Consider the following 111463-nt stretch of genomic DNA (forward strand, 5'->3'; position numbering starts at 1 on the left):
CGAAAGGCTCGCTATGAATTAGCCCCGACAATGTCCGGGGCTTTTTGCTATCTAGCCTAACTGACATTAGTTTTTTGACACCTGAGAACTGGGCATTATGCCCTTTTTTTGTTTCTGGAGGTTGAGTTGGCAACTTTGGTTGAACGACTGACAAATATGTTAGACCCAGCAGTAGCTGCAGCGGGCTTTGAACTTGTAGGCGTGGAATTTTTGCGTGCAAAACAATCAACGCTTCGTGTTTATATAGATCATGAAAACGGAATCACCGTTGATGATTGTGCCGACGTAAGCCATCAGGTGAGCGCGGTTTTGGATGTTGAAGATCCAATTAATACCGAATACTTTTTAGAGGTTTCCTCTCCTGGTATGGAGCGGCCATTATTTAAAGCTGCTCATTACGAAAGTTTTATCGGCGAAGAAGCATCGGTCCAATTGGCTGTTGCTCTAGAAAGTCGTCGGAAATTCACTGCTGTGATTTCAGCGGTGGATAATGAGGTGGTAACATTTACCATCGGTGGAGATTCATTCAAAGTACCAGTGAGCACAATTAAAAAAGCACACTTGGTACCAAAGTTTGATTAATTTAGCGGGTTGACGAGGCAAGAGCATGAATAAAGAAATTTTGCTGGTTGCAGAAGCTGTTTCGAATGAGAAAGCAGTTCCACGCGAAAAGATTTTTGAAGCGCTAGAGATCGCAATTGCTACGGCAACGCGGAAAAAATCTAGTGGCGATATCGATGTGCGTGTAGCCATAGATCGAAATACTGGTGGGTTTGAAACGTTTCGCCGGTGGCAAGTTGTTGCTGATCCAGATGGGGCACTTGAAAATCCTTACGCTGAGATTTCGCTATCAGCAGCACAAGTTGACGAACCGAATATTCAGATTGGTGAATACGTAGAAGACCAAATCGAATCAATTGAATTTGACCGCATCACAACGCAAACCGCCAAGCAAGTTATCGTACAAAAAGTACGTGAAGCTGAGCGCGCACAAGTTGTTGAGCAATATGAAGATCAAGTTGGAACGTTAATTAACGGTATTGTTAAAAAAGCAACACGCGATAACGTATTACTAGATTTGGGTAATAACGCAGAAGCGGTGATAGTGCGCGAAGATATGCTACCACGCGAAAGTGTGCGCCCAGGCGATCGTGTTCGTGGTTTGCTGTTTGCAGTTCGTCCAGAAGCACGCGGCGCGCAGCTTTTTGTTAGCCGTAGCCACCCAGATTTCTTAATTGAATTGTTCCGCATTGAAGTGCCAGAAATTGGCGAAGAAATGATTGAAGTAAAAGGTGCAGCTCGAGATCCAGGGTCACGCGCTAAAATTGCTGTGAAAAGTAATGATCGCCGAATCGATCCGGTAGGCGCCTGTGTTGGTATGCGTGGTGCACGTGTACAAGCAGTATCCAGTGAACTTGGTGGCGAGCGTGTTGATATCGTATTGTGGGATGATAATCCTGCGCAATTCGTAATCAATGCAATGGCACCTGCTGAAGTAGTGTCGATCGTTATGGATGAAGAAACGCACACTATGGAAGTAGCTGTTGAAGAAGGCAATTTAGCGCAAGCAATTGGGCGAAATGGTCAAAACGTTCGTTTAGCTAGCCAACTAACAGGCTGGGAATTGAATGTAATGACAGTAGCCGATTTCAACGCCCGTAATGAAGCTGAATCTGAGCGTTTAACATCGTTATTTGTTGAAGGTTTAGAAATCGACGAAGAATTCGCTGGGGTATTGATTGATGAAGGTTTCTCAACCCTAGAAGAAATCGCTTACGTTCCGGTTGCTGAGCTACTCTCGGTAGAAGGGATGGATGAAGACATCGTTGAAGAACTACGAAATCGAGCTCGTGATTTCTTAACCACGAAAGCTTTAAAAACGGAAGAATCGTTAGAAGGCGCTGAACCAGATTCAACATTGTTGGATTTGGAAGGTATGGATAGCCACTTAGCCTACGAACTTGCGGCGATGGGTGTAAAAACTCTAGAAGATTTAGCTGAACAGGGCATTGATGACCTTGAAGGCATTCAATCACTGACTCCAGAAATGGCCGGCGAACTTATTATGAAAGCTCGTAATATTTGCTGGTTCAGTGACGAAGTATAAACAGTTTAAGTGAGGTATGAATTAGATGGCAGAAGTCAAAATCGAAAAACTTGCCAGTGATATCGGAACCTCCGTTGATCGCTTGCTCAAACAGCTAAGCGAAGCTGGTATTGAAAAGAAAGATGCTAGCGAAACAGTTTCTGAAGATGAGAAAGCGCGTTTACTTGCTCATTTGAACAAGGCTCATGGTGGTGATGGAAACTCAGCACCAAGCCGAATGACACTGAAGCGGAAAACCCGTAGTACATTGAGTATTAACGCCGGACCTGGCAAAGCGAAAGCAGTGCAGGTTGAAGTGCGCAAGAAGCGCACCTACGTGAAGCGTTCTCCAGAAGAAGAGCAGCGTTTAGAAGATGAGCGTTTAGCGCAAGAAGCTGAACAAGCGCGTTTAGAATCTGAAGCAGCGGCTAAAGCTGAAGTAGAAGCGAAGGCAAAAGCTGATGCGGAAGCGAAAGCTCGTGCGCAAGCTAAAGCAGAAGCTGAAGCGAAAAAGAAAGAAGCAGATGAAAAACGCAAAGCAGATGTTGCTAAAACTAAAGCACAGCCCCAGGTAGCCAAATCACCTGAAGAAAAAGCTAAGGCTGAAGCTGCAAAAGTTGAAGCTGAACGTTTGCGTAAAGCGCAAGAGACCGAAACTGCGAAAAAAGTTGAAGAGGCAGCGAAACTGCAAGCCGAAGAAGCTCGCCGTTTGGCTGAAGAGAATCAATCGCGATGGGAAGAAGAAGAAGCCCGCCGCAAAAAAGCTGAAGCAGAGGATGTGCACTTCACAACATCTACTACAGCTAAATTTGCCGAAGAACAGCAGGATACGGAAGAAGAACGCCGTGGCCGCCGCACTGCGAAGAAAACTAAGCGTCGTGGTAAGGATGATGATAAAGATGAATCATCGCGCCGTGAACGCCGCCGTAAGGGCAGCAAGAAAGGCCCAGCAAGCATGCAGCATGGCTTTAACAAGCCTGCATCACCAGTTGAACGCATAGTGCGTATCCCTGAAACGATTACTGTTGCTGAATTATCTAGCCGTATGGCAGTAAAAGCCTCTGAAGTTATCAAAACCATGATGAAAATGGGTGAAATGGTAACGATTAACCAAGTGCTCGATCAGGAAACTGCATCGCTAGTGGTTGAAGAAATGGGCCATAAGTTCACCACGGTTTCAGATAACGAACTTGAGCAATCAGTGTTAGGCGATCGTAGCGATGATGGTGAATTACAGCCACGTGCGCCAGTAGTTACTGTTATGGGTCACGTTGACCATGGTAAAACATCGTTACTTGATTACATTCGTAAAGCGAAGGTAGCAGATGGCGAGGCTGGTGGTATTACTCAGCACATTGGTGCTTACCACGTAGATACTGGTCATGGCATGATTACCTTCCTAGATACGCCAGGTCACGCTGCGTTTACCTCTATGCGTGCTCGTGGTGCCAGTGCAACGGATGTTGTAATCCTTGTGGTTGCAGCCGACGATGGCGTAATGCCTCAAACCGTTGAAGCGGTTCAGCATGCGAAAGCAGCTAAAGTACCGTTGATTGTTGCGGTGAACAAAATTGATAAGCCAGAAGCCGATCCAGATCGGGTTAAATCTGAACTTTCTCAACATGATGTTCTTTCCGAAGAATGGGGTGGTGAAACTCAGTTTGTACATGTATCTGCGAAAAGCGGTGAGAACATTGATGCGCTATTAGAAGCCATTCTATTGCAATCAGAGCTTCTTGATTTAAAAGCTCATGTTGATGGTATGGCTGCCGGTATCGTAATTGAATCACGCCTTGATAAAGGCCGTGGCCCAGTTGCTACTATTTTAGTGCAAAGCGGTACATTGAACCGTGGCGATATCGTGTTGTGTGGTTTGGAATACGGACGTATTCGAGCTATGCGCAACGAGCTTGGCCAAGAAGTTGAGCAAGCAGGCCCTTCAATTCCAGTAGAAATCCTTGGTTTATCAGGGGTTCCACAGGCTGGTGATGAAGTTGCCGTAGTTAAAGATGAGCGTAAAGCCCGCGAAGTATCAAACTATCGCCAAGGTAAATACCGTGATGTGAAGCTTGCACGCCAGCAGAAAGCGAAGCTTGAAAACATGTTTAATAGCATGGAAGAAGGCGATGTTTCTGATATGAACTTGGTTATCAAAGCCGATGTTCAAGGTTCATTAGAAGCAATCAGCGAATCGTTGAACAAGCTTTCTACTGACGAAGTAAAAGTGAACATTATTGGTAGTGGCGTAGGTGGTATTACGGAAACGGATATCAGCTTGGCCGGCGCATCGAATGCAATCGTAATCGGCTTCAACGTTCGTGCAGATGCTACCGCACGTAGAATCTCGGAAAACGAAAACATTGAATTACGCTACTACAGCGTTATTTATGATGTAATTGATGAAGTGCGCCAAGCAATGACCGGTATGTTAGCTCCTGAATTCAAGCAGCAAATTATTGGTTTAGCCGAAGTTCGTGATGTATTTAAATCACCGAAAATTGGCGCTATTGCCGGTTGTATGGTTACTGAGGGTATTGTAAAACGTTCAGCGCCTATTCGTGTATTACGCGATAATGTTGTAATTTACGAAGGTGAGCTAGAATCGTTGCGTCGTTTTAAAGACGACGTACAAGAAGTTCGAAACGGTATGGAGTGTGGTATCGGTGTGAAAAACTACAACGATGTTCGCGCAGGTGACCAAATCGAAGTATTCGAAACGATTCAAGTTGAGCGTACTCTCTAAGCAAAGTATGAATCTCCCCAGCACAAGCTGGGGAGCTTTCAGGAGTTTCAATGAAGAAAGAATATAATCGTACAGATCGATTCTCGCAGCAAATGCAGCGTGAAATCGCAATGATTTTGCAACGAGAAATTAAAGATCCACGGGTGGTTATGCCAACCGTGAACGATGTTGAAGTTTCACGAGATCTCGCTTATGCGAAGGTTTTCGTTACCTTCCTGCAAGATGAAGAAGAGCAAATCAAAGTGGCTCTGCAAGTATTGAATGATGCTTCTGGCTACATCCGCTCATTATTGGGTAAGCGGATTAAATCGCGGATTACACCCAACCTACGCTTTGTTCATGATTTTAGCTTATCGGAAGGTATTCGCATGGCGAAACTAGTTCGTGAAGCACGTGAGCAAGATGAAAAGAAAAATAATCAAAACGATTAATCCATTTAGGTGATGACGTGGCGCGGAAAACACGCGGCAGAGCAATTGATGGTGTTATTCTCGTTGATAAACCTATTGGCGAATCATCAAACCGAATTCTGCAACAAGTAAAAAGAGCCTTTTATGCCCAAAAAGCGGGCCATACCGGCGCTCTAGATCCTCTCGCTACAGGCATGCTGCCAGTATGCTTAGGCGAATCAACCAAGTTTGCCCAATTTCTACTCGATGCTGATAAAGCCTATCGAGTCGTTGCTGAGCTTGGTATTCGTACTAACACTAGCGATGCGGATGGCGAAGTAGTTGAACGCAAAGATGTTCATGTTACTGCTGAACAGGTTCAACAAGCACTTCCTCAGTTTCGCGGTGATATCAAACAGGTTCCATCAATGTTTTCGGCTTTGAAGCATGAGGGTAAGCCGCTATACGATTATGCTCGACGTGGTATCACAATCGAGCGTGAAGCAAGGCCTATCACTATCTACAGCCTTGAAGTAGTGAGTATTGATTTACCTTTCGTTACTCTTGATGTGCGTTGTAGTAAAGGAACTTACATTCGTTCTTTAGTGGATGATTTAGGCCAAGCTCTGGGTTGTGGGGCGTATGTGAAGAGCTTGCATCGAACTGCGGTTGGCGATTATCCAAGTGCGGATATGGTGCCACTAGCCGATTTACAAGCCATGGTAGCCGAACGCGATGATCCTGCGGCGTTTGATTATGCAGCGCTTGATGCGCTGTTGCTGCCTATCGATGCGCCGGTTACACAACTGCCACAAATGTTAGTTACGCAAGAAGATGGCTATGCACTTTTACATGGACAACCGTTAAGTGAACCACCAGAGCCAATATATGAAAGTGGTGAACGAGCAGTTGCGGCGCCGTTAGTGCGAATACGCATACAAGCTACCGGGCAATTTTTGGGTGTGGCTGAACGCCGGCCTACCGGAGAATATTGGCCGAAACGAGTATTGGTATTACCAGGTTCTCAATAATAGAGGTTTTGCGGCTGCGGCCTCTTGTTTTTAGTTCTTTGGGTGCGTATAATTCGCGCTCTTCGCTTGGGCTGAATTAGTGATTGGCTCGGGCATCATTAAACTGGAGTAACATTATGTCACTAAATGCAGAAACTAAAGCTCAGATCGTAAAAGATTTCGCACGTGCAGAAGGCGATACAGGTTCACCTGAAGTTCAGGTAGCTCTGTTAACCGCGCAAATCAACCATTTGCAAGGTCACTTCAAAAAGCACATCCACGATCACCATTCGCGTCGTGGTTTGTTGCGTATGGTAAGCCAACGTCGTAAATTGTTGGATTACTTAAAGCGTAAAAACGAAGTTAGTTATTTAGACGTTATCAAACGTTTAGAATTACGTCGTTAATAACGCACACAAAGGGGCCTTCGGGCCCCTTTGTTGTTTTCGAGCACTAAGTTTCGATAAGATGTATGCAGATGCTTTGCCATTGTATTTCGTTGTTGGCCAAGTATCCGTTATAATGGTTACGAAAATTGAAAAGTAAGAAAGCACAGGGCCCAGAAAAGAAAGGGCAAATTTGAGAAAGTAAGTTAAAGGAAAAAGAAAACGTGAATCCGATTATTAAACAATTTCAGTATGGCCAACACACGGTAACCTTAGAAACGGGCGCTATTGCTCGTCAAGCAACAGGTGCTGTTATGGCAAGCATGGATGACACAACAGTATTAGTGACCGTAGTGGGCAAAAAAGAAGCCCGAGCCGATGTTGATTTCTTCCCATTGACCGTAAATTACCAAGAGCGTACTTACGCCGCGGGTAAAATTCCAGGTGGCTTCTTCAAGCGTGAAGGCCGCCCATCAGAAAATGAAACGTTAACCTGTCGATTAATCGATCGGCCAATTCGCCCTTTATTCCCAGATGGCTTTTATAACGAAGTTCAGGTTATCGCTACTGTAATATCTTTGAACCCAGAAGTAAGCCCAGATATCGTGGCTTTAATTGGTACTTCTGCAGCGTTAGCTATTTCCGGCATTCCGTTTAACGGACCGATAGGTGCTGCACGCGTAGGTGTGGTTAATAACGAATACGTGTTAAACCCAACGCCAACGGAATTAAGTACTTCTGAACTTGATTTGGTTGTAGCCGGTACTGAAGCAGCCGTGCTAATGGTTGAATCGGAAGCAAACTTATTAAGTGAAGACGTAATGCTTGGCGCGGTAATGTATGGCCATGAGCAAATGCAATCAGTAGTTTCTGCGATCAACGAGTTTGCTGCTGAAGTAAATACCCCGAAATGGGATTGGCAGGCACCAGCAAAAAATGAACCACTTATCGCTGCAATTAAAGAATTAGCCGAAGGTAAAATCGGGGAAGCATATCGCATCACTGATAAAGGTGAGCGTAAAGCTGCCCTTGGTGTTGCATTGAAAGAAGTAATTGTTGAGCTGAAAGCAAAAGGCGAAGAGATTAATGATAAAGAAGTTGGCGATATCTTCCACGCGTTAGAATCAAAAGTTGTGCGTACTCGCATTACAGCTGGCGAGCCGCGTATTGATGGGCGTGAACCGGATATGATTCGTGCGATTAACGTAGGCACTGGTGTACTTCCGCGCGTGCATGGTTCTTCAGTGTTTACCCGTGGTGAAACGCAAGCAATTGTGGCCGCTACTTTGGGTACAGAGCGTGATGCTCAGAATATTGATGAAATTATGGGCCCACGTACTGATCGTTTCATGCTGCATTACAATTTCCCTCCGTACTGTGTGGGTGAAACTGGTATGGTAGGCGTGCCTAAGCGTCGCGAGATTGGCCATGGCCGTTTAGCGAAGCGCGGTGTATTGGCAGTAATGCCAAGCGTTGATGAATTCCCATATACGGTGCGTGTTGTTTCTGAAATCACCGAATCAAACGGTTCAAGCTCAATGGCTTCTGTTTGTGGTACTTCGTTAGCATTAATGGATGCTGGTGTACCAATTAAAGCTTCTGTTGCGGGTATCGCAATGGGCTTGGTGAAAGAAGGTGATAAATTCGTAGTGCTTTCAGATATCCTTGGCGATGAAGATCACCTTGGCGATATGGATTTCAAAGTGGCCGGTAGCAGCACTGGTATTACCGCTTTGCAAATGGATATCAAAATTGAAGGGATTACCAAAGAAATAATGCAACAAGCCTTGGCACAGGCCAAAGCTGCTCGTTTGCACATTCTTTCAGTAATGGACCAAGCCATCAGCACAGCACGTGATGATGTATCTGATTTTGCTCCACGTTTCCACATCATGAAAATCAACCCAGAGAAGATTCGTGATGTAATTGGTAAAGGTGGCGCGGTGATTCGTGAACTTACAGAATCAACCGGTACAACTATCGAAATCGATGACGATGGTACGATTAAAATTGCAGCTACTGATGATGCTTCTGCACAAAATGCAGTTAAGCGTATTGAAGCATTAACTGCTGAAGTTGAAGTAGGGCGTATCTACGAAGGTAAAGTTGCACGTATCGTTGATTTCGGTGCGTTTGTAACCATTCTTCCAGGTAAAGATGGCTTAGTACATATTTCTCAAATCAGCGATAAGCGCGTTGAAGATGTAAATGAGTACTTAACGGTTGGCCAAACGGTTCCAGTAAAAGTATTGGAAATCGATCGCCAAGGCCGCGTGCGTTTGAGCATGAAAGAAGCTCAGGAAGCACCAGCTGGTGAAGCCGAAGCTGAGTAATTGCTGCAAAGCTAATTGGTAGTAATCGTAAAAGCCGCAGAAGTTAATTTCTGCGGCTTTTTTGTAATTGCTATCTGTGGTGTAATGATTTAATAGATTTTCTATTTGGAGTGCAGATTGTGAAGCGAGCGGTTTTTAGTAAACAAACAAGTTTAGTATTTGGCTTAGCAATGAGTGCATTACTAATTTCGGGTTGTGCGGTATCTCCAAGTGAACCAGCGGTTAACGGCAGTTCTGAGGAAAATATTGAGGTAGCAGGGCATCGAGACGCGCAGCTTTACTTAGTAGAGCCGCTGCCGGCCGACCAAAATATGGAAATCGAATTATTGCAACTCACAGAAATACTTTACAGCGCAGATCTTGATGATGAGCAACGCGCAAGTGTTCTGCACCGCCGTGCGGTTACCTTCGATTACTTGGGTTTAAAAACCTTGGCGCTAGTTGATATTAACCAAGCTATCGAACTTAAACCTGATATGGCTGATGCCTATCATTCATTGGGAATCTACTTTGCTGAACGCGGCGAATACAATGGTGCGTTTGAAGCTTTTGATAGTGTTATTGAGTTAAATCCTAATCATGATTATGTGTATTTGAACCGTGGTTTAGCGGCCTATTATAATGGCCAATTCAGTTTAGCCATGAGTGATTTTGCCGATCATTACTTTCAAAATATTGAAGATCCATTCCGAGTAATGTGGTACTACTTTGCCGCTAAAGAAATTGATTCGGGAAGAGCGGAAGAGCAAATCAGAGAGCAATGGCAACAAGCCAACGGCGATGCTTGGGGCCAGAAGATTTTGGCCTACCTTGTGAATGAAGTAAGTGAAGATGATTTAATTCGCGAGGCTTTTGCCGGTAGTGATGATCAAACCCAACTAAATTACCGGTTATGCGAAGCCTATTTTTATATGGGTAAAGTAGCCGCGGCACAAGGGCAAAACTACAACGCCTTAAATTATTTTAAGCTAGCGCTTTCTACTAACGTATACCCATATCTCGAGCATCGCTATGCCCGCTCTGAAATCGCGCGATTACGTGAGAGTATCCGCACCGAGCAGGATTAATAGATCTTGCGTGCAAAAGCACAACAAGCTTTGAGGGTACTTGGTATTGTTATCGCCCTAGTATTACTGGTGATATTACTGCTCAGGCTAATTGGCCCACCAGTATCGATTCAGTTAGAAGGGTTGGCTACCAATACGCTAAATGAATCGCAAGTTGAGCTTTCTCAGCCACGTGTTATTGCAGAGGCTGAACATTGCGATATAGCGCTGAACTTTCATGGTCAGGAAGATGATTTTCTACTGGCGCAATATTGGCATCAGCGATTAATTGAAACGTTACTACCTGCCACTGCATCTGAAAATAGCACTGATCGGCAGAGCGAAGTAGCGGCAAACGTATCATTTTGCGCGGTTCTGCGGCACGATCTTTATACATCCGATTGCCATGAGCAGTTAGGCAGAGCTTGGTGTACTCCTAAGATTTCATATGGTGAGAGCACTGAGAACATCATCAATAAAAACAATGCACCAAGCGATAGCTTTCTTTCGAAACCACAAATTCATATTGTATTAACTGATTCAGGTTTAGCGAATACTCGCAATGGCGTGGTTTTTATCAAACGAAATGCCAGTGTACAAGTTTTGCAACATGAACTTGGGCATGCGTTGGGGCTAGCCGATGAATATGCAATGCACCCAGATTTGGCGCGGCAATTTTGCAATGGCGAGTTTAATTTTACGGCGAGCAACTTAGTGATAACGCATAAACAATGGTTTACACCAGAGGAAATGCGTGAATTCTTACAAGCCTTGCCATGGGCAGATTTTATTGAGCAACCACTAGGAACAAAAGATGCACACGGAGTTTGGCGACTAGGTTCGAGTGATACTCAGAAAATAGGGCTATTCGCTGCGAAAACATGTGAAGGAACAGGCCGATATGCTTGGAAACCGGTAGCAGAAAAAACCTGGATGGAGCAACATGAAATAGGTGAGGTTCCAGCACTTTATTTACGCCTTATTCAGCAACACCTCGAGTAACAAAAAAGCGCCTCATAAGAGGCGCTTTGCGTATAACTTGGTTTGTTATTTATTCGGCGCTTTCAACATCAGCGTTTTTAACAAACTCATCTAACCATTCCACCGTTTCCCACAACATGTGCAACACGGATTCCCGTGCACGATAGCCATGCGATTCCAATGGCAACATTACTAAGCGCACAACACCACCATTACCTTTAACTGCTTGGTAGAGGCGTTCGCTTTGCATTGGGAAGGTACCTGAGTTGTTATCATCGGTACCATGAATCAGAAGTAATGGTGTTTTGATTTGATGAGCCGAAAAGAACGGTGACATGGTTTGGTATAACTCAGGGTCATCCCAAATTGTGCGTTCTTCACGTTGGAACCCAAATGGTGTTAGTGAGCGGTTGTAAGCTCCGCTACGCGCTATACCGGCTTTGAATAGATCAGAATGAGCCAATACGTTAGCTGTCATGAAAGCCCCGTAAGAATGGCCTCCAAGCGCAAAGCGATCCGGGTCACTCACACCTAAGGAGGTACCAAATTCAATCACGGCCTTTGAGTTCATAACCAACTGTTCAATAAATGTATCGTTTGGTAGTTGCTCACCTTCACCAACAATCGGCATAGTAGCACTATCAAATACTGCATAGCCTTGTGTAGCTAAGAACTGTGGATTCCAGTAGCTAATGCGATTGAAGCGATAAGGTGAACCACTTACCTGAGCAGCAGCTGCTGAGCTTCTGTATTCACGCGGGTATGCCCACACGATAGTAGGTAATGGGCCATCAGTTTCTTTATCGTAACCGGCAGGCAAGAACAAAGTTGCCGACATTGCCAAGCCATCTTCACGCTCATAGTTGACCAATTCACGCGATATTTCCAATGTTTGGGGCATTGGATGCGGGGTACTGGTTAATGCACTAAGGCTATCATTTTTGACATCGCGAATGTAGAAATCAGGTGGTGTATCGATACTTTCCCGCTGAGTAAGGAAGGTTAACTTTGAGGCATCAATTACACTGCGCGGACGCTCAAAATAAGGTGCTTCAGAACGCCATAAACGCTCGGTTTCACCAGTGCTTAAATTACGGCGATCAATGAATGGGCGATCACCCTCATCGGAAGCGCCAGTGCCGGTAAGCAAGATATGGTCGTTATCAAGAATTAGAACTCGGCGGCCGTTTGCGAGCTGCTTGGTAAAAGGCATGCCTGGATCGTTGTAACGATCTTCTGAAGAGCGATCCCAGATGAGTTCTGGTGCTGAATCACCCTCTGGGCTAACACGCCATAAACGCTCGTTTCGGTCGGCCCACCAGCGTTCCCAAACTAATGCAGTTTCACCATCGGCAGCTAATAAACGGCTGAAGCGAAAGCTTAAATCAGCAAGTTTTTTCGGCTCTCCGGTAAATGGAGCCGCAAGTTGAAATACTTGATCGCGCACTTCTACATCAGCACGCGGATCGCCACCATCTGCGGCGTGTGCCCAAACCAAAGTTGCATCGGCATCATTCCGCCAATTGATACTGCGGCGAGAAGGAACAACTGCATCGAAGCCAATAGGTAGGTTATCAGCAATAGCTTGTTCTACAACAGTGTAAACGTTTTCACCACGTGCGTTCCAAACCGCTGTAGTGCGGGCAAAACGGAATTGTGGAACAGCATACGAATAAGGCTTATCTAGGTTCGTAACTAATACAAACTGGCTGTTTGGCGATAGGCTAATGTTGTTTATTACCGCTGGCTGGCCGAGGTTGTGCACACGGCCACGTTCGTCTATGCGCGCTACTTGGCTGCTAAAATAGTAATCAAACAATGCCTCATCATGGCTATCGGCTAGTAAATCCTGGTAAGTTCGAGCAGGTGCTGAACGGCCACGCGATTCTGTGATTACTGGGCCTGCTGGAACACGGCTACGCTTTGGAGCTGAACCGCGCTTACTATCTACGGTGAGCGTATACACTGATTTACTATCACTGCTCCATTCAACTTGCGCACCCCAAACCGCATTTAGATCAGCTTTCGACCAACGCTCGGCACGCCCACGCTGAGTATCAATACGCCATAAATGGGTGGCATTTTGCTCCATTTGTACGAACGCGATGTAGCGGTTATTAGGTGACCAAGATGCGTTGATAGCACGTAAGTTGTTGGGCAAACCACGAATTGCAATAGGTTCACCTGAGGCAACATCGATTAAACGAAAGCCAGAAATGTAACGTGCTTGTGCGGTAGTTTGGTTGTCTGGATTGATACGCATACCCGCCAAGCGGTATTCCGATGCGGCAAGATCCTCGAGCACCGGCAGCGCTGGATAATCGAGCACTAGCATCAGTTTGCCATCAGAGCTTAGGCTTGCTCCTGGTGCTGGGGCAGCATCAACGATATCAATAATTTCTTGGGAAGGTTCAAGGTAGCCGGTTTTTACCGGGTTTGCCCAAGCGCTGCTGCTAATAAGCAAGCAAAGCGAGAGCAGTATTGTAAGGGAACGCATAGCTTTCTCCAGATTTATAATTAGATGCGATAACTTCCTATCACACCTTGTTTTAACTTATAAATCCAGAGAAATGCGATTAAGCGCGAACAATCAACGATTGTAGGCTTATTTTACTTCGATCCCAGCCGCTTGCAGATCGGCATGGTAAGAAGAACGTACCAAAGGCCCCGATGCGGCTTGAGTGAAGCCCATACGATCAGCTTCTCGTTTAAACATTGCAAACTCATCAGGTGTTACATACCGCGCTACTGGAATATGGTGGCGGCTTGGCTGCAAATATTGGCCAATGGTGAGCATATCTACGTTATGCCGACGAAGATCTTCCATAACTTCTAGAATTTCTTCGTTAGTTTCACCTAAACCAACCATCAATCCAGATTTAGTGCGAACATCAGGGCGGCGTTCTTTGTAAAGTTTCAGCAGATCAAGTGACCACTGATAGTTTGCCCCCGGCCGCGCTGCTTTATACATGCGCGGAACTGTTTCCAAGTTGTGATTAAACACATCAGGGGCTTCATCGCTGAGGATATCGAGTGCAATATTCATGCGGCCACGGAAATCAGGCACTAATACTTCTACTTTAATGCTCGGCGTATGGGCACGAATTTCACGAATACAATCGGCAAAATGTTGCGCACCACCATCACGTAAATCATCACGATCCACAGAGGTAACCACAACATATTTCACGCCCATATCATGAATGGTAAGGCCGAGTTTTTCTGCTTCTTTCGGATCTGGCGGTAATGGCCGACCATGGGCAACATCACAGAATGGGCAACGGCGTGTGCAAATATCGCCGAGGATCATAAAGGTTGCGGTACCGTGATTGAAGCACTCAGGTAGGTTAGGGCAAGAAGCTTCTTCGCATACTGAGTGCAAACCATGCTTGCGCATAGCTTGCTTAATTTTATCAATTTTATCAGTTGAGCGCGGAAGTTTAACCTTCAACCAATCTGGTTTACGCAGCATTTGCTCGCGCTCAGTGGGTAGCACTTGGATTGGAATCAGCGACATTTTATCTGCGTCGCGTAATTTTTCTCCGGCTTCAAGTTTAGCCGTTTTGATAGACGTTGCTTGTTTAGACATTACGTTCTGGCAGCCCCGTTTGTTCTTCAATCTGAATGTAACTAAGTTGTTCTGCAAAAAGCTGCACAACATGCTTAGCTGCTTGTTCAACACTATCAGGGCCACCGTGGGCCGAGGTTTGTGTCATTACCATACCGGCATAACCGCATGGGTTTATTCGTGAAAATGGTGATAAATCCATGTTTACATTGAGCGCTAGGCCATGAAATGAGCAACCTTTGCGAATTCGCAAACCTAAAGAGCATACTTTTTCTTCGCCAATATACACGCCGGGTGCATCAGGGCGAGGTGCAGCGCTAATACCATGCTTTGCAAGCGCCGCAACAACAGTATCTTCTATCGCCGTAACGAGTTGGCGAACACCCATTTTGCGCCGACGTATATCTAGCATAAAATAAACTACCAACTGACCGGGCCCGTGGTAAGTTACTTGGCCACCGCGATCTACCGGAACAACAGGAATATTTCCTGGGGCTAGCAAGTGCTCTTCTTTGCCCGCTTGCCCTTGGGTAAATACTGGCGGGTGCTCCACAATCCAAAGCTCATCATCGGTATCTTCATTACGAGAATCGGTAAAGTTTTGCATCGCTTTCCAAACCGGCTCGTAATCCGTGTTTTGGAGCTGGCGGACAATTAACTTGCTCATTGCGCTATTATACTCCGCTGTATCGGGAACTCCACCCGATAAAGGTTGTGGTTATTCATGATTATGCGTTAGAGGGTAAACGTTGCCGTGGCTTATTGCGATCAGCCTCTATGTCGTTAAGGTGTTACAAAACGTAGCGGACTTTTTCGATGTCAGATAAGCTTTTGTAAAGAGTTTCTACATGATGTTTACTTGTCACCACAACGCATACTGAAATCGACCAGTAATTCCCTTTACTCGAAGGTTTGATTTCCGGGCTGTAATCGCCAGGCGCATGTTTCTGAATTACAGATATAATTTCATCTGGAAGTGTTTCAGAAGCAACCCCCATTACGCGAAATGTAAAATCGCATGGGAAATCGAGTAGTTCATCAAATTTCGTGTTCATTGTACTGCTCCCCAAGCCCGCGATGGTTAATGTGGCTTGAATAAATCAATTACGCGTTAAATAAACAAAAATCTCCGTTGAAAGCGGAGATTTTGCCTAAGTGTTAAACCTTCTTGCCAACAATATGGTGCCGACAAACTCAGATTTAAACTATTCGTCGCTAAAATTTTGCTTAATGCTATCCATTATACGCTTAAAGAAGCCACCTTGCTCGATTGCTTGCAAGGTTACTAATGGGAAGCTGGCAATATCTTCACCATCAAGCGTTAGATTTACAGTGCCTACAACTTGGCCCTCGGCTAACGGTGCTTCTAACACATTATCAAGAACAAAATTTGCATTTAGGTTCTGGCGTTGTCCGCGTGGAAGGGTAATAACAACATCTTCCCCAGCACCTAATTTAATTTCATCAGCACTGCCACCCCAAATACGTTGCGTGGCCATTTCATCACCTGCGCTGTATGCAGTTACTGTTTCAAAATAACGGAAACCGTAGTTGAGTAACTTTTTCGATTCGGCTGCACGAGCTGCTTCGCTTGCGGTACCCATTACCACAGTTATTAAGCGTGTTTCACCATCAACGGCCGAAGTAACCAAGCTGTACCCGGATTCTGTAGTGAAGCCAGTTTTCATACCATCTACGTTTAGGCTACGATCCCAAAGCAAGGAATTACGGTTGTATTGGCGAATGCCATTAAAAGTGAATTCGCGCTCTTTATAGATCTCGTATTCTTCAGGAACATCTTGAATCATTGCACGCGCCAAAATTGCCATATCTCGAGCACTTGTCCGCTGGTCATCAGCAGGTAAACCATGAGAGTTGGCAAAGTTGGTATTAGTCATGCCAAGCTTCCCAGCGTATGCGTTCATTAAATCGGCAAATGCACTTTCGGTGCCGGCAATGTGTTCGGCCATAGCAACACAGGCATCATTACCAGAGGCGATAATAATTCCATAGTTCAAATCTTTTACTGAAACTTCTTTGCCAACTTCGATAAACATTAAAGAAGAGCCAGGAAAGTTACGTGCCCAAGCATTTCGGCTAATAGTTACCATATCCGTTTCGGATATATTACCACTTTGCAGTTCGCGGCCAATAATATAGCTGGTCATAATTTTGGTTAAACTGGCAGGGCCGTGTAACTCATCAGCATTTTCACTGGCAATAATTTGGCCCGTAGTATAGTCCATCATGACATAGGCACGTGCGTTCACGTTCGGTACTGGTGGCACAACAGATTGAGCACTGGCAACGCCTTGAAAAAGAACCAGAGCAATGCTCATCAGAACAAATAAAATTCGGTTGCTATTCATAATTACAAAGTTTCTCTTCAGTTAAACGGGCTTTAAGATCATTATGCTGAATGCCGCTGCTTTTATGGGAGGTAATATTCTTTCAGCTACTGCAATTGCCTAATTAGCAAGTGTGCAGAGTATACCAAAAATATGTATTTACCGATATGTGTTTACGGGCTTTGGCTAATTGGAACGCGGAATATTCCATCAAATCCATCAGCCTGTAAACGGTTAATCCACTGCATGGTTTGTTGCTCAGTAAACGGGCCTAATAATAAACGATTCAGACCATTTTGCAGCTGAGTAGTTGCATCTAACGCATAAACTTCTTGTAAACGTAGCTGTAAGTTCTCTAAGTTGGCAGCTTCTCTTGCTGCTGCAACCTGTATGAAGTGGGTATATTCATCACCGCTGCTCTCTGCAGCCAGAACATTACTTTCTCGGCTTGGAGTAATAGCCTCGATATGAACTCGGCCAGTGCCTGTTCTATCAATGCCAAGGGCATAGGCGGCTGCATAAGAAAGATCAATAACTCGATCTGGATGAAAAGGACCTCTATCGTTTACGCGGACCACAATTTCCTTGTTGTTATCAAGGTTGGTTACCCGCACCCAGCTGGGTAGAGGCAAGGTTTTATGTGCTGCGGTTAGGCCATACATATCAAAAAACTCACCCATTGAGGTGCGATGGCCGTGAAATTTCTGCCCGTACCACGAGGCTATTCCTACCTCGTTATAGCCCTCATTTGTATCGAGAACATAATATTGCACACCATTCACTTGATAGGGCAAGTTACCAACTCGGCTCACCGGTTCGTGCCGAGGTTCTACTTGGTAAAGTTCTGCTGCTGTTGGCACTCTTGCCGGAGCTTGATCTTGATTTAGGCGGTAACGTTGGTTGTTGGTGGAACTTGCACAACCAGAAACGAGGGCAGATAGTATGCATACCAAGATAATTTTATTGGCCGCTGTTTCGAGCATAATTCTCATACCTTTGTTTATCATTATTGTTTTTGCTGAGTGGTTTTATAGTACGGTTTTTCAGTATTGCTAATTAACTATCTATGTTCGCGCAACTGTTTCGATATCTGTAGCACAGCCATTGCATAGAGCGGGCTATGGTTGTAACGCGTGATGGCGTAAAAATTCGGTAAACCAACCCAATAGGAATAATTGCCCTCAGGTTCTTCAAAAGCGAATAAACGCGCAGGCGTGGCATCAGGAAGTGCGGTAATAAAGTGAATGTTGTGCTCACGCAGCTCACCTACAGTATGGGTAAGAACTTGGCCGCGGCCCGAGGTTAGCTCATCTATTGGCGTATTTTCGCTAACCCAAGCAGGAACTGCCGCTGGTTGATTTGCTTGCCAACGATGTTCTGCAAAGTAGTTAGCAACACTGCCAATGGCATCGTCTACGTTACCCATAAGGTCGCGTACACCATCACCATTAAAATCTACGGCATAATGGCGATAACTTGAAGAAATAAACTGACCAAACCCCATGGCACCGGCATAAGAGCCTAGGATTTCAGTAGCTGGTAGGTTTTCTTCTTCGCTTAATTGAATAAACTGGCGAAGTTCGCCGCGAAAAAATGTTTGCCGAGGTGGGTAATGAAACCCAAGGGTATACAATGCATCAAGCACCCTATGGCGGCCCATGATAGTGCCGTAGAATGTTTCTACGCCCATGATGGCAACAATAATTTCGGGTGCTACGCCGTATGTTTCGGCAGCGCGGTTTAGCGTTTCTTCATTCTCATTCCAGAATTCAATACCAGCATCTAAACGGCGTTGGGTTAAGAATATTTTATAATATTCGTGCCAAGGGCGTGCTTCCCATGGTCGCGTAATTGAATCGATAATATCTTGGCTTTTTATCGCTTCGCGCAGAAGGGCCTCAGTGCGCGTTCGAGGAATATTATATTCTTGCTCTAACTCTTGAATAAACGCGCGTTCGGCTTCGCTCCAATCATTTGCTAACGCACCTTGCCCAAAGAAGCAGCCCGCTATCATAACGGAAGCTAGTACTCGAGGGCGTAATAATGAGCTCAAAATACGTTGCATAAATTAATCCTTAAAAACTATGTTGATTGGCTAATTGCTAGCCGCCTATGAGTTGCAATACCCATAATAATGCCAAACCCAGCCATCATTGTAACCATTGAAGTACCACCGTAACTAATCAACGGAAGCGGTACTCCTACTACGGGTAAAACACCGGAAACCATACCTATGTTAACCAGTACGTAGATGAAAAATGTAAGAGTGATGCTGCCACCGAGAATACGTTGAAAATTACTTTGTGCTCGAATAGACAACAACATGCCACGAAAAATCACAAAGCTATACAAAATAAGTAAGCCAACAACCCCAATAAAGCCAAACTCTTCGCTAAATACAGAAAAAATAAAATCGGTATGGCGTTCGGGCAAAAACTCCAGTTGCGATTGGGTACCTTGCAGCCAACCTTTTCCTTCAACACCACCCGAACCAATGGCTATTTTCGATTGAATAATGTGGTAACCAGAACCGAGAGGATCGCTCTCTGGATTTAAAAAAGTAAGTACTCGCTGGCGTTGATATTCACGTAGTAGAAAAAACCAAAACACCGGTAATGAAGCACCGAGTGTAAGTGCGCCAGTAAACACCAATCGCCAACTCATGCCCGCAAGGAACAGCGCAAAAATACCTGAGCTTGCTACAAGTACCGATGTACCTAAATCCGGTTGCCGAGCTATAAGTAGGGTGGGCGCCAACACCAAAAGAAGGCCACCTAATACCTGTAAGAAGCGAATAGGCACGGGATTTCGCGCGCAATACCAAGCAAGCATTATAGGTACTGCCAATTTCATTATTTCTGAGGGCTGAATTCGAGTTACACCAATATCAAGCCAACGTTGTGCGCCTTTACCGGTAACGCCAAAAAACATCACCGCTACCAACATCAGTAGCCCAGCAATGTATACCGGTACTGCATAGTTACGAAAAGTATCAGGTGCAATTTGGGCAACGATGAACAGCACCCCGAATGAAATTCCCATACGAATTACTTGCCGTTGAACCAATCCCAAATCTTGCCCACCGGCACTATAGATAACGAATAAGCTCACACAGCAAAGGGCAATTAAGCCTAGGAATAAGGGGCCATCGATATGCAATTTAGCCAACCATGGGTTACGTTGCCGTTCTTCAGTTGTTTGCATCGGCTTCCTCGTCTTCTATGGCTTGCAGTATAGCCGCCTTTTCCTCGTCGTTGGCAAAGTAATAATCCATTAATGCTCGTGAAACAGGTGCCGCATTTCTGCCACCGCCGCCAACGTTTTCTAAGGCAATAGCCACTACAATCTCAGGGTATTCTGCGGGGGCATATCCTATATAGGTAGCATTATCACGAAAACGTTCCGCAACATCTTCAATATCCGGGCGCTCATCGGTTTCATCACTTAAGGCTACAACTTGAGCCGTTCCGGTTTTTCCTGCGGCGGTGTAGGGCGCATTTACAAATGCTAATCTAGCTGTTCCGCGCGCATCGGTAATAGTTGCCTGCATAGCCTTTTTTATTGTCTGCCAATGCGCAGGATCGCTTAAAACCAGCGGTGGATTTTCGATAATATCAGTCAGCTCAATAGCATTCTGTTCGCCAATACCTCGCAGTAAGCGTGGTTGTAGCCGCCGACCTTCAGTGGCGATTATACTAGTTGAAGTAGCTAGTTGCAGAGGTGTTACTGTCCAAAAACTTTGGCCGATACCAATGGAAAGTGTTTCACCGTGATACCAAGGTTCATTGTAGCGAGCGCGTTTCCAGCCTCTATCGGGCATTAAGGCCGTGCTTTCTTCGGATATATCAATACCGGTGCGTTTACCAAAGCCCATTTCGCCCATAAAGCTGGAAATGTTATCAATTCCTAGCTGAAAAGATAAATCGTAGTAGTAAGTATTGCAGGATTCAGCAATAGCTTTGGTGATATCCACCCAGCCATGGCCATGCTGCCGCCAATCTCGGAATCGCCGTTCAACGCCATCAAGCTTATACCAACCAGGGTCCCATATTCTTGATTCGGCAGTAATAACCCCAAGATGTAAGCCTAGAACGCCTAAATGAGGCTTAATAGTTGAAGCAGGGGCGTAGCGCCCTTGGGTTGCGCGGTTAATTAAAGGGTTGGAGGTGTTATTCAGTAATTCTCGATATTCTGCACTAGAAATCCCGCCTACGAATAAGTTTGGGTCGTAACCCGGGTTTGAATACAGTGCCAAAATACCACCGGTGTTGGCATCTAAAACAATAATAGCGCCACGCCGACCACGCAGCTGGGCTCGAGCCACTTGCTGATAGCCAAGATCGAGCTCTAAATGTATATCTCTGCCGGGTGTTGGTGGATTGAAATCGAGGGTACGGACAACGCGCCCACGGTTATTTACTTCAACCGTTTGGTAACCTACTTCGCCATGCAAAATATTTTCGTAATGCCGCTCAATACCGAGCTTGCCAATTGTTCGCGTAGCGGCGTATTGAGCATATAACTCCTGCTCTCGCAAACGAATTACATCTTGCTGATTGATACGGCCAACATACCCGAGTGCATGGGTAAGTAAATCTCTGTGGGGATAAAAGCGTTGTAGGCGGCCTTCGATATTAATACCGGGAAACTGATGCTGTACACTGGCAAAGCGCGCAACTTGGTATTCATTTAAGTTATCGAACAGAGTTATTTGCGGGAATCGGCGAGGTTGATTCAATCGCGAATAGAAATTTTCGGAAGTATCTGCCGGTAACGCTAAAAGTTCTACAAGTTGCTCAATAGCAATTCGCATTTCAGAAACTTCAGCCGGGGAAACCTCCAAGCTGTAAACAGGGGTATTGTCGGCTAGTAAAGTGCCATTGCGATCATAAATAAGCCCGCGATTCGGAGCTACCGGAAGAACAACGATACGGTTACTGTTGGATCGAGTTTGAAACTCTTGGAAGTTGGTAACTTGAATTTTATAGAGGTTAGCGAGTAAGCCGAGAAACACAATAACAACAATACTTAAACTAACAATAGCTCGGCGCCCGTATAAGGCTGATTCTGCTTGATGATTTCGAATCGGAACGCGTTTTTTCATGTTTTAATTATTCGCGATGATAAGGGTGATTACTCAATAAACTCCAAGCTCGAAATAGAGCTTCAGCAATAACAACACGAACCAGCGGATGAGGCAAGGTTAACGGCGATAAAGACCAACGTTCATCTGCTCTTGCTTGGCATTCTGATGATAGACCCTCAGGGCCGCCCACTAAAAAAGCAACATCGCGGCCATCAAGTTGCCATTGCTGCATTCGCTGTGCAAGTTTGTGGGTATCCCAAGGCTTACCATTTACTTCTAAGGTAACAACATGTGTAGGGCCTTTTAATGCCGCTAACATTTTCTCGCCTTCTTGCTGAGTAAGTTTCCCTACATCAGCTTTTTTGCCGCGCTTACCAGCTTGTATTTCAATTAAATCGAGGGGCAACTCAGGAGGCATCCGTTTAGCATATTCTTGATAGCCGGTGGAAATCCAACTTGGCATTTTGCTGCCCACTGCGATTAATTGTAAACGCATAGATCCGGCTTAACCCCAGAGCTTTTCAAGTTGGTAAAAATCACGAGTACTATCTTGCATTACATGAGCAACAACAGGGCCGAAATCTACTAAAACCCATTCGCCATCATCTTCACCTTCCATGCCTAAGGCTATTTCGCCCACATGTTTCGCTTCAAGAGCAACGTGCTTTGCAATACTGCGTACGTGCGTTTTCGAGTTTCCAGAGCAGATAACTAAAAAATCGGTAACATCAGTTTTATCACGGATATCAAGAACTTGGATATCGCGGCCTTTCAGGTCTTCAATTTTGCTGAGAATAAAATCTCGTAATTGTTCGGTTTGCAACGCTGGGTTACTCCTATAGAATTTGTCAACCGCAGAGTGTACCACGAGTGTAGGGCTTGATGCAGCTATCGCTAGCGGTAAAGATTATGTTCGCGAATATAATTCCAAACCGGCTCCGGTAATAATTCTGGGCGTTCTTGATGATTTCGTAATTGTTGGCGCAATTCGGTTGCCGAAATATCTAGCGGCTGGGTAGTAGCAATAAAAATCTTACCGTTGCCGCTTTGCATTTCTTCGCTTTTGCATTGCCGTTCTTGTAATAATGCTTTCACCTCATTACTAGCATTTTCCAGAGCATAACCAGGCCTTGGAATTACAATGAAATGCGCAAAATCAAATAGGCGTTGCCAATGTTGCCAATCAGGAAGGTTTAACAAACTGTCCATGCCAATAATAAAGTATAACGTGGCATCGGCTGAAACTGTGTGAAAATGCTTAAGGGTAGGTAATGTGCGGGAAGGTAAGCCTTGCCGTAGTTCCCAATCATTAACAACAAAGCGCTTATCTAATTGGCAAGCGGCATCCAGCATGCCAAGCCTGTGAGTGTTTAGAACTTCTGGCTGTTGGCGGTGTGGCGGAGCGCACGTAGGTAGTAAGTGAATGCATTCAAAATTAAAAGCTTTTGCAACCTCAAGAATTGGCTGTAAATGCCCCCAATGTACGGGGTCGAAGGTGCCACCCACAATTGCTATTTGCCGTTTTGTATTTGCCATAATCACCAACTCTCGATATCTGCTGAATGAGTGAATTCTGCGAGTGTATCAAGCTTACTCAATTGTGGCATGAAGAGTAACCCTATGTGCGTAGCAAGCACTTGCGCTGATTCGCCCGAATCGCGCTTTAAAGCATATTCGAGCCGCTCCAATAAATGAATTCTGGCTTGGTTACGATAAGGCGTATCTTTTCGTGAAAGCTGCAAATAGCTATCTTGCATCGCCGGCCAAACGTTCTCTGCCGACCAAATAGGCTGTAAGTTTTGTTTTTGCCGTTGTGCTTGGCGCAAGGCTATTAGAGTAAAATGTAAGCGCTGTAATACCCAGTGAACCAATACCGGCTCAGTGCCAGTTTCCAGCAAGCGTTGTAAACAATGTAAAAATGCTTTTGGCTTTTGTTGCAGTAGAGTATCGCGTAAAGAAAAAACATCATAGCGGCTGCTATCTTCATTGGCCGCCTCAACTGCTTCAAGGTTGATACGTTGTTCAGGGTAAAGTAATTTAAGTTTCTCAAGCGCTTGGCTAAGAGCAAGTAGATTACCTTCGTACCAATTACATAGTTGCTGAGTAGCCTCTGAATCTAATATAAGGCCCAATTTTTCTGCGCGTTGTTGCACGAAAGCTGGTAATTTATTGCGATCAGGAGTGTAAACTGGAATAAATACACCATTCTTTTGCAGCGCTTGGAACCACTTACTTTTTTGTTGATCTTTGCGTAAATGCGCACCGAAAAGAATAAGGATTTGGTCCGGTGCTTGTGAATTGGCGAAATCGGCTAACGCGCTGCTGCCATCGCGGCCGGGTTTGGCTTCTGGAAGCTCCAACTCAATAATTTGTTTGCTAGTGAACAATGAAAGGGTGTGGCTCGCATTAAATAGGCTATCCCAGGAAAACTCTTTATCTTGAGTAAAACGCTGGCGCTCATCGAAGCCTTGCTGGCGTGCCGCTTTGCGGATCAAATCACAGCATTCGCTTACTAGGTATGGCTCATCGCCAAATACCATGTACACGGGCGCTAATGCTTGTTTTAAATGGCCGGGTAGGCGATCCGCATAAAGTTGCAACTTACATCCTTTCTCTTATTCGATGGTTAATTGATTCAATAACAACAACAAACGATTAGCCGCTTCAGCACGCATTTCTCCAACGAGCATTTCTAACTCACGGGTTTTCGCTAAGGCGTAATTTGGGTCGTCTTGGTAATCACGCAGAATTTGAATGTTGTGTTGGGAAACCTGCCCACTTTGGGTAGTAATGGTTACTGGTAGCACATAAATTATTTCATATTCGGCAACTTGCCCAGATGGCAACATAGATAGAATACGCCGATCGAGCCTATCATCGTGCACCACTAAATGGGTGATACCTTCTTCTTGGTTAACCAGGCTGATATCACGTTGGGCGAAAATTTCTCGCACTTGTTTTCCTATCTCGCTGCGGGCGGGCGCTTCTAGCGAAATATTTTGTAATTGCGAGGTAACTTGATAATCACCTCGTAATTGAAAACTACAGGCACTCAGGAGCAACACCGCAGCTAATAAAAGCATACCGTGTTGCCACTTGCGGGCGTTCTGCTGCAGAATATTCGCCACCGAAGTATTAACTAACAACGATGTTAACCAATTTACCCGGAACATAAATCACCTTACGTATGGTGAAACCATCGGTATATTTCTGCACTTGCGGTTGTTCAAGCGCTAGCTTTTCCATACTTGCTTTATCAATATCAGCTGGTACCGTGAGTTTTGCGCGTACTTTACCGTTTACTTGCAGTACCACGAGTTTCTCATCTTCAACTAATGCACTCTCATCTACAGTTGGCCACTGATTAAAATTGATATCGTTGTTATGCCCCAGAGCCTGCCACATACGCTCGCAAATATGCGGTGTAATCGGCGAAAGCATTAGGGTAATAGCATCCAGCGCTTCTTGCATTAGCGCTTTATCATTATCACTGTTAACAGGCGCTTTTTGTAAATGATTACTTAGTTCCATAATAGCGGCAATGGCAGTGTTGAAGTTCTGCCGGCGGCCCATATCATCACTAACTTTGGCAATTGTTTTGTGCACTTCACGGCGCAGTGCTTTTTCTGAGGCGCTCAGGTTTGCCACATCAAGATTAGTGCTTCCCGCAAATTCTTGGAAATCATAAACTAATTTCCATACTCGTTTCAGGAACCGATGAGCACCCTCAACACCAGAATCCGACCATTCCAAAGTGAGTTCAGGTGGCGCGGCGAACATCATAAATAAACGCACAGTATCGGCGCCGTATTTATCCACCATAATCTGCGGATCGATACCATTGTTCTTCGATTTCGACATCTTGCTGATGCCAGCATGAATTACGGGTTTGCCATCTTTCGTATAGATTGCTTGGGTTACTTCGCCTTTATCGTTGCGGCTGATATCCACATCAACAGGAGAGAACCAAGATTTACCGCCGTTTTCATCTTCGCGGTAATAACTATCGGCCAGCACCATACCCTGGCAAAGTAAGCGTTTGAACGGCTCATCGGATTGCACTAAACCGGTATCGCGCATGAGTTTGTGGAAGAAACGGGCATACAGTAAATGCAAAATAGCGTGTTCAATGCCACCAATATATTGATCAACGGGTAACCAATAGTTCGCTTTCGCTGGATCAAGCATGCCGTCGCTATGCCGTGGTGAACAATAACGCGCGTAGTACCAGCTCGATTCCATGAAGGTATCAAAGGTATCGGTTTCGTGCTCGGCAGGCATACCTTGGTAGGTTGTTTTGCGCCATTCCGGGTTATCTTTAATTGGCGAAGTAACGCCGTCCATTACCACATCTTCCGGTAAACGAACGGGTAATTCATTTTCTGGAACGGCAACTGATTCACCATTCTCGAGATTCAACATCGGAATCGGTGTACCCCAGTAACGTTGGCGAGAAACGCCCCAATCACGCAACCTGAAGTTTACTTGGCGTTCACCAATGCCCATTTCTTGCAATTTATTGGCAATGGCTGCAAACCCTTCTGCTGAACTTAATCCGTTGTATTCACCGGAATTAATCAGCGTGCCTTTTTCAACTAACGCCGATTCGCTGTAATCATGTTCAGTACCACTATCAATTACCGGTTGAATGCCAAGCTTATAGGCACTGGCGAATTCGAAATCGCGTTGATCATGGGCGGGAACCGCCATCACTGCACCGGTGCCGTAATCCATAAGTACGAAGTTGGCCACCCAAACTGGAACCGATTCGCCGGTTAGCGGGTGCTTAGCGGTAAACCCGGTAGCAATACCGCGCTTTTCCATCGTGGCTAATTCAGCTTCGGCAACTTTTTGCTGCTTACAGCTCTCAACAAAATCGGCCACTTTGGGGTTTTGCTGTGCTGCTTTTTGAGCCAAAGGATGTTGTGCGGCTACCGCCATATAGGTAACGCCATAAAGCGTATCTGGGCGAGTGGTATAAACACTCAGCGCCATATCAAACTGTTCAACTTGGAAAGTGATTTGGGCACCTTCTGAACGGCCAATCCAATTGCGCTGCATAGCTTTTACTTGGTCAGGCCAATCGTCGAGTTGATCTAAATCGCTCAATAGTTCATCTGCGTATGCTGTAATTTTCACAAACCACTGAGGAATTTCTTTTTGCTCAACTAAAGCACCAGAGCGCCAACCACGGCCATCGATCACTTGCTCGTTAGCCAGTACAGTTTGATCAACTGGATCCCAATTAACGGTAGAGTTTTTCTTGTATACCAAGCCTTTTTCATAAAGCTTAGTAAAGAACCACTGTTCCCAACGGTAATATTCAGGGTGGCAGGTAGCCATTTCACGATCCCAATCGTAACCAAAGCCCAACGCTTTTAGCTGATTGCGCATATCGCCAATATTTTGGTAGGTCCATTTCGCGGGAGCTGATTTATTTTGTATAGCTGCGTTTTCAGCGGGTAATCCGAACGCGTCCCAACCAATAGGGTGGAGCACATTTTTGCCGAGTAAACGCTGATAGCGAGCAACAACATCACTGAGTGTGTAGTTACGCACATGGCCCATGTGCAACTTACCACTTGGATACGGGAACATAGATAAGCAATAGAATTTTTCTTTGCTTTCATCTTCAGTAACCGTAAATACTTGATCGTTTTCCCAACGTTGCTGAACTTCAGGCTCTAGCTGTGTTGGTTGATATTGTTCCTCAATTTTCCGCGTCATTAAACTACTACCTGTTACCTGAATTAAACTTAGGAATTAAAAATCATTGCTAGCCACATTACCAGTGCAATCACAATGCCGCTTACGCCAAAAAAGAATGCTTCGATTCGGCCGGTTGCTTTTGCTTGGTTATCAGTTCCTGCAGGAGCAGGTAAACAACCAACGATTAGGCTCGCCACACCAAGGCCGGCGGAGGCTACTAAAACAGTAAATAAAATGGCATCGATTAAATTGCCCATATTTTTTTCCTTTTGATGATAGACCAAAGGGCTACAGTAGCCCTTAAGTGTATAGTTTTTAGAATTGATTGACTATGTTCGCTTACGCATTTTCACCTTTGTTTTCCACCTTTGGTTCCACCTTAAACCTGGCATGGCGAACAATGCAGCTAGCAACCAAGCAATCGTGTCGCCAAAGCGAGCAAACAATGTAGTTCCCGATACTAAAACAACATGAGTACTCGCTACACCTGCGGTGAATTGGGGTAGCCGAACTAAAGTGTTGCCATGTTCATCGAAAGCACCAGTTATGCCGTTATTGGTGGCTCGCAGCAGTGGCCTTCCTAATTCCCTAGCGCGCATTCTAGCGATCTCTAAATGTTGGTGCGGGCCATGAGAATCACCAAACCATGAATCGTTGCTAATGGTTAGCAGGAGTTGTGTACCGGGTTGAAAATTAGCTCGAATTTGCCGGCTAAAGGCAACTTCGTAGCAAATATTGGCAGCAATATTTACGCCGTTGGCATCTAAATTGGGTTGCACTGAAGAACCGCGGCTAAAAGACGACATTGGTAAGTTAAATAATGGTGCCAGCGGCCGCAATATTGATTCAAACGGCACGAACTCCCCAATCGGTAAAAGATGATGCTTTTGATAGCGGTTATCATGGCCATAAAACCATGAACTACCTGATTGCTCACCCAAGACAATCATAGAGTTATAAAAGGCATCGGTGCGCCGATCTAGATCAATAATTCCGCTAATAAGGGTGCTTCCCTCGGCTACTAAACGCTGATCGAGTGCCGCAAGATGATGTTGTGCTAGGGGTTCTATGTAGGTAATCGCCGATTCCGGCCAGATTATTAAATCGTGATCGTAAAAGCCTTCAGTGAGTGCCAAATAGATTTGTAGGTTTGGCCATTGCTGGGCAGCATCCCACTTTAAATCTTGCTCCACATTTCCTTGAACGAGTGCTACCTGAATAGTTTCGCCAGTGGGCTCTAAGTTATTCCAGCGCGGAGAAAACCAAGCTAAAGCAAAAATTACAACGGGAACGAATAACCATTCAAAACGTTTACGCAAAATAAGCATAGTAACGCTGATGGCAATCATCAGCAGCACAACACTTATGCCGATTTCACCGATATAAGGCGCTAAATTTCCTAGTGTTAATGTAGTTTGTGAATACCCCAAACTTAACCATGGGAAGCCGGTAAGGAACCAACCGCGCAGAAATTCAGTGATTAACCAAATGAAAGGTAAGAGTAATAAGCTAAAGCCCGAGGTATATTTGCGCGAGCGAAACCACAACCAGCCAGCTAGAGCTGGGAATAGCGCTAAATAGAGGCATAACAGTAACATCAGAAATATCGAGAAAATCAATGGTAAACCACCGAATTGATCGATACTCACAAACACCCAACTTACGCCGGTAGCAAACCAACCAAAACCAAAAAAGAAACTAGTAATGGTTGCCTGTTTAGCAGTTTGGCTGCGAACTAAAGCGAGTAACCAAACGGTAAGTAGCAGTGGAACCAACCAGCCTTGCTGAAATGGAGCATAAGCGAATAACATTGCGGCACCAGCTAAAAACATCAGGCTGTTGCGCCAACGCGGTTGGGTTAAAAACGGCTTGGTTTGCATTACATGCGCAAACCGGGAATTCAAACCTTGAAACATGTTTGGGAAATCTCCATTGCCGCCGCTTATTAAGCTTCTGCCGGTAGCGATACCTGTAATTGCTGTATGCGGCGGCGATCAGCTGCCGTTACTTTGAAGGTAAGTTCACCAATTACTACTGATTCACCAATTTCAGGCAAGTGGCCAAAGTTATGCGCTACTAGGCCGCCAATAGTATCGTATTCATCATCAGCAAAATCGGTATGGAAGAAATCGTTAAAATCTTCGATAGTAGTAAGCGCTTTCACCGCAAAGCGAGAGTTATTAATGCGGCGAATATCGCTACTGGAATCTTCGTCATCAGTTTCATCTTCGATTTCACCAACAATTTCTTCAAGGATGTCTTCAATAGTTACTAAGCCTGAAACACCACCGTATTCATCAACAACAATTGCCATGTGGTAGCGCTTCGAGCGAAACTCTTTGAGCAGCGCATCTACCCTTTTACTTTCAGGAACTATTACGGCAGGGCGCATTACTTGCTTAAGAGAGAAAGGTTCATCGGCCATATTAAAGCCGTAACTGAGCAGATCTTTGGCGAGCAATACACCTTCAATATGGTCTTTATTTTCGCTCACAACAGGGTAGCGAGAATGCTGAGTTTGAATAACCGTAGGTAAAAACTCTTCAACGGTTTGATTCTTATCAATGGTTACCATTTGTGAGCGAGGAATCATGATATCGCGAACTTTAAGCTCAGCAACATCTAGTACACCTTCAATCATTTCTTTTGTATCTAAATCGATCAAGTCGCGATTCTCCGCGTCCTGAATCATATCAACCAGCTCTTCTCTGCTGGTAGGTTCACCGTTAAATGCCTGTAAAAGTTTTTGTGCCCAGGATTTACGTGGTGAACCGTTCCCAGGGTGGGGTTTATCATCGTTCATCGATGTTTACTCGCTCCTCGAGTGATTAGATAAAGCAGGCGTTTGCTGCTCATTAGCGTAAGGATTTGGAATATCAAAAGTGGCTAATATCTTAGCTTCGAGTGTTTCCATTTCTTCCGCTTCAGGTGTTTCTAAATGATCATAACCTAGCAGATGCAAGGTGCCATGAACAACAAGATGCGCAAAGTGATGCGCAAATGCAATATTTTGCTCAATTGCTTCAGCTTTTAATACGGGCTCACAAATTATAATATCGCCCAACAATGGTATATCAAGCACTACTTCATCAGGCAATTCATCACCGAATGGAAATGATAGAACATTAGTTGGTTTATCTTTACCACGATATTCGCGATTAAGCGCTTGTACTTCTTTAGCATTGGTAATGCGAATCGTCATCTCGGCTTCAGTTAAATCATGCTGAGAGAGAACAGCACTGGCCCAACTCACAATATCAGTATCGCTGGGGAGTTCTGGCGTTTCAACAGCTCGTTGAATATCTATATGAAAATTCATCAGCGTTACTCGCCTTTGCTCTGGTTGTTGTTCTGGTTTAGTTGTTGGCTCTCGCGCTTTTCAGCCGCGGCTTTTCGGTATTCTTCAGCTTTGCGCTCATCTTCTGCCTTGTTGGCATTTTCAAAATTTTCATACGCTACAACAACACGCTGCACCACTGGATGGCGAACAACATCTTTAGCATTGAAAAAGGTAAAGCTAATACCCTCGATTTCATTCAATACTTCAATGGCTTGCCGTAGCCCAGATTTTTGCCCTCGAGGTAAATCAATTTGGGTAATATCGCCGGTAATCACCGCACGTGAATTGAACCCTATTCGCGTAAGGAACATTTTCATTTGCTCAGGCGTGGTGTTTTGGCTCTCATCAAGAATGATGAAGGCATCATTAAGGGTTCGGCCGCGCATGTAGGCTAGTGGTGCGATTTCAATAATATTGCGTTCAAGTAACTTTTCTACTTTCTCAAAGCCAAGCATTTCGAACAGTGCATCGTAAAGAGGGCGCAGGTAAGGATCTACTTTTTGGGCCAAATCGCCGGGTAAAAATCCAAGTTTTTCACCTGCCTCTACTGCTGGGCGAGTTAGTAAAATACGACGTACTTCTTGGCGCTCGAGCGCATCTACCGCGGCAGCTACTGCAAGGTAGGTTTTACCCGTACCTGCGGGGCCAACGCCGAAGTTGATATCATTCGTTACTATTGCACGAACGTAACCTTGCTGATTTTTGTTGCGCGGTTTAACTAACCCGCGCTTGGTTTTAATCAGCGTCATTGGGTCGTATTCGGGGCCTTCATCTTGTTCAAGTGCATTACTTTCTTGAATTGCTAGGTGCACTTGATTTGGATCTACTGCTTTTTGCTGGCCGCGAACTGGGGCGGTTTCCACATAGAGATTCTTGAGAATTTCCTGTGTAGCACGCAACGCAACAGGCTCGCCGATTATGCGAAAGTGATTATTGTTTTGAATCACTTCTACACCCAAGCGGCGCTCGATATGCTGAATATTGTCATTGAATGGGCCGCACAAGCCAGCTAAGCGCTGGCTATCGGCTGGCTCTAAATATAGATCTACGCTTTCAACAGAATTACTCAACCAATCCTCTCAACTTATATTTACAAGTATCTAGTTTGTGGGTGCAGCCGGATTAAAGTGGGTTACCCCTAAATCATCAGGTGCTTCCGGGTTACGGGCAAGAATAGCTTGCGGAGCCGTATCAACACGTAAGCCCATTTCATGTTCTTCGCGAATTAAATCACCGCGCAACGAATTAGGCAGCGCTTCAGTAATCAATACATCAATGAACTTACCAATCATATCGGGGCGGCCTTCGAAGTTTACAACCCGATTGTTCTCAGTACGGCCACTGAGTTCCATTGGATTCTTCTTCGAAGGGCCAATTACTAAAATACGTTGCTCAGTGTTCAGCATTTGCCGTGCGTGCCGTTGCGCCTGTTGATTAATACGCTGCTGCAATAACTGCAAACGATCTTTTTTGGTTTGCTCTGTTACATCATCAGGTAAATCTGCTGCCGGTGTGCCGGGGCGTGCACTGTAGATAAAGCTAAAGCTTAGATCAAAATCGATCGCTTGAATTAAATCCATAGTGGCTTCGAAATCGGCATTGGTTTCACCAGGAAAGCCAATGATGAAATCAGAAGACATTGCCATATTTGGCCGTACCTTCTTTAATTTTCGGATTTGTGATTTGTATTCAATGGCAGTGTGGCCGCGCTTCATAAGCGCAAGAACACGATCAGAACCGCTCTGTACTGGTAAGTGTAGGTGGTTTACCAATTCAGGAATAGTGTCATAGGCGGCAATGATATCATCGGTAAATTCCACCGGGTGCGAAGTGGTATAACGAATTCTATCAATACCATCAATGGCCGCAATCAAGTGCAAGAGCTCAGCAAAGCTACAAATATCACCATCGTGATGTGGGCCACGAAATGCATTCACGTTCTGGCCAAGTAGGTTTACTTCACGGACACCTTGGTCGGCGAGTTGCGCGATTTCATATAGAACGTCGTCTACTGGGCGGCTTACTTCTTCGCCGCGAGTGTAAGGTACTACACAGAACGTACAGTATTTGCTGCAACCTTCCATAATGGATACGAAAGCGGTTGGGCCTTCGGCAATAGGATCAGGAAGGCGATCAAATTTTTCAATTTCTGGGAATGAAATATCAATTACTGAGCCACTGCCTTCGCTAAGTTCTTTTAGCATAGCGGGCAAGCGATGCAGTGTTTGCGGGCCGAAAACTAAATCAACAAAAGGTGCACGTGAACGAATAGCGGCGCCTTCTTGCGAAGCCACACAGCCACCCACGCCAATAATTAAATCGGGTTTATCTTGCTTGAGTAATTTCCAGCGGCCGAGTTGATGAAATACCTTTTCTTGCGCTTTTTCGCGAATCGAACAGGTATTTAAAAGAATTAAATCAGCATCTTCAGCTTCAGCTGTTGGTTCGTAACCAAGGTGCGCATGAAGTAGATCCGCCATTTTACCGGAATCATACTCATTCATTTGGCAACCCCAGGTTTTGATATATACCTTTTTACTCATAACCTTGTTTTCATTCCACCGCTTGTACAAAAGGGAGCGTATTCTACCTTGTTCGCAATTCGTACGCTACCTTGCTAGCTTTGCAGGCGTTGATTTTCAGCGATTTCTTTCCTAAATATGAATTACGATTGCTTATTCTTGGCATCATGACGAGCTGGGGCGCTTACTACAGGCTCAGAAGTTGGCATCGGAGCAGATGCAGCACTAGGCCCGCGGCTATGCCGAATTGCTGCATACCCAGCAGCGATAATGATTAGAGATCCTAAGAACATATTCCAAGTAAATGCCTCGCCCCAGATTAGGTAGCCAATTAAGCCCGCAAACAATACCGAGCTATAAGTAAATACGCCTACTTGTGATGGCGGCGCAATACTAAACGCACGAGTCATGGTGAGTTGGCCAAGCACTGCAAACAGGCCCATGGTGGCAACACCTAACCAAAGCTTTAGGCTCAAAGTTTGCCAATCGACAATAACCGGAATAGCAGTTACTACCGTGGCAAAAAAAGAAAAATAGAACACTATTTTACTTGGCGATTCGGTGCTTGCCATTTGCCGAATTATTGTTTTGGTAGAAGCGGCTAGTGCGGCCGCTAGCACCGCGAGTAGCATTACTGCGGGTAACGGGCCTGAAAATGGGTTGAGGAAGATGAGTACACCAAAAAATCCCAAGCTAATGGCAAACCACAAGCGAGCTGAAATTCGTTCTTTGAGCCAAAAATAGCTAATTACCGGGATTAGGAACGGAGCCATAAGCAACACCAGGGTGGCTTTTGCTAGTGAAACTTGCGATATCACCAAGAAGAATAGATACATAGCACCTACGCCAGCTATACCGCGAAAGATATGTAATCGCAGCTGAGTAGTACGAAATGCCGTATGGCGTTTACGAATAAGCCAAGGAATTAAAATTAAAAAAGCAAAAAGGTTTCGAAAAAACACAAGATGAAAAAAAGGCACTTCAGGTGTGAGGTGCTTTACCATGGCGCTGGTGCCTGCGAAACACAGTTCTGCAAACAGCAGCAATACGGAAGCAAGAATAACCGGATTCAGAAATACCACCCATGGAGTTAGGGTAAATGTTAGCTTGCTATTATAACATGAGAATCAAATATTCGGCTGGCAAATAGATTCAGATTTCCGCATCCTTTAGCTTTGCGGCATAATAGTTACTAGGGTTCAGTTGCTCGGGCTTAACTGCAGAAGTTTAGCTTGCCGTTTTTTCTGAGTTTATTGATTTAGGCGCAGATGAAAATCATTTGTTCGCTATGTATTGTAATAATCGCCGTGGAGAATTCAGTGATAAAGCATCTCACAAAAAATCAGCCAGACGAGCAATCGCAAAGCATTGAACAACTGAATGTACAGTTGCCGTGGGTTGTTGTTGGTGGCGGTATGGTAGGTGCAGCCATGGCGCTCGCATTAGCAGAAGCTGGCCGCAAAGTTGTAGTGCTTGAGCCCTACCCAGAAACTGAATTTGACCCTACTGGCGAATACGATTTGCGTATATCAGCCGTTACCGCAGATAACATAGCTTTGCTTGATGCCTTAGGTGTTTGGCCACAAGTGGCGGGCTCACGGGTACAAGAATTTGTGCAGTTGGCTGTTCGCGAAGAGGGCGGCGATTGGTTGCAGTTTGGCGCGGACACTGAGCTATCTGGCAAAAGCCTTCATCAGCCAGCTGGAAGCGCAGTACCATTGGGCTACATGGTGGAAAATAAAGCGCTGCAATGGGTGCTTACCGAGCGTTTAAAAGCGCATGATCGGGTGATTTATCGTACTGAGGGCTTTGCTAAAATAGCGCGAGCCAACGAAAGCGAAGATGCAGCTTGGAACGTGGTTACCGATACTGGCGAATATATCCCTTATCAGTTTTTAATCGGAGCCGATGGCATTAGCTCTCGAGTGCGCAATGCTGTAGGTATTGGTACTGCGGGTGCGAGCTACCAAGAGCGCTGTTTACTCGCAACGGTAAGTGTTGCCGAAGAAATTCCAGCTGCAACTTGGCAAACATTTTGTGGCCGTGAAGTGCATGCTTTGTTACCGCTAGCGAATCAGCAGGCTTGTTTAATCGTTTATGCAGATACGGCTGAAATCAAAGGTTGGCAGAAAAATAATGTGGAGGCCGAGCTTTTTCAACGTTTTGGTGGCGAAATAGGCGCTTTCACTCTGAAGAATTTTGGTAGTTTTCCACTGAAGCACCAACATGCATTGCGTTACTATGAACCATCGTTTAATGCATTAGTTATCGGTGATGCTGCACATGGTGTGCATCCACTGGCTGGGCAGGGCGTTAATTTGGGTTTACGTGATGTAGCAGCGGTGAGAAATCTAGTGCGGAAATTTACTGATGATAATGCTGAATTTGTAGTGAAGCTTCAGCAGGTGCTAAAACAGCGACAAATAGAAAATGCATTGATGGGGCAAGGGTTAGATTCCATAGCTCGTATATTCAGATCTGAGCACCCATTTTTGCAAGTTGCCCGCCGTTCGGCTTTTTCAGTTTTGGCGCGCACAAAGAAATTACGCAGCATGGTGGGCCGCTTTGCGGGTGCTTCGTTATCAAAGTGATTTTCGAACGAGAAGATAAAAGCTGAATACAAGTAAAACGAGTTATTCTGTAAGTGCTGAATTGGTGCGGAGAGAGGGACTCGAACCCTCACATCCTTTCGGACACTAGCACCTGAAGCTAGCGCGTCTACCAATTCCGCCACCACCGCAATTCAGTTCTTACAAGAAATTGGCTGGGGTACCAGGATTCGAACCTGGGAATGGCGGGATCAAAACCCGCTGCCTTACCACTTGGCTATACCCCACCAGGGATTATTCGTATGGTATTACGTGGAGAACTGCCGTAGGGAAGATGGCTGGGGTACCAGGATTCGAACCTGGGAATGGCGGGATCAAAACCCGCTGCCTTACCACTTGGCTATACCCCAACTGAATCTAAACAGCAAAAAACTGATTGGTGCGGAAGGAGAGACTCGAACTCTCACGCCTTGCGGCACTGGAACCTAAATCCAGCGTGTCTACCAATTCCACCACTCCCGCGGATCAGTTTTTGGTGGCTACGGCGGGATTCGAACCTGCGACCCCATCATTATGAGTGATGTGCTCTAACCAACTGAGCTACGTAGCCATATCTTTCTGATTTGCACTGTATGTGTCAGTGCGGCGCGTATTATGCGAATCCACCCGTGTTCAGTCAACACCTTTTCGGAAAAAAACTGATATTTCTGCACTGATTGCTCAAAAAAGCACTGAACTGGTGAAAAGTGCAGCAGAATATTAACTAAACCATTCACTACACTCGCCATACTATTTTGATAATTAATAATCGGCTGTAGAAATTTGCACCATTGTTTTCTCAAGTTGTAGGTATTTAAATTACCAAGGCAAAACTTCGCCGTTGCTATGCCAAAATGTACCGGTATTCTCGATGTTGAGTTCACTAATGCGTTGGCGCAAACGTTCAGCTGCTTCTGCGGCGGTGATATCGCCGGTATTGTTCACCATATCGGTTTGCACGTAGCCCGGATGTAGCAGGGCTACGGCAATGCCTTCAGGCTTTAAATCACAAGCAAGCGAGACACCCGCTGCGTTTAGTGCCGCTTTCGACATACGGTAGCCATAATAGCCACCACTACCGTTATCGCTCATGGAACCCATGCGGCTGGTAATCATGATTACTTTTGCGTTGCTGTTTAATTGTGAGCGTAGGCCCAAAGTTAGTTGCAAGGGAGCTAATGCGTTTACATTAAATTGCTGCTGAATATCGGCCGCCGGTGCACTTTCAATATCTTCCCGAGTAAGAATGCCAGCGTTATTAATTAAAATATCAATTTTGCTGCCGCCGAGCTCATTTTTTAGAGTTTGAGCTGCTTTACTATCGGTTACATCAATGCCAGAAATAACGGTAACCTTACTATCAATGAGTGCTTGGCTAGCTTTGCGGCACGCTGCAAAAACGTTTGCGCCCTGTTCCGCATATTGCTTTGCCAGTTGCAGGCCAATGCCACGGTTAGCGCCAGTAATTAAAATATTTAATTGTTTCATTTATGTAATCCACCTGTGGTTAATTCTAGGGGTGATAAAAGTGCTTTAAGTTCAGTTTCGGTTAAATCCGTCATCTCTGTGGCTACTTCTAAAACCGGGCGGTTTTGTTGATAAGCTGCTTTAGCAATTTGTGCTGCTTTGTTATAGCCAATAACTGGATTCAGCGCCGTAACTAGAATGGGGTTGCGATCGAGCGCTTCCTTTAATTTATCTTCATTAACTTGAAATTCAGCAATAGCTTGATTAGCCAATGCATTAGAGCTAGCCCACATCAGCTCAATGCTTTGCAACAAGTTATAAGCGATTAGCGGCAGCATTACATTCAGCTGAAAATTACCGCTTTGGCCGGCAATACTGATACTTGTTTGGTTCCCCATTACTTGTGCGGAGGCCATGGCAACCGCTTCAGGAATTACCGGGTTTACCTTGCCGGGCATAATGCTGGAGCCTGGTTGCAGAGCGGTAAGAGTAATTTCTCCAAGCCCAGCGAGCGGGCCACTATTCATCCAGCGCAGGTCATTGGCTATTTTCATCATAACGGTGGCTACCGAAACCATAATGCCAGAGGTTGCTACCGCGATATCTTGCCCAGCGATGCCTGCAAATTTATTGGCTGCCGGTGTAAAAGGCTGCTCAGTAAAATTACTCATGCTTTCACAAAATACTTGCGCGAAATCGGCGTGAGCGTTTATGCCCGTGCCGATTGCAGTGCCACCTTGTGGTAGCGCCCGCAATTGCGGCAATAGCGCTTCTAAACGCTGTTCGGCTTGCTCTAATTGCGCGGCCCAAGTGCGCAATTCTTGGCCCAGTGTCAGCGGCATGGCATCCATAAGGTGAGTACGGCCAGTTTTCACTACATGATCTAGGCTAATTGCTTTCTTATCGATAATTTTTCGCAGATTTTGCATCGCTGGAAGTAGTTTACGTTGAATACGCCGAGCCGCGCTTAATTGAATGGCGGTTGGAATAACATCGTTACTGCTTTGGCCGAGATTAACATCATCGTTTGGGTGAATATCTAGGCCACTTGCTCGCGAGGCCAAAGTAGCCAGCACTTCGTTAACGTTCATATTAGTGCTAGTGCCAGAACCGGTTTGGAATACATCTACGGGGAATTGATTTTGCCAACGGCCCTCAAACACTTCTAAGGCCGCCTGCATAATGGCATCGGCTTTGTTTTGCGCTAATAAATCAAGTTTAGCGTTGGCTTCTGCGGCACAGTATTTTATCAGCGCCACAGCGCGAATAAAGGCAAAGGGAAGGGTAAGGCCACTAATGTTAAAATTGTTCAATGCGCGCTGTGTTTGGGCACCATATAAAGCGTCATCAGGAACTTCGATATCACCCATACTATCACGCTCAGTTCGGAATTTTTGTGCCATGTCCATATTCTCCGTGATGTTTCAACTTATTGATTAATGCTAGCTTAACACATGAGATAGGTTCGCCGCATTGAGGGTTATTTTATACTTTGGTCTGCTTTTATTTAGGAAAATCGTTAAGATGTCGATAAAGGCGATAGAGAATTTGTATAGAATAGGCCAACAATTAGCGATATCGCATCAGTAACATTAGCATCTGATGTTTTTCCGTGTTAAATCTATTCTTGGCTGTAATTTTATTTTATATCTAATCAATATGTTGGTAATAAATGCTGATTTGAAGTTAGCTGTAACTAGTTAAAAGTGATTAGTTAGTGAACACAAGCTAACAAGAATGTTGCAAGAGATAACAGAAGAGCTTGGAGATACGAGTTGATACAACCTAAAGTAATGAAGCTATTTGGCCGAACACTTGCTTGTGCATGTGTAATGTTCTCTTTGAGTTTTGCAGCCTTGAATGTTTATGCGGCAAATGCACCGGAAAATACTTTGCTATTCGTGGATGCTGATGGCAACCCACTTGCAGGCGTTGTGTTGTTTCAAGTATCGAGCGCAGAACATAGCCCGGCGAACCCCAAAACGCACATTATGGATCAAGTGGGTAGGCAGTTTCTGCCGAATGTTTTAGTGGTAGCTGCCGGCGATTTAGTAAGTTTTCCCAATAGCGATTCTATTCGCCATCACGTGTACTCATTTTCCTCTGCACGCTCTTTCGATATCGAACTATATGGTAATTCAGAAACACCTACTCTAGATTTCCCGCGATCAGGCTTGGTTGTAGTGGGCTGTAATATTCATGATCAAATGATTGGCTATATTGTAGTAAGTGAGAATGGTGAATCGTTTCTAAGCGATAATTCGGGGCAGATTACAATAGCCGAAGAACTGAATAACGAGGAAGCATGGTTTGCATGGCATCCTTGGATGGCCGCAGCTGGTTTTGCTCCGGTGCCACTAACCGCGGTTAGCCGCAATGCACCTATGCAGTTTTCAATTAGAGCGCCAGAAGAGAAAACTGAATCAGATTTAGAATCGCGTTTTCGAAGAAGGTTAAACCGTGGGGATTAATTTTCGAACGCGTTTATTACTGATGGTTGGAGGCTGCATAAGTGCGGCCTTGTTGGTTGTGGTGGTTGCCATTATCATATCAACGCAACAAAGTGTGGATGTGCATACTGAACGCGAGCTTGAGGTGAGCCAACGAGTTGTAACCCAGCTCATTGATTATCGCGATAGCCAGTTACGCCAAGCCGCGCTTGTGCTTGCCGATGATTTTGGCTTTCGGCAAGCATTAGCAACCGCCGACGACGATACCATTATTTCCGCACTAACAAACCAAGCGCAGCGTATTGATTCTGATTTGGTAATGCTACTCGAACCGAGTACTGAAGTTATGGTAACAAGCCATGAAATTTCCGCTGTGGAAATGACAGCATTGCGAAGTTTTATGAATCTCGATGCGAATCAAGATAACAGTGCTGGAGCCGCTATGCTGGTTGCCGAGCAAGAACTTTTTCAGGTGGTTTTAGTGCCAATTCGAGCGCCACATCTGCTGGCTTGGCTCGTATTAGGCTTTGCTGTAGATCGAGATTTAGCCGAGCAGCTACAGCAGCTTACCAATTCTTCAGTACACTTCGTAACAGGCCGTTATACAGGTAACCCGAGCGTTATTTCATCGGCAGCTGAATCAGTACAAACTGAGCTTACCAACGCAGTTCGTTTAAACACAACTGATGTGTGGCTTCAGGAAGAAAATGAACAAGGCGTTTGGCTTTCTTTATCAACCCACTCGGAAACAAACGAGGAACCCGAGCGTGGCGGTGTCTATGTATTTTTAACCTCGAGCCGGAAAGCCGCAGAAGAACCCTTCGCACCGTTACAACAACAGTTAATTATTATTGTTGTACTCACCTTATTTATTACGGTGTTGGTTACCTTGTTTGCAAGCCGCAGATTCGTGGAACCGTTACGAAAACTTGCCCTAGCCGCTGGCGATATTGCTAAAGGCAACTACAAGCAAAAAATTGTAGTACGCGGTAAAGATGAAATAAGCACCCTTGCGAAGGCACTGGATAAAATGCAAAGCGCTATCGCGGATCGTGAATCTGAAATTTCTTATCAATCTAACCATGATTTATTAACTGGTTTGGCAAACCAGCGCGCATTTAACCGTGATGCGGAATTGAGGCTAGTAGATGAAGCCCCGTGGACACTCATTATTTTAAATTTTGATAACTTTCGAAGCCTAAATGAAATGTTCGGGCAAAGTGTTTGTGATGATCTCCTGAAACGCTTCTCAGAAAGGCTTTCTGCCCTTGCGGAACCGAAATTTAAAGTGGCGCGCCGGCATGGTGATGAATTCGTACTTACTTATAATGGCACCAGTGATTTTGCGGCTCTTGAATTGAAAACTATTCTTGTGAAAGCGGCGAAAGTTATTGAGATGGGGGGCGTTCGCTATACGCTTTCACTGAGTGCCGGGCTAGCGGAAGCACCACTGCATACCGATGATCGTGATGAGCTAGTGCGCCTCGCTCAATTTGCGCGTAATAAGGCTAAGCGGGAAAAACTCGAATACAGCATTTATCAAAAAGGCGAAGATGAACCATATCTGCGCACGCTACTAGTATCTGCTGCTATTCCAGATGCGATTAAGAATGAAGAGTTTACCCTTGTGTATCAGCCACAATTACGAAAAGGCGATCACACATTGTTGAGTACCGAAGCGCTGATTCGTTGGCAAGATCCTGAGCTTGGGTTTGTGAGCCCAGCAGAATTTATTCCGTTGGCTGAACAATCGGGGCATATTTTTGCTATTACGAAGTGGGTATTAAAACAAAGCTTACAGCAACTTGGGAAATGGCAAAAGAACCTTCCGGAACTTGGTATTTCCGTAAATCTTTCTGGTGCTGATTTGGCCGAGCCTAAGCTTTTGGATGTTATTTTTGGCGCGCTTGCAAATGCAGGTGTAGCGGCTTCCTCACTTACCGTGGAAGTAACCGAAAGTGCGGTGGTGAAAGATCCAGAGCAAGCAATTGAACAATTAACCAAATTACGTGCAGCGGGTATTCATGTTGCTATTGATGATTACGGAACGGGTTATTCATCATTGGCTCAATTGAGAGGCATGCCTGCCACAGAATTGAAAATTGATCGCAGTTTTATAATGGATCTGGCGCTTGAAGAAGCCGATAGAACCATAGTGCAGTCAACCATTGATATGGCGCATAAGCTAGGTTTGAAAGTGGTGGCTGAAGGTGTTGAAGATGAACAAACTGCAAATTTATTAGCAGATTATAATTGTGATGTTTTACAAGGTTATTGGTTCAGTAAACCACTTACTGCGGAAGATTTTGAGTTGTGGTTAGCCAAGAAGAATAATAATTAGGGGATTTATATGAAGAAATTAATTATTCATAGCGTAGCATTGGCTCTTCTTGCCACTTCAGGCGTAGCCGCAGCAGAAGGGCGTTTGCTGGCCACCGGTGGTGCTACAAACGTAGAAGGCGCGGCAGGCGGTGGCTTGGTGCCTTGGGCCGTTATAAGTGCTTACACCGAAGATGATGAAGTAGGTGGTACCGTTTCGATTAGCCGAGCGCAAGTTGATGATTATCGTTTGGATGTAACTGCAGCTAGCTTCTCTTACCGCAATCGTTTGGAGGTATCGGTAGCTTCGCAGATATTTAATCTTGAAAATTTAGGTACGGAATTGCGGCAACAAGTGTTTGGTCTGAAATATCGGGTTGCGGGCGATTTAATCTATGGCCAGTTACCGCAAATTAGTGCCGGAGTGCAATATAAACGCAATACCCGCTATGACTTGCCAGATGCTGTGGGTTCGCAACGCGATAGTGATTGGGATGCATATATAGCAGCAAGCCGCGTATGGCTTGCTGGGCCGTTTGATCGTACTTGGCTGGCGAACGTAACGTTGCGAGCAACACGAGCCAACCAGTTCGGTTTGTTGGGCTTTGGTGGTGATTTAAATGATAGCCGTAAACTACAAGTGGAAGCAGCTACAGGCATGTTTATTAACCGAGCGTTAGCAGTTGGCGTGGAATATCGGCAGAAACCGGATAACTTGGGGTTTGCTGAGGAAGAAGATGCAATGTCGGCTTTTGTAGCTTGGTTTCCATCCAAGAATGTAGCCTTGGTGGGAGCGTTTCTGGATTTAGGTAGTATTGCTGGCGCCCGCAATCAAACGGGTTATTATCTTAGCCTGCAAGCATCGTTTTAAGGGGTTGAAGCATGAATAGATTATTAATGAACAGTTTTTTATTAGCAGCTCTTTTGATGCTACCAGGGCAAGCAAATGCACGCTCTGATAGTTTGTATCAAGATTTGGGTGGTACCGCAGGCATTGAGCAGTTAGTGGAAGATCTGCTGTTTAATGTTGCAGATGATCGGCGTATTCGTCATCACTTTATGGATATTGATATTGGCCGTTTGCATGAAAAATTAAGCGAGCAAATATGTGAGCTAGCGGGTGGGCCGTGTGTTTATACGGGCGATGATATGGTGAAATCGCATACCGGAATGGGTGTTACTCGGGCTGATTTCAATGCGTTAGTGGAAGCATTGCAAGTGGCTATGGATGATAACGGTGTTTCGGTGTCAGCACAAAACCGTTTATTGGCGCTTCTTGCACCGATGCATCATGAGATTGTTGGCTTATAAAATACTTGTGTAAACAAAAACGCCACTTCATTGAAGTGGCGTTTTTATTGATAATCTACTTCTTCTGCAAACGGGGCTAAACGTTAAAGCGGAAGTGAATTACATCGCCATCTTTTACAATGTATTCCTTGCCTTCTAAGCGCCATTTACCAGCATCTTTCGCACCTTGCTCGCCGTTGTTATTGATAAAATCATCAAAGCCAACGATTTCTGCACGAATAAAACCTTTTTCAAAATCGGTGTGAATCCGGCCAGCTGCTTGTGGTGCGGTTGAGCGCTTTTTCACTGTCCAAGCGCGAACTTCTTTTACACCAGCAGTGAAATAGGTATGTAGATTTAGTAACTCATAGCCTGCGCGAATTACCCGGTTTAAGCCAGGCTCCTCTAGCCCCATTGAATCCAGAAACTCAGCTTTTTCATCGTCTTCTAGCTCCGCAATTTCTGATTCAATTGCTGCACATACTGGCACTACAATAGCGTTTTCGTTTTCTGCGAGTTTGCGTACAGTTTCTAAATGAGGGTTATTTTCAAAGCCATCTTCTGCCACGTTACAAATATACATCGTAGGCTTTAGGGTAAGTAGGTTGAACGAACGAATTACTTTTTTATCGTCGTCACTTAGCTCAACTGAGCGTGCCATATGGCCTTCAGCAAGCGCTGGAAGCAGCTTTTCAAGCACGGCTACTTCATCTTTAGCCTGCTTATCACCACCTTTGGCTTTTTTACTTAATCGATAAACTGCTTTCTCAACTGAATCTAAATCAGCAAGTGCAAGTTCGGTATTAATGGTATCAATATCTTCTAGCGGATCTACTTTGCCGGCAACATGCACAATGTTTTCATCTTCAAAACAACGCACAACATGGCCGATAGCATCGGTTTCACGAATGTTAGCGAGAAATTGATTACCTAAACCTTCACCTTTCGAGGCACCTTTCACCAAACCTGCGATATCAACAAATTCCATGGTGGTTGGAATAACACGTTGTGGTTTTACGATGTCAGAAAGCTGAGTTAACCGAGTATCGGGTACTGAAACCACACCAGTGTTCGGCTCTATGGTGCAGAACGGAAAGTTAGCTGCATCGATGCCTGCTTTGGTTAACGCATTAAAGAGTGTTGATTTTCCAACGTTGGGTAAGCCAACGATTCCGCATTTAAAGCCCATGAGTGATATCCGCGTTTATTCAGGTTTAATCGAATGTAAGTATTGTTTTGCCGCAGCCCAGCTATCATTCATAGCTATCTCTACCGCACGTAATGATGCAGTTATAGCATCATCCATTAAATTTTGTTCATTGCTTGGCGCTTTTCCTAGAACATAGCCGGTTACTTTTGAGCTATGGCCTGGGTGGCCGATACCTATTCGCAAGCGATGAAAATTAGTTTGATTCGCAAGTGCACGGGTAATATCTTTCAAACCATTATGACCACCGTGGCCACCACCCTGTTTAAATTTTGCAATACCAGGCGGCAAATCAAGCTCATCATGCACTACCAATATTTCTTCTGGTAGGATTTTGAAAAATGTTGCCATCGCCCCCACTGCCTGTCCACTTCGATTCATAAAGGTAGACGGATTGAGTAGGCGGGTATCACTATAGGGAGGCCCAAGCCGAGCTGTGTGCCCAAAGAACTTGGATTCAGGTGTGAGGTTTACATTGAATTGCCGTGCAAGGGCTTCAACAAACCAGAACCCGGCATTATGCCGGGTTGCTGTATATTCGGGGCCAGGATTCCCTAGGCCCACGATTAGTTTAATGTCTGCTGACATCATTGCGTATCCGCAAAATTAATCTTTGTTGCCTTCGCCATCTTCTTCAGCTTCAGCTGGAGCTTCTGGAGCTTCATCAGATACTGTTTCAGTTTTTGGCTTGCTCACTGTAACAAGTACTGGGTCGTGGTCTTCGCCACGAGTTAGCTCAATGAAAGTAACGCCTTTAGGTGCAGTGATTTGGGTTAAGTGAATGTTGTCACCAATTTCCAAACCTTCAACGTTTACTTCGATGTACTCAGGCAGATCTTTTGGTAAGCAGCTGATTTCGATTTCGTTCATTTGGTGAACAACAACACCACCAGCTTTCTTCACAGCTTCTTCGCCGATGAAGTGAATTGGTAAGTTAGTGTGAAGTTCTTCTTTCGCGCTTACACGTTGAAAATCTAAGTGAGTGATCTTAGGCTTGAACGGGTGGCGTTGAACGTCTTTCAAAATTGCTTGATGCTTTTTGCCATCAATATGCAATGTTAAAATGTGGCTGTAAAAACCTTCATGGTCAGCAGCGTTGATGATTTTGTCGTGGTCTAATGTTAACGATACGGCATCAGCGTTTCCGCCATAAAGAATAGCTGGAACATTTCCTTCAAGACGAAGGCGGCGGCTCGCACCTTTACCTTTGTCCGTACGGATTTCAGCTTTGAATTCGTAGTTTGCTTTACTCATTTCGTATATCTCCGAAAATAAATGAGCTGTTTCCCGCGACCTGAAAACAGCGAAAACCCTGATTTCAGGGGCCGCGCATTCTAACATCGAATACTGTGCTGTTGCAACGGCAGAAATTATTGGCCAATGGGCTAACACGGGGGCCGATAATTGGTTTGCTCACACGTTAGTGGGCTAGATTAACTCGGCCAGCATATCGTTATTGTATTCCACCAACGGCGTATTTTCGCGCACGCGCTGAATAAAATCTGGGTTGGCAATAAATGGCCGGCCAATCGCTGCTAAATCAAACTCGTTATTGGCAATACCTTGCGCGGCTGTTTCTGGAGTTAACCCACCTACGCTCATAAATGTGCCTTGATAGCGCTCACGAATATAGGTACTTGAACGGCCACCAAGATGCTCAAATGTCATGCTGTCGTCGAAAATACCTAAGTGCAAATAAGCAAGTTCCCGTTGATTCAATTGCTCAATAAAGTAATCAAACACTTCTCTATCACGGGCATCGGGCGCAATATGAGCGTAAGCCCCAGGGGTTATACGCAGCGCGGTGCGCTCGGCACCTACCGCTGCAGAAACGGCATCAACCACTTGCAATGCAAAGCGGCTCATATTCTCCGGTGTTTCGCCATATTCATCGGTACGTTTATTGGTATCGAAATGCAAAAATTGATCAATTAAGTAGCCATTAGCGCCGTGAATCTCTACGCCATCGAACCCAGCTGCCATTGCATTTTGCGCCGCTGTTACGTAATCGGTAACTAATTGCTGAATATCTTCGTGTGTGAGGGCTTTTGGCATTTCGTAGCTTAGATCACGCATGCGCGGCAGTGTACCTTCGTGTTTTACAGCGCTCGGTGCTACCGGCTGTAGGCCCGAGAAATGAGAATGGGCTACGCGGCCCACATGCCAAAGTTGCATAAAAATTTTACCGCCATTAGCGTGTACTTTCTGCGTTATTTTTTTCCAGCCTGCAATTTGTTCATCATTAAATATACCGGGTGTATCGGGATACCCTTGGGCATCGGCCCGGATAATAGTGGCCTCACTAATAATTAAACCGGCATCAGCACGGCGGCCATAATATTCAGCCATAATATCGGTTGGCACTAAACCGGGGCCCGCCATACAACGGGTAAGTGGGGCCATGACAAAACGGTTTGCTAAACTAATAGTTGAATTAAGAGGAAAAGATTCGAATAACGCTGACGACATGAATACTCCGTATGCCTAAACAAGTAAATGAAACTTGTATAGATATATGGAGGCTAATTACGAGTTTTCAAGGAGAATTTAAAGTTCAATGATAGCATTGGTTAGGCTTTGTAATACTGTACTCCAATCTCGATACGTTCTCGATCTTGAGAAAGGCGATGGCGATTTGTGTCGCGCAAGGAATATACGCATCCGCAATATTCTTGCTGGTAAAACTCCTCGCGTTTACTAATTTCAATCATACGTTGGCTACCACCTTGCTTGCGCCAATTGTAATCCCAATATTGTAAGCCGGGGTATGGTTTTACTGCGCGCTTACCGCAGCCGTTAATTTGCTTCATGTCTTTCCAACGGGAAATACCAAGGGAGCTGCTTATCATTGAATAGCCGTGTTCATGAGCATAGAGGGCTGTGCGCTCAAAACGCATATCAAAGCACATCGTACACCTAATACCACGTTCGGGTTCATTCTCCATTCCTCGAGCGCGTGCGAACCAGTTATCCTTGTCATAATCAGCATCAATAAACGGCACATTGTGCTTAATGGCAAATCGGATGTTTTCTTCTTTACGTATTTCATATTCCTTTAATGGATGAATATTAGGATTATAAAAAAATATAGCATAATCAATTCCACTGGCTTGAATTGCTTCCATCACCTCACCTGAACATGGAGCACAGCATGAATGTAAAAGCAGCCGATCTTGTTTCTTATCAAAATCTGCAGGCAAGGGTAATTGTAAGCGTTCGATGTCTAACATAAGTGAGCGTTCCAGTTTAGCTTTACTGAAAATATATAAGCGGGAGGCTGAGCTCCCGCTTATAAATACAGCATATTTAAATCAGTGCTGTATTAATATTCGAACATTGCCGAAATTGATTCTTCGTTGCTTACCCGGCGCAGTGCTTCCGAAAGCATGCCACTAAGGGTTAGTTGGGTAACTAAGCCTAGTGATTTCATTTCTTCAGATAAAGGAATGGAATCAGTAACAACTACTTCATCAATTGCTGAGTTTCGTAAGTTTTCATATGCATTACCCGAAAATACCGGGTGGGTAGCATAAGCGAAAACTCGTCTCGCACCATTTTTCTTGAGCGCCTCAGCGGCTTTGCACAAAGTACCACCGGTATCGATCATATCGTCTACCATAATACAATCACGGCCATTTACATCACCGATAATATGCATTACCTGTGATTCGTTGGCTTTTGGCCGGCGTTTATCGATAATCGCTAAATCTGCATCGTTCATCAGTTTAGCCATTGCGCGAGCACGAACAACACCACCAATATCAGGAGAAACCATTACCGGTGAATCCCACTTTTGTAGCTTCATATGCTCAAGTAACACAGGGCTACCAAACACGTTATCTACTGGAACATCAAAGAAGCCTTGAATTTGCTCGGCATGCAAATCAACCGTGAGAACACGATCTACACCTACACTAGAGAGAAAATCAGCCACTACTTTAGCGGTAATAGGAACCCGTGCAGAACGAACACGGCGATCTTGGCGCGCGTAACCAAAGTAAGGGATAACAGCAGTAATACGGCCAGCAGAGGCGCGGCGAAGCGCATCGACCATTACTACAAGTTCCATTAAGCTATCGTTGGTTGGAGCACAGGTTGATTGGATAATGAAAACATCAGAACCACGAACGTTTTCGTTGATGATGACACTGATTTCGCCGTCACTGAAGCGGCCGACATCGGCATCTCCCAGCTTGATGTATAGGCGATCAGCGATCTTGCGGGCTAGCTCGGGTGTTGCATTGCCAGCAAAGAGCTTCATGTCAGGCACAGTTAACCTCGACCAATTTTATGTATTGTGAGCGGAATTCGACAGGTATCTGGCATTCCAACTGTTACCTCAGGGGAGCTGCTTCAACGCCTGGTGCAATGGCGATTGATTAACTCCTTTTGCAACAAACCCCCGAAATTCTGTCGGAAGTACTTGCAAGGCTTGTTTTGCTTCAACTGCCGAAGAGAAGCAACCAAAAACACAAGCCCCGGTCCCCGTCATTCTGGACGGAGCGTATTTTAGCAACCACTGCAGTGCGCTGGCAACCTGCGGATAAAGTGAACAGACCAATTTTTCGCAATCATTGTGGCCTTTTTGCCAATCATTAAGAGCACTTTTTAATGCCGGCGTATTCCGCGGTAACGCAGGGTGGGTAAAGATTTCAGCGGTACTTACATGCACTCCCGGCTGCACAATTAAGTACCATTTTTCTGTTGGATTTGCGCTTGAAAATATTTCACCAACACCTCGAGCAAAGGTGGCTTTACCATGCACGAACACAGGAATATCGGCACCCAAGCCTAAACCAATCTTAGCGAGTTGTTCATTATTCAGTTTTAAACCCCATAAATAATTTAAGCCGAGTAGGGTGGTTGCGGCATCTGAAGAACCACCACCAAGGCCACCACCAGCGGGAAGTTGTTTATTGAGTGTTAAACGAACTCCTTGCTTTGAGTTCTTCCGATAAGGAGCTAGCAGTGTTGCTGCGCGGTAAATTAAATTTTCTTCCACGGGGAAATCAAGTGGGCCTTGGTTAAGTTTAATATCACCATTATCGGTTAACTCAAATTGAATGTAATCGCTGTAATCTAAAAACTGGAATAGGGTTTCTAATTCATGATAACCATTGGCTCTGCGGCCAGTTATGTGCAGATATAGATTTAGTTTTGCTGGCGCGGGTAGGCTAAAGCTCTGCCACGCTTCAGTTGCGGGGTGCATAGTTTTCGGGTGCTCAAGCATTAGGTTATTACTCTATAGCTATTCGAGAATTTGGTTTGGCAACGATTATTCATTAACTGTATTTGCTTCTGGGCGCCACCGGCTCACGCGTAAATGCACTCGAATATTATCTCGGCTTGCTTCAATACGGTGCGGTAGCAAAAGTGGCTGGTTGCCGTACGGAACATGGCGATAATCCCCAAACTCCAAAAGCCAACGCTGTTGCGCCCAAGCGCCGAGAGTAAATTCAGCTTCGTAAGTAGCTAAAGCGCCATTGGCATACCAACGAGTTTGCCTTAAGCGTGCATCGGGCTCTGCGCCAGTTATAGCCTGATTAAGCAACGAAAAGGGAATAACCATTCCAGTGTGTTGTAGTAATAATAAATTTAAATCACTACCTTCGTAGCGATTACCATCACGGTCAATAAGAACGCTTATACTCTTAGTTTGCTGCAAGCGAGCCAATGTACCGCCAAGCTGGTGATAAAGCCGAAAAGTAGTTTCATCTGGCGATTTATCCCAGTTAAAACGAGCGGCATCGCGAACATCCGCGGCATCATCAAAAAAAGCAACACTACCTTGCAAGCCGAATTCATTGAGTTGAGCTAGCGATAGTTGCTGGGTTTGCACTAAATCTGAATTTACTTGCCTTGCCGTATAGGTATCGCCGTCAATAGCCGGGCGTGTGGCACAAGCCGTTAAAATCAAACAAGCCATGGCTACAAAAAATAGCTGGAAAAATTTAACTCTGGCTTTTGCCGAGGTTTTTCCACATTCATGGTGAATTTTATCGATTGAAGCATTCTGAAAATAACCTACTTTAAACCGCGCACACTGTGAGTTTAAAGGTATGATAGGTGGCAACATGCTTATTCCTTACCTAGAAAATAACGAAAAACAATGAAAAGTAACGAAAAGTAGCAAAGCAAAAATAACGGCTCGCTTAAAATTGTAGCACTTCGGCTTAAACGAGTGCACCTTGCGAGTAGAATGTTGTTGTAATCGAAGCTCAGCGAACCGGCTCTGCTTTCAATAGAAGCGCTTCTCGAATACAATACCGGCCGGAAATTGCCGGTAATTTTTGGCATAAATTTACGTTCACAGGGCATTATTGCACAACACTACATGACAATATTGGCACTTGGTATCAATCATAAAACAGCTACCGTGGATATCCGCGAGCGCGTAGCGTTTCAACCTGAGCAAATTGAGCTGGCGTTACAATCGTTAGTTCAACAAGGCAAGGTGAGCGAAACGGTGATTGTATCTACCTGCAATCGCACAGAGCTATATTGTCATGCCGATGCCAGTGAGCAACAAGAAATTATTAATTGGTTGGCTACTTTTCACCAATTAACTCCCGAAGAGCTTTCCCAGTATATTTATCAGCACGAAGATTCTGCGGCGGTTTCGCATTTAATGTCGGTTGCTGCCGGCCTCGATTCCTTGGTGTTAGGCGAACCACAGATTTTAGGGCAGGTGAAACAAGCTTTTCAGCAAGCTCGTAATGCCGGAACTGTAGGTTCGGTGTTTGAGCGTTTGTTCCAATCTACCTTTGCTGCAGCAAAAGTAATTCGTACCGAAACGGAAGTTGGTCAAAATGCAGTATCAGTGGCCTTTGCAGCGGTTAACTTAGCACGCCATATTTTTGCAGATTTGAGAAACGCTAATGTATTGTTAGTGGGAGCAGGTGAAACCGCGGAATTAGTGGCTCGGCATTTACAAGAACAAGGTGTTCGAAACCTGCGGGTAGCCAACCGAACGGTAGCGCGCGCAGAAGAGCTAACTAGAGTAGTTGGTGGTGAAGCCTATGCGTTAAATGCACTAGAAGAATTGCTACCCATTTCTGATATTATTATTAGTTCAACCGCGAGCCCCGTGCCAGTTATTGGCAAAGGCTTAGTTGAAAGTGCACTGCGCAAGCGCAAGCATCGGCCTATGCTTTTCATTGATTTAGCAGTGCCGCGTGATATTGAAAAGCAAGTTAGCGAACTTGATGATGCGTTTTTGTACACGGTTGATGATTTGCAATCCATTGTAAACAAAAACCTGCAGCAACGGCACCAAGCTGCCGATGAAGCACGCGATATTATCCATCAATACGCGGAAGAATTTGCGGGTTGGATGGAAAGCTTGAATAGCGTTGATTTGCTGCGCCGTTATCGTAGCAGCGCAGAATCGATTTCCGAGCAACAAAAAGAACGGGCTCTTGCCGCTTTAGCCAGTGGTAAACCTGCAGAACAAGTTATTCAAGAATTAACTCAGCGCTTAACAAATACACTGGCGCATGCGCCAACGAAAGCGATACAAGAAGCAGGTAAGCGCAAAGATATTTCGGCGCTAGCGGCTTATCAGAAACTATTTAACGATACATCTCAGGATTAATAAATGCTCAAAGCCTCTTTGGTGAGCAAGCTAGAAAGCTTGCTCGAACGCCATGAAGAACTCGAAGTTTTGCTAGGTGATGCGGATATCATTACCAACCAAGACAAATTTCGTGCGCTCTCACGCGAATATTCACAGCTTGAAGATGCAGTGAAATGTTTCCGCCAGTATCAGCAATCACTTGAAGATTTAGCCACAGCGAAAGAAATGGTTTCCGAGTCGGATGCGGAAATGCGTGAAATGGCGTTTGAAGAAGTGCAAGCAGCCGAGAGTTCTTTAGTAGAACTCGCCAGCGAATTACAGGTGCTGTTATTGCCTAAAGATCCCAATGACGATCGCCCATGTTACCTAGAGATTCGTGCCGGAGCAGGTGGTGATGAGGCGGCTATTTTTGCAGGTGATTTATTCCGCATGTATAGCCGCTACGCCGAACGTAATTCATGGCGCATGAATATTATTAGTGCTAATGAAGGTGAACATGGTGGCTTTAAAGAAATAATCGTACACATGATGGGCGATGGTGCCTACGGCAAGATGAAGTTCGAATCTGGTGGGCACAGAGTGCAACGTGTGCCAGAAACCGAATCGCAAGGGCGTATTCATACCTCGGCTTGTACTGTTGCGGTGTTACCGGAAATTCCAGAAGCAGAAGCGATTGATATTAACCCAGCTGATCTTCGCATCGATACTTACCGCGCGTCAGGGGCTGGCGGGCAGCATGTTAACCGAACCGATTCAGCTGTGCGCTTAACCCATTTACCTACCGGTGTAGTGGTGGAGTGTCAGGAAGAGCGTTCGCAGCACAAAAACAAAGCGAAGGCGATGTCGGTATTGCAATCACGCTTACAAGCGGCTGAAGATGCTCGCCGTGAAGCTGCCGAGCAAAGTACCCGCCGTAGCTTGGTTGGTAGTGGTGATCGTTCAGAGCGCATTCGTACCTATAATTACCCACAAGGCCGGGTTACCGACCATCGGATTAATTTAACCCTGCATCGCTTGAACGAAGTACTCGAAGGCAGCCTAGATTTGTTGTTAGATGCCATTATCCAAGAACATAATGCCGATTTGCTTGCTTCATTATCTGAAACGGGCGAGTAGGCTTTAGTAATGCAGCAATTCGTAGTGTTTTTTCAATTAAATAAGGGTTTGCGCTGATGAGCGAATCTTTAAATATTGCAGACACATTGCGTTTGGCCGTTCAACGCTTACAAAAAAGTGGCAGCGAAACCCCTGATTTAGATGCGCAAGTATTACTAAAAGCGGTGTTGCACTGTGAACGTAGTTATTTTTACACTTGGCCAGAACGCATGTTGAGCGGCGATAATGCAAAAGCATTTGAAGCGCTATTGCAACAGCGCGAGCTAGGCGTTCCCATTGCGCATATTCTCGGCAACCGCGAATTTTGGTCGTTAGATTTAGAGGTAAATGCGGCCACTCTTATTCCTCGCCCCGATACTGAAATTCTTGTCGAAGCAGCGCTAGAGTTAGTCACTAAACCGAACGCAAAAGTTCTAGAACTCGGCACTGGCTCTGGGGCTATTGCGCTGGCGCTGGCGAGTGAAAAAGCAAACTGGCAGATTACTGCGGTTGATGTTGTTCCTGCGGCTGTTGAGCTTGCAAAAAAAAATGTTTTGCGTCATAAATTGACGCAAGTTAGAGTGGTGCTAAGTTCTTGGTTTAGTAATGTTTCTGCACAAGAGTTTGATCTAATTGTGAGTAACCCACCTTATATAGATGGGAGCGATGCGCATCTCCAACAAGGCGATGTTCGCTTTGAGCCGCAAAGCGCATTAGTAGCCGCAGAAAACGGTTTGGCAGATTTACGCCACATTATCACTGCAGCGGTAGGTTACCTAACGCCCGGTGGGTGGCTAGCATTAGAGCATGGCGCAGAGCAAGCGAATGCGGTGCAAAGTATATTTGCGGAACATCACTATAATGAAATACACACCCGCCAAGATTATGCTAACTTGGATAGGGTGACATGCGGGCGCCGAGGCTGAGCGGATCTTCAGTGAATTCGAGCGCTAGCTTTTTCAGGCCGAATTAAACTAGTTCAGGCCCAAAAAGAGATAGGACAAAGACGCATATGAGTGATCGCTATTTATTTGCTGACGAACCAGTGGCTACGCAAGAAGCGCTCAACGAACGCTGGAAAATTCTGATTGTTGATGATGAGCCCGAAGTTCATGCGGTTACTCGCTTAGCGTTGAGTGATTTTCAATTTTTAGGCCGAGGGCTAGAATTTTATAGCGCTGAATCGGGTGAAGCTGGCTGCGCGCTTATGCGCGAGCACCCTGATGCCGCCATTATTTTACTTGATGTGGTAATGGAAACGGATGATGCGGGTTTAAAAGTAGCGCGTTACATTCGCGAAGAGCTGGATAACCATTTTATTCGAATTATCCTGCGTACCGGCCAACCGGGCCAAGCGCCCGAAAGAACAGTTATCATCAATTACGATATCAATGATTACAAATCAAAAACTGAACTTACGGCGCAAAAACTATTTACAGCAGTGATGTCGAGCTTGCGATCCTATCGCGATATTATGTCGATAGAACATAGCCGCCGTGGCTTAGAAAAAATCTTACAATCGTCTACCGATTTATTCTCTGAACAATCGATCGATAACTTTGTTGATGGCTTAGTGCAACAGCTAAGTTGGCTGATTGGCGGCGCCCGCCAAGTGCTTTATGCAGAAGTAGATCCGGACCATAACCCCGGCCAATTCACTGTCCGTGCAGCATTTGGTGAAGAAGCAGATATTATGGTGGGGCGGCCAATAAAGGCAGGTTTGCCAATAGAGGCCTTACGCGAACTTGAGCAAGTTGTACGCACCCGTAAGCCGTTTTTCAGTGATGATATTGCAATTGTTTATTCACTTAGCGGTGCGAAACCGCTTGGAGGTTTGCTTTGTCTCACGGGCCTAGCGCGCAAGCTGAATACGGAAGAACGTGATTTATTAAAGCTATTCTCTGAGCAAATTCAGTTAGCGCTTAGTAATGTATTACGTGAGCTTGATTCAAATCATTTTTTAGCCCAGTTGAGCGATCGTTTGATGGTGTTAGAGCAAGATTCGTTACATCGAACAGCTATTGGTAAAGATAGTGTTCAGGCGAACAACCATAGTTTCGCGCAGCACCCGGCTTCTCAAGCTAGCGCAATTCTTACCGCAGCGCTTGGTTTGCCGAAAGAAGCACAGGAACACACCGCGCTTGCCAGCACATTGATGGCTATCATTTCTACTATCTGTGAAGTTACGTTAGAGCATGAAAAAATCGAAGTGCGCGTGTGTTATGAACGTATTCATCGTATTTCTAAAGGTTTGAAAAATCATCCGAATGAAGCGGTACAGTTGTTACTAAGGGCTATTGATGAGCGTTTTGAGCGGTATGATGGCAGTGGTTTTCCGGGGCTCGTGAGCGGTGATGAACTTCCATTGACAACACAGGTGTTAAGTTTATTTAGTGTAGTTTATGCCGAGTTGGTGATAGGCAACAATGCTGAGCAAACACTGAAAAAGCTTATTGCAGAACCGGAAGGTCGATTTTCTCCGAAATTAATCGATGCATTGCAGAATGATTTTGCGGTAATTGCCGCTTGTTTTAGTAAAAAGTAAAGAGAGTGAATGAATGTCTAAGCAGTTGAACGTGAGCTCAGTACAAGTTGCTGGAATCGAAGTAGGGAACCATCTTCCTTTCGTGCTTTTTGGCGGCATGAATGTACTAGAAAGCCGTGATTTAGCAATGCGTATTGCTGAACACTATGTGGAAATAACCACGCGCTTACAGATACCATATGTGTTTAAGGCTTCGTTCGATAAGGCTAACCGTTCTTCGATTCACTCGTTTCGTGGGCCGGGCTTGGAAAAAGGCTTAGAAATCCTTGCGGAAGTAAAAGCGCAGTTTAATGTGCCAATCATCACCGATATTCATGAACCACACCAAGCTGCTCCTGTTGCTGAGGTAGCGGATGTACTGCAACTACCGGCATTTTTAGCTCGGCAAACTGATTTAGTGGTGGCAATGGCTGCTACCGGCGCGGTGATAAATGTGAAAAAACCACAGTTTTTAGCACCGCCGGAAATGCGCCATATCATGACCAAGTTTTCCGAAGCTGGAAACGATAAAATCATGTTGTGTGAACGTGGTAGCTCGTTTGGCTATAACAACTTGGTAGTTGATATGCTTGGTATGGATGATATGAAACCAATGGCACCAGTTATTTTTGATGCTACTCACGCGCTACAGCGGCCGGGTGGCCGTGCAGATTCTGCAGATGGCCGCAGAGCACAAGCAGCACAATTAGCACGCTCAGGTATGGCGTTAGGCATTGCTGGCTTATTTATCGAAGCTCACCCAGATCCAAACAAAGCCTTATGCGATGGGCCATGTGCGTTACCACTCGCAAAATTAGAAGCATACTTAAAGCAAATGCGCGATGTTGATCAGTTAGTAAAATCATTTGCGCCACTCGATACCTCCGCAAACAACCTTTAAACCAACAAGCCTTTGCAGGGAATGAGTGCGAAGGCTTGCTGATAAGCCTCAGGTGCTGTAGATTTAAACTTAATTAAACGGCCGTTTTAAATAAGGGGCAGTTATGGCGAAAGCCCTACGCACCAAAGATAAGATTATTGTTGCCGCGGAAAAGCTCTTTTCCGAACATGGATTTGAGCAAACTTCATTGCGGCAAATAACCAGCGAAGCAGAAGTGAACTTGGCCTCAGTGAACTATCATTTTGGTTCCAAAAAGGCATTGATTCAGGCAGTGATGGCTCGCTATCAGAGCGTGTTCATGCCAGCACTTGCAGAGCAGCTTTATCAATTACAGAAAAATTCCGAACAAGTGGCTACGAAAGATGTTCTTGCGTGTGTGATGCAACCGCTGATTGCTTTACGCCAGGTTCGAATTGATGGCCCGGTGATTTATTTACGTTTATTGGGATATGCCTACAGCGAAATTCAGGGGCATTTACGTAAATATACCATGGCAAACTATGGCGAAATTGTTCATGAGTTCTTCCAATTGATACAACAAGCTAATCCGAATGTGTGCTCAAAAACACTATTCTGGCGCCTGCACTTTAGCCTCGGGGCCATGTTGTTCGCGCAAACATCAAGCCAAGCGCTGCGTGAAATTGCAGCGTCAGATTTTGGTGAAGAAACACAAGCAGAAGAAACCTTACTTAAGCTATTACCTTTTGTTGCAGCTGGTATTTCAGCGGCTGAACCTGATCCGAAAAGTTAGGCTATGGTTATAAGAGAAAGTATTCACGAACCGGGCTGTTAAGGAGCTGTCATGTCCATTATTTTAATTTTAGTGCTAATTATTGCGGTTATATTGGGTGTACCTGATATTCGCCGTAAGTTAATTTCGCGGCCCGCGTTTAAAATGTTTAAACGTGTTTTGCCACCAATGTCGAACACTGAACGTGAAGCTATGGAAGCGGGCGATGTTTGGTGGGATGGGGAATTATTTTCCGGGCAACCAGATTGGTTTTCACTGTTAAAAACCAAAGTGCCAACTTTTACTGCAGAAGAGCAGGCATTTATCGATGGGCCACTGGAAGAATTATTAGCTGCGCTAGATGATTTTGAAATCAATGTGCACGAACGCGATTTACCAGAAGCGGTGTGGGCGTTGATTAAGAAACACCGTTTTTTCGCTATGATCATTGGTAAAGAATACGGTGGCTTAGATTTTTCTGCCGCGGCAAATTCACACATTGTTTCGCGCATTGCAACTCGCTCGTTAACCGCTGCTGTTACTATTATGGTGCCTAATTCCTTAGGCCCAGGCGAACTTTTAACGCATTACGGCACCATGGAGCAAAAGCAATATTGGCTGCCTGGCCTAGCGAAAGGTACTGAAATACCTTGTTTCGCGCTTACAGGGCCGGAAGCTGGCTCTGATGCGGGTAGCATTCCGGATACGGGTGTTATTTGTAAAGGTGAATACAACGGCGAAGAAGTTGTTGGTATCCGCCTAAATTGGAGCAAGCGTTACATTACGTTAGCGCCGGTAGCTACCGTATTAGGTTTGGCATTTAAACTTTATGATCCTGAGCATTTGATTGGTGAAAAAGATGAATTGGGCATTACTTGTGCGTTAATTCCTACCAAGCACAAAGGCGTGGAAATTGGTGATCGTCACTATCCGCTTACCCAAGCCTTTATGAACGGCACTACCTACGGTAAAGATGTATTTATTCCTATTGATTGGATTATTGGTGGCAAAAAATATGCCGGTAAAGGTTGGCAGATGCTAATGGAATGTTTATCTGCAGGCCGTGGTATTTCGTTGCCAGCTCTCGCCACAGCAACAGGGCATAACGCCCAACGATTTACCGGAGCTTACGCTTTTGTGCGCCATCAATTTGGCTTGCCGATTGGTAAGTTCGAAGGTGTGCAAGAGGCCATGGGTAGAATTGGTGGTTTGAACTACAGCATAGAATCGATGCGACGCTTAACGGTAACTGCTTTGTGTGAAGGTTACAGCCCTTCGGTTATTACCGCCATGACAAAATACCACATGACAGAGATGGGCCGGCAGGTAATGAATGATGCGCTCGATGTCCACGCTGGTAAAGGTATTCAAATGGGCCCGCTGAACTACCTAGCCTCTACTTACATGGGCACACCAATTTCGATTACGGTAGAAGGCGCGAATATTCTTACCCGTAATTTGATGATTTTTGGGCAAGGCGCTACGCGTTGTCATCCATATGTGTTGGCTGAAATGGAAGCGGCTGCAAACGAAGATGAAGAAGCTGGGTTGCGAGCGTTTGATCATTTATTGATTAAACACATTGGTTTTGCTGCGGGCAATACCTGTAGCGCATTCTGGCATGGCTTAACGGGAGCACGTTTTGCGAATGCTCCGGTAAGCGGTGAAACAACTAAGTATTATCAGCAACTATCGCGCATGAGCCGAGGATTGGCGCTGTGTGCCGATGTATCCATGCTTACTATGGGTGGTGATTTGAAACGAAAAGAAATGATCTCAGCACGATTAGGAGATGTTTTAAGCCATTTATATATGGCTTCAGCAGTGCTTAAACGTTTTGAAGATGATGGCAGGCAAGTAGCCGATCTCCCGTTTGTGCATTATGCATTGGCAAATCACTTACATGCTATTGGTGTTGCTTTTGCTGGCTTCTTCCAAAACTTCCCAAATCGCGTAGTTGGCGGAGTATTGAAGTTTTTGGTGTTCCCCTTTGGCATTCGTTATCAAAAGCCAAATGATAGCTATGCGCAAGCTATATCTGAAGCAATGATGCAACCCGGGGTTGCCCGTGAACGCCATACTTTCTTGAGTTATTGGAAAGATGATGCTGAGGATGTAACCGGCCATATGGAGCTGGCATTTGTTCGTATGCATGAGTTGCAGGATGTGTATAAGCGCGTGCAAAAGGCGCAGAAGAAAGGCGAGCTCAATAGTAATCTATTAGGCAATGAACTTGCCGATGAAGCGTTGGCAAAAGAAGTGTTGAACGCTGAAGAAGCCGAGCAGTTCCGTGAATGTGAAGTCTTGCGTATGCGCGCCATTGCGGTAGATAGCTTCGCAAAAGCAGATGTTAAACAAGGTAAGTTTAGCGCCAAGCCTATCTGAATGGCGGCTAATAGGCACTAGAGGCAATATTTTTTTAGCTAGTATCTGTTACATAAAAAAACCGGCATTTATTTGCCGGTTTTTGTTTGAAGTGTTCCTAATTTAGTTTTCGTAAACCGCATATTGCTTCTCAGCTACGATTACTTTTAATCGTTAAAACTCTTGGCGCCACTTGCTTAATATCGGATCTTCGGTAAGCGGTGGGCGCTGTGCTTCAACGCTTTGTAACGCACCTGTGGCTGCGGCACTGCATTGACCGTTAGTTAGGTGATAGGTAGCTTCAGCGAGCAGTGGGTCGGCAGGGTCTCCCCAATCGCCTACGATAATATCGCTCGCGGCACAGGTTACCGGTAAGCCATCGAAATAATCACCGAAACCTTCGGCATTCACAGTTTGGAAAGTGATAGCAAAAACCACTTTATCGCAAATTTCACCAGGCTGTTGGCCTACCGGCTTGCCACAGGTAGGTTCACCAATGGTAACTACTTCAACGAAGGGGCTCAGTGAATTAATCACCAACTCCGACGATGAGCAGCTTGCTCCGGTTGTTAGTACGTAAACACGATTAAGATTAAGGCGCTCAATTCCTGGGCCCAAATCAAAGAAATAATCTTCATTATCGTAATTTTCGTTGTACTGGAAAGTGAGAAAAATTTCATTCTCAACACTATCCCAAGCGGCCTGCGATGAGAGCTGGTTTGCTACGCGAACCAGCCCACCGCTGTTATAGCGTAAATCGATAATCAGTTCATCAACGCCAAGAAGTTGGTCGTAAGCGCTGTTTAAATCATCTGCAGAGCGATTCACGAACGTATCAAATACGAAATAGCCAACATCTTTGTTGTTAATTTCAAGCCGCTCAGTAGCCATGATGGTGTTAGCTTCTACGGTTCCTTTACGCAAGGTTTCGGTGAATTCGCGGCCATCAGGTTTACGGAATGTAATATCACGCTCTACGCCTTCGCTATTACCGCCAAATATATCTGCATAGGTTGCCTGACCGCTTGAGATGCGGCTATACCAAGTTTCCATGGTAACCCCATCAACGGCGATAATTGCATCGCCTCGGTTCATTCCGGCTAAATCTGCGGCAGAATCATCGTAAACATAACGCAGCTCGATTAAGCCGAGGTCTACGCGATCGCGAATACCAAAACCAAAGCCAAAGAATTCGGCGTTAACAAAGCGATCTTGGTATTCTTGTTCGGTGATAATAAACGAGAAGCGATCTTGTGGTGCAATTATGGCATCGAGCATCGCATAGATAGAATCATAGTTAGCAGGATTAACGTTCGCGTTCATATCCTCTTTCCACAAGTAGCGATCGTTCATGAAATTAAGCAGTTGTTGATTCTGTCCGGTGGTGGAGCATTGCGCATTGGTTATAAGTGACGGTTCACCGGTGAAAACATCTTCGCTGCCACACCCGGCGAGAAACAATGGTAATGTTGCGGCCCATAATATATGTCGGCTAATGGGTGAGCGTTTGCGGTTTAATTTGCTGGCACACATAATATCTCTCTACTTCAAGTGGCTGCCGTTTTGCTGTAGAAGGCAAAATTCGCAGCCAAGCTATGTTGTGTAAACATTTGCGAATAAACAAAGGTTTACATCACTGGTTTGGCATCACATTCCTTATGTTTCTAGCATAGTTACATTTTTGTTAATTTGGAATGCTTTCGTTGAAAACATTCAACGAACTTTACTTTTCTATTGTTTTACATGCTATTTACTGCTTCGAGAAGCAGAAATTCAATATACAATACGGTATCGTATTGGTTGCTACTCAAAACTACTTGCAAAAGGAATAAGCGCTCTATGTCTGCATTAATTCTCGATGTCGCTGGCACTCATTTAACCGCAGAAGATCGTGAGTTGTTGGCTCATCCAGCGGTTGCTGGTGTCATTCTGTTTACTCGAAACTACGAGAACCCAGAGCAGCTGGCGGAGCTTACAGCTGATATAAAAGATACGGCGAAGCGCGATATTCTGATCACGGTTGACCATGAAGGTGGGCGTGTGCAGCGTTTCCGTAAGGGATTTTCAGCTATACCAGCGATGGGGCACATTCAGGAAGTAGCAAAAACCGAAGCACAGCAAGCCGCATTGGCACGAGAAATGGGTTGGCTAATGGCCAGCGAATTGCTTGCGTGTGGTGTGGATCACAGCTTTGCACCGGTGTTGGATATTCATGGGCCAAGCCAAGTTATAGGCGATCGCGCATTTGCTGATAACCCGAAAGATATTGTGTGGTTGGCGAACGCTTTTATTCGCGGCATGCACGAAGCGGGTATGCGGGCAACAGGTAAGCATTTTCCTGGGCACGGTACTGTAGTAGCCGATTCTCACATCGATATTCCGGTAGACGATCGTTCCCTTGCGGAAATTCTTGAAAATGATGGTTCCGTGTTTGCGCAATTGGCACAAAACATTCAGGCGGTAATGCCGGCTCACGTAATTTACCCAAAAGTAGCGCCTGAGCCAGCAGGTTTCTCAGAGTTTTGGTTGCAAAAAGTACTTCGTGAGCAGTTTCAATTCCAAGGTGTGATTATTAGCGATGATTTACTAATGGCTGGCGCTACCGTTGCTGGAACTGTGCAAGAGCGAGCCGAAAAGGCGTTAGCAGCAGGTTGTGATTTGTTGTTAGTTTGCAATGATCAAAGTGCCGCGCGGGCAGTGTTAGCCGATGTAACATTTCCTGAACCCAGCCGCGATGCAATCAAGGTTTTGCAGGGCAAAAGCCGCTTCACCACACTTGCTGATGTGAAGGGTAGCCAACGCTGGAAGAATGCTCAGAAATTGTTAGAAATGTTTACCGGCTAAGAATAAATGGGCCTACTGTTGTTAGGGCAATGTATCTTCGTAGGCTAATGGATCTGTTAACCCGTGGGCGGCAAAAGCGGCTAAACGCTCACGGCAAGCACTGCACTTACCACAAGCTCGCTCGCGGCCGTTATAGCATGTCCATGTTTCTGCGTAATCAAGGTTCATGCGAATACCATCAGCAAGAATATCGCCTTTACTGCTGTGTAAGTATGGCGAACGCACCGGAATAGCTTTGTAATTGGCAAGTTGGCTGACAGTATTCATCGCTTCCACAAATTCTGGGCGGCAATCTGGATAAATATCATGATCACCAGCATGAGCGCCGTAATAAACCTCATCAGCATCGATAGATACGGCATAGCCGATAGCCAAGGAAAGTAAAATCATGTTGCGGTTTGGCACCACGGTAGATTGCATATTTGCCTCTGCGTATTCCGCATCGGGCACTGATATATCAGAAGTAAGCGAAGAACCGGCTAACAGCGTGTTAATTGCGCGAATATCTACGATTTTGTGCGGAATACCTAGCTTTTTGCATACGTTCGCCGCGTAATCGAGCTCTTTGCTGTGGCGCTGGCCATAATTAAACGAAAGAGCATACACATTAAAACCATCAGCAATAGCACGGTTTAGCACGGTAAAAGAATCCATGCCGCCGGAATAAATCACCACGGCAATATTGCTCGTATTTGCTTGATCGTTTTCTGCTGTTGTTTGTTTCATGGTGCTTTAAAACTCCAATCACTATTTCGTTTATGGTTTTGCTATAATGTGCGTTGTTCAATGATCTTACCCTAATATCCGCTGATACAGAAGTAACACAGGAAGCCCAAGGCAATGCAATACCCGGTAAATGAGCTGTTTGAAACAATCCAAGGTGAAGGTTTATACACTGGTGTACCTGCGGTATTTTTACGCTTACAAGGCTGCCCGGTAGGTTGCCCATGGTGTGATACCCAGCATACGTGGGCTAAAACTACTGAAAACTCCGTTAACTTCGGTGAAATCATTGCTAAAACCGGGCCTGATGAGCGTTATGGTGAATTATCAGCGGCCGAAATCTTGGAACAAATAAGAAACCTCGGGTTCACTGCAAAGCATATCGTTATTACCGGCGGAGAGCCGTGTATGTATGATTTACGCCCGTTGGCGAAAGCTTTTGAACCTCTTGGTTATCAGCTACAAATCGAAACTAGCGGAACATTCGAGATACTAACCAGTGCATCAACTTGGGTAACGGTATCGCCGAAACTTGATATGCCTGGCGGTTATCCAGTTTTAGCGAGCGCAATGCAACGTGCTGATGAAGTGAAGTATCCAGTAGCCATGGAAAAGCATATCAAAGCATTCGATGCCTTACTGGCAGAAAAACCCGCAAAAGCGAATGCCGTTATTTGTTTGCAGCCTATCAGCCAACGCCCACGAGCCACAGAGCTGGCTATCAAAGTGTGCCGCGAGCGGAATTGGCGCTTATCGGTGCAATTACATAAATATTTGGCAATAGAGTAAAAATACCCCCGCTACTTTTCTAGTGCATTTCTTGCGGCTATGCTTTCGAAATCAAGGCAACCTTTGTTGCTATGAGTAAGGAAGCATAAGGCTCAGGGAGGGCACAATGTTCAAAGCAAACTTCGCTCCATTCTCTTTGGAGAAAAAATCTTCGAAGCAAACATGTCAGCGCTATCAAAAATTGCGAAAATACCAACAAGGCCAAGGCATGACAGAGTACATTGTTGTGCTCGCATTAGTTGTGGTTGCAGCTATCGGTGTTTATTCTTTTTTTGGTAAAACTGTTCGCAATCAAATGGCTGGCGTAGCGCAAGAAATATCCGGCCAATCAAGCACTTCTCAAGTTCGTGATGCAGCAGCTGCTGCAGATAGTGCCGCAGCGCGGGCGAATCAAGATTACAGCTTGAGTAATTACGATGAAGCTACAAACTCCGGCGGTTAATAAATCTCAGCAGGGCATCTATTTGTTGCTTGCTGCACTTCTTGTTGCGGGCTTGGCGTTTGCCTTACTGCGAATAGTTGGGTTGGCGCAGCAAGCGCAAAAACAAACGGAAATAGAGCAGGTTGCCCATTATGCAGCTGAGGCTTTGGGGGTGATTGCAGCGCGTGATTTAAATCTAAAAGCTATTAGTAATCGAGCCATGTTGGCTAACGAAATGGCGATTGGGCAAATTATTGGTTTGCACACTTGGTATGAGATGACTCGCGAGACTAGTACAAATATTGCGATGTTTTCGGCCTGGATCCCTTATGTTAATAACGTCACGTTGCACATAGCTCGAGTGCTAAACCAGCTCCGCCAACCAATGCGCGTGGGTGTTGAGAGTGCGATTGCATTGCAACAAACGGTGATAAAAGGGCTATCAGGGTTTCAGTGGGCGTTTCATCAGGCGGCATGGCTGAGCAGTATTGCAACGGCAATAGATATCGTAGAAGGCAGCGAAAAAGATTTGGAGGTTAGTTTTTTAAATCACCAAACCTTACTTGATGCCGAAAACCTTTGGTTACGCATGCAAAAACACAGCCGTAGCGTTGCCTCACAAGAAGATTACGTGCGTATGGTAAGTGATTCTCGAGATCCATTCAGCCAACGGCGAACCTATCGCTGGGTGAATGTTTTTAATGCTGAAGTGCACCGCGCAGGTGGCTCGGAAATTAGTTTAAATAGGGCTGGTGATGTAGTTTGGCAATCACTCGATACCCACCAATTGCACTTAGATTTATGGATTACCAACGCTTATATACCTATCGGTGGGGGCGCTAGTTACCTAACACAACGGTTGCCTAGTAGCAGGCGCACAGAAGGCTTTGGCGATAGTTACCAATTGAATTGGACAACATCGCGGGCAACGGTGCCAAAGGGATATAGATTTCCTCTGAAACACAGAGCACCAGCTTATTTTCGCCTGCAAGAAAATGGCAAATTGCCACAGATAACGCTGGTGGTGCGAGAGAAAGGCGATGAGCTAGGCGAAGCTCGCCTTTGGGACGTTGGCCGAGTCGAGTTGTATTTTCAACGGCCAATACGTTTCTGGCCGCGCTTAGATGGGCGAGATGAGCGCGCAAACTTACACAATGCTTTGTGGCAAGTTCGGCCAAAAACGATAACCGAAATCGAACGGAAGTTAATCGGAGCACAGTTATGAAACGAGCTTATGGACAAGCTTTAATTGAGCTTACATTGCTAATAAGCGTATTAGGTATGCTATTACTTTGGGCAATTCCCGAATTTTATGAACGGTTGCAACAGCGGTATGCGGGGCAGCAAATATTAGCGATGCATATGCAGCAAGCGCCATTACGCGATTATGCGGGCATAGAGCAGTGGGATATCCAGGATTACGAGGATAAATTTGAGCTGCAAATAGGTGATGGGTATAAGTTAGAATCTAACCTAAGCGATTCTTATGCATTTGCCGCTGGTATGCGCCCTTTATGGCGTTTACTCGATTGGCAAAGTGGTTTCTCTCTCCCCTTAAAAACATTGTATTCGGCGAGCTTACAGTACGTTAGCGAAGAATCAGAACCCTTGCCGTGGTTAAGTTATTTGCGCCTCAGTGATGGCTGGGCACCTAAGCATCTTCACGAACTGATTGGCCGCCCCCAAGCGTTAACAACTTCACACTATTTACAACAAATCGGCTTTAACCATGTGCAATCGTTGGTTTCAATACTACCATTTGCGCGCGAGTTTGCGCCATCGCAACTGCGCTTAGGGTTTGTGGATATTGATGTGGTGCCGAACGGCTCAGTATGCATGGACGCAGGAGAGTTTTGCTAATGATGGTGCTGCTTTATACGTTACTTTTAGGCGGCGAGGCGGCCAATTTAGCGGTAATAGAACCGAGGTTTTTGAATAAGCATCATGTTGTGTTGGAACAGCATAGCCGCGTGCAATTGGCTAGTTTTGTAACCAATATATGGCCTGCGCGAATGCCCTATGCGGAACTTAAGCAGGTTTTGCAGCAGGTGGAAGGTTGCACCATATTTCAAACTGAGGCGAAACAGGTAAGTTGTGTGGGTTCTAATTATTTGCTTTCAATTTATATTGCGGCAGAAGGGATGTTTTGGTCGGAAGCCTATCTTGATGAGCAACTCCCTTATCAAAAAGTGCGAGATGAAAAGGGTAATATTAACGCAGTTCCAGTTTCAATTTATACGGGTGATGGTTATCAAGTTGAATCCTGGATTACGCAAGATACGGTTGTGAATCTTTATCGGCAGGCGGTTGCGAGTGCGCAAGGTGCTGAGTGGCGGATATCGTTAAATGATCTTTATGCAGGAAGCTTTGTTTTAGCAAAAGAGAGCCACGCTGAAAAAGTTTCAATGGCGGGGTGGCTGCAAAGTGATGGCCGCGTATTTGTTACTCGTATCACTGAAAAATAGCTTAAGTATTAATCAAAATAGCAGAGGGAACTGCGGTGTTAAAAGGGAAATTATTAAAGGAACTGGTTTTACCGTTTGTTATTGGCTTGATCTGCGCTGTGGTATCAGCTGTGCTGCTGTTTCGTTATGTGCAAGAAGTAGAGGATAGCCATCAGGCACAGCGAATAGAGCAAGCTAATGCGCACAAACCGGTTATTGTATCCACGGTGCCGTTAACCGCGGGAATGGTAATTCAAACTGAGCACTTGCGTGCCCGAGATCTTGATGAAATTAGCTTGCCGGGTGATGCGATTCATCCTGCCGATGCGAATAAACTAGTTGGCCAACGTATTCGCGCTGATCTGAAGGCACAAATATACGCCGGCAAGCCAATTCAATGGGTGCACCTGCAACCGCAAGATATCTCTAGTTTTGCCGGAACTCTCGCACCCGGAATGGTGCCGTTTTCAATGCCCATAAACTCGTTGCAACAACACGCAGGGTTGCTGAAAGCTGGCGATGTACTCGATCTCTATACGCATTCTCACGGTAATGCACAACTTATGCTTGAACGCGCTGAGGTAATTGCCACAGGCAACGTAACCAAATCGCAGGCGGCTCTGCGTTCGCAAAGTTTGAGTTCTGGTTTTTCGGGTTCAGGTCAGGTTGTTGCAAGCGGCTCGGGCCGCAATGATTACCAGCAAATTACCCTCGCGATCCCGCTTGAACACTATCTATTGCTACGCCAGTTATCTGATAAACAGGCATTGTGGCCAATCCTTCGCAACCACAATGATTCCTTGCAGCTAAGCCAATTAAAAGGGCCTGCTGAAATTGAAATAATTACGCCCGGTCAAGCGAACATTACCGGAGTGTTGTCATTATGATGAGCTTAACTATGCAGCAAAGAATAGTTATGAATTTTTTGATGTGGATCTGTTTGCTACTAGCGTTGCCTAATGCTGTCGCCGAGGAGGCAAGGGCTGAACAAGAAACGGCTGAACGAGAAACTGGCCACTATGCTTTAAGTATCGGCAGCACCGAGGTGATGGCGACCGCGCAAAACATAACTAGGGTTGCGATAGCCAAGCCAGAGGTAGCCGAGGCCCGCATAATTAATGAGCGCGAATTAATGATTATGGCGCTGCAAACGGGGCAAACAGATGTGCTTTGGTGGTTAGAAGATGGCAGCCGCGAGCGCGTTCGGGTTCAGGTTTATGCCGAACCCGATCCGATACTCAGAGCCTTATTGGCTAAGGTTGTGAATGAGAATGAATCGCTGCACCTGGTTTGGCAGTATGGACAGCCTATGTTGCATGGGTACGTTGATCAACCTCAATTAGAAAGCCTGCAGCAGTTGCGAGCCGATTTTCCGATAATCAACATTTCTCAAGTGCGGATGATTGCAGCAGAAGTTGCCACCTTGGAATTAGAGATGAAGGTATATGAAATTAATCGGCGGTCGTTGCGGCAGCTAGGATTACGTTGGCAACAAAGCATGGCAGGGCCAGCATTCGGCATTATCAGCGATTGGCAGGGGGGTGGTACTTTTCGGGCTATTGGTGAAACTGCGATGAACACGGTTCCAGGGCAAGAAGCACTGCTGAACAACTTACCTGCTGGACAATATGGTTATTTAGGTTGGGCGACAAGCTTCGCCAGCACCTTACAAATGATGCAAGAACGGGGTGAAGGTAGAGTACTTGCCACGCCAAAACTTCGGGTTGAAAGTGGCGAAAGCGCAGAGTTCTTGGCGGGTGGCGAAATACCTATTCCGCAAATCACGCTGCAAGGTGCCACTCAGGTTGATTTTAAAAACTATGGTATCTACCTGCGAGTAGCGCCGGAAAAACTTGCCGATGGCCGTATCCGTACGCAAGTGATAAGCGAGTTAAGCCAACCTGATCATGGCGTAGCCGTTCAGGGGGTTCCGGGGTTACGAACTCGGCGAACGGAAACTATGGTTACCGTGGCGGAGGGTGAAACGTTGGTAATTGCTGGATTAGTGAGCCAAGAAGATAGTGAGCTGCATTCTGGATTACCGGGAATGGGGAGCGGTGTAGGGCGCTTACTAGCAAACCGTGACCAACAATCGCATGAAACTGAGCTAGTGGTATTTATAACACCGCGAGATTTACACAAGCAACGCATTCGCAACAACGAAAAATTGGCTAAGCAAGAGCAATTTTGGCGAGCTTTTTCTGCGCTTGGATGCAGCGGTATGCTTGATTTTAGTAAGGATTAAGCCATGAATATTACTAACTTTGCAGAAATCGAACGAACGCGTTACAACCGCTTGCTGGAGAACACTTTAAGTTCGTTAAATATTCACCATACCGACATCGACTTATTATCCGATTCCGAACTTCGCGATGTAGTGGCGAGCGCTATTCGCAGCCAGTTACAAAGAGAATCGATAGCGCTGCAGAGTGTCGATGAAGAGGCATTAATACAACGAGCTATTGATGATTTGGTTGGGCTCGGGCCTTTGGAAAGCTTATTGCGAGATCCAGAAGTAACAGAAATCATGCTGAATCGATTTGATCAATTGTTTGTTGAGCGAGCCGGTAACTTATACGCGAGTAATTATCGGTTTCGCGATGAGCAAGCAGTGCGCCGCGTTATTGAGCGTATTGTTACCCCGTTGGGAAGGCGTATCGATGATAGTGCACCGATGGTTGATGCCCGGTTAGCTAATGGCTCACGAGTTAATGCGGTGATTCCGCCATTAGCAGTTGATGGCGCTTGCTTAACGATTAGAAAGTTTGCGATTAATCGGTTAACGATGGCTGATTTACAAGCATCAGGCAGTGTTAGTTTGGTATTAGCAAAACTACTTGAAGTGGCTGTGGGTTGTCGGCAAAACATGTTGATTTGCGGCGGTACCGGAAGCGGAAAAACCACATTATTGAATATTCTTGCTGATTTTATTCCTGAACATGAACGCATTATCACCATAGAAGATGCGGCGGAGCTGCAATTACAACATGAAAACCTTGTACGTTTGGAGGCTCGCCCGGCGAACCAAGAGGGTGAAGGCTTAATCAGCATTCGTCAGTTGGTAATAAACGCCTTACGAATGAGGCCAGATCGCATTGTTGTTGGTGAATGTAGAGCCGGTGAAAGTTTAGATATGCTGCAAGCAATGAATACTGGGCATGATGGCTCGCTCACTACATTGCATGCCAATACCCCAAGAGACGCATTGCGCCGATTAGAAACTATGGTGCTTATGGCCGGAATTGAAATTCCGATGAGTGCGATTCGGCAACAAATTTTGGGTGCGGTAAAACTGTTGGTGCAGATTAGCCGATTGGCAGATGGCCGGCGTGTAGTAACAAGTTTAGCTGAGCTGCAAGGCAGTGATGGCGATGTGCTGCAACTTGCCGAATTAGTGCGTTACAACCCAGCTACGAGAAAGCACGAAGTAACAGGGCAGATACCACGGTTTATTGACAAGCTAGCAACCACTGAGCGCAATGAAATACTGGCACTTTTGAACGAGGCAAGTGCAGTATCTTTCTAATATCGGCTTTTTAACATTTGCTCAGCGAAGCATGGGCTCTAAGCAGAACGAATATAAGAGAAACGAGCAAATATATGGATATATTTGTAGTAGCATTTTTTGTTGGTGTTAGCGGCACAGCATTAGTGTATTTGTTGCAGTTAGTGCTGCAAAAAATAGCCAATAACTATCACGATACCTATGAACATCGGATGCAACAAAGCCTTACCGAGCTATTTCTATTTGTTCCGGTGCGGCAACTGCTTATTGCTTGGTTAATTATTCTCATATTGCTGTTCGTATCGCTTTTATTACTGGCTACTCCGTGGATTTGGCTGCTGTGTATCATGCTGGTAATGGCTGTTGGACCCTGGCGATTTTACCAATTTTTGAAAAATAGAAGGCAAGCCAATTTCCAAAGGCAACTACCGGATGCTTTGTTATTGCTAGCAAATATTCTACGTGCTGGTGGCAGCGTACAGGTGGGCTTGCAGTTTTTGGCGCGGGAAATGCCGATACCACTGGCACAAGAAATGACATTAGTTACCCGGCAGCTGCGGCTGGGGAAATCATTTGCTGCAGCTCTTTGTGATTTACAACAGCGCATGCCCTCTACGGAACTTGATCGCACCGTGGTAGCGTTAAAGCTCGGCTATGAAACCGGCGGGCAACAAGCGCCATTACTAGAGCGCTTAGCGGCAAGTATGCGAAAAAAACTGCAGTTACAGCAACGAATTTTAAGTTTAAGTGCTCAAGGTAGAATTCAAGGGCGAGTAATGACAGCGCTGCCGCTTTTATTATGCGCGGTACTCTGGGGTATGGAGCGTGAGGTAATGCAGCAGTTGAGCACGCAATATTTAGGTTGGGCATTAGCAATGATTATGTTGTGTATGCTTGCTGCCGGGCACTGGTTGATAAACCGAATGTTAAAAATTGAGGTGCCGTTGTGAATCAGCCCATTCTATTAATTATGTTTTTTGCCTTGGGTGTGGGTACTTGTTTCGCCATCATATTGCGCACAAGGTTAATAAAATCGGAGTCAGTTAAAAGTTTAGGCGCCGTGTCAAACACTCTCCAAAGCTTTTGGCTAAGGCGTTCGAGCCGAGCTTATCAACAGCAAGCTCGATATGCGTTATCTGGTTTTATGGAAACCCTAGCCATGCTCTTGTCGGCAGGGTATCCGTTGATGAGTGCCTTACAAAGAATTGCGAGCACTCCGGGTTCGCCGAATAACCCGCTGATGTGTGAGGTTCGTGAAGTGTTGCGGCGCACGCGAACGGGTGAAAGTTTAACTGATGCTCTGCAAAAACTAAGGGCAGCGTTACCGGGGGCAGAAATTGCAATGTTTGTAAGTTTATTAGTGCAAGCGAATCACCATGGGGGCCGCCTTGCAGAACTATTAAACCATCAGGCCGAAGTAAGGCGCCAACAGATTGCAGAGGAAATTGAAACGCGTGCGCAAGAAGCGCCGGTTCGTTTGTTGTTACCGTTAATAGTATTTATTTTTCCGGCAACAATGTTGCCTTTTATTGGTGTGATTTTAGGCAAGTTAATGTGGCAAATCTAATGTTATGAATGCAGGGAGGGCAAACACATGATTGAGTGGAAGCTACAAGTTCAGCGGCATGGTGAATTAGCATCGTTAGTGTGTATAGGGAACCGAGGAAATCAGTTTATTGGCCAGCTAAAGGTAGCCGCAAATGGTTGGAACCGTTTACTCGGGTGGAACGCGAGAGGCAGCGCTCTAGGGGTTTTATTAACCCCTTGTCGGAGTATTCATACATTCGCTATGAATATCGATATTGATTTAATTTGGTTAAATAAACGAAACGAAATCGTGCATGTTGAAACGTCGGTGAAGCCGTCAAGTTGGCGTTATCGTGCTGATGCGCAAAGCGTTATCGAGCTACCTGCGGGGGTGCTAGCCAAACACGGTTTTAAGAATGTGGCCGAAGGTGGCTCAGAGCCAAAGATTCAAAACCAAGCCGGTATTCAAGTAGATATGCCAGCCGAAAATCCAGAAACGGAGCAACAATCATGAAAAGATATGTCGTTGTTGTGTTGATTGGCTTACTAGGTTTAAGTACCAGTTTTCTATCAGGATGTTCCACAAGCCCAAGTTTGCAATTTGAAGATCAATTGCGTTGGGAAAACCAGGCCATCTCGAGCTATCGGCATGGTGATTTACTGGGTGCCGAAAGCGCCTTACGGCAGTTGCTAAAGGTGAACGAGGCAGACGCACAAAGTTGGTTCTTATTGGGCAACGTGCATTTACGGGAACAACGCATTGAGGCGGCGAAAAATGCCTACCAGAAGGCTCTAAAATATCAACCCGATATGCGCGAAGCGCGGCATAATTTGGCGGTAACACACCTAAGGCTCGCTACGTTAACGTTAATTGAAGGCCAACAGTATGGTTCTGATGATAATCTAGAGTTCATCAATACCTTGTTGAATCTACAAGGGCAGAATCGTGTTTCACTTTAAGAGCCATGCGGGGTATGGGCTTATTACCTTGCTGTTATTGTTGATCGCGATGGTTAGTTCAGCGCTTGGCATAAAGGTATATCAGCAAAGCAAAGTATATGCGTTGCAAGATGAGCTGATTATCGAAACCTTGCACCAAACACGCATGGGTATTATGCGCTATTTCCAAAAATACGGGCATTGGCCGCTACAGCCTTTTCCGGACGCTGTGTACGAATACGTTGAACATATTGAATTGCAGGTGAGCAATGAACCGGCCTTGCGGGTTCGGCTCAGCAGTGCAGATCGGGTGAAGCGGGTACAACCTTACATGGCTGCAAGTTGGCAGCATGGCAGCGAACTATGGTTACGGTTAGCTACGGAGCCTGAGGGAATAGCAGAAGATGAAGTAGAAACTAATCCGAATTGGCTGCAACGAGTTGGGGATACTACTGCAGCCATGAACACGAATTTGGCAATGAAAAACTTTGCCATTAGCGATATACAATCACTGTTTGCTGAAAATTTCGAAGCAACAAATCTCACTAGTTCAGAGATTAAGGCAGGAGCATTAACTTCATCGTCGCTACAAAGTGCTGAGGTAGAAAGCAAAATGCTGCTTGCTAATAGGCTCGATACCAACCAATTTCATTCTGATCTTGGTTCATCTCAGCGGGTTCACGCAGGTATAGCGAATGTTAACAGCATGCTGAATGTTGATGCTTGGCAACAGCAGCAAATTCGTATGCAAGAAACCACTTCGCTAATTTCGAGTTTCACCCAAGCGGCTGCAGTTAATGCTACTGCTAACAGTGTGTATGCAAGTGATATGGATGCACAAAACTTGCGCGCAAATGCATTAAACGCAGAACGAGCACACCTTAGTAATCTAACAACCAACGAAGTAACTTTCTCTGTTGGCCAGGTGAACCATGCGAACGCACAAACTTTAGATGTGAATACGGCAAGCAGTAACAATGCCACAGCCCAGAATGTTGTTGTAAACAGCGCTGTTACCCTGCGGGGGGTACATGCACAAACACTCGATTCGCTGCATGATGAACTGGATATTCTTTATCGGAATTTATACAACTGTGTTTATGAAAATCGTTGGTGTGAAGCACCAAAGCCCACTAATCTGATACTGCAGCAATGCCAAGGGTGTAATCAAGAACACAGTAATGAGAACTTTGTGGCTAATATTGCGGTTAGCGGCCATGAGTGCGTGCATGGTTGCGAATTTGAAGTTCATGTAAGTGGGGCAAATGGAGCATGCTCGCCACAAAATGTTGCGCCTCGGCAAAATGGAAATACTACATGCACGGTAAGTAAACAGCTAGCGCCGGGCGAAGCTTGGCAGCAAATGGCGAGGGTGCGGGCGCGTAATGGTAAAGATCTGAATGTATGGCAAGATTTGCCAATTATGCTGAATTGGCAACGAACAGTAGCGAACTGCCCGAGCTTTCAGGTGCAAGAGCCGATTCAAGGTACCGAGCCGTTAACATTCACTGATTTAGTGTTTGCTGTTACGGCGGCGGGAAATACCGCAACGGTTACGAAAAGTGGCATTGGTTGTGCGAATATGGGGGGGCCTTGGCACTGCAATGGCAGTGCTCAATGCAGTGCTTCGGGGCAATGGCAAAACGTACAAACCTACTGTGGCTGTGGTTTTTAACGCACGCTGTGCTTCATCATACGTTCTTTTTCGCGAGCCCAATCACGATCTTTCACAGTATCGCGTTTGTCATGGGTTTTCTTACCCTTGGCTAAGTAAATTTCTAGCTTTATCCACGGGCCTTTCCAATACATCGCGGTGGCTACAATGGCATAGCCATCGCGCTCAACCTTACTGAAGAGAACACTTAGCTGTTTCTTTTTCAGAAGTAATTTACGGGTACGATCTGGATCACAAACCACATGGCTGGATGCCTGATGTAGCGGCTGAATTTGTGAGCCAAGCAAATAAGCTTCACCGTTTTTTAAGATCACGTAACTATCGGCAATATTTACCTTGCCGTTGCGGATACTTTTTACTTCCCAGCCTTCGAGTTCAAGCCCCGCTTCGAATTTATCTTCAAGAAAATATTCGTGGCGTGCTTTTTTATTCAGGGCTATTGTGGGTACAGATTTATTTTTCGATTTCATGGCGCGTATTATACGCATCATACGGGCGCTGAAAAGAGAAATCACAAAAGATGCATCAGTTTGAAAGAAGGAGTAGAATGCGCTCGTTTATTTCTACTTACCGCAATCGATGGAAGGCAGGTATTTGCAATGCCACAAATTGAACGCAGCGCTTTAGTTCATTACAGCTGCCGTCAAATGTACGACCTAGTTAATGATGTTGCCGCATATCCGGAATTCGTTCCGGGCTGTGTGGGTGCGCAAATCCTCGAAGAAACGGTGGATAGCATGGTGGCTGAGCTTTCGATTAGCAAAGCCGGCATTACCCAAGCATTTACCACCCGCAATACTCTAGTGAGCGAAGAATTCATTCGCCTTGAGCTAGAACAGGGCCCATTTCGCGATTTACATGGTGGCTGGGAGTTTAAGCCGCTTGCCGAAGATGCCTGCAAAGTTACCCTAAAGCTTGAGTTTGAATTTTCTAACAAGTTGTTACACTTCGCTTTCGCAAAAATATTCAACGAAGTGACAAGCCGCATGGTCGATGCGTTTGCATTGCGGGCGCGGCAGGTATATGGCAATGATTGAATCGTTGATAAACATTGAAGTAGTGTTCGCTACTCCAGAAAAACAAAAGATTATTTCATTATCGGTAGCTCAGGGCTGCACGGTAGAGAAAGCTATTGAAGAATCAGGCATTACCAGATTTTTCCCAGAAATAGATTTAACCCAACATGCGGTGGGTATTTGGAATAAAACTTGCAAGCTCAGTGATACACCACGATCAGGTGATCGTATTGAGATATATCGGCCGTTGGTGGCAGACCCAAAAGAAATTCGGCGCCGCCGGGCGGAGCAAGCGAAAGAAGATGGCCGTGCTGATAAAGTAACGGGCGGCCGCCTAGATCAAAAACGCGGTAAAACTGCAGAGCAGCAAGCGGAGCAAGATTAATGAAAGTGTTTGTAATGCGGCACGGTGAAGCAAAAGCGCCCACCATGCAGTTGGGCAAAGTAGAACCTGATGCATCGCGCGAGCTTACTGAGCGGGGCCATGAAGAGGCACTTGTAGCTGCAAAATGGTTGGCGGAACAAACGCCAAAAATCGATCTAGTAATTGTTAGCCCCTATGTGCGAGCGCAACAAACCTATGCGGAAGTTGCCAAACTAGTAGGTGCTGAAGTGGTAGAAGTATCCACTGATATTACACCTGAAGGCGACCCTGAAATGTTCGCTAGTGCGCTCATGGCGCGTTTGCAAATTGAACCTGCCGAAACTGTTCTTTTAGTATCGCACATGCCATTTGTTTGTTATTTAACCAGTTATCTTGATCAGCGTGTGCAGCCACCATTATTTCCAACTGCCGGTATTGCCGTAATTGATGTTGAACCGCTAGCGATGGAAGGTATCTTGCAAGGGGTGCGAGCTCCGGAGCAACACTAATAAGGCACCATGGCCGCCCCATTCTAGGGGAGCTTGGTGAAATGCCCGAACTTCCGGATGTTGGGCTAACCAAAGTGGTACTTGCTGGCGCAAAATACCATGGCCAATACCATGAATTACACATAAACAACTCAGTGAATCGCGTACACAAAGCTTAATGGCAGCGGCTAAATCACGCTTTGCCTGAACCTTTGTATAACCGTGTAAATCCAGCGTCATTTCCGGTGCAAAATTCCCGCGCCGTAGTTGCTTGGCCAAATACGGCTGATCACCGCTTGCAACCCAGCTCATCGTTCCTTCTGGCAATAAAGGTTCATAATAATCGGAAAAGGGATCGCTAGCGTTATCACGCTGAGTTTCCAAAGCGAGATTCTTCAGTTTCACTTTCTTTCTACTCACCGGTACTACCGGTAACTCGGCTCTATCTTGCGTGATAGGTGTGATACCCTCAACTTCAGCGCGAAAGAGCTCGCGATCGTGGGCAGAAATCAGTGTTTTCTTGTGCGCTTTCTTTGCTTTTTTCGCTGCCATTGGCTGGAAATGCTCATTTACTACAAATTCGTGGGTATAATAGGCGGCATAAGCTATCAATTACAACCGAAAGCGGCTAACGGGCTGCGGATCATATGCAGCTAGTAGCCGAGGCCAAAGCCGCAAAGGGAGAAATAACGGTGACACACGAGTACACACAACTAACCGACGATTTGTTTAGTATAGCCGATTGGCAACGTTACATTACATCAGCATTGAACGGTGCCGATGTATATTTTGGCCATGGCGCTGCAGATGGTTGGGAAGAAGGGTTGTTGATGTTATCAGCTGTTACGTCATTGAGTTTCCAAGAATTGAATGAATGCCGAAGCTGCCGTTTAACTACCGATGAAAAACTACAATTAGTAGCCTTAGTAAACCGCCGCATCCGCGATAAAATTCCAGCGGCGTATTTAGTGCATAAAGCGTGGTTTGCCGATTTGCCGTTTTACGTAGATGAGCGCGTGCTCGTGCCGCGTTCACCTATTGCCGAATTAATTCAACAACACTTTGCGCCTTGGATCAACGAAGAGCCTGCACGCATTCTAGATTTGTGCACCGGCTCTGGGTGCATCGCTATTGCGTGCGCTTATGCCTTTGCTGATGCGGAAGTTGATGCGGTAGATATCAGCGCTGATGCATTAGAAGTAGCGCGTATGAATATCGAAGAACACGGCTTGAGTGAACGCGTTGAAGCAATTGAATCTGATGGGTTAGATGCACTTACTGGTAAAATATACGATCTCATTGTTACTAATCCGCCGTATGTTGATGCTGAAGATATGGCAGATTTACCGGATGAATATCATCACGAACCAGAACTAGGCTTAGCCGCAGGGCAAGATGGCTTAGATTTAGTGCGGCGCATTTTGCGTGATGCCCCAGAGCATCTTTCTGCCAATGGTATCTTAGTATGCGAAGTAGGCAACAGCATGGTGCACATGATGGAAGAATGGCCGGAAGTGCCGTTTATCTGGTTAGATTTTGAAAATGGCGGCGCCGGTGTGTTCGTGATTAATCGTGAGCAGCTGGTTGCGCATGCGGCCGAGTTCGCAGATAAATAAATTCGGCTATTCTGCGATATTTTTTCGCGGCACAAAGCGAATAGCATAAACAGATAATAGTAATTAAAAAAAATTAGCAAGGGGCTGGCATGAGCGCAAATACGTTTGGTGAACTATTTCGAGTAACAACCTTTGGCGAAAGCCATGGGCCAGCTCTAGGTGCTGTTATTGATGGCTGCCCACCTGGCATTGAAATTGATGAAGCGTATATTCAAGCGCAATTAGATCGCCGTAAACCGGGTAACAATCGTTACACCACACCGCGCCGTGAAGCTGATCAAATAAAGATACTCTCGGGTGTATTTGAAGGTAAAACTACCGGAACCCCTATTGGTTTAGTAATTGAAAACACTGATCAACGTAGCCGTGATTATTCCGATATCAAAGATTTATTCCGCCCAGGCCATGCTGATTACACTTATGCACACAAATATGGCCACCGCGATTACCGTGGGGGGGGCCGTTCATCTGCTCGGGAAACCGCAATGCGCGTAGCTGCTGGTGCTATAGCGCAACAGTTTTTGCAACAGCAAGGCATTCAAATTCGCGCAGCAATGACACAAATGGGCGCGGTAACGGCTAGCGAGCTAGATTGGCAAGAAGTGCCAAAAAATCCGTTTTTCTTTCCTGATGCAAGCAAGATCGATGATCTTGATGCACTTATTCGAGAACTTAAGAAAGCAGGTGATTCTGTAGGCGCGAAGATTCGGGTTGAAGCTACGGGCGTTCCTGCAGGGCTCGGAGAGCCAGTTTTTGATCGGTTAGATGCTGATTTAGCCAAGGCGTTGATGTCGATTAATGCAGTAAAAGCGGTGAGCATTGGTGATGGTTTTGCGGTTGTTGAGCAACGCGGGTCAGAGCATCGTGATGAAATGACACCAGAAGGCTTTTGCTCCAACCATGCCGGTGGTGTGCTTGGTGGCATTAGTAGTGGGCAAACAATTACGGCTGAAATCGCACTGAAACCAACCTCAAGTATTAAGCTTGAGGGTAAAACAATCGATCAATTTGGTAATGCGCAAATGATTAGCACCCATGGCCGACATGACCCTTGTGTAGGTATTCGCGCTGTGCCGATTGCCGAAGCAATGATGGCTCTTACCCTAATTGATCATTGGCTGCGCCAACGCGCTCAAAATGGCCATGTAACTACTAATGTGCCGCATTTGAAATGAACCAAGTTGCTTTCCATCGCCAATGTCGGCGCTTGAGTTGGTCCTACTTTGGCTATTTCGCAGTACTCGCATTATTAGTGCCATACCTAGGCTTTTATCTTGATGCTCTAGGCTTTAGTTCGCGAGAAATAGGCGAACTTATCGCTATTTCTACTATTTGCCGGGTGATAGGGCCGCCGCTTTGGGCTGCCATAGCTGATCGTTTAGGCAAGTTGGTGCCGCTGATTCGTTTTGGTGTGTTGAGTTCACTGGTTATGTTGGTGCTACTGGCGCAGGTGAATAGCTATCTTGCGGTAGCCTCTTTACTTGGGTTGGTAAGCCTTTTTTGGTCTGCAATTTTGCCTCAGCTTGAAGTGGTAACACTGGCAAGTTTGGGTGCAGAAAATCATCGTTATAGTCGCATTCGTATGGCCGGTAGCTTCGGCTTTATTTTGGTAGCGCTAATCACCGCTGAATTACTAGATTTAGCAGGAACCGAGAGCTTTCCGATACTCGGCGCAATATTGCTGCTGCCGTTGCTTTTAGCTGTAAGTAAACTGCAAGAACCTGAACGAGCCTATCAAGACCCAAATCAACCTATTCCTGAAGGTTTTTGGCGGCGCATTCGGCGTCGGCCCTTTGTGATGTTTATTGCTTCTACCATGTTACTGCAAATGAGCTTTGCGCCGTTTTATGCATTTTTTGCTCTGTACTTAACCCAACTAGGTTATGCGCCGATTGCTGTGGGTGCACTTATTTCATTGGGTGTGGCCGCCGAAGTTGCAATGTTTTTCATTGCTGGCCGCTTAGTTGTGCAGTTTACCGTGCGCCGGTTACTTATGTTTTGTTTGGCGCTTACCAGTTTGCGTTGGTTGGCGTTGGCAAATTTCGCCGATGTGTTGTGGTGGCTAATACCGATTCAACTCGTACACGCTTTCAGCTTCGCGTTGCATCACAGTGCTGCAATGCGGTATGTGCATAGCTATTTTCCTGCCGATCAGCATAGCCGCGGCCAAGCTTTCTATTTAAGCGTTGGATTTGCCGGTGGTGGCGCACTCGGTGCTTGGATTGCAGGTTTTTTGTGGCAGCAAGGCGAGGGGGCGGAATTTACTTTTACCGCTGCTGCTATCGCTGCGCTACTCGGCCTCATAGCAGCCATGTTTATCCGCGAGCGCGTGAGTTTAAACCCAGCTAGTGCAAACTAGCCAACCTTATGCCGTTCGAATCGGTGAGCTTTAGGCGTGGCGCGATTAGTGGGGTAGTTATTCGCGGCTGAGTTGGTGATAATAGAGAGAATAACTATAAAACGCTAACGAGGTTGCCATGAAACAACTCACTACTTATTTTGCATTGCTTGTGCTGGTATTCAGCATGCTGCAATTACCTGCTGCAAGCGCACAAACAGCCGAAACTCGCCCTCTGGAACTTACTGATATCATGCAGTTCCGAGAGATCGATCAGCGCCAACAAAGCGAGAACTTAGAAACTATCGCTTTTTCTGCAAACCCCGATTATGGCGACCGTGAAGGTGTAGTGGTGCGCAGCCAAGATGGCGAAACCTTCTCTGTTCCTCGTGGCCATGCGCCAAAGGTAAGCTCCGATGGTGCCTTTGTTGTATTTATGCAAGAACCACCCTTGTTAGATCGTGAACAAGCGAGTTCGCGTGACGAGCGTGCGAAGCTCGTAAGTAATGCCGTGTTAGTAAATGTTAGCACCGGCGAGCAACAAAACTTTAGCCATGCTGGCTCAGCTGCTTTTAGCGGTGATGGTAATTATTTGTTGGTACTGCACGAGAAAGAATTTAGCAAAGAGAATGGTAGCCCCGAAGGGCAAATTCTCACGCTGATTAGTTTGAGTTCTGGCGAACAAACGCAAATTAATAATATTAGCGACTACGCGGTAGCCGAAAAAGGTAGCCGCGTGGTGTGGGTTGAACACACTAAACATGAAGAAGCAGTGCAAGATGAAGCTGCAGATTCGGAAACTGCCAATAGCGATAATGAAAGCGCTAAACAAGACCCGAAAGTAGAAGCGGCCGTAGTGATGTTCAACACTGCAAATAACCAACGCAATGTTCTCGATCGTTCTACTGAGCTTAAATACAGCAAGCTTACCTTTGCACCTAATGCTGAGTTTTTTGCTTTTTTATCTGGCGAAAGAGAAACCAAGTTAACTGAAACGCCACAAACACTCTGGTTATGGCAGCAAGGCCAAGCGAGCGCGCGGGCAGCCGATGTTGCTCGCAACGGTATGATTCTTTCTGAGCACAGCGCAATGCGTTTCAGCGATGATAGCCAGCGCTTATTCATTGGCCATCGGCCAAACCCAGAAGAAAAACAAGAAACTGATTTAAAACCAAAATCAGCGGAAGATCTTTACAATCTTGACCGCCTATTAGGTGATCGCCGCTTGCAAGTATGGCACGGCGACGATGGTATGATTCAGCCACAACAACGGCAAAATTATAACCGTATGTTGCGCGCAACTGCTGCTGCAGTGTTTTATCCAGCTGCGGGCACAATGGTGGCATTAAGCAATGAGCCGTTAGAATCAATTAGCCTAAATGATCACCCATTCGCTGCATTAGCGTGGAACAGTGAACCTTACCAACGAGAAGTAACCTGGAATGGCTTTCACCACGATTTATATTGGGTGAATTTAACTACCGGCGAACGTAAATTGGTAGCCGAGAAACTGCGTTCAAGCGAACGTGGCAGCTTATCGCCGAACGGACGTTATGTTGTGTTTGTGCAAGATAATGAGCTCAAACGTTTTGATAGTGAAAACGGGCGCAGCGAGGTTGTTGGCGAAAATGCTAACGTTTCTTGGGTGAATGAAGAAAACGATGTACCGGCCGAGCCGCGCAGCTATGGTGTAGCGGGTTGGGCTGCTGATAGTAGCGCATTTTGGGTATATGATCGTTTTGATATCTGGCAAATAGCAGCCAACGGAAACGCCACGAACTTAACGCAAGTTGGCCGCGATAACGATCGTCAGTTCCGCGTAGCATATACCGATGATCACAACGTAATTAATGCGGCAGAGCCGGTGCTATTACGCGCTTATCACGAACGTTTGAAAACTAGTGGCTTCTATCAGCTTGATGTGGCGGCAGGCGAGTTAACTACGCTTATTGAAGGCGAGAAAACCTATAGCTTCTTGGCGCATAGCGAAGATAAGCAACAGGTGTTGTTTACCGAGCAAGATTTCCGCCAGTTTCCTGATTTAATGATTGCCGGCCGTGATTTTGCAGCAGCAAAACAACTAACCAATGTAAACCCACAGCAGAGTGAGTTTGTGTGGGGTAATGCAGAGTTAGTGGAATGGGAATCAACGCGTGGTGAGCCACTACAAGGCGTTTTGATTAAGCCGGATAACTACGATGCGAACAAACGTTACCCAGTGATGGTGTACTTCTACGAGAAATTCTCGCAGCGTTTATACCAGTGGAATCAAATGAAAGTGAATCACCGTCCGAACTTCCCATATTTCTTAGGTCAAGATTATGTGGTGTTTTTGCCGGATGTTCATTTTCGCCATGGTGCACCAGGGCCAAGTGCTACTGAATCATTAGTGCCGGCAATGGAAAAAATCATTGAAATGGGTGTTGCAGATCCAGATGCGATTGGCCTACACGGGCATAGCTGGTCGGGTTATCAAGCGGCTTTCTTAGTAGCTGAAACTGATATTTTCGCAGCGGTGGTTTCGGGTGCACCGGTATCGAACATGACAAGTGCTTACAGCGGTATTCGTTGGGGTTCAGGTTTAGCTCGCCAATTCCAATATGAAACTGGGCAAAGCCGTATTGGTGATAGCATGTATGATAATCTCGAACCATACCTGAAGAACTCACCGGTGTTTGTGGCTGATAAAATCAATACACCAATGCTAATTCAGTTCGGTGATAAAGATGAGGCCGTTCCATGGGAGCAGGGAATCGAGTATTATCTGGCCTTGCGCCGTTTAGATAAGCCGGTGGTTATGTTGCAATACGAAGGTGAACCGCACCATTTGCAGCGTTACGCCAATAAAATTGATTACACGTTGAAAATGCTTGAGTTCTTTGATTACTACCTAAAAGGTGAAGAAGCACCAGAGTGGTGGGTTGAAGGCTTGGAGTATCAACATTACGAATAGGTTTTATCGCTGAGTATGGCTATAATTCTTGAAGCGCAGGCGGGTCAATTGATCCGCCTGTTTAATAATACCTTCCAAGAAAGTGATCAAACCATTTTGCTCGCGGGTGAGCACGAACCTGTGTACCTGCCTAACTCAAATAAACACCCAATGCACCGCATTGTATTTGCGCATGGCTATGCTCGCTCAGCGTTACATGAAATAGCGCATTGGTGCTTGGCTGGAAAAGTTCGGCGGCATTTGCCCGATTTTGGCTATTGGTATGCACCTGATGGCCGTGAGCCAGAACTACAAGCTCGTTTTGAGCAAGCGGAAGTGCACCCGCAAGCAATTGAATGGTATTTAAGTTTAGCGGCCGATATCCAGTTTGAAATTAGTGTTGATAACCTCAGTGGTGAGGAGCCGCCGAAGCGTTTGGAATTTGCAGCATCGGTAGTTGAAAAAGCGCTTTTACGTGCAAAAGTAGGCTGGCCGCCGCGAGCAGAACGCTTTGCTAAAGTATTACAAGATTACTGGAGTACCCCAGCGGTTACTTACGCGCGTTTAGAGCAAGAGGGTTTGCGCATGCTTAACCGGGAGCAACAACGCCAATTTGAGAGCGAGATGAGCAGGTTAAAAGAACCAACAGAGGTAGTTAGCGATGTACCAGTATAGTTTTGGCTTGGTAATTAACCCTTTTGCTGGCATCGGTGGCGCAGTTGCTTTAAAAGGCAGCGATGGCGTTGCAACGCGCAACGAAGCGCTAGCGCGAGGTGCTGAGCAAAAGGCCGAAAAGCGTACAGCGCAAGCGCTTTCTGTGTTGTTACCTTATCGTGAAGAAATCAAGTTTATAACGGCCTCAGGAAATATGGGTGCCGATCTATTAGCTGAGCTTGGTTTCCATCATGAAGTGATTTATCACGCAGCAAACACACAAACTGAAGCGAGCGATACCCAACAAGCGGTTACCGCTATTGCCACGCAGAAACCTGATTTATTGTTATTCGCTGGTGGCGATGGCACTGCCCGTGATGTGGCCTCGGCTTTGCAGCAGTGTGCGCGAATAGTAGGTAATAAATTTGGTAATTGGAACCCAGAAGAATTGCCGGTGGTGGGTATTCCTGCAGGTGTAAAAATTCATTCTGGAGTATATGCAATTACACCTTCAGGTGCAGGCAAAGTTCTGGAGCAATTAATTACAGGCAAGCTCACTACATTGCGAGCAGCCGATGTAATGGATATCGATGAAGAAGCCTTTCGTAAGGGTACAGTGCGCGCCCGCCGTTATGCTGAGCTGCAGGTGCCGGGCGAATTGGAATACATGCAGGCGGTAAAAATTGGTGGCAAAGAAAGTGATGAACTGGTGCTCGCCGATATCGCTGCCGATGTTATCGAAAGTATGGAAGATGACACCCTATATATCATGGGCTCGGGCTCTACGGTTGATTTCTTAATGGGCGAGTTAGGCCATGAAAATACGTTGTTGGGCGTTGATGTGGTGTATCACGGCAAAGTAGAAAAAGCCGATATTACCGGTGCAGAATTAGAGCAGCGAGTGCAACAAGCAAAGCAGAATAAAACGCCAATGGCGTTGGTGATCACCTTGATAGGTGGCCAGGGCCACGTTTTTGGCCGCGGCAATCAACAGCTTACTCCGGCGGTTATTCGGGCCGTTGGTAAGGATAATATTCAGATCATTGCTACAAAAGCAAAGTTACAGGCGCTAAACGGCCGGCCATTAAGAGTAGATACCGGTGATGCCGAGCTCGATGCTGAACTCAGTGGTTTTATTGCGGTAACTACCGGCTACCACGATAGAACTATGGTAGCCGTTCAGGGTTAAATAGCGCTTAAAACTGCGCTACGGGCATGTGCACTATAATGCCATCGAGCTCATCACTCATAGTGATTTGGCAGCTTAACCGGCTATTTTCTTGCGGATCGCGAGCAACATCAATCATACTTTCTTCGATATCGTCGGCTGGGGTAAGTTTTTCAATCCATTCTGGTGCCACATAAACATGGCAAGTGGCACACGACATTACACCACCGCATTCGCCAATAATACCATCGAGCATATTATCAGTAGCCGCTTCCATTAAAGTTTGCCCATTTTCAACGTCGAGTTCGTATTGGCCACCTTTGGCATCAATGAAAATCGCTTTTGGCATTTTGCTATCCTATTTAAATAAAATTCAGAAAATAAAGTGTGAATGCATAGGGGTACGTATCTTCGCCCAACATGGTGTTATAATCGTTCGCAATCTGAATACGAATGTTAGCATAAAAAGGAGCACCCATGGGATTGCACAGTAACCAAGAATATTTTGTATCTTGGGAAGAACTTCATCGCGCTACCCGCGAATTAGCCCGCCGTCAATTACCTGCAGAACAATGGCAGGGCATCATTGCAGTAAGCCGCGGTGGTTTAGTGCCTGCAGCTATTCTTGCTCGTGAATTGAATATTCGTTTGGTTGAAAGCGTTTGTGTGCGTAGTTATGCTCACCAAAGCCAAGCCGCTGAACCAGAAATGCTGAAAGATATTAGTTGTACCGAAGATGGTGCAGGCTTTTTAGTGGTAGATGATCTGGTAGATACGGGCAATACGTTGCGTTTTTTGCGTAAGCGCTTGCCAAAAGCTAAGTTTGTTACCGTGTATGCTAAACCAGAGGGTTTGCCGCTAGTTGATGAATATGAAGCGGATATTGAACAAAGCACATGGATTCATTTTCCGTGGGATGTGCATTTGCACTACGTAGATCCACTCGCAGGTGAAGATAACTAAAGAATAGTGTTGGCGTTGCTAAACTCGAGTTCAGCAACGCCAATGAAATCCTCTAATTAATCGCCTTGAACACGCGCCAACACATCAGAAATTTTCAGGGTTTCTTTCTCACCGCTGCGGCGATTTTTATATTCAACCGCTTGTTCATCAAGGTTCCGTTCACCTATAACAATAGTGTGTGGAATACCAATCAATTCCATATCGGCAAACATCACGCCTGGACGCTCTTTACGATCATCGAACAACACTTCGATACCAGCTGCCTTGAGTTCTGCGTATAGGTTTTCCGCCACTTCCTGCACACGTGCCGATTTATGCATATTCATTGGCAAAATACACACTTGGTAAGGCGCCATAGCCGCAGGCCAGATAATGCCATTGGCATCGTTGTTCTGTTCAATAGCGGCGGCAACAATGCGCGAAACACCGATACCGTAACAACCCATGATCAAGGCTTGGTTTTTACCTTCTTCGTTCAATACGCCGGCTTTCATGGCTTCGCTGTACTTGGTACCAAGCTGGAAAATATGGCCAACTTCAATGCCGCGGGCAATATTTAAAGTGCCTTTGCCATCAGGGCTGGCATCACCGGCTTGAACGTTGCGCAAATCAGCTACTTCTGGCAAATCAACATCGCGGTTCCAATTAATACCAAAGAAGTGGAAGCCATCTTCGTTGGCACCAGCAGCAAAATCGCTCATGCTGGCTACCGCGCGATCGACAATTACTGGCATGGTTAGGTTTACTGGGCCAAGCGAACCAGGGCCTGCACCAACCGCTGCTTTAATTTCTTCATCGCTGGCAAATACCAATGGTGAGGCTACAGCAGGGTGTTTTGCTGCCTTTATTTCGTTGAGGTCATGATCGCCACGAATAATTAAGGCTACTAGTTTTGCTTTTTTGCCAGTGGCTGCTTCTGTTGCTTTTTTATCGCTTGCGCCAGTAGCTTCTGCCGCATGCACAATAAGTGTTTTAACTGTGTTTTCGATGTTTACAGCAAATTGCTCAACCAACGCTTTAATGGTTTTCGCTTCCGGCGTGGCTATCTTTTCCATGGCCTGTGTGGCGGCTAGCGGCTCATCGGCGATTGCCATGGCTTCTGCAAGTTCAACGTTGGCAGCGTAATCTGAGCTATCAGAAAATGCGATATCATCTTCACCAGAACTAGCTAAAACATGAAACTCGTGGCTCATGTTGCCGCCAATTGAACCAGTATCGGCAATTACTGGGCGGAAATCTAAGCCCAAGCGGGTGAAGATATTGCAATAAGCATCAAACATGGTTTTGTAGGTATCTTCCAAACTCTCTTGCGTGGTGTGGAACGAATACGCATCTTTCATAATAAATTCGCGCGAGCGCATTACGCCAAAACGAGGGCGAATTTCATCACGAAATTTAGTTTGAATTTGGAATAAGTTGAGTGGTAATTGTTTGTAACTGTTTACTTCTTTACGCACTAATTCGCTGATTACTTCTTCATGGGTAGGGCCCAATACGAAATCGCGGTTGTGGCGATCTTTAATGCGCAGCAATTCAGGGCCATAATCTTGCCAGCGGCCAGATTCTTCCCATAAATCGGCAGGCTGCACCATTGGCATTAGCACTTCGATAGCGCCTGCTTTTTCCATTTCTTCGCGCACAACATGTTCAACTTTGCGCAATACCCGCAGGCCTGTTGGAGTCCATGTATAAAGCCCAGATGCTACTTTACGTACCATACCGGCACGCAGCATTAACTGATGGCTTATTACTTCTGCATCAGCAGGGTTTTCTTTCATTGTTCCAAGCAGGTATTGGCTAGTGCGCATATTGGTTTATCTCGTGCTAGAAATGGCAAGTTAAATGAGCTAAATAAGGCAGCATTCTAACAGCCTAGGCGCATGCAACAAAGGCTTAACTGATGCTTATTACATGATTATCGTTTGCCACTACACGCCACTTAATATTGAAATCATATAAATGCATACCGTATTCCTTATCCCAGCTTTGTTCGCGCTGATAGCCGGGGCGTGGATCTTGCTGCAACACTTCACTAATCAACTGCCGTAGCTCAGGATATTCGTGCTGATGCTGCAATAGAGCGGCCTCTGCTTCTCGGGTAAATGAAACACTCATGCCAGTAGTTTGTTTCGCATCTGCATAGCCACCAAGTGCGCCGCTTACACTATCGGAATAGGGTAGGTAAGGTTTGATGTCCAAAATTGGCGTACCGTGGAGTAGATCGAGCCCTCTCACAATCAGCTTCTTATCTTCTACGGCCACTAATTCAACTACCGAGAGGCCAATTGGATTAGGGCGAAACGTAGAACGTGTGGCAAACACGCCTTTGCGCATATTGCCACCAAGGCGCGGTGGGCGCACCAAAGGCTTCCAGCCTTGCGCTGCGGTTTCGTGGAACACAAATGTTAGCCAAAGGTGGCTAAAGGCTTCAATGCCACGCACACAATCGATGTGAGCAAACTCCTCGTTAAAATGAATAACACCACGCGCGCTGGGCACTAACCCGGGCTGGCGAGGAATAGCGAACTTTTGCCGGTAGGGTGATTCAATGAACCCGATGGGTTTGAATGTGTATTCAGTATTTGCGCTGCTCTCAGCTTTCGGCATATTCACGTTTGAGTTGGTTCTCGGTTTATTTGTCGCTACTGGATAAAGTTAATGCTTGGGCTATCGTTAAAATGGCACAGGCTACAAAAGAATGTACATATTTCACCACAATTTGTGGAATATCACTAAGTTAGATTTAGTATTAAATATTTAACCATTTAAAAACAACAGCTTGTAATTTTGGCCTGAAAATTGCTTACATATTAAATGTATATTAAAACCTATAGATTTTTAGCTAGATGCTCGAACTAATAGCAGCCAGAGCAATAATAAAAAGGAATAAGTTATGAGTAAGGCAATGAAAACAACGATGCAAAAAATGAGCTGGATCGTGGTGGCCTTTGTGGCGTCGTTAAGCATGCTTACGCTAAGCACAGCAGTATCAGCAAGCGATGAAGTTGAACGCTATCACGAAATATCTGTGGCTGATGTTAATCACGTGGTGCTGAAAAATAGTGTGGGCTCGGTTTATGTGGAACAAGGTGAGGGCACTGAACTCACGATTCGTGCGGTATTTGAAGGTAAGCGTTCAGGAATTATGCGCCGTACCAAAGATGTAAGCGATATGAACGTTGAAATTCGTGAACGCCGCGGTGTGCTAACCATCTCATTTTCAGAAAACAATGTAGAATCTACCTGGCATGTAACCTTGCCGGCTGTGGCTAAACTTGATGTCGATCTTGGTGTTGGCTTAGTAGATGTAAAAGTAGGGGCAACAGCGGTTAATATCGATTTGGGCGTAGGCGATGCAAAAGTTGAAGGGTTAATCAGCGAAGCTGGAGCTGTAAGTGCTAATGCTGGTGTAGGTTCAGCAACTATTCGTGGCGCTCATGATGTAAAAACTAAGCGTGCGATTGTTGCTGAAACAACAAGCGGCCGTGGTGATGGTGAATATCCGATTAGTATTGATATTGGTGTAGGCGATGCGGGTATTCGTTTACGTTAATGAGTAAAATATAAGTTGTATAAATAATATAAAAAGGGTGTTTCGCAAAACGAAACACCCTTTTTTTGGCATTAATTTTTAGATTAAAAAATCGTTTAACGAACGGCCAGCGTTTAATGCTTCTTGAATTGGTTTTGGCGTACGGCCTTGGCCTGTCCACGTTTTGCTTTCACCTTCAGCATCAGTATATTTATACTTTGCAGGCTTTGGTGCTCGCGCTTTATAGGGCTTACGCGGAGATTTAGTTTTACCGGCACCACTATCGGTACCGAGGAAATCTTCTGGGTTTAAACCAGCATCGGCAATTTGTTTACGAATCCGTTCGATTTCTAACTGCTTAGCAGCCAGCAGACGTTGTTGCTCAGCTTCTTCATCCTTGCGCTGCTCAATAATATTTGCCAATTTCGTAGCCACATCATTAAGTTCAGCAACGGTTAATTCTTTTGTTGCTGCATTAAGGCGGCGGGCGTGGGTTAGAATATCTGTAAACTCGCTCATGTATTATCCTATGTTGCTTTAAATGGCTAAAACCAAATTTATGGAGATATCTATTCGGAGGTGTAACTAAAAAATACCAAAATAGTACACTCTTATAATATTTCCGCTGCGTTTTAAACTTTAATACGAAAGTAACGCATGAACAATTATCGAACTATCAGTTAAGCTAAAACTTACGAAGAATTCACATACGTACTATATTCTAGGCTACATTGATTTAAATGATATATATCGATCGTACTAAGGGATATGTATTTTTATAAGCAAATAAAAAAGCCCATTAAATAATGCCGAATAACAGGGCATTCTTTAATGGGCTGATTACTAACTAAATTCAGTTTATTCGTGGTGTTTACATATTAGGATATGTGGGGCCACCAGTGCCTTCTGGTGTTACCCAGCGAATGTTTTGGCTTGGGTCTTTAATATCGCAGGTTTTGCAATGAATGCAGTTCTGCGCATTAATCTGGAAACGTTTCTCACCAGAATCAGCAATAACCACTTCATATACACCCGCAGGGCAGTAGCGTTGCGCAGGCTCATCATATTTAGCCAAATTCACTTGAATTGGAATATCTTTATCTGCTAGTTGTAAATGGCAAGGCTGATCTTCTTCATGGTTAGTATTGGATAAATAAACTGAAGAATTACGATCAAAAGAAATTTTATTATCAGGCTTTGGATAATCAATCGATTTGGCATCTTTGGCCAACTGCATACCTTCATGATCAGCTTTTGTATCTTTAATAGTAAAAGGCAATTTACCGCCAAAGAAATTTTGATCTAAGGTGTTATATGCGCCACCTAACCAAGTGCCCCATTTGTGAACAACTGGCCCAAAGTTGCGTGAACGATACAATTCATCATAGAGCCACGAATCTTTAAATGATTGCGTGTACTCTTGTAAATCAGCACCATAATTTTCACCACTAAGCGCAGCAAAAACAGTTTCAGCTGCCAACATACCGCTCTTCATAGCCGTATGGTTGCCTTTAATTTTAGCGAAATTAAGCGTACCCGCATCACAACCCACCAGTACAGCACCTGGCATGGTCATTTTCGGCAATGAATAAAAACCGCCTTTGGCAATAGCGCGCGCGCCATAACTTACACGTTTACCGTTTTCTAAAACCTTGCGAATTTGCGGGTGTTGTTTGAATTTTTGGAACTCTGCAAATGGGTTCAAATGTGGATTGGTGTAATTTAAATCAATAATTAAACCCAAGAATACTTGGCCATTCTCAGCGTGATACAAATAACCACCGCCGCTGGCTTCGTCTGTTAGCGGATAGCCAGTTGAATGCACCACTAAGCCTTCTTCGTGCTGTTCAGCTGGGATATCCCAAATTTCTTTAAAACCAATAGCGTAGTGTTGCACTGTGCTATCTTTATCTAATTGGTAGTGCTGAATAAGTTCTTTGCCCAAGTGCCCGCGGCAACCTTCAGCAAAAATAGTGTATTTCGCGCGTAGTTCCATGCCAGGCATATAACCATCTTTTGGCTCGCCATCGGCACCTACACCCATATCACCGGTAAAAACACCACATACTTCATTGTTATCGCCGTAAATCACGCTAGCGGCAGCAAACCCGGGGAACACTTCCACACCAAGCTCTTCGGCTTGGTTAGCCAACCAGCGGCATACGTTACCCATGCTAACAATGTAATTGCCATCGTTATGGAACGTTTTTGGCATCATGAAATTTGGTAATTTCGAAGCCTTTTCAGCATTACCAAACATGAAAATATCATCACGGGTTACTGGGGTGTTCAGGGGTGCGCCGCGCTCTTTCCAATCCGGAAACAATTCGGTAAGCGCGCGCGGCTCAAATACCGCACCAGAAAGAATATGCGCACCAACTTCAGAGCCTTTTTCGATAACGCAAATTTGCAATTCTTTGCCTTGCTCTTGGTTTAGCTGGGCAAGCTTGCACGCAGTGCTGAGCCCTGCAGGGCCTGCGCCCACAATCAGTACATCAAATTCCATACTCTCGCGTTCTACATCATGCGTAGCCATTGTGGGTACTCCTCACATTTCGAATTTTAAATTCTGTAATCTGTGCTTTCATTCTTTAGCGTTCAGCTAATGCCAACAAAAGGGCGAGCACAGCAGCTACCGAAACACTTCGGTGCTCAGTTGTTTATGAATTAACTAAGATATTTTAACAGGAATTATGCTGTTTGGCGCGGTTAACAACGCAGTAGCTTCATCGGCAGGCACTGCTCGGCTATAGAAATAACCTTGGCCAATGGTACAACCCCGTTCAATCAAGAAATCAGCTTGCGCTTGATTCTCTACACCCTCGGCCACAATGCCGATATCAAGGTTACGTGCCAAACTTACAATAGTTTGGGTAATAGTGGCGTCGTCTTTATCGTCGGGTAAATCTTTTACGAATGAACGATCTATTTTAAGTGCGTTGATAGGGAAGTGCTTCAAATAGGAAAGCGATGAATAACCAACACCAAAATCATCGATGGCGAGGGTTATACCATTATCGCGCATATCCTGCATAAATTGCGTGTGGCTTTTGCTATTTTCAATCAGTACTTGTTCGGTAAGCTCAAGCTCTAAGAATGCGGTTGGAATGCCAGCACTGCGCACGGCATAGAGAATCTGGTCGGTTAAATCGGGCACTTGGAATTGGCGGCCCGATAAATTCACCGAAACGCGAATATCATTTAAGCCCATATCACGCCAGCGGGCTAATTGCCGGCAAGCGGTTTGCAATACAAAATCGGAAATCGGTAGAATTAAGCCAGAATCTTCAGCGATTGGAATAAAGCGATCTGGTCCGATAATGGTGCCATCATCCTCAATCCAGCGCACTAGTGCTTCTAAGCCAATAATTTTACGGGTAGTCATATCAACCTGAGGCTGATAGAACACCGCTAATTTATTCTGTTCAATGGCATAACGGAGCTTTTTCGATAAATCGAGCCTATCGGCGAGCTCATCATGCAACTCTTGGCTATAAACGTGCCAGGTATTCCGGCCCCGCTCTTTCGCTCGATACAACGCTGTATCGGCATGGCGCATGAGCGTTTCGGCATCTTCTTTACCAGTTTGGGTAAGCGCGATACCAATACTACCGGTAACAAAAATTTCGTAACCTTCTACATTAAAATGCTTGTCTAATGCTTCGATAATTTCCGTTGCGTAAGTTTCTAAATCTTCTTGCTCACGAACATTAGTAAGCATCACCGCGAATTCATCGCCACCCAAACGTGCCAGCATTGATTTACCGCCATGTAATTCCGATAAGCGGGTAGAAACTTGTTTAAGTAATGCATCGCCGATATTGTGGCCAAGGGTATCATTCACTTCTTTAAAGTGATCGAGATCCAGAATCATTACGCCAACGCGCAAGCTCTGTTCCCGTAAAAGATCTAGCTCATCACCAAGTTGGGCAATAATAGCGTTGCGGTTTGCTAAGCCGGTAAGTGAATCGTGTTCGGCTAAATAGGCAACCCGTTGCTCTACCTTCTCGCGCTCTTCTATTTCATCATAAAGCTCGCGGTTTGCTTCCTGTAAAAGGTTTTCGCGCACCCGGCTTACGCCCAATAAATACAATACGAAAGTAAGCAAACCTGTTACCAACGAACCGGCAAGCAACACCAAGAGCGGCAATTTACTGCGCATTTCTTGTAACCGCTCAGGAGTAGGCCAGAGCTCTAGCACCCAAGTTTCACCGAATATCTGGAATACTCGGTGATTGCCCCACTGATCTTTTAAACGCTCGTTAGCGGCAAGGCTAAACATTACTTCAGAATCAGATTGGCGCACTACATGAAACGCGGTGTTATCTTTTAAGTGGCTTGCCACGGTTAAATGCAACAACCGATTCATATCAATAATGCCAGCGTAAAAACCATCATGGCTTTCACCAGAAAAAGGCACTACGAGTAGTAAATCAGCAGGATGCTCAGCAAGCTCTTCAGCACTGATTAAATAACGAGCACCAGGGTTAAATCGGCTTAACCATACGGCGATAGATTCAGGCACGGTTGTTGGTGGGCTCCAGCTATTCGGGTAGTGCCGAATAACTTCGCCATCAGCGGTAACCCAAAACAGGCTGCGGAACTGGCGGTAGTAAGAGGTAATCAATTCGCCTTCGTCAACCCATGCAGGGCCAGCTTCACCTTGCCGGCTAACCCACGTGAAGCCAAACATATGTGATTGTAATTCGCGGCGAATTTCTAATTGAAGAACATATAATTCAGAGTCAAGCGTATCGCGGATTGAATTATTATCCGAAATGCGGAGAGAGAATGTAAGAATTAGCGTTAACGCTAACCCTATAACACCGGCAAATATGGCCTGTTTATGTCTTTTTAGATTGCGCATTTAATCATATGGATGGCTATTTTTATTATACTTCCAAGACATTTAATCGTGAATGAACGCTTACTCAAAAGAACGCAAATCATTTCCCTTCATTAGGGAGCGGAAATTACGAAGCGTAAACAACACAGCGTAAATTCCTCGTTATCTAAAGCAAGTTCTTATTTTTACACGTTTAATTTTTTCGCGTCTAGTGGCGAAGCAGTTTAAAGGTGTAAATTCACGCGAAAATCACAGAAAAGCGAATTTACTGCCTAAGTTCTGCACGATCACGGAAGTACTCTAACGCTTCAGGGTTTGCTAGCGCATCAGTGTTCTTAACTTTTTCACCATGAACTACCTGGCGAACGGCTAGTTCCACAATTTTTCCGCTAATGGTTCTAGGTATATCGGCCACTTGTAGAATAACTGAAGGAACATGCCGAGGTGTTGCATTAGCACGGATGATTTTTTTAATCTCAGTGCTTAGTTCTTCGTTAAGTTCAATACCCTCGCGCAATTTCACAAAGAGCACAATGCGTTCATCATCTTGCCATTGTTGGCCAACTGCAATGCTTTCTAAAACTACATCTACTTTTTCTACTTGGCGGTAAATTTCGGCGGTACCAATGCGCACCCCACCTGGATTTAGCACCGCATCGGAACGGCCATAAATAATTACACCACCTTCGGCGGTAAGTTCGGCGTAATCACCATGAGCCCAAATATTCTCGAATCGCTCGAAGTAGGCGCTGTGATAGCGGCTACCATCAGTATCATTCCAAAAGCCGATTGGCATGCACGGGAAGCTCTGCTCGCATACGAGTTCGCCTTTTTCACCGTGTATAGGTTCACCAGCATCGTTGTATACGTTCACGGCCAAACCTAAGCCGCGGCATTGTAACTGGCCGCGATAAACCGGAAGCGTTGGGTTGCCCAAGGCAAAACAGGAAACAATATCAGTACCGCCAGAAATTGAGCTTAAGCACAGATCGGTTTTAATATCGCGATAAACATAATCAAAGCTTTCTGGGGCCAACACCGAGCCGGTAGTAAGAATTGCGCGTAAACCGTTTAACTTGTGGCTTTCACGTGGCTTTTCACCGGCTTTTTCTAGCGCTGCAAGGTATTTAGCACTAGTGCCAAACACGGTAATACCTTCTTTATCAATTAAATCTGGCATAGCTGCAGGGCTTGGATAAAAAGGAGAACCATCGAATAAGGCTAAACGAGCACCAATCGCCAAACCAGAAACCAGCCAGTTCCACATCATCCAGCCGCAAGTGGTGAAGTAAAATAGAGTATCTTCGCGGCGTAAATCGGTGTGTAAAGCATGCTCTTTAATGTGTTGCAGCAAGGTGCCGCCAATGCCGTGCACAATACACTTCGGCACACCGGTGGTGCCAGAACTGAACATGATGTAGAGCGGATCATTGAATTTGCGCGGCACAAAGTTAACTTCAGTAGTGCTGGTATCGCGATAATTATCCCAAGCTACGGCGTTGTGAATGCTGTGTGCAATGCCAGCGAAAGGAATAACTACTAAGGCTTGAACTGAAGGTAAGTTCGCTGCGATTTCATTTACTTTAGCGCTGATATCTAGGGTTTTACCGTTGTAAAAATAGCCATCCACGGTGAATAACACTTTTGGCGCCACTTGGCCAAAGCGATCAAGTACACCTTGCACACCAAAATCAGGGCTACAACTCGACCAAACCGCACCTAAGCTCGTGGTAGCTAACATCGCTACAATTGTTTCAATACAGTTAGGCAACATGCCCGCAACTCTATCACCCGCTTGCACACCTTGCTGCTTCAGCTTGGCGGCGAGTTGCGCAGTAGCTAAATAGAGTTCGGCATAAGTAATTTCAGTGCGTTCGCCGTGCTCGTTGGTAAATACCAAAGCAGGGCGGTTATCACGAAAACGCAGTAAGTTTTCAGCGAAGTTAATTTCGGCATCTGGGAACCATTCTGCGCCCGGCATTTTTTCGCCATTCACCAGAACGCGCTCACCTTTGCTACCAATCACAGCAAACTCATCCCAGAGTAAACTCCAGAATTTTTCTTTTTCAGCTATCGACCAAGCGTGCAATGCAGCATATTCATCAGAAGTATTATCATTAGAAAAATCGAGCTGGAATTTATCTTCAACGGTACGCAAAAATGCCATCATTTGTGTGCGTTCACGTTGCTCGGGGCTAGGTTGCCACAAAAGATTATTTGCCTGGTTCATAACTTCGCCTTTATTTATGCGTTTTTATTTTATTTGTTTTTTAAATTAACCTGCGCTGCGGGCAATACTTACGTTTGAACGTGGGGTAGTGCCTAGTGCTTTACAAATAGCACGGCCGGCGGCAATAGCTTTATCTAAATCAACACCCGTTTCAATGCCCATACCATCGAGCATGTAGAGCACATCTTCACTTGCCACGTTGCCACTTGCGCCTTTAGCGTAAGGGCAACCACCTAAGCCAGCTACGGCGCTATCAATTACGCTCACGCCCATAGGTAAACAGGCGGCTAAATTTGCCAGCGCTTGGCCGTAAGTATTGTGGAAATGCAGAGCGAGTTGTTCCATAGGCACATGATCGGCAACCGCGCCAAGCATGCGCTGGGCATGAATGGGTGTGCCAACGCCAATGGTATCACCGAGAGAAATTTCATAGCAGCCCATATTATGCAACTGGCGGGCTACCCGCACAACTTCGCTAATTGGCACTTCGCCTTGATAAGGGCAGCCTAAAACGCAAGAAACATAACCGCGCACACGAATGCCTTGCGCTTTCGCAGCTTCCATCACTGGCGCAAAACGATCTAACGATTCTTCAATAGAACAGTTGATGTTTTTCATGCTGAACGCTTCAGAGGCCGCACCAAAAACTGCTACTTCATCGGCTCCGGCAGCCATGGCTAACTCGAAACCTTTCAAGTTCGGAGTAAGCGCAGAATAGGTAACGCCCTTTTTGCGCTGAATTTGTTGCAACACATCGGCACTATCGGCCATTTGCGGAACCCATTTTGGGCTCACAAAGCTAGCTGATTCAATGGTTTTGAATCCGGCATCAGCTAAATTGTGAATTAATGCCACTTTATCGGCCGTGGTTACCGCTTTCTCATTTTGCAGGCCATCGCGCGGGCCCACTTCAACAATTCGCACAGAACTAGGTAGTTTGTTCGCTATATTGCTAGGCAATCTATTTGGCATTTGCGCGTTCCTTTTCTTTAGCTGCCGCATTTACAATCGTAAATGCGGTAGCTGCTTTGCTTACTTAACTACTTATTCCGTAGCTAAACTAATGAGCTCTACGCCATCAGATACTAGCTCGCCAGCGTTGAAGAATACTTGCTCTACGGTAGCATTAAATGGGGCGCGAATGGTGTATTCCATTTTCATGGCTTCCATCACTACTAGTGCTTGCCCTTCAGTTACAGTATCACCTGCAGCCACATTCACGGCCACAATGGTGCCATTCATTGGTGCGGTTAAGCTACCAGCCTCTTCTTCATGAATTAGTTCGGAAACCGCATCATATACGCTAGCATCAAAACGGCCATAATGGCTAAATACAGTGTAGCGGCTGCTTCCTTCGGCAGTTTTTGTATGCGCAATATCAGCATGGAAACGCAAACCATCTACAAGCACGGCGCCATCTTTAGCAAAACGCAGGGAAATTTCTTGCTCTGGCCAGTAAATACCCGCATCCGTTTCTTCTAAGTTTAGAATAGTGGCCGCTTCAGCCCCTGCAGTTTGCAAACAAATACGGTGTTTTGCTGCAGCATTCACCCGCCAGCCATTAGCACGCGACCAAGGATCTTGGTTAGCGGCTTGTTGGCGGTTGCGAATAATTGAGGCCGCAATAGTAAGAAGGTTAACAGGCTCTGGTAAGCCGGCTTCACGTTTATGTAAGGCTTCACCATATTGCTCAATAAAGCGCGTAGTGAACTCAGCTTTTTGAAATGCTTCGTGGCTTACAATACGGTGCAAATAATCAGTATTGGTAGTAACACCGGCAATGCGGGTTTCACGCAATGCGTTGGTTAAACGGCGCAATGCCGATTCCCGGTCGATATCCCATACAATAAGCTTGGCGATCATTGGGTCGTAGAAGGTAGTTACTTCATCGCCTTCAACAATTCCTGAATCCCAACGCACGTATGGCGAAACTTCCGGGTGCCGCAAATAGGCTAGGGTGCCAGTGCTCGGCATAAAATTATCATCTGCATTTTCAGCATAAATACGCGCTTCAAAAGCATGGCCATCGAGCACAATTTCATCTTGCTGCATCGGTAACACTTCGCCCACTGCAACACGTAATTGCCATTCTACCAAATCAACACCGGTAATCATTTCGGTAACCGGATGCTCTACTTGCAAGCGGGTGTTCATTTCCATGAAGTAGAAGCTTTCATCTTCATCGAATAAGAACTCAACGGTGCCAGCGCCCACATAATCAATCGCTTGAGCTGCACGCACCGCGGCATCGCCCATAGCTTTGCGGGTTTCTTCGCTAAGGCCAGGTGCTGGTGCTTCTTCTACCACTTTTTGGTGGCGGCGCTGCACCGAACAATCGCGCTCAGCAAGATAAACAGCGTTGCCGTGCTGATCGCAAAATACTTGAATTTCAACGTGGCGAGGGCGCGTAATAAATTTCTCTACCAGCATTTTATCGTTGCCAAAGCCGGCCTTTGCTTCGCGCCGGGCAGAGGCTAACGCTTCAGCAAATTCACTAGCTTTTTCTACGATACGCATGCCTTTACCGCCACCGCCGTAGGCTGCTTTAAGCAACACTGGGTAGCCAATTTTCTCAGCTTCTGCTGCAAGAAGATCATCACTTTGATCTTCGCCGTGATAACCGGGCACCAAAGGAACACCCGCTTCGGCCATAATGTTTTTTGCAGCACTTTTTGAACCCATAGCCGCAATTGCTTTTACCGGTGGGCCAATGAAGATAAGGCCGGCATCTTGCAACGCTTCAGCAAAGGATTCGTTTTCTGATAAAAAGCCATAGCCTGGGTGAATGGCCTGAGCGCCAGTGCGCTTTGCTGCCGCTATTACTTTATCAGCACATAGATACGATTCACTGCTTTGTGAACCTCCAATATGCACGGCTTCATCAGCTTGCAAAACATGTTGAGCGTTGGCATCGGCATCAGAATAAACCGCTACAGTTTTAATGCCCATTTCACGCGCTGTACGAATTACCCGGCAGGCAATTTCACCACGGTTGGCGATTAGAATTTTCGATAATTGTTGAACCATTATTTTTTTCCATCCGTTGCGGTTTGCTTTTGAGCCGTTTGCCAAGCTGGTGTGCGCTTCTCAAGGAACGAGCTAAGGCCTTCTTGGCCTTCAGCAGAAACACGAATTTCGGCAATACGGCGCGCCGTTTCAGCTACCAATTCTTGGTTAAGCGGCAAGTTGCTCACGTGTTGAATTAGATTCTTACAGGCTTTTACCGCTGCGGGGCTGTTGGCCAAAAGAGCGGTTAAGAAGGGCTCGAGTGCCTCTTCTAAATCGCCTTCGGTAACTTCATCCAGCAAGCCTAAACGGTGTGCTTCAGCAGCAAAAAAACGTTCAGCCGTAAGCATATAGCGGCGCGCAGCAGGTTCTCCCAGAGCACGCACAACATAAGGGCTAATAACCGCTGGAATTAGGCCTATTTTTACTTCAGAAAGGCAAAAGCTTGCTCGGCTATGGCCAATGGCCATATCGCAGCAGGCTACTAGGCCCACAGCGCCACCAAAGGCAGCGCCGTTTACTAGCGCAATGGTAGGAATTGGCAGTTGATCGAGTTCCCACATCAGAGCACCCAGTTCACCCGCATCTTCCACGTTCTCCTGATAATTTTTATCAGCCATAGAACGCATCCAATTTAAATCGGCACCAGCAGAGAAGTTTTTACCCGCCGATTGCAGCACTAATACTCGTGCATCGGTGTTTTCACGCACTTCAGCAAGGGCGGCCCGCAACTGAGCAATAATCACATCATCAAACGCGTTATGAACTTCTGGGCGATTCATGGTGAGCCGGGCAACGCCGCGGCTATCAATATTTAGAACTACATGTTCAGCAGACATAAACACTCCTTACATGCGGAACACGCCAAAGCGTGTATCTTCAATCGGTGCATTTAATGCCGCAGAGATACTTAAGCCTAGCACTGTGCGCGTTTGCGCAGGATCGATAATGCCATCGTCCCATAACCGCGCCGAAGCATAGTAAGGGTGGCCTTGGTGCTCGTAAGTATCAATAATCGGCTGCTTGAACTTGGCTTCGTCTTCCGCGCTCCAGCTCTCGCCTTTGCGTTCTTTACCATCACGGGTAACTTGCGCCATAACGCCAGCGGCTTGCTCGCCACCCATTACGGAAATGCGCGCATTTGGCCACATAAACATCAGGGTTGGATCATAAGCGCGGCCACACATACCGTAGTTACCAGCGCCATAGCTACCACCAATTAACACGGTAAATTTCGGCACTTTCGCACAACTTACTGCAGTAACCATTTTCGCGCCGTGCTTAGCAATACCTTCCGCTTCATATTTCTTGCCTACCATAAAGCCGGTGATATTTTGCAAGAACACCAATGGAATTTTACGCTGGGCACAGAGCTCAATAAAGTGCGCGCCTTTTTGCGCCGATTCTGAAAACAGAATGCCGTTATTCGCCACAATACCCACTAAGAAACCGTGAATACGGGCAAAGCCAGTAACTAAAGTGTTGCCGTAGTTCTGTTTAAATTCATCAAAATCAGAATCATCAACAATACGAGCAATTACTTCGCGCACATCGTAAGGCTTGCGCAAATCAGTGCCCACAATGCCGTAAATTTCTTCTTCGGCATAACGCGGCGGTTTCACCGGCTCTACATCCAGCTCGGCTTTAGCAGGGCGGTTCAAACGGGAAACTGAACGCCGGGCGATATCTAGCGCGTGTTCATCGTTCACCGCAAAGTGATCGGCAACACCGGAAACGCGGGTGTGCACATCGGCACCACCAAGCTCTTCAGCGCTTACTTCTTCACCGGTGGCCGCTTTTACCAATGGCGGGCCTGCTAAGAAAATAGTACCTTGCTCTTTTACGATAATCGATTCATCAGCCATGGCAGGTACATAAGCACCGCCAGCGGTACAAAGGCCCATTACCACAGCAATTTGTGGAATGCCTTTCGCCGACATATTCGCTTGATTGAAGAAAATACGGCCGAAATGATCCCGATCGGGAAATACTTCATCTTGCTGGGGCAAGTTCGCACCACCAGAATCAACTAAATAAATGCAGGGTAAGTGGCAGCGTTCAGCAATTTCTTGCGCGCGTAAATGCTTTTTAACGGTAAGCGGATAATAGGTTCCACCTTTTACCGTTGCATCGTTTGCAACAATCATGCATTCAACGCCTTCAACACGGCCAATACCGGCAACAACACCAGCAGCTGGCACGTAATCATCGTAAACATCCCATGCGGCAAATTGGCCAAGCTCTAAAAATGGCGAGCCGGCATCGAGTAAACGTTGAATACGATCACGGGCAAGCAGCTTGCCCCGTGATTCATGCCGTTCTTGGTAGCTTTTACCGCCACCTTGTTTAATTTGTGCCGCTTTTTCCTGCAAATCAGCCATTACGGCTTGCATCGATTCTTTATTCGCTAAAAATGTTTCATCGCGCGAATTCACTTTACTGGTGATAATAGCCACAACGAGGTTCCTTATCGGTTAGCGCTAAATTATTTCGATTCCGAAAATAACTCACGGCCAATTAACATACGGCGAATTTCCGAGGTGCCCGCACCAATTTCATACAGTTTGGCATCGCGTAATAAGCGGCCCGTAGGGTATTCGTTAATGTAACCGTTGCCGCCCAATAACTGAATGGCATCAAGCGCCATTTTGGTTGCTAATTCAGCTGCATAAAGAATAGCACCAGCGGCATCTTTACGAGTGGTTTCGCCACGATCACAAGCTTTGGCTACCGCATATACATAAGCACGGGCAGCGTTCATTTGTGTGTACATATCGGCAATTTTGCCTTGCACTAATTGGAATTCACCAATGGCTTGGCCAAATTGGCTACGTTCGTGAATATAAGGCACCACAACATCCATGCAGGCTTGCATGATACCCAAAGGGCCCGCCGCTAATACCGCACGCTCGTAATCAAGGCCGCTCATTAGAACTTTAACGCCTTGGTTTAATTCGCCAAGAATGTTTTCCGCTGGAACACGGGCATCTTCAAACACTAATTCACAGGTATTTGAGCCGCGCATGCCGAGCTTATCGAGCTTCTGCGCAGTGCTAAAACCTGGAGTGTTTTCTTTTTCAATAATAAAAGCAGTAATGCCTTTCGAACCTTTGCTCGGTTCAGTTTTTGCGTAAACTACTAATACATCGGCATCAGGGCCGTTGGTGATCCACATTTTATTACCGTTCAGAATGTAGTGATCGCCATCTTTCTTAGCGTGTAACTTCATGCTTACTACATCAGAACCAGCGTTTGGCTCACTCATGGCCAATGCGCCTACGTGCTCGCCACTTACTAATTTAGGTAAATACTTTTCTTTTTGCGCTTGGCTGCCGTTAATTTTTAACTGATTCACGCAAAGGTTAGAATGCGCACCATAGCTTAGGCCTACAGAAGCAGAAGCACGGCTAATTTCTTCCATAGCAATTACGTGCTCTAGGTAGCCAAGTTGTGAGCCACCGAACTCTTCAGGAACAGTAATGCCGAGTAAACCCATATCGCCAAATTTGCGCCACAAATCGGCAGGAAACTCATTGGCTTCATCAATTTCGGCAGCACGCGGTGCGATTTCATCACGAGCAAATGCATTTACTTGCTCACGAATCATATCGGCAGTTTCACCGAGATCAAAATTGAAAGTTTTATACGCGCTTATCATGGGTTCTCCTTGGTTTTTTCGGTAAGTTCTGCTCGGCATCCGCTCTCAACGGCGGTTAACTCGTGCAAAACAACTTTAATATCTTCGAGTTGCTGGCGTAGAGCCAATTTCTTGTCGTCTATTAAACGCAACATAGTTTGCAGTTGGTTCACACTGCTGCCATCACGTTCATACATATCAAATAGGGTTTTAGTTTCCGCCAACGTAAAGCCAAGCCGTTTGCCGCGTAAAATCAGCTTTAAACGAACCCGATCTTTTTGCGTGTAAATGCGTGTTTGGCCGCGCCGCTCGGGCATCATCAGGCCTTGATCTTCGTAGAAACGAATGCTTCGTGTGGTGATATCAAACTCTTTCGATAAATCACCAATACTGAACGAATCCTGGGTGCGGCGAACGCGCTCAGGGCTAGTTTCAAATTCTGCTTCCACTGCTGAAACGTTAGTATTCTGCATGTTACTATTCCCACTTACTTGCCATACGGCACTTATACACGATAAGCTAACATGAAGTTTACGTTAACGTAAAGTTTTACAACCTTCAGGAGATAAGTTTCATGAGCTCAGATTCAGTAGTAATTGTTTCCGCCGCGCGCACGCCAATGGGCGGTTTCATGGGTGAATTAAGCCCTGTGAGTGCACCCGATTTAGGTGCCGCAGCCATCAAAGCCGCCGTAAGCCGTGCAGGCATTGCCGGCGAAGATGTGAGTGAAGTAATCATGGGCTGTGTGCTTCCTGCGGGTTTAAAGCAAGCCCCAGCACGGCAAGCCATGATTGGTGCAGGTTTGCCACTTAGTACCGGTGCTACCACCATTAATAAAGTATGTGGCTCAGGTTTAAAAACCGTAATGTTCGGCCATGATTTAATTAAAGCAGGCTCTGCTAATGTAGTAGTGGCAGGCGGTATGGAAAGCATGTCGAATGCACCGTATTTGTTAGATAAAGCACGTGGCGGCTACCGTATGGGCCACGGCCAAGTTATCGATCACATGATGTTCGATGGCCTACAAGATGCCTACGAAGGCAAAGCCATGGGCTGCTACGCGCAAGATACGGCCGATAGTTATGGTTTTAGCCGCGAAGATATGGACGATTTCGCCATTCGTTCACTAACGCGGGCGCAGAACGCTATTAATGAAGGTTTATTTGCTGATGAAATTGAACCGTTAACCTACAGCGATCGCAAAGGCGATGTTACGGTAACTATTGATGAGCAACCGGGTAAAGCGCGCATTGATAAAATTCCAAGCCTACGCCCAGCATTTGCCAAAGATGGCACAGTAACCGCTGCTAACTCATCATCTATTTCTGATGGCGCAGCTGCGCTGGTGTTAATGCGTGAAAGCGATGCCAAGGCGCGTGGTTTAACACCGTTGGCGCGTATTGTTTCTCATGCTACCCATTCGCAAAAGCCTTCAGAGTTCACTATGGCGCCAGTTGGCGCAATGAACAAAGCGCTTGAGCAAGCAGGGTGGAGCAAAGATGATGTAGATCTTTGGGAAATTAACGAAGCATTCGCCATGGTAACGATGATTGCCATTAAAGATATGCAGCTCGATGATGCGAAAGTTAACGTGAACGGCGGTGCTTGTGCACTTGGCCACCCAATTGGTGCTTCTGGCGCGCGCTTGCTCGTTACCTTGTTGCACGCACTGAAGCAACACGGCAAAAGCAAAGGCGTAACCTCACTGTGCATCGGTGGTGGTGAAGCGGTAGCCCTTGCAGTAGAAATGATTTAAAGCGAAATAGGTGGGCTTGAGTGCAAATGATACTCAAGCCACAAAAAAGGCCCTACGGCGGGTTGGGAATCGCTGTAGGGCCTTTGTTTTTGGTGTATGCTATTTCATATAGAATACTTGGTGTAAGCTGTTCGGAGTTATTGAAACGCGTTACAACACAAATGCATATAAGTAAGCCGACATAGCAAGGATTCCGAGCACTGCGATTACTCCTGGAATCATTACGTTATAAAGTAAGTTTTTACGGATTTCTTCAATCATAGGTTACTCCTCGGTCAATAAAATAATTAACTCGAAGCGGTTGCTGCTGTCTGTGCGCTTCAATCTCCAGACACGGCGTATTATATACCTTGCAACGTACGATTGGAGATTATTCGCATGAAATCGAGTAATGGATATCAAGAGTTTAAGTAGGGATACATAAGCGCAGAGAAGGATTAGAAAAAGTATGGCAGATATACAAATTTCAGCACGAGTAAGCATTCCTGATAGCGAAGTTGAGTGGCAGTTTATACGCTCAAGCGGAGCGGGTGGGCAAAATGTGAATAAAGTGGCTACCGCCGCACAACTTATTTTTGATATACGCGCCTCAACTTTGCCAGAGTTCTACAAAGAAAAGCTCCTTAATAAAAGCGATCACCGAATTACTCAAAGCGGCAAAATCATCATAAAGTGCCAAGAAAGCCGAAGCCAACTCGCCAACCGCGAACAAGCTCTAGCTGATTTTATTCAGTTGGTTGCAAGCGTAGCCATTGTGCAGAAAAAACGCATTGCCACACGCCCCACCAAAGCCAGCAAAACCCGCCGTATCGTTGCCAAAAAACAACGCGGTGGCATTAAAGCCGCCCGAAAAAAGCCCGGAACTGAGGGTTAACCCCCTTGTGCTAGTTTAAATAGTTCGTTAATTTCAGTTATTAATTAATCATTGCCGGTATTTATAAAATTGGGTATTGTTAATTTTAAGTTAAGGAAGTTTTGAGGCCGGAAGCCACTTTTCATGTTGCGCTACCGTGCGGTAGCGGATCTATTCATCTCCTCACTATCCCCGCTCAAATATTACCCTCAACGAGTTCGATTTAAATTATTTCGCTTAACCAAAATTGCACTTTATTAAAGGAAAACTAATGGAAAAGAAACCACACTCAGGGCTCGGGCTAGGTTCATTTTATACGAGCATCGTATCAGGAATTATTCTTATTATATTGATTGTTTCGGCCGGGTATTTGGAAGCCTCCAGCCCAGGCGGAATGGATGAAGAATCATCAGCCGCGATTGTTATCGGCTTGCTCATGCTTTTGAGTTTAGCAGCCTCGCTAATCGCTCTTGGGCTGGGTATTAGTGGGCTCTTTCAGAAAGAGAAAAAGAAGATATTTGCGATTCTTGGCAGCCTAATTTCGGCGCTCATCATAGTGGGCACCATATCTCTCATAGCTTTCGGCCTTTCAATGGGTTGATGATAATTGCTAGGTGTTTATGGTAATGCAAGTTCTTTATTCCAGAAATATTAAGACGGTTCAGTGTCCTCGATGTGAATTACGTTACGCTAAGAAAGAAACTGAATGCCCGCATTGCAAAGGTTTACCTGATTCAGAGATAGAAACTTTGAAGTTAGAAACCGAGCGCGAGGCCGATGCTCACTCCAACCTCGGTAAAGTGATGTCGGCTGCTGCTATCATAATCATGCTCGTTGTGGGTTTCCTGTTTGTACTACTTTAACCTGCACATAAATAGTAATTAAATATGCTTAGCTTTGTACTCTCTGAATCTGTGAAGTATTAAGCCTCGCCGAGATCTACAAAGCTAAGTATTGTTGAAAACAGTTGTATGGAAGTAACGAGAAAAGATAGGCCGGAAGCCTCATTACTAAAGCGCTTCCGTGCGGTAGCGTGAGCAACCCATTGCTTTTTCTGCAATTTTTTAGCCAAAGCCTAATGAGGTTTGAGTCACCCAGCAGGTGAGAACACGAATAAATTATGAAAGCTGGGCATTCAAGGAGATAGTTATGCCAAAGGAAATAGAACAAGCGATTTTTGCAATATGGATCTGCTTAGGTTTTTATGTTGTATCAGCACTTATTGGTATATGGACCGGTGAGATTTCTTCAGGAGAATTCGTGTTCAGCGTGTTCATATATGCACTATATTGTATTTTTCCATACAAGCTGAGCAAAGGCAGTAATCCAGCGCGTTGGGTTTTTACAATCATCTTTGCGATGGGTATTGTGTTAATGATAGGTGGTATAGGTTCGGAGATGCCGAAAGCGGATTGGGTGACTTCATTCATTACCATACCAATTTCTATTTTCGCTATTTTTCGTCTTTTTCAACCGGAATCGAATGAATGGTTTCGGTGGGATTGAGTTATTTAAAAAAATTCTCACAGAACATTAGTGTATTTGCCGTGCGGATAAACGATCTTTAAGCAGAAACTAGTTTTCGAACTTTTAGTTCGCCTCTGTGTTTCTCAGCATGCCAAAGCTGATATTGAGATTGTTGTTCAAGCCAACTTTCTGCGGAAGTATCGAAAGCGATGGACAGACGAACCGCCATTTCTGGGCTGATCCCCGCCCGGCCATTAAGAATTGAACTAAGAGTTTTTCTGCTAACGCCTAACGCGTCGGCGGCTTCGGTAACGGAGATACCTAGAGGTTCAAGGCATAGTTCTTTAATGATTTCACCTGGATGGGGTGGGTTGTGCATAAGCATAATATACCTCAATGATAGTCTTCATAATTGACAGTGCCGATATCGCTACCGAGAAAAACAAAAGTTACTCGCTAGTTGCCACTTACATTAACGGACCACGTACCGGAACGATTTCCAGTCAGTTTATGCAAACGTAGTCCCGGTAAATTCATGTCTCTGGGTTCAGTTGCCACATTTAATTGCCCGAGAATTAATCGCAAACGCTTCGTATGTGTAGCTTGAATTCCATTAGTACAACCGGTGTGAAAGAACCTTTGTAAACCTTTATGTTTAAAACTTTGAATCACAGTTAATGTAACCTATAACGCCTCGGGTATCAATCGGGTTTGTAGGACTACCAACGTCAATTAATCGGATCTAAGTCGATCTTTGTTGCCTTTTCCATCGCGAACAGTAAGCGCCGATGTTTTCAGGCAAATATCTTGAACTCTCAAGCGTAGGCATTCGTTAACTCGCAAACCCGAGCCATAAAGCAGTTCGATAATAAGACCATAGATCCCGCTCACATTGTCAATAATACTCAGAGCCTCTTGAGCTGTGAGTACTACTGGTAGCTTGCGTTGATAGGTTGCTAGTGTGAATCCTAAATCACCAAGCTCTTTGCCAAGTACTTTCTGATACATAAACACCAAAGCATTCAACGCCACTTTCTGAGTGTTTGGCGCGACATGCCTTACTGAAGCAAGCCAAGTGAGAAATGATTTAACTTCTTCACCACCCATTTGCTCGGGGTGCTTCAAATCATGAAATCGAATGTATTGTTTAATCCAGTAAAGGTAAGTTTTTTCAGTTCGCAGCGCGTAACCGCGCAATCGAATTTCGGCACGGAGCATTTCCATAAAAGGGCTTTTACCCATAGCATCGTTCCTTGAGCTATTTCTAGTTTAATTAAAACAATTATCCGTTATACGCGGAATTTAGCCATTCACGATTTAGTAAGCCTTTGCGCATACTATCGAATTGCTGATTTAGAAAAAGCAAGTTATGGTAGAGACATAGGAAAATTCGGTACCCAGATATACGGAATTGCAAAGGAGTTTTTGCTCAATCTCGCTATCTAAAATATACGTGAACGCTCGATTTGCTTGTTGGGTAATTGAGTTGTATTCAAAGAGTAAAGCGTTGTGAAGTGGGGCGTTCGTTCAAATTATACCGTGGGATTGAGCTCGATACACCGCTCCTTCCTACTATACAAATGTTATGCGCACTAAATCTAAATCCGAGGTTGTCGATTAAAACCATGAGAGATGAATTGAGGCGCAAGATTGTTGAAGTTTGCACGAAGAAACTGGAATTGAAAGGTGATTCGGTTGGACTCTCGTTTTATGCGTTTTTTGCCAATAGAAATGACGAGCCAGAGTTACTAATGGAAGCCGCTATTTGGTGGATTAAAGTGCACAAACTAGATCATTTCGAAAAGGCATCGAAGATTAAACGCATGGTTGAGTCTGGGCTCTGATGAACAGTACGTATAACAAGTCAATTAACTACGCGCCTGCGGCGCCGGACGTGCTAGCGCACGCCGGTTATTTCGGGCGTTAGAGAACTCAGTAGTCAGCAGCGTGCAATTAGGGCTTATCGTTGAGTGAATATCTAAACCCCAAAATCGACAAGGAGCACTGATGATTTACGCCTGGGTCGACGGAGTAAAACGGCAACCTAAAGCAAAAGGTGAGACAAGTGTCTGTACCGGATGCGGCGGTAAGCTTTTTGCTGTCATTAGCCCTACGCGGATTGCTCACTGGAGACATAGAGGTGGGGACTGTGACTCTTGGTCGGAAGCCGAAGGCCCTTGGCATCTGCAATGGAAATCTATTTTTCCAATCGAGTGGTGTGAAGTCACACTAAAGAATCAAGCAGGTGAAACACACAGAGCAGATGTACTTGTGCCTTCCTCATGTGGTGCTTCTCTCGTATTAGAACTTCAGCATTCCTTTATAACAATCGAAGAAATGTTCATACGAGAAAAATTCTACAAAGAAGATCATCGGATGTTTTGGCTGGTCCATCTATATCAAGATAACAAAAGCAATTCTTCTTTTAACTTTGAGATGTCGTTGAACACTCCGTTAGCAACGCATGAAGTCAAAGGAAAGAAATTCGAAGTTCACGAATGGATCATGCGTGGTAATTTCTTGGAAAAATGGAAGAGCTCAACTGCTCATGTATTCTTAGACGTCAGAGGTAGGATTTTCTATTTGGCTACCTTGGCGGCCTGCAAAGACCTTGTCTCATCTCTTAATCCAAAAGAATTTGCCATTGCAAGACTTACCAGACAAGAATTTATCAAAGCAGCCGGCGCAGTGATAAATATCTAACACCTGGTTCAAACCGTTCGCTTCGTTCACTGGGACGGGCTAAAGCCCGCCCCTTAACCAAACGTTAAGTGACTAGGAGGGATAATTGAGAATACTACTTTTGATAATGTCAGGACTCTTCTGTATATCGAGTTTTGGTATTGCTGGATGGATTTATCGTATCGGAACTGATTCAAATGGTAATGGCCCTTTTATACTAATTTCCTGTTTTGCGTCTTTGTCGGCCATTACTTTAGGTTGGTGGGTTTCACTTTACATCGCGCAGCGGCAGTCAACACTTTCAATTATTACACAATCGAGATTGAGTGAGTCATATTTAAAACAAGTGCAATCATTTCAACAGGCGTTTCCTTCTGGTCAGAAACTAACATCTGATAAATTCAATGATCCAGCAAATGAAGGCGCTCGTCATGGCCTTATTAGCGTCCTTAATTTTCTCGAGTTTATTTCTATTGGAATAAAGCAAAACGATTTAAGTGAATCAGTGTGTAAAGCTTTCTTCCTAAAGGTTTTTAGCAATCAATGGTATCGTTGTTCTGAGGTAATTAAGCACATGCAAACTCATACTCATTCAAGGACATTTGAAAATTTTGAATATTATGCAAAGAAGTGGGACAGTACTCTACAATGAATCAGTCAATTAGCAAGGCGCATCACTCGCGGTCTTCAGCCGCTGGGACGCCAACCCGCTTGACGAGTTTGCGCCCGTGTGCTTTGCGTTAGAAGTTACTAGATATGCACCCGTCGTTAACCTCCGAATTTATTCCACCTCCACCGCTTAAGCCGAAAGCAAAGATGGAGCGGAATGAACCGTGTTGGTGTGGCTCAGGGAAAAAATGGAAGGTCTGCCATAGGGACAGGCACAAGCAAGAAGTAGTGCCTCCAGGGAAAATTACCCACGAAATTTCTGTAGCGCAGCAGCGCGGCCTATGTCTGCACCCCGACGCAGGGGTAGCCACCTGCACAAAC

General features: G+C 45.5%; 106 protein-coding genes and 5 tRNA genes. 54 read left to right on the forward strand and 57 right to left on the reverse strand.

Going from position 1 to position 111463, the window contains the following annotated elements; genetic code table 11:
• The first annotated feature begins 126 nt into the window (after positions 1–126).
• The 9 genes from rimP to A28LD_RS00575 all read left to right on the forward strand — a co-directional run bounded on the left by rimP (position 127) and on the right by A28LD_RS00575 (position 10995).
• Positions 127–582, forward strand: coding sequence for a ribosome maturation factor RimP (rimP, locus tag A28LD_RS00535; protein WP_007419100.1), 456 nt, complete (start codon positions 127–129; stop codon positions 580–582).
• 25 nt (positions 583–607) lie between these two features.
• Positions 608–2107, forward strand: coding sequence for a transcription termination factor NusA (nusA, locus tag A28LD_RS00540; protein ID WP_007419101.1), 1500 nt, complete (start codon positions 608–610; stop codon positions 2105–2107).
• A gap of 25 nt (positions 2108–2132) precedes the next feature.
• Positions 2133–4829, forward strand: coding sequence for a translation initiation factor IF-2 (gene infB, locus A28LD_RS00545; RefSeq protein WP_007419102.1), 2697 nt, complete (start codon positions 2133–2135; stop codon positions 4827–4829).
• A 50-nt stretch (positions 4830–4879) separates the two neighbouring features.
• Complete coding sequence (gene rbfA, locus A28LD_RS00550; RefSeq protein WP_007419103.1) at positions 4880–5260, forward strand: 30S ribosome-binding factor RbfA; 381 nt, start codon at positions 4880–4882, stop codon at positions 5258–5260.
• Between the two features lie 17 nt (positions 5261–5277).
• Complete coding sequence (gene truB / locus A28LD_RS00555) at positions 5278–6249, forward strand: tRNA pseudouridine(55) synthase TruB (protein WP_007419104.1); 972 nt, start codon at positions 5278–5280, stop codon at positions 6247–6249.
• Between the two features lie 116 nt (positions 6250–6365).
• Entirely contained in the window at positions 6366–6635 is a 270-nt protein-coding gene (rpsO, locus tag A28LD_RS00560; RefSeq protein ID WP_007419105.1) for a 30S ribosomal protein S15, read from the forward strand.
• A gap of 203 nt (positions 6636–6838) precedes the next feature.
• A complete protein-coding gene (gene pnp, locus A28LD_RS00565; RefSeq protein ID WP_007419106.1) occupies positions 6839–8947 on the forward strand; it encodes a polyribonucleotide nucleotidyltransferase in 2109 nt (702 codons plus the stop codon).
• Between the two features lie 119 nt (positions 8948–9066).
• Complete coding sequence (gene nlpI / locus A28LD_RS00570) at positions 9067–10014, forward strand: lipoprotein NlpI (RefSeq protein ID WP_007419107.1); 948 nt, start codon at positions 9067–9069, stop codon at positions 10012–10014.
• A gap of 6 nt (positions 10015–10020) precedes the next feature.
• The gene (locus A28LD_RS00575; RefSeq protein ID WP_007419108.1) at positions 10021–10995 is read left to right on the forward strand and encodes a hypothetical protein; all 975 of its coding nucleotides are present in this window, start codon (positions 10021–10023) and stop codon (positions 10993–10995) included.
• Positions 10996–11044: 49 nt separating this feature from the next.
• Here the strand turns inward: A28LD_RS00575 and A28LD_RS00580 are convergent, their stop codons facing one another.
• The 22 genes from A28LD_RS00580 to A28LD_RS00685 form a co-directional block, all read right to left on the reverse strand.
• Positions 11045–13471 (reverse strand): S9 family peptidase, encoded by a 2427-nt coding sequence (locus A28LD_RS00580; RefSeq protein WP_007419109.1) that lies wholly within the window; start codon positions 13469–13471, stop codon positions 11045–11047.
• Positions 13472–13579: 108 nt separating this feature from the next.
• Positions 13580–14563, reverse strand: coding sequence for a lipoyl synthase (lipA, locus tag A28LD_RS00585; protein ID WP_007419110.1), 984 nt, complete (start codon positions 14561–14563; stop codon positions 13580–13582).
• Positions 14556–15209, reverse strand: a complete 654-nt coding sequence (gene lipB / locus A28LD_RS00590) for a lipoyl(octanoyl) transferase LipB (protein ID WP_007419111.1) — start codon at positions 15207–15209, stop codon at positions 14556–14558. Before lipB ends, lipA begins: the two co-directional genes overlap by 8 nt.
• Positions 15210–15333: 124 nt before the next feature.
• On the reverse strand, positions 15334–15597 hold the full coding sequence (gene ybeD, locus A28LD_RS00595) for a DUF493 family protein YbeD (RefSeq protein WP_007419112.1): 264 nt from the start codon (positions 15595–15597) through the stop codon (positions 15334–15336).
• Between the two features lie 150 nt (positions 15598–15747).
• Positions 15748–16911, reverse strand: a complete 1164-nt coding sequence (locus A28LD_RS00600; RefSeq protein WP_007419113.1) for a D-alanyl-D-alanine carboxypeptidase family protein — start codon at positions 16909–16911, stop codon at positions 15748–15750.
• 152 nt (positions 16912–17063) lie between these two features.
• On the reverse strand, positions 17064–17873 hold the full coding sequence (locus tag A28LD_RS12415; RefSeq protein ID WP_007419114.1) for a septal ring lytic transglycosylase RlpA family protein: 810 nt from the start codon (positions 17871–17873) through the stop codon (positions 17064–17066).
• 77 nt (positions 17874–17950) lie between these two features.
• Positions 17951–18955, reverse strand: a complete 1005-nt coding sequence (gene mltB, locus A28LD_RS00610; RefSeq protein WP_007419115.1) for a lytic murein transglycosylase B — start codon at positions 18953–18955, stop codon at positions 17951–17953.
• A 17-nt stretch (positions 18956–18972) separates the two neighbouring features.
• Complete coding sequence (gene rodA, locus A28LD_RS00615; RefSeq protein WP_007419116.1) at positions 18973–20094, reverse strand: rod shape-determining protein RodA; 1122 nt, start codon at positions 20092–20094, stop codon at positions 18973–18975.
• Entirely contained in the window at positions 20081–21994 is a 1914-nt protein-coding gene (gene mrdA, locus A28LD_RS00620; RefSeq protein ID WP_007419117.1) for a penicillin-binding protein 2, read from the reverse strand. Before mrdA ends, rodA begins: the two co-directional genes overlap by 14 nt.
• A gap of 7 nt (positions 21995–22001) precedes the next feature.
• Positions 22002–22472 carry a 23S rRNA (pseudouridine(1915)-N(3))-methyltransferase RlmH gene (gene rlmH, locus A28LD_RS00625; protein ID WP_007419118.1) on the reverse strand — a complete coding sequence of 157 codons (471 nt, stop codon included), beginning with the start codon at positions 22470–22472 and terminating at the stop codon, positions 22002–22004.
• A 9-nt stretch (positions 22473–22481) separates the two neighbouring features.
• Positions 22482–22799, reverse strand: coding sequence for a ribosome silencing factor (rsfS, locus tag A28LD_RS00630; protein WP_007419119.1), 318 nt, complete (start codon positions 22797–22799; stop codon positions 22482–22484).
• Between the two features lie 71 nt (positions 22800–22870).
• On the reverse strand, positions 22871–23512 hold the full coding sequence (gene nadD, locus A28LD_RS00635; protein WP_007419120.1) for a nicotinate-nucleotide adenylyltransferase: 642 nt from the start codon (positions 23510–23512) through the stop codon (positions 22871–22873).
• A gap of 2 nt (positions 23513–23514) precedes the next feature.
• Positions 23515–24576, reverse strand: a complete 1062-nt coding sequence (gene holA, locus A28LD_RS00640) for a DNA polymerase III subunit delta (RefSeq protein ID WP_007419121.1) — start codon at positions 24574–24576, stop codon at positions 23515–23517.
• A gap of 15 nt (positions 24577–24591) precedes the next feature.
• Positions 24592–25149 (reverse strand): LPS-assembly lipoprotein LptE, encoded by a 558-nt coding sequence (locus tag A28LD_RS00645; RefSeq protein ID WP_007419122.1) that lies wholly within the window; start codon positions 25147–25149, stop codon positions 24592–24594.
• Complete coding sequence (leuS, locus tag A28LD_RS00650) at positions 25112–27691, reverse strand: leucine--tRNA ligase (RefSeq protein WP_040486742.1); 2580 nt, start codon at positions 27689–27691, stop codon at positions 25112–25114. The genes A28LD_RS00645 and leuS overlap by 38 nt, the downstream gene beginning before the upstream one ends.
• Before the next feature lie 41 nt (positions 27692–27732).
• The gene (locus A28LD_RS00655; RefSeq protein WP_007419124.1) at positions 27733–27942 is read right to left on the reverse strand and encodes a hypothetical protein; all 210 of its coding nucleotides are present in this window, start codon (positions 27940–27942) and stop codon (positions 27733–27735) included.
• Positions 27943–28014: 72 nt separating this feature from the next.
• Entirely contained in the window at positions 28015–29601 is a 1587-nt protein-coding gene (gene lnt / locus A28LD_RS00660) for an apolipoprotein N-acyltransferase (protein ID WP_007419125.1), read from the reverse strand.
• Positions 29602–29630: 29 nt separating this feature from the next.
• Positions 29631–30488: a CNNM family magnesium/cobalt transport protein CorC gene (gene corC / locus A28LD_RS00665; RefSeq protein ID WP_007419126.1), complete on the reverse strand. Its 858-nt coding sequence runs from the start codon at positions 30486–30488 to the stop codon at positions 29631–29633.
• Positions 30489–30494: 6 nt separating this feature from the next.
• Complete coding sequence (ybeY, locus tag A28LD_RS00670) at positions 30495–31004, reverse strand: rRNA maturation RNase YbeY (RefSeq protein WP_007419127.1); 510 nt, start codon at positions 31002–31004, stop codon at positions 30495–30497.
• Positions 31005–31009: 5 nt separating this feature from the next.
• Complete coding sequence (locus tag A28LD_RS00675) at positions 31010–32095, reverse strand: PhoH family protein (protein ID WP_007419128.1); 1086 nt, start codon at positions 32093–32095, stop codon at positions 31010–31012.
• 30 nt (positions 32096–32125) lie between these two features.
• Positions 32126–33568, reverse strand: coding sequence for a tRNA (N6-isopentenyl adenosine(37)-C2)-methylthiotransferase MiaB (gene miaB, locus A28LD_RS00680; protein WP_007419129.1), 1443 nt, complete (start codon positions 33566–33568; stop codon positions 32126–32128).
• A gap of 122 nt (positions 33569–33690) precedes the next feature.
• A complete protein-coding gene (locus A28LD_RS00685; RefSeq protein WP_272941156.1) occupies positions 33691–34629 on the reverse strand; it encodes a DMT family transporter in 939 nt (312 codons plus the stop codon).
• Positions 34630–34866: 237 nt separating this feature from the next.
• On the opposite strand from A28LD_RS00685, the gene A28LD_RS00690 reads away from it, so the two are divergent.
• Positions 34867–36138, forward strand: coding sequence for an FAD-dependent oxidoreductase (locus tag A28LD_RS00690; RefSeq protein ID WP_007419131.1), 1272 nt, complete (start codon positions 34867–34869; stop codon positions 36136–36138).
• A gap of 62 nt (positions 36139–36200) precedes the next feature.
• Here the strand turns inward: A28LD_RS00690 and A28LD_RS00695 are convergent.
• From A28LD_RS00695 to A28LD_RS00725, 7 genes are all read right to left on the reverse strand, one after another.
• Positions 36201–36287: transfer RNA gene (locus A28LD_RS00695), tRNA-Leu, on the reverse strand.
• Between the two features lie 21 nt (positions 36288–36308).
• Positions 36309–36383 (reverse strand) — tRNA-Gln (locus tag A28LD_RS00700).
• Positions 36384–36431: 48 nt separating this feature from the next.
• Positions 36432–36506 (reverse strand) — tRNA-Gln (locus A28LD_RS00705).
• Positions 36507–36533: 27 nt separating this feature from the next.
• Positions 36534–36618: transfer RNA gene (locus A28LD_RS00710), tRNA-Leu, on the reverse strand.
• 11 nt (positions 36619–36629) lie between these two features.
• Positions 36630–36706 (reverse strand) — tRNA-Met (locus A28LD_RS00715).
• Between the two features lie 248 nt (positions 36707–36954).
• The gene (locus A28LD_RS00720; RefSeq protein WP_007419132.1) at positions 36955–37623 is read right to left on the reverse strand and encodes an SDR family oxidoreductase; all 669 of its coding nucleotides are present in this window, start codon (positions 37621–37623) and stop codon (positions 36955–36957) included.
• The gene (locus tag A28LD_RS00725) at positions 37620–39005 is read right to left on the reverse strand and encodes a class II fumarate hydratase (protein WP_007419133.1); all 1386 of its coding nucleotides are present in this window, start codon (positions 39003–39005) and stop codon (positions 37620–37622) included. Before A28LD_RS00725 ends, A28LD_RS00720 begins: the two co-directional genes overlap by 4 nt.
• Before the next feature lie 372 nt (positions 39006–39377).
• On the opposite strand from A28LD_RS00725, the gene A28LD_RS00730 reads away from it, so the two are divergent.
• From A28LD_RS00730 to A28LD_RS00745, 4 genes are read left to right on the forward strand one after another with little or no spacing between them, the layout of a single operon-like run.
• Positions 39378–40073, forward strand: coding sequence for a methylamine utilization protein (locus A28LD_RS00730; RefSeq protein ID WP_007419134.1), 696 nt, complete (start codon positions 39378–39380; stop codon positions 40071–40073).
• Complete coding sequence (locus A28LD_RS00735; RefSeq protein WP_007419135.1) at positions 40063–42393, forward strand: bifunctional diguanylate cyclase/phosphodiesterase; 2331 nt, start codon at positions 40063–40065, stop codon at positions 42391–42393. The genes A28LD_RS00730 and A28LD_RS00735 overlap by 11 nt, the downstream gene beginning before the upstream one ends.
• A gap of 9 nt (positions 42394–42402) precedes the next feature.
• Positions 42403–43242 (forward strand): DUF3034 family protein, encoded by an 840-nt coding sequence (locus A28LD_RS00740; protein ID WP_007419136.1) that lies wholly within the window; start codon positions 42403–42405, stop codon positions 43240–43242.
• 11 nt (positions 43243–43253) lie between these two features.
• Entirely contained in the window at positions 43254–43682 is a 429-nt protein-coding gene (locus tag A28LD_RS00745; protein WP_007419137.1) for a group I truncated hemoglobin, read from the forward strand.
• A 76-nt stretch (positions 43683–43758) separates the two neighbouring features.
• Here A28LD_RS00745 and ychF read toward each other — a convergent pair whose 3' ends face one another.
• From ychF to lolB, 8 genes are all read right to left on the reverse strand, one after another.
• Positions 43759–44850 carry a redox-regulated ATPase YchF gene (ychF, locus tag A28LD_RS12205; protein ID WP_007419138.1) on the reverse strand — a complete coding sequence of 364 codons (1092 nt, stop codon included), beginning with the start codon at positions 44848–44850 and terminating at the stop codon, positions 43759–43761.
• A gap of 15 nt (positions 44851–44865) precedes the next feature.
• Positions 44866–45456 (reverse strand): aminoacyl-tRNA hydrolase, encoded by a 591-nt coding sequence (gene pth, locus A28LD_RS12210; protein ID WP_040486712.1) that lies wholly within the window; start codon positions 45454–45456, stop codon positions 44866–44868.
• An 18-nt stretch (positions 45457–45474) separates the two neighbouring features.
• Entirely contained in the window at positions 45475–46122 is a 648-nt protein-coding gene (locus tag A28LD_RS00760) for a 50S ribosomal protein L25/general stress protein Ctc (RefSeq protein WP_007419140.1), read from the reverse strand.
• Between the two features lie 174 nt (positions 46123–46296).
• Complete coding sequence (locus tag A28LD_RS00765; RefSeq protein WP_007419141.1) at positions 46297–47337, reverse strand: alkene reductase; 1041 nt, start codon at positions 47335–47337, stop codon at positions 46297–46299.
• A 101-nt stretch (positions 47338–47438) separates the two neighbouring features.
• Complete coding sequence (locus A28LD_RS00770) at positions 47439–48098, reverse strand: epoxyqueuosine reductase QueH (RefSeq protein WP_007419142.1); 660 nt, start codon at positions 48096–48098, stop codon at positions 47439–47441.
• A gap of 92 nt (positions 48099–48190) precedes the next feature.
• On the reverse strand, positions 48191–49138 hold the full coding sequence (locus tag A28LD_RS00775; protein ID WP_007419143.1) for a ribose-phosphate pyrophosphokinase: 948 nt from the start codon (positions 49136–49138) through the stop codon (positions 48191–48193).
• 69 nt (positions 49139–49207) lie between these two features.
• Entirely contained in the window at positions 49208–50098 is an 891-nt protein-coding gene (gene ispE, locus A28LD_RS00780) for a 4-(cytidine 5'-diphospho)-2-C-methyl-D-erythritol kinase (RefSeq protein WP_007419144.1), read from the reverse strand.
• 45 nt (positions 50099–50143) lie between these two features.
• Positions 50144–50944 carry a lipoprotein insertase outer membrane protein LolB gene (gene lolB / locus A28LD_RS00785; protein WP_007419145.1) on the reverse strand — a complete coding sequence of 267 codons (801 nt, stop codon included), beginning with the start codon at positions 50942–50944 and terminating at the stop codon, positions 50144–50146.
• A gap of 258 nt (positions 50945–51202) precedes the next feature.
• On the opposite strand from lolB, the gene hemA reads away from it, so the two are divergent.
• From hemA to A28LD_RS00825, 7 genes are all read left to right on the forward strand, one after another.
• A complete protein-coding gene (gene hemA / locus A28LD_RS00795; protein WP_007419146.1) occupies positions 51203–52462 on the forward strand; it encodes a glutamyl-tRNA reductase in 1260 nt (419 codons plus the stop codon).
• 3 nt (positions 52463–52465) lie between these two features.
• Positions 52466–53560, forward strand: a complete 1095-nt coding sequence (gene prfA / locus A28LD_RS00800; protein ID WP_007419147.1) for a peptide chain release factor 1 — start codon at positions 52466–52468, stop codon at positions 53558–53560.
• 56 nt (positions 53561–53616) lie between these two features.
• On the forward strand, positions 53617–54465 hold the full coding sequence (gene prmC / locus A28LD_RS00805; RefSeq protein WP_007419148.1) for a peptide chain release factor N(5)-glutamine methyltransferase: 849 nt from the start codon (positions 53617–53619) through the stop codon (positions 54463–54465).
• 86 nt (positions 54466–54551) lie between these two features.
• Entirely contained in the window at positions 54552–56084 is a 1533-nt protein-coding gene (locus tag A28LD_RS00810; RefSeq protein ID WP_007419149.1) for a DUF3369 domain-containing protein, read from the forward strand.
• Between the two features lie 13 nt (positions 56085–56097).
• Positions 56098–56964, forward strand: a complete 867-nt coding sequence (gene kdsA, locus A28LD_RS00815) for a 3-deoxy-8-phosphooctulonate synthase (RefSeq protein WP_007419150.1) — start codon at positions 56098–56100, stop codon at positions 56962–56964.
• Positions 56965–57067: 103 nt separating this feature from the next.
• A complete protein-coding gene (locus A28LD_RS00820) occupies positions 57068–57715 on the forward strand; it encodes a TetR/AcrR family transcriptional regulator (RefSeq protein ID WP_007419151.1) in 648 nt (215 codons plus the stop codon).
• 51 nt (positions 57716–57766) lie between these two features.
• The gene (locus A28LD_RS00825; RefSeq protein WP_007419152.1) at positions 57767–60079 is read left to right on the forward strand and encodes an acyl-CoA dehydrogenase; all 2313 of its coding nucleotides are present in this window, start codon (positions 57767–57769) and stop codon (positions 60077–60079) included.
• Positions 60080–60232: 153 nt separating this feature from the next.
• Here A28LD_RS00825 and A28LD_RS00830 read toward each other — a convergent pair whose 3' ends face one another.
• Positions 60233–61591, reverse strand: coding sequence for a S41 family peptidase (locus A28LD_RS00830; RefSeq protein WP_007419153.1), 1359 nt, complete (start codon positions 61589–61591; stop codon positions 60233–60235).
• 306 nt (positions 61592–61897) lie between these two features.
• On the opposite strand from A28LD_RS00830, the gene nagZ reads away from it, so the two are divergent.
• Positions 61898–62902: a beta-N-acetylhexosaminidase gene (gene nagZ / locus A28LD_RS00835; RefSeq protein WP_007419154.1), complete on the forward strand. Its 1005-nt coding sequence runs from the start codon at positions 61898–61900 to the stop codon at positions 62900–62902.
• A 21-nt stretch (positions 62903–62923) separates the two neighbouring features.
• On the opposite strand, the gene queC is transcribed toward nagZ, so the two are convergent.
• On the reverse strand, positions 62924–63628 hold the full coding sequence (gene queC, locus A28LD_RS00840; protein ID WP_007419155.1) for a 7-cyano-7-deazaguanine synthase QueC: 705 nt from the start codon (positions 63626–63628) through the stop codon (positions 62924–62926).
• Positions 63629–63742: 114 nt separating this feature from the next.
• Here queC and queE point away from each other — a divergent pair, with 114 nt between their 5' ends.
• The 13 genes from queE to A28LD_RS00905 all read left to right on the forward strand — a co-directional run bounded on the left by queE (position 63743) and on the right by A28LD_RS00905 (position 74925).
• Positions 63743–64414, forward strand: a complete 672-nt coding sequence (queE, locus tag A28LD_RS00845) for a 7-carboxy-7-deazaguanine synthase QueE (RefSeq protein WP_007419156.1) — start codon at positions 63743–63745, stop codon at positions 64412–64414.
• A gap of 106 nt (positions 64415–64520) precedes the next feature.
• Positions 64521–64856, forward strand: a complete 336-nt coding sequence (locus tag A28LD_RS00850; RefSeq protein WP_007419157.1) for a hypothetical protein — start codon at positions 64521–64523, stop codon at positions 64854–64856.
• Entirely contained in the window at positions 64831–66060 is a 1230-nt protein-coding gene (locus A28LD_RS00855) for a hypothetical protein (RefSeq protein ID WP_007419158.1), read from the forward strand. Before A28LD_RS00850 ends, A28LD_RS00855 begins: the two co-directional genes overlap by 26 nt.
• Complete coding sequence (locus tag A28LD_RS00860; protein ID WP_007419159.1) at positions 66057–66695, forward strand: pilus assembly FimT family protein; 639 nt, start codon at positions 66057–66059, stop codon at positions 66693–66695. Before A28LD_RS00855 ends, A28LD_RS00860 begins: the two co-directional genes overlap by 4 nt.
• Positions 66695–67300 (forward strand): hypothetical protein, encoded by a 606-nt coding sequence (locus A28LD_RS00865; RefSeq protein ID WP_007419160.1) that lies wholly within the window; start codon positions 66695–66697, stop codon positions 67298–67300. Before A28LD_RS00860 ends, A28LD_RS00865 begins: the two co-directional genes overlap by 1 nt.
• A 35-nt stretch (positions 67301–67335) precedes the next feature.
• Positions 67336–68166 (forward strand): Flp pilus assembly protein CpaB, encoded by an 831-nt coding sequence (cpaB, locus tag A28LD_RS00870; RefSeq protein ID WP_007419161.1) that lies wholly within the window; start codon positions 67336–67338, stop codon positions 68164–68166.
• A 29-nt stretch (positions 68167–68195) separates the two neighbouring features.
• Positions 68196–69524 carry a type II and III secretion system protein family protein gene (locus tag A28LD_RS11775; protein WP_158091775.1) on the forward strand — a complete coding sequence of 443 codons (1329 nt, stop codon included), beginning with the start codon at positions 68196–68198 and terminating at the stop codon, positions 69522–69524.
• A 3-nt stretch (positions 69525–69527) separates the two neighbouring features.
• Positions 69528–70805, forward strand: a complete 1278-nt coding sequence (locus tag A28LD_RS00880) for a CpaF family protein (RefSeq protein ID WP_007419163.1) — start codon at positions 69528–69530, stop codon at positions 70803–70805.
• Between the two features lie 74 nt (positions 70806–70879).
• Positions 70880–71734, forward strand: a complete 855-nt coding sequence (locus tag A28LD_RS00885) for a type II secretion system F family protein (protein WP_007419164.1) — start codon at positions 70880–70882, stop codon at positions 71732–71734.
• A 110-nt stretch (positions 71735–71844) separates the two neighbouring features.
• Entirely contained in the window at positions 71845–72351 is a 507-nt protein-coding gene (locus tag A28LD_RS11780; RefSeq protein WP_158091776.1) for a type II secretion system F family protein, read from the forward strand.
• A 27-nt stretch (positions 72352–72378) separates the two neighbouring features.
• Positions 72379–72825, forward strand: coding sequence for a DUF192 domain-containing protein (locus A28LD_RS11785; protein ID WP_007419166.1), 447 nt, complete (start codon positions 72379–72381; stop codon positions 72823–72825).
• On the forward strand, positions 72822–73271 hold the full coding sequence (locus tag A28LD_RS00900) for a tetratricopeptide repeat protein (RefSeq protein WP_007419167.1): 450 nt from the start codon (positions 72822–72824) through the stop codon (positions 73269–73271). The genes A28LD_RS11785 and A28LD_RS00900 overlap by 4 nt, the downstream gene beginning before the upstream one ends.
• Positions 73258–74925, forward strand: coding sequence for a hypothetical protein (locus A28LD_RS00905; RefSeq protein ID WP_007419168.1), 1668 nt, complete (start codon positions 73258–73260; stop codon positions 74923–74925). The genes A28LD_RS00900 and A28LD_RS00905 overlap by 14 nt, the downstream gene beginning before the upstream one ends.
• Here A28LD_RS00905 and smpB read toward each other — a convergent pair.
• Entirely contained in the window at positions 74922–75395 is a 474-nt protein-coding gene (gene smpB, locus A28LD_RS00910) for an SsrA-binding protein SmpB (protein WP_007419169.1), read from the reverse strand. The genes A28LD_RS00905 and smpB overlap by 4 nt on opposite strands.
• A gap of 129 nt (positions 75396–75524) precedes the next feature.
• On the opposite strand from smpB, the gene A28LD_RS00915 reads away from it, so the two are divergent.
• Genes A28LD_RS00915 through sixA form a run of 3 tightly spaced genes read left to right on the forward strand, consistent with a single transcriptional unit; the run spans position 75525 to position 76814 of the window.
• Positions 75525–75962, forward strand: coding sequence for a type II toxin-antitoxin system RatA family toxin (locus A28LD_RS00915; protein ID WP_007419170.1), 438 nt, complete (start codon positions 75525–75527; stop codon positions 75960–75962).
• Positions 75955–76326 (forward strand): RnfH family protein, encoded by a 372-nt coding sequence (locus tag A28LD_RS00920; RefSeq protein ID WP_007419171.1) that lies wholly within the window; start codon positions 75955–75957, stop codon positions 76324–76326. Before A28LD_RS00915 ends, A28LD_RS00920 begins: the two co-directional genes overlap by 8 nt.
• Positions 76326–76814 (forward strand): phosphohistidine phosphatase SixA, encoded by a 489-nt coding sequence (gene sixA, locus A28LD_RS00925; protein ID WP_007419172.1) that lies wholly within the window; start codon positions 76326–76328, stop codon positions 76812–76814. The genes A28LD_RS00920 and sixA overlap by 1 nt, the downstream gene beginning before the upstream one ends.
• Here sixA and smrB read toward each other — a convergent pair.
• On the reverse strand, positions 76764–77345 hold the full coding sequence (gene smrB / locus A28LD_RS00930) for an endonuclease SmrB (protein ID WP_007419173.1): 582 nt from the start codon (positions 77343–77345) through the stop codon (positions 76764–76766). The two genes, sixA and smrB, sit on opposite strands and share 51 nt — an antisense overlap.
• A gap of 95 nt (positions 77346–77440) precedes the next feature.
• Between smrB and prmB the strand changes: the two genes are divergently transcribed.
• The 6 genes from prmB to A28LD_RS00960 all read left to right on the forward strand — a co-directional run bounded on the left by prmB (position 77441) and on the right by A28LD_RS00960 (position 85522).
• Positions 77441–78409: a 50S ribosomal protein L3 N(5)-glutamine methyltransferase gene (gene prmB / locus A28LD_RS00935; protein ID WP_007419174.1), complete on the forward strand. Its 969-nt coding sequence runs from the start codon at positions 77441–77443 to the stop codon at positions 78407–78409.
• A gap of 89 nt (positions 78410–78498) precedes the next feature.
• Complete coding sequence (gene aroC, locus A28LD_RS00940) at positions 78499–79584, forward strand: chorismate synthase (protein WP_007419175.1); 1086 nt, start codon at positions 78499–78501, stop codon at positions 79582–79584.
• Entirely contained in the window at positions 79581–80768 is a 1188-nt protein-coding gene (locus A28LD_RS00945; protein ID WP_007419176.1) for an MFS transporter, read from the forward strand. Before aroC ends, A28LD_RS00945 begins: the two co-directional genes overlap by 4 nt.
• 118 nt (positions 80769–80886) lie before the next feature.
• Complete coding sequence (locus A28LD_RS00950) at positions 80887–83700, forward strand: S9 family peptidase (RefSeq protein WP_007419177.1); 2814 nt, start codon at positions 80887–80889, stop codon at positions 83698–83700.
• A gap of 15 nt (positions 83701–83715) precedes the next feature.
• Positions 83716–84354 carry an elongation factor P hydroxylase gene (locus A28LD_RS00955; RefSeq protein WP_007419178.1) on the forward strand — a complete coding sequence of 213 codons (639 nt, stop codon included), beginning with the start codon at positions 83716–83718 and terminating at the stop codon, positions 84352–84354.
• Positions 84341–85522 (forward strand): ATP-NAD kinase family protein, encoded by a 1182-nt coding sequence (locus A28LD_RS00960; RefSeq protein WP_007419179.1) that lies wholly within the window; start codon positions 84341–84343, stop codon positions 85520–85522. The genes A28LD_RS00955 and A28LD_RS00960 overlap by 14 nt, the downstream gene beginning before the upstream one ends.
• A 7-nt stretch (positions 85523–85529) precedes the next feature.
• Here the strand turns inward: A28LD_RS00960 and A28LD_RS00965 are convergent, their stop codons facing one another.
• Positions 85530–85850, reverse strand: coding sequence for a 2Fe-2S iron-sulfur cluster-binding protein (locus tag A28LD_RS00965; protein WP_007419180.1), 321 nt, complete (start codon positions 85848–85850; stop codon positions 85530–85532).
• 128 nt (positions 85851–85978) lie between these two features.
• Between A28LD_RS00965 and gpt the strand changes: the two genes are divergently transcribed.
• On the forward strand, positions 85979–86464 hold the full coding sequence (gpt, locus tag A28LD_RS00970; protein ID WP_007419181.1) for a xanthine phosphoribosyltransferase: 486 nt from the start codon (positions 85979–85981) through the stop codon (positions 86462–86464).
• 56 nt (positions 86465–86520) lie between these two features.
• Here gpt and A28LD_RS00975 read toward each other — a convergent pair whose 3' ends face one another.
• A complete protein-coding gene (locus tag A28LD_RS00975) occupies positions 86521–88272 on the reverse strand; it encodes a proline--tRNA ligase (RefSeq protein WP_007419182.1) in 1752 nt (583 codons plus the stop codon).
• An 85-nt stretch (positions 88273–88357) separates the two neighbouring features.
• A complete protein-coding gene (tsaA, locus tag A28LD_RS00980) occupies positions 88358–89071 on the reverse strand; it encodes a tRNA (N6-threonylcarbamoyladenosine(37)-N6)-methyltransferase TrmO (protein ID WP_007419183.1) in 714 nt (237 codons plus the stop codon).
• A 286-nt stretch (positions 89072–89357) separates the two neighbouring features.
• Here tsaA and A28LD_RS00985 point away from each other — a divergent pair, with 286 nt between their 5' ends.
• Positions 89358–90017 (forward strand): hypothetical protein, encoded by a 660-nt coding sequence (locus tag A28LD_RS00985; protein WP_007419184.1) that lies wholly within the window; start codon positions 89358–89360, stop codon positions 90015–90017.
• A 78-nt stretch (positions 90018–90095) separates the two neighbouring features.
• Here the strand turns inward: A28LD_RS00985 and A28LD_RS00990 are convergent, their stop codons facing one another.
• The 10 genes from A28LD_RS00990 to A28LD_RS01035 all read right to left on the reverse strand — a co-directional run bounded on the left by A28LD_RS00990 (position 90096) and on the right by A28LD_RS01035 (position 104188).
• Positions 90096–90515 (reverse strand): H-NS family histone-like protein, encoded by a 420-nt coding sequence (locus A28LD_RS00990; RefSeq protein WP_007419185.1) that lies wholly within the window; start codon positions 90513–90515, stop codon positions 90096–90098.
• 352 nt (positions 90516–90867) lie between these two features.
• Entirely contained in the window at positions 90868–92532 is a 1665-nt protein-coding gene (locus A28LD_RS00995; protein WP_007419186.1) for an electron transfer flavoprotein-ubiquinone oxidoreductase, read from the reverse strand.
• Positions 92533–92667: 135 nt separating this feature from the next.
• Positions 92668–94863 (reverse strand): putative bifunctional diguanylate cyclase/phosphodiesterase, encoded by a 2196-nt coding sequence (locus A28LD_RS01000; protein ID WP_007419187.1) that lies wholly within the window; start codon positions 94861–94863, stop codon positions 92668–92670.
• 244 nt (positions 94864–95107) lie between these two features.
• Entirely contained in the window at positions 95108–97072 is a 1965-nt protein-coding gene (locus tag A28LD_RS01005) for an acetoacetate--CoA ligase (protein ID WP_007419188.1), read from the reverse strand.
• Positions 97073–97117: 45 nt separating this feature from the next.
• Positions 97118–98044, reverse strand: a complete 927-nt coding sequence (locus A28LD_RS01010) for a hydroxymethylglutaryl-CoA lyase (protein ID WP_007419189.1) — start codon at positions 98042–98044, stop codon at positions 97118–97120.
• A 72-nt stretch (positions 98045–98116) separates the two neighbouring features.
• A complete protein-coding gene (locus tag A28LD_RS01015; protein ID WP_007419190.1) occupies positions 98117–100099 on the reverse strand; it encodes an acetyl/propionyl/methylcrotonyl-CoA carboxylase subunit alpha in 1983 nt (660 codons plus the stop codon).
• Entirely contained in the window at positions 100099–100917 is an 819-nt protein-coding gene (locus A28LD_RS01020) for an enoyl-CoA hydratase-related protein (RefSeq protein WP_007419191.1), read from the reverse strand. The genes A28LD_RS01015 and A28LD_RS01020 overlap by 1 nt, the downstream gene beginning before the upstream one ends.
• A gap of 9 nt (positions 100918–100926) precedes the next feature.
• Complete coding sequence (locus A28LD_RS01025) at positions 100927–102534, reverse strand: carboxyl transferase domain-containing protein (RefSeq protein WP_007419192.1); 1608 nt, start codon at positions 102532–102534, stop codon at positions 100927–100929.
• 29 nt (positions 102535–102563) lie between these two features.
• Positions 102564–103736 carry an isovaleryl-CoA dehydrogenase gene (locus A28LD_RS01030; protein ID WP_007419193.1) on the reverse strand — a complete coding sequence of 391 codons (1173 nt, stop codon included), beginning with the start codon at positions 103734–103736 and terminating at the stop codon, positions 102564–102566.
• Positions 103733–104188, reverse strand: coding sequence for a MerR family transcriptional regulator (locus A28LD_RS01035; protein WP_007419194.1), 456 nt, complete (start codon positions 104186–104188; stop codon positions 103733–103735). The genes A28LD_RS01030 and A28LD_RS01035 overlap by 4 nt, the downstream gene beginning before the upstream one ends.
• 101 nt (positions 104189–104289) lie before the next feature.
• On the opposite strand from A28LD_RS01035, the gene A28LD_RS01040 reads away from it, so the two are divergent.
• The 4 genes from A28LD_RS01040 to A28LD_RS01060 all read left to right on the forward strand — a co-directional run bounded on the left by A28LD_RS01040 (position 104290) and on the right by A28LD_RS01060 (position 107830).
• Positions 104290–105471 (forward strand): thiolase family protein, encoded by a 1182-nt coding sequence (locus A28LD_RS01040; RefSeq protein WP_007419195.1) that lies wholly within the window; start codon positions 104290–104292, stop codon positions 105469–105471.
• 448 nt (positions 105472–105919) lie between these two features.
• On the forward strand, positions 105920–106345 hold the full coding sequence (gene arfB, locus A28LD_RS01045; protein ID WP_007419197.1) for an alternative ribosome rescue aminoacyl-tRNA hydrolase ArfB: 426 nt from the start codon (positions 105920–105922) through the stop codon (positions 106343–106345).
• A gap of 250 nt (positions 106346–106595) precedes the next feature.
• Positions 106596–106925: a hypothetical protein gene (locus tag A28LD_RS01050; RefSeq protein WP_007419198.1), complete on the forward strand. Its 330-nt coding sequence runs from the start codon at positions 106596–106598 to the stop codon at positions 106923–106925.
• A gap of 548 nt (positions 106926–107473) precedes the next feature.
• Positions 107474–107830, forward strand: a complete 357-nt coding sequence (locus tag A28LD_RS01060) for a hypothetical protein (protein ID WP_007419200.1) — start codon at positions 107474–107476, stop codon at positions 107828–107830.
• Positions 107831–107888: 58 nt separating this feature from the next.
• On the opposite strand, the gene A28LD_RS01065 is transcribed toward A28LD_RS01060, so the two are convergent.
• From A28LD_RS01065 to A28LD_RS01070, 3 genes are all read right to left on the reverse strand, one after another.
• Positions 107889–108170, reverse strand: coding sequence for a HigA family addiction module antitoxin (locus A28LD_RS01065; protein ID WP_337442340.1), 282 nt, complete (start codon positions 108168–108170; stop codon positions 107889–107891).
• A 77-nt stretch (positions 108171–108247) separates the two neighbouring features.
• A complete protein-coding gene (locus A28LD_RS12105; RefSeq protein WP_443134839.1) occupies positions 108248–108463 on the reverse strand; it encodes a type II toxin-antitoxin system RelE/ParE family toxin in 216 nt (71 codons plus the stop codon).
• A 60-nt stretch (positions 108464–108523) separates the two neighbouring features.
• On the reverse strand, positions 108524–109033 hold the full coding sequence (locus A28LD_RS01070; RefSeq protein ID WP_007419202.1) for a phage integrase N-terminal SAM-like domain-containing protein: 510 nt from the start codon (positions 109031–109033) through the stop codon (positions 108524–108526).
• 383 nt (positions 109034–109416) lie between these two features.
• Between A28LD_RS01070 and A28LD_RS01075 the strand changes: the two genes are divergently transcribed.
• The 4 genes from A28LD_RS01075 to A28LD_RS12455 all read left to right on the forward strand — a co-directional run.
• A complete protein-coding gene (locus A28LD_RS01075) occupies positions 109417–109635 on the forward strand; it encodes a DUF6500 family protein (RefSeq protein WP_040486782.1) in 219 nt (72 codons plus the stop codon).
• A gap of 163 nt (positions 109636–109798) precedes the next feature.
• The gene (locus A28LD_RS01080) at positions 109799–110494 is read left to right on the forward strand and encodes a hypothetical protein (protein WP_007419204.1); all 696 of its coding nucleotides are present in this window, start codon (positions 109799–109801) and stop codon (positions 110492–110494) included.
• 85 nt (positions 110495–110579) lie between these two features.
• Complete coding sequence (locus A28LD_RS01085; protein ID WP_007419205.1) at positions 110580–111125, forward strand: DUF4760 domain-containing protein; 546 nt, start codon at positions 110580–110582, stop codon at positions 111123–111125.
• A 164-nt stretch (positions 111126–111289) separates the two neighbouring features.
• The coding region (locus tag A28LD_RS12455; RefSeq protein ID WP_443134840.1) for an SEC-C metal-binding domain-containing protein at positions 111290–111463 on the forward strand (174 nt) is incomplete at its 3' end.

Origin of the sequence: Idiomarina sp. A28L (assembly GCF_000218785.1) — a bacterium.
Taxonomy (GTDB): domain Bacteria; phylum Pseudomonadota; class Gammaproteobacteria; order Enterobacterales; family Alteromonadaceae; genus Aliidiomarina.

Bases quoted from the DNA above. Each gene is read 5' to 3' on its own strand.
- nusA (WP_007419101.1), top strand. From the start codon at position 608: ATGAATAAAGAAATTTTGCTGGTTGCAGAAGCTGTTTCGAATGAGAAA.
- infB (WP_007419102.1), top strand. From the start codon at position 2,133: ATGGCAGAAGTCAAAATCGAAAAACTTGCCAGTGATATCGGAACCTCC.
- rbfA (WP_007419103.1), top strand. From the start codon at position 4,880: ATGAAGAAAGAATATAATCGTACAGATCGATTCTCGCAGCAAATGCAG.
- rpsO (WP_007419105.1), top strand. From the start codon at position 6,366: ATGTCACTAAATGCAGAAACTAAAGCTCAGATCGTAAAAGATTTCGCA.
- A28LD_RS00580 (WP_007419109.1), bottom strand. From the start codon at position 13,471: ATGCGTTCCCTTACAATACTGCTCTCGCTTTGCTTGCTTATTAGCAGC.
- lipA (WP_007419110.1), bottom strand. From the start codon at position 14,563: ATGTCTAAACAAGCAACGTCTATCAAAACGGCTAAACTTGAAGCCGGA.
- lipB (WP_007419111.1), bottom strand. From the start codon at position 15,209: ATGAGCAAGTTAATTGTCCGCCAGCTCCAAAACACGGATTACGAGCCG.
- ybeD (WP_007419112.1), bottom strand. From the start codon at position 15,597: ATGAACACGAAATTTGATGAACTACTCGATTTCCCATGCGATTTTACA.
- A28LD_RS00600 (WP_007419113.1), bottom strand. From the start codon at position 16,911: ATGAATAGCAACCGAATTTTATTTGTTCTGATGAGCATTGCTCTGGTT.
- A28LD_RS12415 (WP_007419114.1), bottom strand. From the start codon at position 17,873: ATGCTCGAAACAGCGGCCAATAAAATTATCTTGGTATGCATACTATCT.
- mltB (WP_007419115.1), bottom strand. From the start codon at position 18,955: ATGCAACGTATTTTGAGCTCATTATTACGCCCTCGAGTACTAGCTTCC.
- rodA (WP_007419116.1), bottom strand. From the start codon at position 20,094: ATGCAAACAACTGAAGAACGGCAACGTAACCCATGGTTGGCTAAATTG.
- mrdA (WP_007419117.1), bottom strand. From the start codon at position 21,994: ATGAAAAAACGCGTTCCGATTCGAAATCATCAAGCAGAATCAGCCTTA.
- rlmH (WP_007419118.1), bottom strand. From the start codon at position 22,472: ATGCGTTTACAATTAATCGCAGTGGGCAGCAAAATGCCAAGTTGGATT.
- nadD (WP_007419120.1), bottom strand. From the start codon at position 23,512: ATGGCAAATACAAAACGGCAAATAGCAATTGTGGGTGGCACCTTCGAC.
- A28LD_RS00645 (WP_007419122.1), bottom strand. From the start codon at position 25,149: ATGTTCCGGGTAAATTGGTTAACATCGTTGTTAGTTAATACTTCGGTG.
- A28LD_RS00655 (WP_007419124.1), bottom strand. From the start codon at position 27,942: ATGGGCAATTTAATCGATGCCATTTTATTTACTGTTTTAGTAGCCTCC.
- lnt (WP_007419125.1), bottom strand. From the start codon at position 29,601: ATGTTTCAAGGTTTGAATTCCCGGTTTGCGCATGTAATGCAAACCAAG.
- corC (WP_007419126.1), bottom strand. From the start codon at position 30,488: ATGAACGATGATAAACCCCACCCTGGGAACGGTTCACCACGTAAATCC.
- ybeY (WP_007419127.1), bottom strand. From the start codon at position 31,004: ATGAATTTTCATATAGATATTCAACGAGCTGTTGAAACGCCAGAACTC.
- miaB (WP_007419129.1), bottom strand. From the start codon at position 33,568: ATGAGTAAAAAGGTATATATCAAAACCTGGGGTTGCCAAATGAATGAG.
- A28LD_RS00720 (WP_007419132.1), bottom strand. From the start codon at position 37,623: ATGAAACAATTAAATATTTTAATTACTGGCGCTAACCGTGGCATTGGC.
- A28LD_RS00725 (WP_007419133.1), bottom strand. From the start codon at position 39,005: ATGGCACAAAAATTCCGAACTGAGCGTGATAGTATGGGTGATATCGAA.
- A28LD_RS00740 (WP_007419136.1), top strand. From the start codon at position 42,403: ATGAAGAAATTAATTATTCATAGCGTAGCATTGGCTCTTCTTGCCACT.
- A28LD_RS00745 (WP_007419137.1), top strand. From the start codon at position 43,254: ATGAATAGATTATTAATGAACAGTTTTTTATTAGCAGCTCTTTTGATG.
- ychF (WP_007419138.1), bottom strand. From the start codon at position 44,850: ATGGGCTTTAAATGCGGAATCGTTGGCTTACCCAACGTTGGAAAATCA.
- pth (WP_040486712.1), bottom strand. From the start codon at position 45,456: ATGTCAGCAGACATTAAACTAATCGTGGGCCTAGGGAATCCTGGCCCC.
- A28LD_RS00760 (WP_007419140.1), bottom strand. From the start codon at position 46,122: ATGAGTAAAGCAAACTACGAATTCAAAGCTGAAATCCGTACGGACAAA.
- A28LD_RS00765 (WP_007419141.1), bottom strand. From the start codon at position 47,337: ATGTCGTCAGCGTTATTCGAATCTTTTCCTCTTAATTCAACTATTAGT.
- A28LD_RS00770 (WP_007419142.1), bottom strand. From the start codon at position 48,098: ATGTTAGACATCGAACGCTTACAATTACCCTTGCCTGCAGATTTTGAT.
- ispE (WP_007419144.1), bottom strand. From the start codon at position 50,098: ATGCTTGAGCACCCGAAAACTATGCACCCCGCAACTGAAGCGTGGCAG.
- lolB (WP_007419145.1), bottom strand. From the start codon at position 50,944: ATGTTGCCACCTATCATACCTTTAAACTCACAGTGTGCGCGGTTTAAA.
- hemA (WP_007419146.1), top strand. From the start codon at position 51,203: ATGACAATATTGGCACTTGGTATCAATCATAAAACAGCTACCGTGGAT.
- prfA (WP_007419147.1), top strand. From the start codon at position 52,466: ATGCTCAAAGCCTCTTTGGTGAGCAAGCTAGAAAGCTTGCTCGAACGC.
- prmC (WP_007419148.1), top strand. From the start codon at position 53,617: ATGAGCGAATCTTTAAATATTGCAGACACATTGCGTTTGGCCGTTCAA.
- A28LD_RS00810 (WP_007419149.1), top strand. From the start codon at position 54,552: ATGAGTGATCGCTATTTATTTGCTGACGAACCAGTGGCTACGCAAGAA.
- kdsA (WP_007419150.1), top strand. From the start codon at position 56,098: ATGTCTAAGCAGTTGAACGTGAGCTCAGTACAAGTTGCTGGAATCGAA.
- A28LD_RS00820 (WP_007419151.1), top strand. From the start codon at position 57,068: ATGGCGAAAGCCCTACGCACCAAAGATAAGATTATTGTTGCCGCGGAA.
- A28LD_RS00825 (WP_007419152.1), top strand. From the start codon at position 57,767: ATGTCCATTATTTTAATTTTAGTGCTAATTATTGCGGTTATATTGGGT.
- A28LD_RS00830 (WP_007419153.1), bottom strand. From the start codon at position 61,591: ATGTGTGCCAGCAAATTAAACCGCAAACGCTCACCCATTAGCCGACAT.
- nagZ (WP_007419154.1), top strand. From the start codon at position 61,898: ATGTCTGCATTAATTCTCGATGTCGCTGGCACTCATTTAACCGCAGAA.
- queC (WP_007419155.1), bottom strand. From the start codon at position 63,628: ATGAAACAAACAACAGCAGAAAACGATCAAGCAAATACGAGCAATATT.
- queE (WP_007419156.1), top strand. From the start codon at position 63,743: ATGCAATACCCGGTAAATGAGCTGTTTGAAACAATCCAAGGTGAAGGT.
- A28LD_RS00850 (WP_007419157.1), top strand. From the start codon at position 64,521: ATGTTCAAAGCAAACTTCGCTCCATTCTCTTTGGAGAAAAAATCTTCG.
- A28LD_RS00855 (WP_007419158.1), top strand. From the start codon at position 64,831: ATGAAGCTACAAACTCCGGCGGTTAATAAATCTCAGCAGGGCATCTAT.
- A28LD_RS00860 (WP_007419159.1), top strand. From the start codon at position 66,057: ATGAAACGAGCTTATGGACAAGCTTTAATTGAGCTTACATTGCTAATA.
- A28LD_RS00865 (WP_007419160.1), top strand. From the start codon at position 66,695: ATGATGGTGCTGCTTTATACGTTACTTTTAGGCGGCGAGGCGGCCAAT.
- A28LD_RS11775 (WP_158091775.1), top strand. From the start codon at position 68,196: ATGAATTTTTTGATGTGGATCTGTTTGCTACTAGCGTTGCCTAATGCT.
- A28LD_RS00880 (WP_007419163.1), top strand. From the start codon at position 69,528: ATGAATATTACTAACTTTGCAGAAATCGAACGAACGCGTTACAACCGC.
- A28LD_RS00885 (WP_007419164.1), top strand. From the start codon at position 70,880: ATGGATATATTTGTAGTAGCATTTTTTGTTGGTGTTAGCGGCACAGCA.
- A28LD_RS11785 (WP_007419166.1), top strand. From the start codon at position 72,379: ATGATTGAGTGGAAGCTACAAGTTCAGCGGCATGGTGAATTAGCATCG.
- A28LD_RS00900 (WP_007419167.1), top strand. From the start codon at position 72,822: ATGAAAAGATATGTCGTTGTTGTGTTGATTGGCTTACTAGGTTTAAGT.
- smpB (WP_007419169.1), bottom strand. From the start codon at position 75,395: ATGAAATCGAAAAATAAATCTGTACCCACAATAGCCCTGAATAAAAAA.
- A28LD_RS00915 (WP_007419170.1), top strand. From the start codon at position 75,525: ATGCCACAAATTGAACGCAGCGCTTTAGTTCATTACAGCTGCCGTCAA.
- A28LD_RS00920 (WP_007419171.1), top strand. From the start codon at position 75,955: ATGATTGAATCGTTGATAAACATTGAAGTAGTGTTCGCTACTCCAGAA.
- sixA (WP_007419172.1), top strand. From the start codon at position 76,326: ATGAAAGTGTTTGTAATGCGGCACGGTGAAGCAAAAGCGCCCACCATG.
- smrB (WP_007419173.1), bottom strand. From the start codon at position 77,345: ATGGCAGCGAAAAAAGCAAAGAAAGCGCACAAGAAAACACTGATTTCT.
- prmB (WP_007419174.1), top strand. From the start codon at position 77,441: ATGCAGCTAGTAGCCGAGGCCAAAGCCGCAAAGGGAGAAATAACGGTG.
- aroC (WP_007419175.1), top strand. From the start codon at position 78,499: ATGAGCGCAAATACGTTTGGTGAACTATTTCGAGTAACAACCTTTGGC.
- A28LD_RS00945 (WP_007419176.1), top strand. From the start codon at position 79,581: ATGAACCAAGTTGCTTTCCATCGCCAATGTCGGCGCTTGAGTTGGTCC.
- A28LD_RS00950 (WP_007419177.1), top strand. From the start codon at position 80,887: ATGAAACAACTCACTACTTATTTTGCATTGCTTGTGCTGGTATTCAGC.
- A28LD_RS00955 (WP_007419178.1), top strand. From the start codon at position 83,716: ATGGCTATAATTCTTGAAGCGCAGGCGGGTCAATTGATCCGCCTGTTT.
- A28LD_RS00960 (WP_007419179.1), top strand. From the start codon at position 84,341: ATGTACCAGTATAGTTTTGGCTTGGTAATTAACCCTTTTGCTGGCATC.
- A28LD_RS00965 (WP_007419180.1), bottom strand. From the start codon at position 85,850: ATGCCAAAAGCGATTTTCATTGATGCCAAAGGTGGCCAATACGAACTC.
- gpt (WP_007419181.1), top strand. From the start codon at position 85,979: ATGGGATTGCACAGTAACCAAGAATATTTTGTATCTTGGGAAGAACTT.
- A28LD_RS00975 (WP_007419182.1), bottom strand. From the start codon at position 88,272: ATGCGCACTAGCCAATACCTGCTTGGAACAATGAAAGAAAACCCTGCT.
- tsaA (WP_007419183.1), bottom strand. From the start codon at position 89,071: ATGCCGAAAGCTGAGAGCAGCGCAAATACTGAATACACATTCAAACCC.
- A28LD_RS00985 (WP_007419184.1), top strand. From the start codon at position 89,358: ATGAGTAAGGCAATGAAAACAACGATGCAAAAAATGAGCTGGATCGTG.
- A28LD_RS00990 (WP_007419185.1), bottom strand. From the start codon at position 90,515: ATGAGCGAGTTTACAGATATTCTAACCCACGCCCGCCGCCTTAATGCA.
- A28LD_RS00995 (WP_007419186.1), bottom strand. From the start codon at position 92,532: ATGGCTACGCATGATGTAGAACGCGAGAGTATGGAATTTGATGTACTG.
- A28LD_RS01000 (WP_007419187.1), bottom strand. From the start codon at position 94,863: ATGCGCAATCTAAAAAGACATAAACAGGCCATATTTGCCGGTGTTATA.
- A28LD_RS01005 (WP_007419188.1), bottom strand. From the start codon at position 97,072: ATGAACCAGGCAAATAATCTTTTGTGGCAACCTAGCCCCGAGCAACGT.
- A28LD_RS01010 (WP_007419189.1), bottom strand. From the start codon at position 98,044: ATGCCAAATAGATTGCCTAGCAATATAGCGAACAAACTACCTAGTTCT.
- A28LD_RS01015 (WP_007419190.1), bottom strand. From the start codon at position 100,099: ATGGTTCAACAATTATCGAAAATTCTAATCGCCAACCGTGGTGAAATT.
- A28LD_RS01020 (WP_007419191.1), bottom strand. From the start codon at position 100,917: ATGTCTGCTGAACATGTAGTTCTAAATATTGATAGCCGCGGCGTTGCC.
- A28LD_RS01030 (WP_007419193.1), bottom strand. From the start codon at position 103,736: ATGATAAGCGCGTATAAAACTTTCAATTTTGATCTCGGTGAAACTGCC.
- A28LD_RS01035 (WP_007419194.1), bottom strand. From the start codon at position 104,188: ATGCAGAATACTAACGTTTCAGCAGTGGAAGCAGAATTTGAAACTAGC.
- A28LD_RS01040 (WP_007419195.1), top strand. From the start codon at position 104,290: ATGAGCTCAGATTCAGTAGTAATTGTTTCCGCCGCGCGCACGCCAATG.
- arfB (WP_007419197.1), top strand. From the start codon at position 105,920: ATGGCAGATATACAAATTTCAGCACGAGTAAGCATTCCTGATAGCGAA.
- A28LD_RS01050 (WP_007419198.1), top strand. From the start codon at position 106,596: ATGGAAAAGAAACCACACTCAGGGCTCGGGCTAGGTTCATTTTATACG.
- A28LD_RS01060 (WP_007419200.1), top strand. From the start codon at position 107,474: ATGCCAAAGGAAATAGAACAAGCGATTTTTGCAATATGGATCTGCTTA.
- A28LD_RS01065 (WP_337442340.1), bottom strand. From the start codon at position 108,170: ATGCACAACCCACCCCATCCAGGTGAAATCATTAAAGAACTATGCCTT.
- A28LD_RS01070 (WP_007419202.1), bottom strand. From the start codon at position 109,033: ATGGGTAAAAGCCCTTTTATGGAAATGCTCCGTGCCGAAATTCGATTG.
- A28LD_RS01075 (WP_040486782.1), top strand. From the start codon at position 109,417: ATGAGAGATGAATTGAGGCGCAAGATTGTTGAAGTTTGCACGAAGAAA.
- A28LD_RS01080 (WP_007419204.1), top strand. From the start codon at position 109,799: ATGATTTACGCCTGGGTCGACGGAGTAAAACGGCAACCTAAAGCAAAA.